Source organism: Vibrio mangrovi (genome assembly GCF_024346955.1).
In the GTDB taxonomy this organism is placed as follows: domain Bacteria; phylum Pseudomonadota; class Gammaproteobacteria; order Enterobacterales; family Vibrionaceae; genus Vibrio; species Vibrio mangrovi.
In genome coordinates, this window is record NZ_AP024883.1 from 2,652,886 (window position 1) to 2,768,228 (window position 115,343).

Consider the following 115,343-nt stretch of genomic DNA (forward strand, 5'->3'; position numbering starts at 1 on the left):
GAGCGTTCCGGTTCAGGCTGATCTGCTGTCGGCTGAGAATCAGCACCGTTACTGACAGCCGGATGGTTCTGTACTACATCATGGGAACTTTCGGTCGCTGCAATCGGCACAGTTTTAACGCCATCGGTCACACTGTCACCTGACAGTCTCGCCAGCTCTGCAACCGTCGGTGCAGCATAGATCTGTTTCGGAGTGAATTTAAATCCGTGTTGTCTGGCTTTGGCAATAAATTGCAGACAGACAATCGAATCAGCACCCAGGGCAAACAGATTGTCGTCCGGCTGTGGCCGGACATTGAGCAGACTCTGCCAGAGATCACTCAGCAACACATCGGTTGCCGGTGTCATTTGGGCTGACTTACGAGAGGATTCCGGTTGTTGCTGTTCCAAAACTGATTGTTGCTGCTCCGAAACTGACTGTGTAACAGCCGGTTCAGTCAGACTTGCAGCCAGCATCTGCCGGTCCAGCTTGCCGTTTTTCTGGAGCGGAAAACGTTCCAGTGCCTGCCATAGCCGGGGAACCATATAATCCGGTAACTTCTCTTCCATACTAACTTCGAGATGTTTCAGCGTCCGGGGCTCAGAAGCCACACCGGCAGCCGGAATCTCACCGGTCAGAATAACGGCAGCCGCCAGACGTTTCCCACTCGGCCCGTCGACCGCTAGTACCACGGCATCCTGCACTTCATCCATGGCTTTCAGGGTTGCAGTGACCTCCGCAAGTTCTACCCGGAATCCCCGGATTTTAACCTGATCATCCTGACGTCCCAGATAAATCAGTTCCCCCTGCGAACCTCTGGCAACCCGGTCTCCGGTTTTATACAGCGGCAGTGACGCCGACGCCCCGGTCAGGCCGAAGTCACCGGTCTGACTGAACTGTCTGGCCGTTTCCTGCGGTTTATTCAGATAACCTTTCGCCACACCAAGCCCCGCAATCCAGAGTTCTCCGGCGATGCCATCAGCCACGACAAGCCCGGAATCATCGACAACATAAGCCAGATTGTTCGCCAGCGGCGTCCCTATCGAACCGAGATCATCTGCGGAGTGGATTTGTGTGGCGGTACAGCCGATGGTAGTTTCCGTCGGGCCATAATGGTTGACAATTCTCATTGCCGGAGCAAGTGAACGCAGTTGTGCCAGTAAAGCTGCATCCAGAGATTCCCCGCCGACAATCAGGCACGTTTTCGGCAACAGACGCTCCGGCTGAGCAACCGCCAGCAGAGCTTTCAGATGTGACGGCGCAATTTTCAGGACATCAACCGGCTGCTGTGCCAGTGTTTCCGCCAGTGCTTCCGGATCAAAATAGTATCCCGGAGGCAGCAGACGCAATGCCCGGCCACTACATAACGCACCAAGCACACAAGTAAAGCCGAGATCTGCGGCAACCGTCGAAAACGTCGTCATAGAGACCTTTGGCCCAAGACTAACCCGGTCAAACAGCGCATCGACATAACTGAGCAGATTGCGGTGAGTCACCTGCACACCTTTCGGTTGCCCCGTCGAACCGGACGTATAAACCAGATAAGCCGTATCTTCAGGATTCAGATCCGGGAATACCGGTTGTCCCGTCGCTTCAGCTGCTGGATCGATCAGTCCTGAAATATCGACCCAATTGCACTCTTTCAGTAAATCAGCACCCTGAGCTGCTGCCCAGTCCGGTTTTTCACCGCCGATAAAATAAGCAGGCCGGGCATCGGCAACAATCGCTTCAACACGTGCCAGCGGCAGTTCAGGATCGATACAGACCCAGGCAGCTCCCTTGTACCAGACCGCCAGCATCGCGAGGATCTGTTCCATCTGCCTTGGCATGCAGATAGCAATGACCGGCTGACCGGCACTGATTCGATCCCGGTGAACTTCCGGTAGCTGTTGGGCCAGTTTTCCGGCCTGAGACAAGAGAGCACTGTAAGACCAGCGAGTCAGCGGTGCGCCCTGTGGATAGAATTCAAGTGCCGTGGTTTCACCGTTCTGAGCACTCATCCGCTGTAACGCATGACGTTCTGCCGGGGCCGGTAAGCGTATCGTCTGTTGTTCATATCCGGCCCAACGGTTGAGTAACTGCCGCAACGGCAGGTGTAAAGACAGTGGCTCAGACGTGACCAGTTCAATACAGCGGATCAGCCCACGGACGATCCCGGTCATCAGAGTCACATCCACCTGCTGCGGATCCATCAGCAGATCAAATTGCAGATTCTGTCTCGGTACCACCCGTAACGTGAGCGGGAAATTATTTTCGACATGGTGATCATCTAAAGTCAGCGACAAACCTTCAATCGGTGCCGAATCCGCAACCGGCAGGTTCTCAAATACCAACAGGGAATTGAACAATGCTCCGTTTCCGGGAATGTCCGACCAACGCTGAATCTTTGCCAGTGGCGTCTGCTCATAATCGCGCATCTGTAGATTCTGGTCCTGCAATGCTGTCAGCCACTCTCCTAACAGTGCCTCAGCATCAATCTTCACCCGCAGTGGTAGCGTATTGATGAACACTCCCATAATCGCATCTGCATTGGCTAAATCAGCTGGACGTCCGGAGGTTGTAACACCGTAAACGACATCGCCAGTCGCCATATAACGGGATAGCACCAGCCCCCATAATCCCTGAATGGCTGTATTGAGCGTCACACCCTGAGTTCTGGCCCAGCCTGCAAGCTGAGCGGTGAGTGATTCGCCCAGAGACTGACTGTAGAATGTCGTCGTTTGTGGCTCCTGCGGCAAACCGGTAGCACCTTTGGGTAACGGGTTAGCTTCCTGAAATCCTGACAGGGTATCTTTCCAGTAGGCTTCGGCTTTTGCTTCCTGATGATGTTCGCCCAGCCATGCAATAAAGTCCCGGTAACAGGAAACCGGAGACCCGGAGATAGCCGTTCCTTGTACCAGTTTCCGGTAGTCTGCCATCACTTCCCCGACCAGCCGTTGCAGGCACCAGCCATCCATAATCAGATGATGAATCGTCCAGACCAGCCGGTAATTGCCCTGACCGTCAGTGGTGTCTGACAAACGGATCAGAGCCAGCCGCATCAATGGAGCCTGCTCCGGATTCAGTTGCTGACACTCTTCTGTCTGCAACACATTCATCTGCTGCTGACACTCAGCTTCCGTCAGTTGTGACCAGTCATACTCACGAAAAATCAGCGATGCCTGTTTCTGTACGATCTGGTGCGGTTCATCCACACCATCACAGATAAACCGGGTCCGCAGCGCGGAGTGACGACTCACTGCGTTCTCCCATGCCCGCCGGAACGCTTCCATGTGGAATCTTCCCCGACAGGTCACCAGACTCTGGCTGATATACGCATCCGGATGATCCAGACAGTAGAAATACATGCCCTGCTGTGCCGGAGATAAGGTGTAGATATCTTCGATCTCAACACCGTGCTGTTCTGCCGTTCGGATCAACGTCAGAAGTTGCGCATCACTGACTTTCGCCAGCGGATAATCCGCAGCAATCGCCCCGGTTGCCATCGGCCCTGCACCAGCCAGTGATGTCAGACTGCGGGAAAAATACTCAGCCAGCTTTTGTGCCTGAGTCTGACTCAGCCATTGAGCTGCATACTGAACATTCACCACCAACTGACCATTCTGCACAAATGCATTAACTTCAATAGGCCAGTAACGCGGATTCTGCTCATCCCGGAAGGCTGACAGTTGTTCCGGCGCTTTGCGGAACAAGGCTGATCCGTGACCATCTTCAGATGTCAGATCCAACTGGCCCAGATAGTTAAATACCAGTGACGGCTGGTTGCTTTTATGCAACAGGTCATGTTCCTGAACTTCTAAAGATTCCGGTAACTGCGACTGAAGCTGCAAAAACGGAAGGGCGGACTGAGCGGACTGAGCAGACTGTCGCTCAGGATTACCACTCAGCACCGAGCGGTTGTGCAGTAATGCGTCAGCCCATGACTGCACGCGACCATGACTACCAGCACTGATCAGCGCCGGATAAATCCGGGTAAACCAGCCCAGCGTCTGGCTGACATCGGCATCGAGCTGATCCCGGCCATGCCCTTCCAGTTGAATCAGATGATGTGGCTGACCACTCCATTCACTCAGGGCATGAGCCAGCGCCGTCAGACAAATCTCTTCGGCATTGGCTTTCATCCGGGGAGCAATATGCTGAAGCAATGTGTGGGTCGTTTCCTGAGAAAGCTCAAACCGCTCCATCGCGGCAATCCCGATCGGCTGCCGGGGAAAGAGAGGTTGCTCTGCCAATGGATAAGACACCTGCAACGCCTGTTGAACGTCCGGCTGTGCCGCCCACTGCTGCCATATATCAAGACTTTTGCGGACATCGCCTTCCGGTAAGCCGAACCGCTTACGGCATCGTTCAACCCAGCCTTTATACGGCAGTGTCATCGCCCGGATCGGTTCTAAGGTCTGTCCGGCAGACAGTCGCTCATAATCACGGCTCAGTGCATCCAGCAGAATCCGCCACGAAACAGCATCGATCACCAAATGGTGCGCCACCAATAGCAACCGGTATTCGGCCGCAGCAGATGGCTCTTTATTGCTCTGAAAGCGGTTAATCCGCACACAGGTCGCCCGGAACAGTTTTCCTTCACTCAATGAGAGTGCGCTCTGTTCCTGACGACACAGTTCATCAATCTGCGGCTGAAGATTTTCTCCGGCCTCAACATTCCACTCAAGCGATCTGAGCGCCAGCCTTTCCGGCATGATCTCGTCCGGAGACGGAACCGCTAATATCCAGTCGCTTCCGCTTGCCTCCTGCGTAAAACGGGCACAGAGTAGCGGATGCATCTGTAATAAACGCAGTAGTGTCTGTTCCAGTAACACCGGATTAACCGGAGCGGTTCCGGACAGTAATACCGCCTGATTGAACTGATCCGGATTCGGCAGGTTCTGGTTCAGGAACCAGTGCTGAATTGCCCCCGGACGGGTTTTCCCATAACTTTCTCCGCCGCTGAACACAGTCTGTTCTCCGGCTCTGGCAACACTCGCCAGTGCTTTCACCGTCGCATGTTTAAACACCTCTTTCGGCTCAATTGCCAGCCCAAGTTCACGGGCTTTGGCAACCACCTGCAGGCTCATGATGGAATCGCCGCCTAAGGCAAAGAAATTGTCTTCAATACTCACCTGTTCCAGCCTGAGCACTCCGGCAAATACCTGCGCCAGTAACGTTTCGTTCCGGGTTTGCGGTGCGACATACTCTCCGGCATTCTGACAGGCAAGGTTAATCGCTGGCAGAGCCTTGCGGTCCGCTTTACCATTGGCATTCACCGGCATACGCTCAAGGCGCATAAAGACCGACGGAATCATGTAAGCCGGCAAACGGGATGCCAGCAGAGCCTGCCACTGGTTCCAGTCCGGTTCATCTCCGTCCAGTACCACGTAAGCCGCCAGCGTCTGACTGTCCGGTGCCGTCACAATCGCCTCTTTGACAAAATTCAAATCAAGCAGTGCTGCTTCGATTTCACCCAGTTCGATCCGCAGACCACGGACTTTGACCTGAAAATCGGTCCGTCCCAGATATTCAATACTGCCATCATTGCGGTAACGGGCCAGATCGCCGGTCCGGTACAGACGCGCATACCAGTGATTGTCACTATTCGGATTCTCATTCAGGGGAAGTGGATTGGTAATAAAAGCCTGCGCCGTCAGGTCATCCCGGCCAAAATACCCTCTTGCCAGCCCCGGACCACTGAGATACAGCTCACCCGGAACACCAACCGGCACCGGATTAAGATCTTCGTTGAGAATCCAGGTCTGCATATTGGCGATCGGATAACCAATCGGCACCACGCCCGGACAAGGCTTGGAACAGTCCCAGTAAGTCACATCAATCGAAGCTTCTGTCGGGCCGTACAAATTGTGTAACTGACAGGAGAAATGGGAGAAAAAGCGTTCTTGCAACGCAAATGAAAGGGCTTCACCACTGGTGAACACCCGGCGCAGCGACGTACAGGAAGCCACATCGTGATGCTCTAAAAAGGCTTGCAGCATGGTCGGTACAAAGTGCATGGTCGTGACACGATGATGCCGGATCAAATCAACCAGCTTCTGGCTGTCTTTATGATCACCGGGCTGAGCCACAACCAGCGTGGCACCGACCATCAGCGGCCAGAAGAATTCCCACACCGAGACATCAAAGCTGTAAGGGGTTTTCTGTAACACCACATCCGATGCATCCAGCGGATACTCATTCTGCATCCAGAGAATACGGTTCATCACCCCGACATGCGGCACAGCGACACCTTTCGGTTTGCCGGTCGAGCCGGAGGTAAAGAGAATATAAGCCAGATTTTCCGCACCACATTTGCTCAGATCCGGGCATGTTGTGGCTTCTCCGGCAGTCAGAGAAAAAGAGTCATCCAACAGATGACAGGGCATAGCACCACAAAATTCTGCGGCCAGATCGGCCAGTTCCGGTACGGTCAGCAGTAATGCAGGCTGCGCCTGTTCCACAATGTGCGTCAGCCGTTGAGACGGATGTTCGGGATCGACCGGCACATAAGCACAACCAGCTTTGACAATCGCCAGCAGGCTCACCACCATCTGTACGCCTCGTGGCATACAGACGGCAATCCGGCTTTCCGTATCAACCCCCTGATTCACCAGCCAGTTCGCCAGTTGGTTCACCTGGCGGTTCAGAGTTTGATAATCCCAACGGACCTCTTCATTATTCCGGGAGTTTTTATCATGTTGAGCAAAGACCAGCGCCTGTTGCAACGGAGTCTGTAACGCCTGTGCTTCCAGCGCTTCTCCCAGCGTCTGATGTTTCAGTTCCGGCGGAAGCAAAGCAGCAAGTCCGGTCTGATTCCAGTCTTGCAACGTTTGCCATTCGTCATCACTGAGCACCGGGAAACTTTTCAGCAACCGGGCCGGTTCTCTAAGCAATGCATCCAGCAGGCGGGTCAGCGCGGTCTGATAATAACAGGCCAGTAACGCCACCTGTCCGGCATCATAACAAGCCGTCCGGTACTGGAAGGACAGCGCCAGATGCTGCGCATGATGCACTGCAAATAAAGAGAGATCATATTTCGAGGTAAACTCCGGCACCGGCAGCGCCCGGATCTGCATGTCACCCAGCGTAATCTCACCGGACGATGATTCATCCAGATAGTTGAACATCGTCTGTACCAGCGGCTCATGTGCCATATCCCGGGAAGAAACCAGTTCATCGACCAGCTTTTCAAACGGCATGGCACTATGGCTTTGGGCACCGCTGACTGCCTGATGCACCGACTGTAACCATGATTCGGCACTGCTCTCAGAGGAATACTGAGTGCGAATCACCAGTGTATTGACAAACAGACCGAGCATATTTTCAAACTCAGGCAGAGAACGTTCTGCTACCGGCGTCGCAACCCGAATATCCCGTTGCCCGGTTCGCTGGCTCAACATCCACTGATAGGCGGCAAGAAGTACCGTATAAGGTGTTACCCGATAGGATTCGCACACCTGTTTCAGTTGATGATAAACCGCACCTTCCAGTGTGAAATGGTAACGGGCACCGGCATCACTGAGGCCTGCGCGATCCTCACCGACTGACTGACGCATCGGTAAATCCAGACTGTAGTTCCCGTCTTCCAGCGTCCCGCGCCAGTAAGCCAGCAGATTATCGTAGGTGTTATCACTGAGTAGCTGCTTCTGCCATTGAGCATAATCGATATACTGAAACCGCGTCTCCTGCGGATCTGTAGCCAGCTCTCCCGAATCAGATCGGATGCTCATCTGGTTGGCTGTCTGCACCATCATCCGGGTCAGATTCTGCAAAGACCAGTGATCAATGATGATATGGTGAAATGTCAGCAGTAGCCGGGATTCTCCCGATGACAGTTTCAGATGAGTGAGACGAAACAGCGGTGGATGCGCCAGATCAAATGGCTCACTCATAGCTGCCTGCAGAGCGCTGTCATACGCCGGCTCATGTTCACCTGACTGACTAACCCCGCTTAAATCAACCTCCCGGATCTGAAGCCGCCGGATCACATCCGCCGCATCCAGTAGTCCGGCGACCGGACGACCGTCTTCTCCGGCCTGAAATGTCGTCCGGAAGATTTCCTGTTCGCTAATCAGATGAGCAAAGACCTGCTGGAACAATTCAAGAGAGACATCACCATGCAGCGACAGAAGCGCATTAACATTATATTGCCCGCTCTCCTGCTCAAACTGCTGTAAGAACCACATCCGTTCCTGAGCAAAAGAGAGCGGGAAATATCGGGCGGCGCGATCAACCCGGCTCAGAGATGGTAGCCCGACAGACTGATTCTGGCTTTCCAGATAAGCCATGATTTCCGCTTTTCTGGCTTGTAATGTCTGCTTGACCTCCGCAGTCAATGCCCCTTTCGGGGCATCGATTTTTAATTTGCCGTCCGCCAGACGGAGGTGAATATCATGTTGGAATAACTCGGCCAAAAGTACTGCAATACTCATAATTCAAAGCTCTCCCTTTCGTCTTCGTCATCCATTTCCTGTTCAGCATGGAAAGTGTGGCTGTTCATATCGATACAGGCAGCCAGACTGGATAAATCCGGCATTTCCATCAGCAGCGCCAGACGAAGATTCAGGTTAAATTGTTGATTGATTCGGTTCACCAGACGGGTCAGCAGTAAAGAATGCCCGCCCAAAGCAAAGAAGTTGTCGTGACGTCCGACGGAGTCAAGGCCCAGCAGTTCCTGCCACAGTCGTGCCAGTTGCTGTTCCGTCGGAGTCTGAGGTGCAATAAATCCACACTGCGGCCAGAGCGGTTCCGGCAGTGCTTTGCGGTCCACTTTTCCGTTATGGGTTAAAGGCAGCGACGCCAGGATTTCAATGTGGTCCGGCACCATATAAGCCGGCAGACGCTGTTGCAGGAAAGCGATAATCGGCTCAACCGGCAACTGCTGATCACTGACAACATAACCGACCAGTGTGTCCTGCTCTGCGCGTCGGCGCACCTGAGCCACAGCTTCACGAATATCCGGATAGGTTGCCAGAATGGCTTCGATTTCTCCCAGCTCAATCCGCTGCCCGCGGATTTTCACCTGAAAATCGGCCCGTCCCAGGTATTCAATCGCCCCGTCAGGGCGGTAACGCGCCAGATCACCGGTCCGGTACAGTCGTGCGTGCTGTGCATCATGCTCCGCTCCGGCTTCTGCCCACGGATTCGGAATAAAAGCAGCATCAGTCAGTTCCGGCTGTCCAAGATAACCCGCAGCCAGACCAATACCCGACAGATACAGTTCCCCTTCCACACCCACCGGGACGGGATGAAGATGTTGATCCAGAATCCAGGTCTGCATATTGGCAATCGGATAACCGATCGGCACTTCGCTGACAATATTCTGCGCCCGGCAATCCCACCAGGTGACATCAATCGAAGCTTCCGTTGGTCCGTAGAGGTTATGCAGCGCCACATGCGGCAACTGTTGCAGACAGCTCTGCTGGACATGGTAAGGGAGCGCTTCACCACTACAGATCAAACGCTTCAACCCCGGAAATGTTTGAGTTTCTGAAGACAGCCCTTCCGAAGACGTCTGTCCCGGTAAACCTTCGAGGAAACCATGCAGCATTGCCGGAACAAAATGCATGGTGCTGATCGCATAGTCAAGTACCAGTTCACCAAGTCTGGCATTGTCTTTGTGTGCATCCGGCTCAGCCATCACCAGCGTTGCACCACTGACTAAAGGCCAGAAGAACTCCCACACCGACACATCAAAACCATACGGTGTTTTCTGTAATACGGCATCATCGCCCTGCAAACGGAAAGTGTCCTGCATCCAAGCAATCCGGTTGACAATTCCTCCATGCGGGATCGCCACACCTTTGGGTTTTCCGGTCGAACCGGAGGTATAAAGGACATACAGAATATCGTCGGCCTGTACGTGTTGATCAGGTTCCGCGCCATCAAGTGCCTCTCCGTTATAGGCCTGACTGGCAGCCAGCGCTTTTTCAATTGCAATGATCGGTGTAGCTTCACCTCCAACACCATGATCTACCAGCAACTGTCCGACCTGACTCTGGGCCAGAATCACTTTGGGGCTGGCACTTTGTGCAATCATTGCCAGACGTTGTCCCGGCATATCCGGATCCAGCGGAACATAGGCACAGCCGAGTTTCACACACGCCAGCATGGCAATCACCATCTCCGGAGAGCGGCGCATCGACAGACCAATCCGTTCACCACGCCGACACTGACAGGACTGACGCAGATAGTTGGCCAGCCGGAGAACATGCTCATCCAACTGGCGGTAGGACAACGTCAGATCGCCCTCCTGCTGCCAGTAACCGGCAACAATAGCCGCCGGGCAGATCAGAGCAGTGCTGTCCGGTGTCAGGCGGACCTGCCGGGCAAGATAAGCATCCAGCGTTGCGGGAACGTCATAGTCAGTCTGGGTCTGATTCCACAGCCACGGGCCGGACTCCTGTTTTGCTGTCGCCAGTAAACGCATCAATTCAGCACAATCTGCCATTTCCCCACTGCTCGCAACCTGAGTCAGTAAAGTCACGAAATCATCCAGCATCGCGGTGGCGACTGAAGATTCGATCTGGGTCGGGTCAGTGGCAAAACGAATATCCAGTTGCTGATGCGGGATCAGCACCAGCGTCAGCGGATAATTGTTGCGCTCTATGGTTTCACGGACAGTAAAACGGAGACTGTCCGCCATCCGGTGTTGGTCGCCGGGATAGTTTTCGAACACCAGCAGGTTATCGAACAACGCTTCGGTCAGACCGGAGATTTTCTGAATTTCGACCAGCGGCACATGTTCATGCTCACGGCTGTCCAGCAGTTGATTTTGCAGGGTCCGGGCCAGTTCAATGAACGACCGATGCCCGTGATTCATCTGTGCAACCAGAGGAATGGTAGTAATAAACACACCCATCATCTGCTGGGCATTTTCCAGCGCATCGGGACGACCGGAGCTGGTAATCCCCATGGTCACCGTCTCATGGTTGGTATAACGGCCCAGAACCAGCGCCCACACTGCCTGACACAGGGAGTTCAGCGTCAGTTGGTGCTGCGCAGCCAGCGCCTTTAATCCGGCGGTACATTCGGCGGTCAGAGACTGAGTGTATTGCTGTAGTCCGTGTTCCGCTTCTGAAACAAGACTCAGCTCAGGTTTGAACGGCCGGGGAAGTCTGGCAGATTCTGCGGCACCGGAAGATGTGATCAACTGCTGCCAGTAGTCGAGACTGGCCGCATGATCCTGCTGACTCAGCCAGGCAACAAAATCGGCAAACTCACCGACACTCAGTGAACCGGATATACCTTTTCCTTCTGTCAGACTCTGATAAGACCGCCGCACTTCAGCCACCATCTGGCCGGTACACCAGCCATCAACAATCAGGTGGTGACGCGTCCAGATCAGGCAGTGATAATCTTCCCGGATGCGGATCAGTTTCAGCCGCATCAGCACCGGATGACTGATATCAAAACCCTGTTGCAGTTCGGCGTCAGCCAGCTCCCGAAGGCTGTCTTCCAGTAGTTCACCGCCGGACAGTGTCAGCTTCTGCCAGTCCAGTGCCGCATTTGAACTCACGTATTGCAACGGAATGTCCAGCCCTTCCCAGATAAAGCCGCTGCGCAGCACCGGATGATGATCGATCAGTGCCTGCCAGGCCTGTTGCAGCGCATCGGTATCCAGTTCGCCGTGAAAATCGATCAGGCTCTGGTTCAGATACAAACCTTTCTGCGGTTCTGCCAGTGTGTGGAACAGCATTCCTTGCTGTGTAGGCGTCAGCGGGTAGAGATTGTCTACCTGCGTCGGAGACACCGGCAAAGAGGCCACCAGATGTTCCAGTGCCGCCTGAGAGACGACTGATTCAGCAATCAGCGGATAATCACCTAACGCCACACCGCTGACCGCCTGTTCGCAATGGTTAATTAAATCGGTCAGACGGGCAATAAAACTCTCGGCAACCGCCCGGATAGCTTCAGTGGTTTGTACGTTACGGTTAAACTGCCAGCGCAGCACCAGCTCACCGTTTTTGATCATACCGTTGATATCAAGCCACTGCTTGCGGGCATTGTTGCCATGCCGCTGCTCCGGAACCTGCTCATCAGCCAAGGCAATATCCTGCATCGACAAACCGCGATCCAACTGACCGAGATAGTTAAACACAATCGAAGGTGTCACCAGTTCGGTCAGTTCACCGCACAGATATTTCAACACGCCAAATCCCTGTCCCTGATCCGGAACCCGGCGAAGCTGAGCCTGAGTATCCAATACCAGTTGACGCATGGTGTCATCTGTCCACTCAACAGTATCTGTCCCCGTCAGAGAATCAGCCTCCGTAACAGAATGACAACGTAACAGCACCGGATAACGGCTGGTAAACCAGCCGATGGTCTGGGACAAATCCAGTTCATCATGCTGACGGCCATGACCTTCCAGCTCAATCAGAACCTGATGCTCTCCGCGCCACTGTGCCAGAGCACCATTCAGTGCCGCCAGCAACAGGTCATTGATACCGAGCTCGTAGCTTTCCAGTGCTGTGGTGGTGAGTTTCCGCGTCAGATGAGACGCCAGCCGGACATCGATAAAATCGCTGTCCGCCAGTCGGTTCGGCTGGGAGAAATCGACTGTCCCGTCAACCGCAGGCAGACTGACCCAACGCTGCTGGGTTAAGGTGTCTGTCCCTGCAAGCGGCTGCCAGTAATTTCGGGCGGCACGCTTTTTCTCTTCCGGCCAGTGCTGTAAATCCTGCACCCACTGTCCATAAGTTACCGGCGGAGACAGTAAGTCAGCGGCAATCCCGGCTGACAGACTAAAGTAAGCCTGACACAACTGACTGATCAGCACCCGCCAGGAAACGCCATCAACCACCAAATGGTGTGCGGAAAGCAGAATCCGGCCGCCTTCCCGATCACTAATGTCAATCACATCGACCCGAATCGGAGCCGTGTCATGCAGTGTGAATAATGACTGCTGCGCACCGAGTCGTGTCTCCAGCTCACTGTAAGCAATGGTGTGTTGTTCGACCGTCCACGTGCTTGTTGCAGGATGTTGTCTGCACACAGCTTGCGCTTGCGGACTTACCTCCTGAGATGCTGTATATCGCACCGATAACTGCGGATGAAGGGCAAACACCTGTGCCACCGCCTGACGGAAACTTGCTATATCAATAGATGTGGCGTAACGCAGCAATACCGACTGGTTCCAGTGATCGGCCTGCATCAGATGCTGTTCGAAGAACCAGTGCTGAATCGGAGCCAGTGGGATCGCCTGAGTGTCCTGACTTGGCTGCGATCCGGATTCAGCCTTCGGAGTCGCCTCATCCGCCAGCAAATCTCTGGCAATGGCAATTGGTGTCTGGCGGGCAAACACCTGTTTCGGCGTCAGTCGGATACCGGATTTTTTCAGCCGGGCGACCAGTTGCAGACAGAGAATCGAATCCCCGCCATTACGGAAAAAACTGTCTTCAAGTGAGATATTTTTGTGTAGCAGTTCCCGGTATCCGGCAGCAATCTGCTCCGCCAGTTGCACCACCGCTGCGGAATCTTCCGGAACCGTATTCAGCAGAGAGCGGGCAATTTCGATCGGTGTCTGCCGGGCAAAAACCAGTTTCGGTGTCAGCCGGATACCGGATTTTTTCAGTCGGGCTGCCAGTTGCAGACAGAGAATCGAATCTCCACCCTGCTGGAAAAAACTATCCTGAACTGAGATCGGTTTGCACAGCAGTTCCTGATATCCGGCGGCAATCTGCTCTGCCAGCTGTATCACTGCTTCCGAATCTTCCGCAGCTTCCTGAAGAACGCTCTCCGCCGGTGTCGTTTCAACCGATGCCGACAGCAAAGCGGTTTCCCGTTGATGGATGTTCCAGAAGCTATCCGGCTCACCCAATACCTGAGCCAACGTCTGCTGATACTGTTGCAGCAGCGAACGAACGGTTTCTCCGCGGAACAGTTCAGTGCTGTATTCCAGATCGATGCGTAGCGTCTCCGCACCTTGATCCGAACGGGCTTCATTTAAACGGATTTCATTTAAACGAACGGTCAGATCGAAGCGGGCATGTTTAAGTTCGCGTTCAACAACATCAACGGATAAATCCGTCAGCTCAAGTGTACTGCGCGGTACATTACGATACACAAACAACACCTGAAACAGCGGACTCCACGCCTGACCACGTTCAATATTCAGTTCATCCAGCAGGAGATCAAACGGCAGATCCTGATGTTCGAATGCAGCCTGTGTCGTACCGGAAACCTGCGCAACCAGCTTACGGAAAGTCACCTGTTGTGGCAGTTTATGGCGCAATACCAGTGTATTGACCAGAAATCCGAGCATCTCTTCCAGTTCTGGGCGCTGACGGTTGGCAACCGAAGTGCCCAGACAGATGTCAGCACCGGCGCCCCGTTGATTCAGCAACAGTAGAAATGCGGCCTGCATGACGTTATACAAGGTTGTCCCTTCACGACTGGCAAATGCTCTGGCCTCCCGGAGTAAAGACACTGGCAGAGTCAGGCTTTCCTGTGCTCCCTGATAGTTTCTTGCCACCACATCAGGATAGGGAAAATCAAACGGTAACTGAGTATTTACCGGCGCACCGGTAAGCGTTGTACGCCAGAAAGCCCGCTGCTCATCCGCAGGTTCACTTGCCAGCCACTCCCGCTGCCAGGTCGCGTAATCGGCATACTGCAATACCGGTTCACCATTCGGTTCGTCCATGCCTTGCAAACACTGTTCGTACAGTGCAGCCAGCTCCTGAATCAGCAGCGATTCAGACCAGGCGTCAAACGCGATATGGTGGATGACAAACAGCAGGTGCCAGCACTGACTGTCGTCTCCTTCCTGAGATAACAATGCGATCCGGACCGGCAGATCCCGGTCCAGTGCAAACGGCTGATTTGCCAGTTGTTCGCATGTCTGATCGATATCTGCCACATGCAGATGAACATCGAACGGCAATTCATAATCGCTTTCAACCTGCTGAAAAGCCTGACCGGCTTCATCGATCTGATAAGTACTGCGTAAGATATGATGACGCTGTAACAGCATGGCAAAAGCCTGTGCCATAGCTTGCTGATTCAGGTAACCGTTGAGTACCAGACGTCCGGTCAGGTTATACAGCGCGCTGCCCTGTTCGTACTGTTCAATAAACCACAGCCGCTGTTGGGCACTCGATAGCACTGCCCGGTTTTCCGGATGCGGCAGCGCGACAATCGGCAATTGCCAGCTATCGATGTTACGGGCCTTGAGTAAAGCCCGGAACTGCGCTTTCTTTTCCGGCGGCAATTGCGCCAGACGTTGTGCTATGTTACGCGGGTCCAACGCATCAGCCGGGCTATTATGTTGCTTCAATTCGGAATGACTCATAATTCAAACTCATCTAACAGGGCAGCCATCATCGCCAGATCATCTTCCTGTGAAGATACGGCTGCTAATTTTTCTGCGATTGCACTGATTGTCGGATTCTGGAAGATCTCGGCCAGAGAGAGGCTTTGATGAAACGTACGCTGGATTCTGGCCTGTAGCCGGGTCGCTGACAGGGAGTTGCCACCCAGATGGAAGAAGTTATCTTCAACGCCGATATCCGTGACATTCAGGATCTGCTGCCAGATCTCCGCCAGTGTTCTCTCTGTTTCAGTCGTTGGTGCCACATGCCGGGATGCTTCTCCCGCAGCCGGGTATGGCAGAGCCTGCCGGTTGATCTTGCCATTGGTGTTCAGCGGTAGTTGTTCCATCACCTGAACAACAGCCGGCACCATATAAGCAGGCAGATGTTCTGCCAGATATGCCGTCAGCACCCCGGATTCACTGGACCAATCTTCCTGAGAAGACAGTAATTTCTGAGACAAAGCGGTATGAGACAAAGTGACATACGCCGCAATGAAGGCCGAATCCTGCTGTGCATCCCACAGGACAACAACGGCTTCTTTAACCGCATCGTGTTGTTGTAGCAGTGCTTCAATTTCTCCCAGTTCGATCCGGAATCCTCTGAGCTTGACCTGAAAATCCATCCGGCCGAGATAATGGATTCGTTGCTGTTTATCCATCATCACTCTGTCTCCGGTCCGGTACATCCGGACACCCGGTTCCATGTTCAGTGGATTGGCAACGAATTTCTCCGCGGTCAGCTCGGCCCGGTTCAGGTAGCCTTGCGCTAATCCCTGCCCGGAAATATAAAGCTCACCCTCAACTCCTGTCCGGACCGGCTGCTGTAATTCATCAAGAATGTAAAAGCCGGTATCGCGCAGCGGCTGACCGATAGTCACATGACTGGTTGGCAGATTTTCCAGCGAGGCGGAGGAAACATGCTCACAACTGGCCCAGATCGTAGCTTCTGTCGGACCATAAAGATTGGTCAGGCAATTCGCCCGAAGCAGGAGTTTTTCAGCCAGTGATTTGGGCAGCGCTTCTCCGCCTGACAGTACATTCAGCGAGTTCCACCATGCGCCTTCGTACTCAGCCAGACCATGCCAGGTGGCTGGCGTTGCCTGCATCACATTGATCTGATGTGCCGTAATTTGCCGGATCATCGCCTGCGCATCTTTACAGTCGCTTTCACTGGCAAGGACCAGAACCCCGCCCTGTAGCAACGGCAGGAACAGTTCCAGCGCTGCGATATCAAAGCCGATGGTCGTCACAGCCAGCAGACGGCTGTGTTCAGCAACAGGAACTTCAGCGGCGATAGCACGCATAAAGTGCCGCAACGCTCCTCTTGAGATCTGTACACCTTTCGGCTTGCCGGTCGAACCGGAGGTAAAGATGCTGTAGGCAGTCATATCGTCTGACGGTATGACAGCTGTCTGAACCGCTTCAGTTTCCTGCATTTCCGCCTGCTTCAGCTCATCAGGCGTGATCTGGTGGATGGTGCTTTTCAGTGGCATGGGTTCAGACACCAGCAAAAATTCAGCTTCGGACTGCTCAAGAATACTTTCCAGCCGTTCAGCCGGATGAGTCGGGTCAAGCGGAATATAAGTAATCCCCGCCCGGTAAAGGGCCAGCAGATGAATCACTAACCCGGAATCGCGCGGTAGTGCAACAGCGACGGTCTGCACCGATTCAGCTTTACACATTCTTGCCAGCACCGCTGCCCGTGTTTCAATCGCCTCAACCAAAGCGGCATAGGTATAACGCCGATCCGCGGCAATCAGTGCTTCCTTCTCCGGTGTCCGGCTGGCCTGAGACTGAATATGCTCAATCAGATCCAGATGCTCCACCGCTTCCGGTTGTGATGTCGGCCGGGAGCCATTGAGTACCGACAGTCCGGATTCAGCCTGAACCAGTGCTGTCAGAACCTCTGCGACCTTCCGGGTCAGCGTCTGACTCAGAATGTTCAGAGCCTGTTCAAAAGTGTTTAGCAATGCAGTGATCTGCCCGTCACTGATGCGTCGGCTGTCATAACGACAATGCAACTTCAGCGTATCACCGGGTTCCATTTGCAACATCAATGGCAGATTGCTGTGTTCGGCAACTGACAGCAGCCCGATTTTAGGTGATTCAAGTCCGGCAAGTGCTGGCGGGAAAGGATAGTTCTGATAGACAAGCACCGTATCGAATAGTGCCTCTCCCGGTTGCAATGCCAGTGATGACTGGATCTGAGCCAGAGACAGATAATCGGCATTGCGGGCTCCGGCGGCACTGAGCTGGACCTTACGGGCCAGTTCCTGAACAGATGTTTGCGGCTCAAGTCTCACTCGCTGCGGCAAAGTGTTGATGAACATTCCCGCAGTTTGCTGAATATCCGGCACGGCTTCAGAACGCCCCGAGGTCGTACTGCCGAAAACAACATCACGCTGTCCGGTTGCCCGGTTCAGGGCAAATGCCCAGCCCAGCTGCAACAATGTATTTACCGTCAGATTATGAGCTCTGGCCTGCTGTTCCAGCTGTGCCAGCAGATCTGCACTCATTTCGCTTTGCCGGTACTGTTGCCCGTTTCCGTCCTGAACCGCCGCAGCCCTTGCCAGTGTGGTCGGACGTTCGATACCGGCCAGCTCCTGCTGCCAGTAAGCCATCGCCTGAGTCTCATCACCAGATATCAGCCACTGGCTGTAACCTTCCAGTGTCGGCGCATCTGCCAGTGTTTCCTGACGATAGAGTGCGATCGCTTCTCCGGCAATCAGCGCTGAAGTCCAGCCATCGACAACCAGATGATGACGTGTCCAGACCAGCCGGAACTGCTCACCGCCGAAGTGGATTAAAGTTACCCGCATCAGTGGTGCACGGCCGATATCAAAACCATTACGGCTTTCCTGCTGTAAAAAGTCGTTGAAAGCAACGGCCTGATCATCCGCAGAAAGGTGCTGCCAGTCCTGATAATCCGTCGCCATAGCAAGGCCGCGACAGACCACCATGAGCGGTTGTTCCAGTCCTTCCCAGATAAACCGGCTGCGCAGTATATCGTGGCGCAATCCGGCACTTTTCCAGGCCTGTAAGAATTCAAACGGTTCAATCCGTCCTGCAAGAGACATCCCGGTCACATTGGTATAAAGACTCGGGTCGTTTTCCAGCAGACAATGATAGAAAATTCCCTGTTGTCCGGGTGACAGTGGCAGGATGTCCTCAATCGTATCGGCTGCGATCTGCCCGGTGATTTGTTCCAGATCCGGCTGACTCAAATCCGCCGTCACTTCACCGCACTCAATCTGTTCCGGCAATATATCCAGACGCCGCCGCGAAACAGCACTTTTTGAAGTAACGGTATTTTCCGGAGCCGGAGCATGATTTTTCAGCGCTGCATTTTCTTTCTCCAGCAGTGGTGCCAGAAATGCAGCCAGAGCCGCCGGACTCTGATGCTGGAATATCGCTTGTGGTGTCAGTGGTAGTGCAGCTTTCCTCGCTGCCGCCACCAATTGCAGGGCCAGAATAGAATCACCACCCAGTGAGAAGAAACCAGCCTGAGGATCAACAGATTGAGAGTCCAGTTGCAGTACCTGTGCAAACAGCGCCACCAGTTGTCCGGTTGTTGCGTCTGTCAGAGTCTCTCCACCCAGAGCGGTTTCAGAAACCGAATCGGCTGAAAGAGCGCTTTCAGGAGACTGTGTTTCAGGAGATAAAGCCCCGGAAAGTAACAGTCCTGCCTGTTCACGCAGTGCTTTCCGATCAATCTTGCCGTTGCTGTTACGCGGCAGATGTTCCAGAGGCTGCCAGAAATGCGGCATCATATAAGCAGGCAGAACCCCGGCCAAAGCCTCCGCCAACACGGTTGGACTGTGCGGTGATACTACAAATGCAATCAGCGATTCCCGCATATCATCTTTTTCGAAGTACACCGCAGCTTCACTGATCTGATCCAGCTCAGCCAGCTTGCGCTCGATTTCAGCTAGCTCAACCCGGTAGCCACGGATCTTCACCTGACCATCACCCCGGCCGATAAACTGCAAACGAGCTTGTGGCAAACGCCGGACCCGATCACCAGTCCGGTAGATGGTTTCACCGGAAACCAGCGGGTTTTCGATAAAGTTCTCCGCAGTCTTGGCTGAGTCCTGCCAGTATCCTTCGGCAAGCTGATTTCCTGCGACATAAAGCTGCCCGATACCTCCGACAGGCACCGGAGACATCCGCTCATCTAGCACATAAACCCGGTTACCGGCCAGCGGTGTTCCCAGAGAAACCGGCTGATTATCTGCCAGTTTTCCGGCCAGCACACCCACCGTTGTTTCTGTCGGACCATAGTGATTAAACAGAGTCAGTGCCGGAGCCATTCCCCGCACCTGAGCAATCAGAGCCGGAGTCACGCCTTCGCCACCCAGAACTAACGCTGATTTCGGTAAAATTTCATCCCGTTCGGAAGCCAGTAATCCTTGCAAGTGGGAAGGGACAACTTTCAGCATATCGACCGGATAGTTTTGCAGATGGTCAGCCAGCCCTTCGGCATCCAGCATCCATTCTTCATCCAGCACCCGGACCGGAAAACCACCCAGCAATCCGCCCCATAAAGCGGTATAACTCAGATCGGTCGCAATACTTGCCAGACTGGCGTAGACACTGCCGGGTTGCAGATTCAGACGCTGATTCAGAGCTGTCACATAAGAGGCCAGCGCCCGATGTCCGACTGCCACGGCTTTCGGTGTGCCCGTCGAGCCGGAGGTAAAAATCATATAAGCCGTCGAAGATAAATGTGCCGTACCATGGTGCTCTCTGACCGGAACAGCTTTAACCGGCGAGGTATGCGCAGAAGAATCGACTGTCGCAACATCCAGCCATAGAATGTTTTCTGCCAGCCATTCAGGCCGGGAACCGAGGCCAAAACAGGCTGAGACCTGAGCTTCCGCCAGCATCACCTGTAAACGGGCAGCCGGTAACTTGTCATCCAGTGGTACATAGGCCGTACCGGATTTCCAGGCCGCCAGCATTGCTGCAACCTGTTGTTTCCCTCTCGGCAGTAGAACCGCCATCGGACCGGCTTGCCACAAAGAATTGCTCTGGGCAACCCCTTGTTCATCCAGTGCCAGAAGCAGGCTATCTGCGGCCTGATTCAGTTCTCCGACAGTGATCTTCTGGTCATGGTGCAGCAATGCAATCTCATCGGCTGCCCGCTGCTGCCATAAGCCCAGAGCCGTTGCTGACCCGGAATGGCTGACACGATCATGTTCAGTTGCCGGATCCAGCCATGCCATAACATTCAGGTCAGATAAGTTGCTCTCCGGAGCCGCCGTCAGACAAGTAAGCAGCGCAAAGAAATCGTCAGCCATCGCTGCAACGGTTTCCTCTCTGTACAGGCTGGTATTGAAACGCCAGTGAAATGAAAGCTCGCCCGCCTGAAATTTATACACACCAAGATTCAGTTCATGGGCTGCGCCCCGCTGTCCGGATTCCAGCATCGGTCCGACAAGCGGGCGGCAAAAATCAAGTTCATGGGTCTGGGTATAAGTCAGCATATGACTGGTCAGGCCGCTCCGGTCGGCACTGCGCGTTTTCATCAACGCTTGTGTCAGTCTGGCAAACGGGAGTTTCTGATGCGGCAGTGATGCTTTCAGAAAGGCTGAATTTTTCCGGACTAATCCGGCAAAACTGATATTTTCTGAAAAATCAGCCAGCACCGGAACCGGATTAACACAGTATCCGACCACATCCCGGTCCCGACGTCCCCGCCGTCCTGATGTCGGTGAGCCAATCAGAAAACGGGTCTGTCCGCTTAAACGATGCAGGAAGAACTGGAAAGCACTCAGCAACAATACATAAGGCGTCACCTGAAAGGCTTTGGCCGTTGCAAAAATCGCGTCAGCAAGTTCCTGATCGGCGTCGCAAACCCATTCATCGCCGTCAAAGCAACGTACTTCAGGACGTTCAAAATCTGTAGGTATCTCAAGGCTGTCCGGGACTTCTCCGATTGCATTCTGCCAGAAGTCCGTCGCTTGCTGTGCTGCTTCACTTTGCAGCCAGCTTTCCTGACGTGACAACCAATGAGAATACTGTTCAGTGCTCTGCGGAGCCGGGCCATTTTCAGACAGATGGGTGTAATACTCAGCCCAGGTCTGCATGAAACGCTCCATACCATAAAAATCACCGGCAATATGATGCGCGGTTACCGTCAGATATGAAGCCTCTTCACCAATCAGCAGGTTGGCCCGCAGCACATAGCCCTCTTCGAGCAGAAACGGCTGATCTGCCGAACGGGCTGTCCAGTCACGGCATTCTTCCTCAGTCAGAGAGCCATGTTCAACCACAAAAGCTGCTTGCTGAGCATCAAATAACCGGGCACAGACCTTTTCCCCTTGCTGAAAATATCCGGTTCTCATGCTCTCATGCTGATGAACCGCCTGATAAAAACTCTGCTCCAACAGCTCCGGTTGCAGTACCGGACCTCCCGGTTCACCTAACATACTGGTGAAGTAGACGTTGTATGCCGGTGATGCCGGAGCAAGCTGATATAAAAACCACAGTGCGGACTGATTCGATGACACGTGCCGTATTTCGTGCCCGAGAGATATAGTGTCCATGTTCGTATTCCTCATCTAGCGCCCAAAAGTATGATCAGCAGTTCGGTTCTGCCATCGCGACAACCACTTTACGAGGCCCGGTGAAGCGGGAACGGGCATGAGCAACCAGCATGTTATCCAGCATCAGTACATCACCTTTTTGCCATGGGAACTTCACCATGCACTCATCCAGCACACCCCGGATTTCATCCAGAATGCCATCTTCGATCGGAGAACCGTCACCGTAGTAGACGTTACGCGGTAAATCTTCTTCTTCGACAATGGAGAGCAGCGTTTCACGGATGTGTGCTTCCAGATTGGAAACATGGAACAGATGAGCCTGATTGAACCAAACCATTTCCTGAGTCACAGGATGACAGGCAACTGACTGACAGATCTGACGGGTTCTCAGTTCACCGTCACCTTTCCATTCAAAGTCGATCTGATGGGCACGACAGAAAGCCTCAACCTGTTTCGGGTCAGTGGTGGCAAATACTTTTTCCCACGGCAGATCCAGTCCGTTTCCATAATTGCGGACATACATCAGTTTCTTCTCTTCAAAGCGTTCCCGGATCCGGGTCGGTATCCGGCGGTAAACTTCCCGGCTGTCAGCGATGGGCGTTTCCCCTTCGGTTTCTGCCGGCTGAATACAGTGAAACCAGATTTTCATCGGCCAGTTGAGGGTGTAAGCCTGTTCGTTATGCAGAGGAATCACCTGATGCGCCGGATATTCGGTGGTGGTGTAAACCCCTTCACCTAAATCAGTCCGGGGAGTCGAACCAAATTCATAATTGAGCAGCGGAAACCCGAATGATTTGGCAAATTCCTGAAATTCCGCTTCACCCAGAATATCGAATCCCCGAAACAGGATACCGCCATTGCGATGCAGATTTTCCTCAACAATCCGATGCATATTTTCCAGATCATGACGCCATCCCGACGCATTTGGCATCACAACTTCAAGTGGTAGTTCAATTCCCATAGCGATATCTCCTCTTGTTATTTTTTGTATGTCGTACCCGCACTTTTTGTGTGAGAACTGTGCATTTTTTGTATATGAAACATGAAATCGGGCAATACTATAATCTAAATGATACTGAGATTGAAAATAATTATCATTAGATCTTTACAGTTGTATATAGAATTGTTTACATTTACTGACACAAAACTTACATACAGAGTTGAGCTATCTATCTGTTCATCCTTATGAAATTAATTGCACTCGATTGAAAGAACACAGAAAATCATCGGGATTCAGACAGCCCAGCTCGAATCATCTCCACCAGAAAAAGCAGTCATAAAAAATGAATAAAAAACTTTTAGCGCAACTTATCAGTGAATGGGCTCGCCCCCGGAATGTTCTGGCTCTCGGTCTGGCCGTTTCCCCGGCATTTGCTTTTGCCGATGATGCCACAGGTAATGAAATGGACGTCTTAGTCGTCACCGGTACCAGCATCAAACAGACACTGACATCAAACATTGCTCAGTCCACAATGCGTACGGAAGCAGACCTGACTGAAATTCCCCGTTCGGCAGTCGTAATTAACCGGGATTTACTCGACCAGCAAAGTGCGAGTGACATGAGTGATGTACTGAGCAACATCAGTAACGTGTCAGAGAGCAACAATTACGGTGGCACCCGTGACCAGTTCTCTATCCGTGGATTTGATGCCAGTGTTTATGAAGACGGTACTCGTATTTATGGACTAGCTTCCGATAAAGCGGTGCTGGAAGATATTGAATATGTAGAAGTTGTCAAAGGCCCGGAATCGATTCTGTACGGCAATATGAATCCGGGCGGTCTGATCAACATCATCGGTAAAAAACCGCAGGAAGAGCAAAGTTCGCAAATTGCACTGGATCTGGATGAACATGGTAAACAACGCCTCAGCTTCGACAGTACAGGTTCGGCCAATGAAGACGGCACACTACTGTACCGGATCGTCGGGGTTGCCGATGATTCCGAAGGATGGCGCGATGATTCTGACAGCAGACAGACTTATATCGCTCCGTCTGTGACCTGGGTAGCCAGCGAAGATACACAAATTACACTCTCTTATAAGTACAACAAAGAGAAAGTTCCTTTTGACCGGGGTACACTGGCGGTTCTTAACTCATCCGGCGGCTGGGATTTCCTGGATATCGGCAGTAAACGTTTAGGCGCAGGATTTTCATCTCAGGAGAGAACGACCCACAAATTTGGTCTGGAAATCGAACACGATATCACTGATGTCTGGACGACCCGTCTGAAACTCAAGCACCAGAAGCGGGAATACGATGGTACGCGAGTCCACTTCTATGCTTCTTCTGCGGCGTCACGGGGAACAACCGCAGGAATCCCCATTTATGGTCAGGACCAGAATAAGAATGCTTTCGACGGTACGATCAACCGCTACATTGGGGGTGATGACACCTCAAGTGATACTGATATTGTCTCCTGGGAAAACCAGCTGACATTTGATATCGGAGAGGCTTACCATCAAGTCACAACCGGTATCGATGCAACCCGGTACAGAGAGAATAAGACCACCAGTACTTCTGCCAGCTGGAGTGGTCTGAATCAGCTGACCACAGCCTACTCCGGACGTTTTCTGGGAACATCGGATCCTAATAGCGGTGCTTACGACTATAACTCAGATAACTTTACCAATGTCTCTAACCCGGATGATATGTTCAAAATTCAGGATGAATCTCAGACATTAACCGAGTATGGCATCTACCTGAATGATCTGATTGAGTACGGTGACTGGCACTTTGTCGCGGGTGTACGGGCTGACCGTTATTCACGCAAATATACCAAAAATTATGACGAGACTTTACAGTCCGCAGTTTCTGCGCTGGTCACTCTGGAAAATGAGGACACCAAAAGACCTTATGAGACCAATGTCAGTGGTCAGTTAGGCGCGCTGTACCAGATCACCGATAATGTTTCTGCCTTCTCCAATATAGCAACGTCTTATATGCCGAATAATGCCTATGACTCCGTTGCCAATCACTGGGTCGATCCACAAGATGGTACTCAATACGAAATCGGTACCAAACTGGCACTATTGGATAAAAAGCTCAATCTGACACTATCCACTTACCGTATCGATCTGGACAATGTTGCCTACGCAGGTGATGTTACCGGCAGTTACGATGTCTATAAACAGCGCAGCCGGGGTTTTGAAATTGATGGTGATTACGCCATTACCGATCAGTTAACGGCGATCTTCTCTTACGGTTATACTGATGTCGAGTTCGTCAACGCACCAGACACAGTCAACAAACCGGTGAACATTCCTGAAAATAATGCCAGTACCTGGTTGTTCTACAATGATGGTGAAGAGTGGGGTGCCGGGACAGGAATTGTCTATGTCGGAGACCGAGCCGGTAACCGTCGTAAAGGCTATGATTACACGCTGGATGCCTATACACTGGTGAACATGACCGCCTGGTATCAGCCTGCTTTTGCAGACCGACAACTTCGCCTGCAACTCAGTGTCGCCAACCTGTTTGATGAAGACTACTATACCGCTTCTTCAGACTCGACACAGAACGCTGTTTATCTGGGCTCACCACGGACAGTATCTGTGAAAGCCAGCTATAAATTCTGATCGCGCTTTACAGACAATAAATCGGGCCGTTTGAACAACAAACGGCCTTTCTTTTATCTATCTCTATTTTTCGGAAATAAAATGACAACGCTGATCTGTCTGCCTTCCTCCGGCAGTTCGTCCACGCTCTACTCAGACTGGAAGCCCTTGCTGGCAGAAAAAAACATCTCTCTGCTCTGCCCTGAATACCCCGGCCGGGGACAACGTTTTACCGACCCGCTGATTTCCGGTATTCCTGAGCTGGTTGATGATCTGATGCAACAAATCCAGGTCATGCTACCACCGGATGAAAGCTATCACATTTTTGGTCACAGTCTGGGAGGAGTCGTTGCCTACGAACTGACACTGAAGATTCAGCAGACCACTGGCTTTCCGGCTCCTCAAAGTGTCATTATTTCTGCCAGCCATGCTCCGCATTTACGGGGAGAAACGATACTGAAAAGCCATCTTGAAGAACCAGAGTTAATCGCCCTGCTACAAAAAATGGGCGGCCTGAAAAAAGAAGTGCTACAGCATCCGGAACTCATGGAATTGCTCCTGCCGATTATCCGTGCGGATCTGGCTCTGAACGACCATTATCACCGGCATGACATCGCCCCGCTTTCCTGCCCGATCACCACGATTCACGGGTTATCCGATCCCATCGTAAAACCGGAGAATATCAGCGCATGGGAACGTTATACCGCAGACTACCGGCATCTGGACTGGCCGGGTGATCATTTCTATTTCCAACAGAATTTAAAAGACTTTCTGAATCGTTTGTCACATATGCTGGCGGCTTAGTTTACAGACAGGAAACATCTGAGGGCACAATGAACCTGACACTGTATTTTTTATATGACGTGATCATCCGGTAAGATTTAACTGCTATTTGCCGAAGTATGGTGTTGGTTTCTTTCCCAGCCCCTGCCACTCAAAACAGTAGTCATGTGGTGACTTACGCTCTAACGGCCGGACAAAACGCTCTTTCGGTGTTCCGACGGATATTGCCCCCAGAACCTGATCTTCCGGCTGCATTCCCAGTACAGGTTTGAGTTCATCCCCGGCCAGAAAGGTGTACCAGAATCCGCCATAACCCATCAGATGAAGTCCCGTCATGATATTCTGAACTGCGGCCCCGCCACATAACCATTGATCCCATAAAGAAACATCATGCTCTGGTTTTAAGTCCGTCACCGCAATAATCATCATCGGCGTGTTAGCAATTTCCTGACAGGAACGACGGGCCTTTTCGGTCAGCACTCCACCCGGTAGCTGTCTGCGGTACATTTCCAGAGTCGCATCAGCCAGCACCTGCATTTTCTCCCCTTTCACGACCAGAAAACGCCAGGGTTTTAAATTACCGTGGTCTGGTGTCGTCATAACCAGCTCAAATAATGATTGCAGTTCCTGATCATTGGGAGCCGGATGAATCAGTTTCTTCCGGCTGTAAGAACGTCTGGACAATAAAGGTGCTAAAGATTCCATAATTAAACAACCTGTAATGAAGTAAGTTTTCTGTTCCGGTTTTCATCTTCGCGGCAATCACTACGCTGATCGCAGTCATCAGGCAGGTGAGGCCATTTACCCAAAGCAATCTGCTGCCCCTGAGACAACACCAGAGATCGGTGACAGAGGTTTGCCAGCAAACCCTGATCATGACTGATGACAATCAAACTAAAATGCCGCTCAGCCTGTAAACGCTGAATCAGGGTAATAATGTTGCGCCGGTTCAGTTGATCCAGTGCCGTCGTCGGCTCATCGAGAATCAAAAGTTTCGGGGACAAAATTAATGCTCTGGCAATCATTACCCGTTGCCGTTGACCGCCGGAAAGTTCATGGGGATAACGGTAGAGAAGTGCTTCATCCAGCCCGACTTCCCTCATTGCTTCCCTGAGCTTTGATTCGAGTCGTTGCGTCTGCCCGGTAAACTGAGCCAGATAAACATCTTTCAGAGAATGCCGGATCGTCAGGCGCGGATTAAAACTTGCGGCCGTGTCCTGAAAGACAAACTGCATCTTGCCACGCTGTGCCCGTAATGCTTTGCGGGAAAGCTGTAACCAGCTCTGGCCATCAAACTCAATGGTTCCTGTTGCCGGGAGTAACCGGAGTAACGCTTTGGCCAGTGTCGATTTCCCGGCCCCGCTTTCACCGAGAATTCCCAGATTTTCCCCCAGAGCAAGCTCAAAACTGATTCCGCTGATAATCTTATCGACCGATAAATCTTTTACCCGTAAAACCGGGAAAGAAGCAACGGCTTCCGGTTGTCTGAACGGGTCATGCTCCAGCAACATCCGCGTGTAATCATGAGCGGGCTGCGAAAAAATCTGCCGGGTGCTGCCCTGTTCGACAATCCGCCCCTGTTTCAGAACCAGTACCTGTTCGGCAATGTCACGCACCAGTTGCAAATCATGTGTGATCAGCACCAGAGCCATGTTCAGTTGCTGTTGCAGATGTTTCAGCAAATTCAGTATCTGTCGCTGGGTTTTCTCGTCAAGAGCTGTCGAAGGTTCATCGGCGATCAACAGTTTCGGGGAGTTGGCTATCGCAATCGCGATCAGCAGACGCTGCCTTTGCCCGCCGGACAACTGGTGAGGAAAACGCCGCTTATGCTCGGGCAATAAACCGACCTGAAGCAGCAGATTATCAATTTTCGTCCGCAACTGAGACTTCGACAGTCGTTGATTCATCTGGTGTAAACGAATGGCGCGGGCGAGCATCCATTCAGCCCGCTTCACCGGATTTAAAGCCGACAATGGCTCTTGTGCAACCCGGCCAATCACATTTCCCCGTAGCGCTCTCCAGTCTTGGTCACTACCGGATGCGATGTTCTGATTCTCAAGATAAACCTCACCCTGAACCTGACCATCGGCCGGAGCAAGCCCAACCATGATTTTTGACAGCAGTGTTTTTCCCGCCCCGCTTTCCCCGACAATCGCCAGAGTTTCTCCGGCAGGAAGACTGAAGTGAATGTTATCCAGTAACACCTGCTCACCGAGCGTGAATGAAAGTCCGCGGCACTTAAGCATGATCACCCGCCTTTTCCGCTTGAGTGGCTTCTGGCTGAACAACAGAGCTCCGTCTTGCTGCCAGTTCCTGAATCATCTCACCGATCAGCACCACAGATGTCACCAACACCAGAATATAGAAACAACCAATCATCCCAAGCCAGGGCGCCTGCAAATTATTCTTTCCCTGAGCCAGCAGTTCGCCCAGAGACGGATAACCGGCCGGCAGCCCGAAACCAAGAAAATCCAGCGTGATCAGCGCTCCTAATGCCCCGGCAAAAATAAAAGGCAGGTTACTGACCAACGCGACCACAGCATTCGGTAAAACATGGGTGAAGATAATCCGCCGGTCTGACACTCCGGCAATGATCGCCGCCTGAACATAATCAAGCTGCCGGATCCGTAACACTTCCGCCCGCACCTGCTGCGCCAGATGATGCCAGCCTAAAAGTGACAGGATCAACAGCAGAATCCAGGGACCGGGCTGAACCAGACTTGCCATGATCATCACGATAAAAATCGCCGGAATCGCACCCCATATTTCAGTTATACGCTGTCCAATCAGATCAACAAGACCACCGTAGTAACCCTGACCGGCGCCAAAACACAAAGCCAGAATGGCGACAATCATTGTCAGACCAAAGGCAAACAACAGACTGATTTGTGTGCCATAAAGAATCCGGGCCAGAACATCCCGCCCCTGATCATCAACACCAAGCCAGTTCACTGCTGAAGGTGGTGAAGGGAAACTGACATCATAATTGATGGTATCGAAAGAAAAACGCACCGGAGGCCACAGCCACCAGCCATGACGGGTAATCTCTTCAGCAACGAATTCATCTTTATAATTCGCTTCCGTTTCAAAAAAGCCGCCGAATTCTGTCTCCGGATAAACATGCAGCAATGGGAAATACCACTGCCCCTGATAAACGATCACCAACGGCTTATTGTTTGCCAGTAGCGGAGACAGGCAACTCATGAGAAAAATCGCGGCAAGCATCACCACAGCGATTTTTCCTCTTCTGACGACTCTGAAACGCTTTTCCTGCAACCTCATCCGTTCACCGCCTCAAAACTCATCCGCGGGTCAACCAGACGGTACAGAATGTCTCCGAGCAGGGTCATGAACAGCCCCAACAGTGAATAGACATAAATGATGCCCAGCACAACCGGATAGTCCCGTTGCAGCAAAGACTCGAACGCCAGTAATGCGACACCATCGAGTGAAAAAATAATTTCAACCAGTAACGCTCCGCCGACAAACAGAGCCAGTAAATCTGCCGGAATCCGGGCAATCAGCACCAACAGACTGTTTTGCAGCACATGCCGGAACAACACACTCTGACGGCTTTCCCCGATACTGAGTGCCGTCTCGACATAAGGCTGATTCAGTTGATCGACGACTGAATTTCTGATCAGCATCGTCACGGGAGCAAGACCACCGGCAACGCAAGTCATCACCGGCAGAAAAATATGCCAGGCATAATCTTTCAGTTGCTCTGCCAGCGTCATCTGAGAAAATTCCGCCGACACTAATCCCCGCAGCGGAAACCAGTCAAAAACACCGCCTCCGGCGAACAGAATCATCAACAGAACCGCTATGATAAAAGTCGGCAGTGCTACGGAAAGAAACAGGGTAAAACTGGTGATTGCATCCAGCCAGCCGCCCCGGTTCAGTGCTTTCCATACTCCCAGCGGAATCGCGATCAGATAGGTAATCAGCAGGCTCCAGAAACCGATTGAAAAAGAGGTCGGTAACTTATCCTTAATCAGCGCAGCCACCGATTGTCCGCTAAAATAGCTTTGACCTAAATCCAGCGTGAGATAGCGCCACAGTGTATCGGTATAACGTTGCCAGAGTGGCTGATCAAAACCATATTCACGGGCAATCTGCTGGCGCAGCCGGGCATCAATCTGGTTGCTGCCCAACTGCGTATTCTCACTTTCAAACAGCGACGTTGTCCCGGTTTCCATACCGCCCATTCGGGCCAGCACTGCATCCAGCGGCCCACCGGGTAACCACTGCAACAGGAAGAAATTCAGTGTCACAATCACCAGTAAAGTCGGCACAATCAGACACAGACGTTTAACGATATATTGCTGCATCATTGCGCTGAATGATCCCGCCGGCTATCCCACCAGAACTCAACTTCATAACCGTAGGCCGGATCCACTTCCGGTCGTTGAATATAATCCGCATGAGCAACCAGCTGGAAATTCCGCGCCCATAGAGGCAGGAAGTAATATTTCCACTTCAATACCCGATCGAGTGCTTTCCCGTAGACTTCGGTTTTCCGGTAACTGTCTGCATGAACCAAATCTTCAACCAATGCATCAATCACCGGATCATTAAATCCGGCAATATTGTTGCTGGTCGCCACATCAGCAAACGAAGAAAGCAGTGCAGAACGAACTTCGGTATTCGGTGGAATACGTACTTTGTACTGAATCGGCGTCATATCAAACTGACGCTGCATGAGCTGTTTGTAGAATTCCGTTCCGGTACGCACAGAAATCTGTCCCTCAATTCCCAGCCGTTTCAGGTTTTGCAGATAAGCACCCAAAGCCGGTTTCATTGCCGGAGACGGCACCAGAAAATGAATCACAAACGGCTGGTGATTCGCATCGACCAGTTTCCCCTGTTCGGTTTTCCAGCCAGCTTGTTCAAGCAGCTTTTTCGCTTGGATCAGATTGTCCCGGTCTCTGCCCGAACCATCGGTTGCCGGCCAGTGAAATGTTCCGGAGAACAGTGCCGGGGGAAGTTCTTGTTTAAAAGGTGCCAGAACTTCACTTTCCTGTGGAGAAATATGACCGGCGGATGCCAGAAAGCTATTGTTGAACAGACTTTCGGCCCGTTGGTACTGCCCCTGAAATGCCCGTTTATTCAGCCATTCAAAATCAAATGCATAAGCCAGTGCTTCACGGGTTTTCGGGTTGGCAAATTTCGCTTCCCGCAGATTGAAAAGTAACGCAGTCACAAACGATGGCGCATCATAGTCGATTTTCTCTTTCACCACCGTTCCGGAATCAAAAGCCTTGCCCTGATAAAGTTTTTGCCAGCGGGCCAGATTTGATTCGGCAATATAATTGACTTCCCCGGCGGCTAAAGCCTGCACCGCTGCATTGCGATCCCGGAAATATTCGACCCGGATGGTTTTGAAGTTATATTTGCCACGATTGACAGGCAGATCTTTTCCCCAGTAGTCGTTGCGCAGGGAATAAGTGATACTGCGGCCCGGCACAACCGCCGTTATCCGGTAAGGTCCGGAACCGACAGGAATATCGAGTGTCGGTTTGGTGAAATCTTTCCCCTGCCAGACGTGTTTGGGCAGAACGGGCAGGTTCCCGGCATTCAATACCTGTAACCGGCTGCCATGATCCCCAAAATTGAACTTCACCTCTCTCGGCCCCAGCACTTCGACAGACCGGACGCCCTGAAAACGGGATTTGATATTACTCAATCCGACGGTTTTATATTTTTCAACTGTAAAAGCGACATCTTCTGCGGTGACCGGCTGGCCATCGCTGAAACGGGCACCTTTTCTCAATTGGTATTTCACCCATGAATAATCATCGGCAATGGTAATAGTTTCAGCTAAAGCGCCATAACGGGTTTTGATTTCATCTTTATCATGGCCGCGATCGGTCAGACTGTCATAAAGCCAGAACAACCCTCTGGGTTTGGTCCCCAGATTAATAAATTGATGCAGAGAATCAAAACTACCGATTTCAGCAATCACCAGTTCCCCCTGCTTTGGCGCACTCGGATTGGCGTATGCGAAATGGTCAAAATCTGCCGGATATTTCGGTTGCCCGTAAAGAGAAACGGCATGAGTGACTTCTTCTGCCAGAACATTCTGACTCAGACAACAAACCACCAGAATCAATGCGCCTGATATTTTTCTCAGCATCTTACTTCTTCCTTCTCGTGCAGTGCTTTTACTCGGTTCTGAGGCGAAAAATCGTGTGCATGTTCATCTTCCAGCAGCATCATATTGCCCTGATGAATCCGGTATATCTTGTCAGCCATGTGGAAGTAGTGATCATCGTGGGTAATGGCAATCACGGTTTTTCCTCTGGCTTTCAGTTCGGGGAGCAGCTCGGTGTAGAAGACTTTGCGGAATGCCGGATCCTGATCCGCAGCCCATTCATCCAGCAGAATAATGCTGCGGTTTTCCAGATAAGCCAGCAGCAGCGCCAGACGTTTACGCTGTCCCTGAGAAAGCTTAGTGGTACTCAGTTCACCCCCGGTAACCGTCACTTTCTGCTCCAGAGCCAGTGCATTCAGATAATGTTCAACCAGTGCTGCATCCGGCTGTTCTCCGGATTCGTTAATCAGTTGCTTAAACAGATAAAAATCAGCAAAAACAACCGAGAAATGACTTAAGAACCAATCTCTGTTGTCATCATGAATTTCCTGACCGGCAAAAATGAGCTGACCGGTATGCGGCGTATAGAGTCCGGTGACCAGCCGGGCGCAGGTCGATTTGCCACTCCCGTTTCCGCCAACCCAGAACACCAGTTCCCCCTGATTCAGTTCAAAGTTAACCGGCCCGACACCAAATCCCGGTTCACCGGATTCTGAAGGATACTGATAAGTCACATCTCTCATCTGTAGCGTCTGCCACTGTGTCTGCGGCTCAGACTGTTCTCCCGTTGCATCATTCCCTTCATGTAACGCCAGTTGCTGAACTTTTGCGTAAGCAACGGAGCCAAGAATTAAAGCCGGCAGAGAACCGATCATGCCTGCCAGCGGAGAACGCAGATACAGAATGGTCAGCGCAAAAGTTGTCAGTTGTTCTCTGGTGCCTACACCAAATAAGCTATGGATCAGAATAATGGTGGCAATCAGCAGCAGAATGGAAGTATTCACCCAACTGCCATTTAAAACCGTATATCGATCGGCCTTAACTTCCAGCCCCAACGCCTTACTAACGACAGGTTTTAAACTGCCACTAAAGAAACTGCTGCGTCGCTGACGGCTGAGCTTAAGCTCATTACGCCCCAGCAATAATCCGGAATAACGGTCATAAAGTGCATCATCATTTTCCCGCACTTCACGCTTCAGTCGCCTTGAAGATGACATCAGTTGCCGGGCAATAACCACAGCAAGAATTGTCATCACCAGTGTGCAGAGGAAAAACGGTAGGGAAAGTTGCAGCAGATAGCCATAACAGCAGAGTAAGACCGCCGCACCATAGACAACAAACGGTAAACTGTTAAACGCCTGGCTAATAGATGTCACATCTTTAGTCAGTGCTGCCAGTATGGCGGGTTGCCCTAACTGATCAATCCGTTCTACCGAAGTTTTTAACACGCGTTGGGAAAGATGGAGCCGCAACCGGTAGACAACATGATGTCCTAAAGAAGTCAGCATCGCCTGAGAGAAAAAGCTCAATCCGAATAGCAAACCGATCAGCACAAATAACAGCGCCACATCCTGACCGGTAATGACATCGGCTGATGACACCCGGCTAATCATAGAAATCACGGCAACACCACATCCTGCGCTCAAAGCACTCAACAGGATCGCGGTCAGGAATTTGAAAGTGTTCCCCCGCAACAACGTCCAGACTAAGGTCATACAATACACCAGAAAACAAATAAGAATTATTAGCGTTTGTATTATGAACGAGAGAATTGTAAAAAGATAGAGAAGAAAGAATCAATTAAGGCGAATTTATTTACAAAAAATTAAGATTCGATTTACAAGACAGGCAAATGATACCGCTTACCTACAAAATAATAAGCACATAATAAGGCTGTTAAGACTCTTTGTGAGGCAATCTCTCCGGACGTCCCCAGATAAAATAGCTACCGATTAGCATGCCAATCGTCGATACCACCACCCAAATCCATGCCACTTTATGCAACAGTAAAATCAGCAGGCAAACTAACATCGACAACGATGACAGAATCTTATTTTTCCGGGAAATGACCTTACCGTTTTGCCAGTTCTCAACCATGTTGCGGAAAAAGGCTTTCGACATGATAAAACGGTAGATGGTGGGTGATCCTTTCGCCGATGCCCATGCACACAGAATTACAAATTCCGTCGTCGGCAATCCCGGTAAAATCACGCCGATAATCGCCAGAATCAGGCTGACAACCGCAATGAGTTTATAAACCCATAAATTTATCGGTGAGTTTTTTGATTTCTGTTTTACTGCCATCGTACTACCGACTCCCGTTCAGACTCCGGCAAACACACTAACCTGATAACAACCGGTCATATTTTCGCCTCAGTTTTCATCTGTCCCAAGTCTCCCATGTCTGATTCGGAAAGTACATGAGCATGTTTAGGGGCAGCCTTTCTCATACGTTCATCCATCTTCAGTAATGACAAAGTTGAGATAACACTCATGATATGTTTTCTTTGTTCGGAAGAGACTTTTTTCAGTCCATCACGAATCAATAATTCACGGGCATGCTGAATACAACGCAACTGATGGAATTCCGGGAACAGGCGCATCTCACCTGAGAAACCGGCATAACTTTCTAACTGAAATCCAAGTTTAGCCCGGATTCCGATGGAGGCAGGAAACGGTGTTGTATTGTGAATATCTTCCAGAACATCATATTGATTAACGGAAAGGCCGATGACGCTTGCGGCCATCTCCACCGAAATATTATTTTCAGCCCTGAAAGTCTGGATACACATCGCGACCGACCGGTAATAATCAATCGCAAAAGCATGAAGATCCAAAGTTTCAGGAGGAAAACAGTCATCATAATGATGTAGTCCGCCAAGCTGAGATTCTAATGTCTCCCGGAGATGAATAAATGACTGCCGTGAAGATTCATCAAGGACAATGCTGATAATCTCTAATATTGTATCAAATAAGCCCGATGGGAGTTGCCCGATACACATCATGGCTTCCAGAATATCATCGTCCAGCTCAGGGTAAAGAATACGGTAATAAAAGCAGGTCATCGGAACCATGGTGACCCAGGAATACGCCGCCAGAAAATGAAGCGGCCGCATCGACGGGTAACTCTGCTGCATGTACCGCTTCAGAGTCTCTGTTTTAATACCTGAGAATCGTTTATCCAGATCCTTGAAGGTTAACTTCTGCGCCCGTCTCACATAGGACATTGCCACAGCAATATCGGTATCAATATTTTCCATCACCTTATCAAGATGGACAATTTCCCGAGCGGAAATACTAAATCCCTTTTTATTTCCCGGATTTGACATATCAACTAGGCCTTAGAATGACGAATGGGTCGAAATATACCATTAAATCAATGAGTACGGGGGCAATTCTATTTTTTATCTTACCGACTTGCAGAACTGAGACACCACAACGTACTCTTTTCTCTGAGGGAACAACTGTCATTATACCTGCCTTCCATTCCGGCTCACAGCCCAGACGTCGGGCCATCACTGATGTACTCACAAAACAGATCCATACAAAAATGCTTCAGGCTCGTGGAAGATGCAAGAAAAGAAACTATAATATTGTCATAATCAACCCCATTATAATTTACAAATTACATATTTAAAACGTAATTGAGTTAGGTAACCAGAGCCGAGGGATACAATGGAAAAAGAAAAAATAAGAGATTTCGTCCTGTATTTACTTCACAGAAATGGAGACAAATCCGATATTGGTGATGATGAATCTCTGATCGAATCAAAACGATTTGATTCCCTTGACATCGCAGAGTTAACATTATTTATTCAGGATGAGTATAATATATATATATCTTCTTCAGATTCTGAAGTATTCAGGAAAATAGATACAGTTAATTTAATCGAAAAGTATATTAACGAGGAAAGAAAAGCCACCATATAGGGTGGTTTTTCCACTCACACACATTCATTATTAAAAATAATATACAACTACTAGACTTAACCTCGTTAAAAATAGTTATTTTCTTTGATATACCGAACCATCTCATGAGCTAAAATCTGATTTCCTTCCGGGATTAAATGAGCATTAAAGTCTAAGAAAAATTCTTCAGGTCGGTGATCAAAGACATGAGAAAAATCAACAATATGATTATTCGTACCAGATGCTTTAGACAGCATACTGGCTATTTTAGTAAAACTGCTAATCTCTTCCGGACTCAATCCTGATTTAATATTACTGATGTTTGCCTGATTTCCCCATAATGCTGGTGGAATGAAAACAAATGTCTTTGTATCTAACTCACTTCCATAATGAAGTATATTTTCAAAACTATGAAATATTTTCTCAGACATCATCTTCTGATAATAATCCGTATTACAGAGGTTTATTAATTCAAACTCATCACTTTTATTCCATAATTTCGTTTTTATCATATTAAAAATAGAAACAAGAGCAGGCGTTTTATATAATACAGGCTTATTTTTTTGCTGCATATCGACCCAGGTTACCCTTTTACATTCATCAAAATAATCAAAAGTGCCATTCACGATAATAGCTAAGTCATAATGTTTTTTTCTCAGATGCTCAATTCTCTTCCAGTTTTCGAGGTTCTGAGAGACAGTCTGTCCCGGTGAGGAATAGTTATCTATCTCATAATCAGGCAACAACGCCGATAAATAAGACACTAAAGTCGTATCCGATGAATTGTAGTAACCAAAACTCTGGGATGCTCCCAAAACCAGTAACTTCTTGGTTGGAGGCTTTTTTTCTATCTGATTCTGAACAACCCGTCGACCTGACTGATCGATGTCATAGATACCATAACTACCGGGAACAACGATATTACCTATATATGGAATATGTCTGTATTTTAGTTTTCTCGTATCGACATAGTATTTAGCATAAGTTCTACGATCCAGATTATCTGGTAATGACTGAAGGAAGCGGACTTCATCACGATGAATGTAACTTCTCATGGAGATTAACAAATCACCTCCACCATTGAGCAGCAGTATGAATAAGAAAACAACAGTAATAAATGCAATAATTAATTTTATTTTTCTCATAAAATCAAGCTCAAAAATCAAAGTAATAAAAGCTTTCCGGCCTCTGTGCAGCAACCATAGAGCAACCGATAATCACAACCATCATCACCGGAACAGACAAAGTAAAAGGTATTTTCATCATCCTGTTCCGGATTAAATCAGCATGGTCAAATGCATGTAATGCCAGTGTTATAAATATCAAACCCCAAATGGTTAGCTCTTTGGACGTCATCGGCTCAATATGGAAAGAAAACAACGATTGATAATAAGATATCGCCATCTCAATGGATGAACTACGAAACAGTATCAATAACAATAGCCAGACAATAAAATTCAATAGAACACCCACTGGCTTGATATATTTATGCGTATCTACAAACCGATCATATCCGGTGTATTTTTCCAGCATCATAATCACACCCTGAAGGCCGCCCCACAGGACAAAAGTCCAGTTGGCACCATGCCACAACCCTGAAGCAAGCATCGTGATTAAAATCGGCATATAAGGTAAAGAGTCCCGGAAACGCCGGACCAGAGGAATAAAAATGTAATCCCTGAGCCAGAAGCTCAGCGTCATATGCCAGCGCTTCCACGTTTCAGTAAGAGAATGGGCCAAATAGGGTGAGTGGAAATTTTCCGGAAAGCGAATCCCCAGCATGCCCGCCGTTGCAATTGCCATATCAGAGTACGCACTGAAATCACAATAGATCTGAACCGCAAATCCACAGGCAGCAAGTAATAAACTATGACTTCCGTATCCTTCAGGATGAAGGAATACCGGATGAACATAAGTCCCGATCTGATCGGCAATCAGAACTTTCTTCATCATCCCCACCGAAAACAGGGGTAAGTTATAAACAATATTCTGCCAGGAAACGCTGATCTTACTTAATTGTGGAATCAGCTCCCGGCTTCTTAATATAGGACCGGCAATTAAATGAGGGAAGAAACTGATATATAAACTAATATCCAGTACAGTGAACTTACTCTTCTTCGGCATCCGGGAAAAGTCGATCATCATACTGATCAGTGTAAAGGTAATAAAAGAGATTCCTAACGGCAGACCAATATCAAACGTTACATCAAACCCTAAGCTTACCAGCAAAAAATTAGTGTATTTAAAGAAGACTAAAGGTATCAATCCCACCAACACTAATACCATGATGAATTTGGGGTGGTTCGCTAACAGGCGGCACGCGAACACTCCCAGAAAAACATAAAATCCCAGCACATAAATATAGTGGACATTCCAGAATGAGTAGAAAAACAGACTACAGAGTAAAAGAATTATTTTTTGCCACCAGAGATCACGAACAAGGCGAATCGTCAGCAGTACGGACATGAAAAACAATAAAAAAATGGGCAACTGAAAAAGCATATGACTACCTCATTCCGGCCTGCTTAGTCTAATTCATAGTGATATTTCTGATACTTCCGGCTGTTTTGCTCATGTTTATCAAGCACCACATTACCAATGACCAACATATCGATTTCTGTATTCATGAAGCAGTTAAACGCATCTTCAGGAGAGAGAACCATCGGTTCTCCTCTGACATTCAGACTGGTATTGACCAACACCGGGCATCCGGTTTTCTCATAAAACCGATGCATTAATTGGTAAAACCGTTGATTACTGCTCGCTGATACTGTCTGAAGTCTTGCCGTACCATCAACATGAATAACGGACGGCAGCTTGTGACTGACACCTGCTTTGGCCGTATAGATAAAATTCATATGCGGAGAAGCACCCTGAATATCAAACCATTCGTTTGCATACTCTTCCAGAATCACCGGGGCAAAAGGACGGAATGATTCCCGGTATTTGATTTTCAGATTGAGTTCACGTTTCAGATCAGCCCCACGGGGATCGGCCAGAATCGAACGATTTCCTAATGCTCTGGGACTGAACTCGGCTTTCCCCTGAACCCAGGCAACAATCTTACCGCCAGCTAAAGCATCCGCCGTCAGTTCAAACAGCTGCTCATCCGGCTCAATACGATACCTGGCATCCATACGGTCTAACTGAACCAGAACCGCATCCTGTTCAAATACTGGTCCCAGATAAGGCATATAATCCGGAATAGGTGTTCTGGGCTGCTGAAGATATAAGTGATGGCATATTTGTGCGGCCCCTAAGGCACTACCGGCATCACCGGCTGCCGGCTGGATCCAGATATGCTCAAAGATACCACTCTTAAGAACTTTTCCGGCTGCGGCACAATTCAAAGCAACGCCGCCAGCCAGACACAGGTTTGACTCTCCGGTCAGAACTTTCACATAACGGGCCAGTGATAAAAAAATCTCGTCGGTCACTTCCTGAATGGAAGCAGCAATATCCATATGAACCTGTTCTAAAGGACTTTCCGGTAACCGGGCTGGTATACCGAACAGACGTTCAAGTTCAGCACCATACATCCGGAGCTCAGTTGCAAACCGGAAATATTTCATGTTCAGGCGAAAACTGCCGTCGGGCTTTATATCTATCAGATGTTGTTTGATTAAGACGCTGTATTCCGGCTGACCGTAGGGTGCAAGCCCCATGATCTTATATTCTCCGGAATTCACTTTAAAACCCAGAAATGCCGTGATCGCCGAATAGAGCATGCCTAACGAATGGGGAAAGGAGATCTCTTTTATTCTCTGAATACTCTGCCCCGAACCAACAGCAATCGTTGTTGTCGCCCACTCACCGACACCGTCAATAGTTAAAATTGCCGCAGATTCAAAAGGAGAAGGATAAAAAGCAGCCGCACTGTGAGAGAGATGGTGGTCTGAAAACAGTAATTTCTGATTCCAGCGTTCCCCGCCCTGAAATGTGGAGAGATGTTTCTTCAGGTCAACTTTCTGAAATAACTTCTCTTTCAGCCAGATGGGAATCGCCTGACTGAATAACTGATATCCTTTGGGAGCAAAACGGATACAGGTTTCCAGAATCCTTTCAAACTTATTAAATGGTTTTTCATAAAAAATCACATAATCGATGTTTTCCATCGTCATGTCGTGTTCTTTCAGAATCCATTCAATCGCCTTCTGCGGAAACCCGCTATCATTCTTCACCCGGCTGAAACGTTCTTCCTGCACAGCTGAAATGATTTCGCCATTGCAGAGCAACGCGGCGGCACTGTCATGATAAAAAGCAGATATACCGAGAATATAAGTCATCACTCCGTCCCCCTTTAAAATTGTTTTTTCAGATCATCCGGAGTCACTGCATCTTTTTCCGATGTAGTCCAGTAACTGGGTGCCCGATCATCTATTTTTAAGGGAATCAATCCGGGACGAATCAGACGTAATAACCAACTGAGCGGCGTAATAAAAATAAAAAACAGTATCCAGAATAACCCTTTCCCAATCTGGATATGGAGCTTATCCATCATTCTGACGACCACCGTCAGCTTCAACGGAGCAATCACAGCATATAAAAAGATAATCACGGCAAACGGAACAGACCAAATCCAAAGAGTCTCTTTGCTCAGACTCATGACAACAGAAAGGATCAATAGCCCACAACTGAGTGCGAAAAGTCTTGTCCGGATCTGCTTATACGTCTCTGTTACGATCTCTTCCATATCAATGCTCCTTCTCCATTTCTCTGACGATCAATGTTGATATACTGCCTAAAGCTTTTTTATTCAGATGAATATCATTTGGAGAAACCCAGAATGATGATGTCGGAGGTCCCTGCAACACCGGCAGAGGATCAATAAAATCAAAATGATACTGATTAGCAAATTTTCGGGTAATCTCTCCCATAAACGAAAATCGGTAATGATTAAAATCATGCATCTCAGGAATAGAGACAATGATGATACGGCTTCCGGTTTTACTCTGGATTTGTTTCAGCTTACCGAATGCCTGAGATAAGACCGTTTGCCCAGCGGGGGCTTGCCACTGTTGGCGATATCCGTCAAGTAAGGCATCCTCGCCAAATTCTCCGCTGGTCATTTGCTGAATAAATGTCGAAGCCAGTGCTGCCAGCTCACTATGTTCCACCAGCCACCCCGGCGATTTAGTCACCACACTCGCCGTCGATCTTGGTGTCACAAGAACAACAATGGTATCTGCCGATAGTTTCTGTCCAATCGATTCCCATAATGTCACCGACTGGTTTAAATTCATGTTTCCGACGCCGGCGTTCACCACATCAAAATCAACCGGAAGTTCCCGTTCCAGTTGTCCTCTGAGGCTATCTTCATCCTCAACACCCCAGCCGAGAGCAATCGAATCGCCAACAATTGCAACCCGATGAACCGCGCTTTTATCCGGTTCCGGCCCACGCATTCCCAGACTATTAATCTGGATAGTGACGTTTTGTAACGTCGCAGAGCGATTGGGGACATGTTGATGACCGATATGCGGATCCGCACTTTTTTCTTTCAGCAAATTGGCATAACGCCACATCTCTATGACGTAGTTTTCCTGGCTCATCGTCGCCAGACGAACCATGCCTTCCCCAACAACCAAAGCTAAAACGACGCCAGACAGAACCAGGAGACTATTACGTATCAACGAAGCCATCTTCATGAAATTCACTTTTCCCCAGACATTAAATTGAAAAGCAGTTCTTAATAAAGTTCTGTCTTATCCGCAGAGTGAACACATACTTACATAAGAATCAGACAAGAAGCAGAGCAGCTCAAACGATCATCTGTCGAGTGCAGTCATATTAAAAACAGATTAGAAAACAGCATAAATGAACGGTGCCCAGCTGGAACCACTCGAAAATACGAATAAACCGGATAAGACGAATAACACCACTAAGAAAGGAATAAGAATTATCCGACTCTTTTTAGAAAAGAAAAAACTCAATAGCTCGACAAAAATTTCTTTCATATCCCAACCATTCTTTTGACGTTTCAACAAACAAAACTACCCACCACAAATAAAATGCAGTTAATCTTCTGCTTTTAAAGCTTTATTATGAATACTAGTAGTCGTCAGCAGAACAGACAAGAATAAGGCATTAATAATTCAGGCAATTTCAGCCACAGTAAGTAACAAAAACATCAATAAAAGATAAGCGGATTTTCTCTTCAGCAGAAACCACGAACACGGTTGCCATTCATACCAATCGCTCAGGTGTTCCACCGTTGTACGGCAGAAATAAGCAAAAAATAAAGCACCCGGTATCTATACTCTCTCGTGTCGTGACATAAAATGACACCATCAAAGATGAATTCATAAAAGGTATATCAATACTCTGGGCTATGAAGCCGGAGGCTGATGTCCCTTTTCCTGTATTTTGTCGGAAAAGTATTCCTGTAAGAATGAACCCGGCAAGAAAAAATAAACTACAACCAGGAGCAAGCAATGGATAACTTTACTTTTCATAACCCAGCCCGTATTCATTTTGGCCGAGGCCAGATATCTCAGCTGGCAAATGAGATTACTCCGGATATGCGCGTCCTGATCACCTATGGTGGTGGCAGCATTAAAACCAATGGTGTGTTAGATCAGGTCAAAGCTGCACTGAAAGATGTCACCGTATTTGAATTCGGTGGTATTGAGCCAAACCCTCATTACGAAACACTGCAAAAAGCAATTGAAGTCGTCAAAGCAGAAAAAATTGACTTTCTGCTTGCTGTCGGCGGCGGTTCTGTCATTGATGGCACCAAATTTATTGCTGCCGGTGCAAAATATCAGGGCGACACCTGGGATATCATCGAATCCCGTGGTGGCGTTGTCACCGATGCAATTCCTCTCGGCTGTGTCCTGACACTGGCTGCAACCGGTTCTGAAATGAACAGCACATCTGTTGTCACCAGAGCGGAGACTCAGGACAAACTGTTCTTCTCTTCAAGCCATGTATTTCCACTCTTCTCTGTACTCGACCCGGAAACAACCTACACACTGCCACCACGCCAGACAGCAAATGGTGTCGTCGATGCTTATGTGCACACTCTGGAGCAGTACATCACTTACCCGGTAAACGCGAAAGTTCAGGACGCGCTGGCAGAAGGCTTGCTGAATACGCTGAAAGAGGAGGGACCAAAAGTTCTGGAAAATCCGACAGATTACGACGCCCGGGCCAATATCATGTGGGCAGCTACCATGGCGCTGAACGGATTACTGAGCACCGGAACACCTGGTGACTGGGCAACACACCTGATCGGTCAGGAAATTACCGGGCTGTATGGATTAGATCACGGTCAGACACTGGCTATCGTCATGCCAGCCGTCTGGAAATACCGCAAAGCTGCCAAACAGGCAAAACTGGTTCAATACGCAGCTGCGGTCTGGAATATCACTGAAGGCAGCGCAGACAGTATTGCAGATCAGGCCATTACAGCCACCGAGAACTTCTTTGAGCAAATGGGAATCAAAACCCGGTTGGCCGATTATGGTCTGGGCGCTGAAATTATTCCGGCTGTAACAGCCAAGCTAGAAGAACACGGCCACGTTGCTCTGGGAGAGCATGGTGATATCACACCAAAAGAAGTCGCCGAGCTTCTGGAACTGGCACTGTAACAACTCAATACCGTCGGATTCACATCCGGCGGCTTTGATCGCCGGCACAACGGAGCGTTTGCCCGGAAAACATTTTGTTACCGGATAAAACACCGGAGTTCTGGCAATACATCAGTGAACGGGTGAAAATCGTTAGATTCAAAGCCCTTGTTCTTAAAACAATGTTCTATTTAAAACAATGCACTATTTAAAACAAAGCAGCAGGCAAACCCCCGTGCCTGCTCTTTTTTTTCTGATTGAAACTGTTCATTGGTTAAGACATTTGATTGGTTGAAGGTTTTTTATTAATTAAAGACTCTGTTAGTCGAAAACTCTTTATTGATTGAGTCCCGTTATTGGTGAGTAAAAATAATGCAGCGAATAAAAACACTGATTCTCAGGCAATCGCCTCAGACACTTGATAAAAGAAAGTTCAGATCGCGTCTTTTTACCGGCGTCAAATTCCTGCTTCTGATTCTGGCCGTGGCTGTAGCTGGCGGATATCTGTATCTGCAACAGCCTCAGTTTGACGATCCCATCGTGGCAGAACAGTCCTATCAGGGAAAATATTATGCCGGTACATTTCATAATCCGGTGGATGTTCCCGTCAATACCGGAACAGACAGCCTGTATACATCACTATATAAATTTCTGTTTCAGGAACAGGCAGATGCAAAACCAGAAATGGTATTGCCTTCGGTCAAAACCGACTTGCTTACACTTGATCCGACAGAAAATATGATTGTCTGGATGGGACATTCTTCCTACTTTATTCAGATCGATGGTATCCGTATTCTGGTTGATCCGGTTTTCAGCAACAATGCCTCGCCGGTTCCGATGACCAATACCTCATTCCATGGCAGTAATATCTATTCGGCGGAGGATATTCCCAAAGCAGATTACTTGCTGATTTCTCATGACCACTGGGATCATCTGGACTATCTGAGCATCCGTGCATTACACAATAAAGTCACTCAGGTTATTACTCCGATCGGTGTCGGTTCTTACCTGACTCAGTGGGGATATTCTCCCGACCAGATCCATGAAGGAGACTGGTTCAGCACATTTGATGGCGGAGATCTGCAAATACACATTCTGCCGGCACAACATTTTTCCGGACGCCTACTCAAACGCAACCGAACCCTGTGGGGCTCATTTGCACTGGTTACTCCGCAACATAAACTCTATATCAGCGGTGACAGTGGTTATAGCGAACACTTCAAAGCCATAGCGGACAAACTTGGCGGTTTTGATATTGCCATTCTCGAAGTCGGGCAATACAACCAGGACTGGAAATACATTCATATGATGCCGGAAGAAGCGGCTCAGGCTGGTGTCGATCTACAGGCGAAAGCGATTATTCCTGCCCATAACAGCCGTTTCAAACTGTCCCGTCACAGCTGGTACGAACCACTAGAACGCATTGATCAGGCCAGTAAAGGAATGCCTTATCGCCTACTGACGCCACGTATCGGAGAAAGTGTTCAGATGGATGATACCACGCAGACTTTCCGCAAATGGTGGCGAAACGTGCAGTAATACCGACAGCCCATACCGGATTCCGGTGAGTGAAATCCACTGCCTTCACTCACCGGAACCCATTCCCTTCCTTATTGTAGATTTTTTTTCGCCAATGTTCCGAATTTACGCCTATTTATCTCTTCAATAAATTCCATCATAGTGAGCACCAGTGAAGCTTGGCAACTCCCGAATTCAACCCAGGCAGATGATGTGAACCATTCATCTGTCCTGAAAAATTAAAATTTAACGAGGCAAACGATGAACAAATTATTCAGCCCATTCAAACTTGGTGATATTGAACTGGCCAACCGGGTCGCGATGGCTCCGATGACACGGGCACGCATCACCAATACACAGGATGCTGCCGACGATGATACAGCATTATATTATGCTCAGCGGGCTTCTGCCGGTCTGCTGATCACCGAAGGTTCTCAGATTTCACGTCAGGGTCAGGGATTCCTGTTCACTCCCGGTATCTACAGTAAAAGTCAGGTTGAAGGCTGGAAAAAGACCACTCAGGCTGTTCATGACAAAAATGGCAAGATCTTCATCCAACTATGGCATGTCGGCAGAATGTCACACACCAGCCTGCAACCCGATGGCGGAGCACCGGTCAGTTCAGTGGCCAAAAGCGCTGTTAATGGTCACTGTTTTGCCATTGACGAACAGGGAAATCCGGGCCGGGTTGCCGTATCCGAGCCGGAAGAACTGACACTCGAAGGGATCGAACAGATCAAACAGGATTTCGTTCAGGCAGCTAAAAATGCCATGGAAGCTGGCTTTGACGGCATCGAAATTCACGGTGCCAACGGCTACCTGCTTGAGCAGTTTATCAATGCTTCCCTGAATACCCGTCAGGATATTTATGGCGGTCAGACTATTGAAAACCGCGCACGTCTGACGCTGGAAATTGTGGATGCTATCGTAGCAGCTATCGGCTCCGGGAAAACAGCAATCCGGCTAGCGCCATTCGGACGTTTCGGTGACATGCACCCGTTCGAGCAGGAAGAAGAAACCTGGCTGTACATTGCCGGTGAACTGTCTAAACGCAATCTTGCCTATGTTCACCTGAGTGATCAGAAAACACTGGGTGCTCAGGCGATTCCGGATGGATTTATCGAAAAATTCCGGACGACCTATCAGGGTCCGCTGATCATTGCCGGTGGGTTTGATAAAGAGAAAGCAGAACAGTATCTGCAAGAAGACAAGCTGGATCTGGTCGCATTCGGTCAGCCTTATATTCCGAATCCGGATCTGGTTGAACGGATGCAGAACGACTGGCCACTGGCTGAAGCAGACCGGGAAGTGTACTACGGTGGCGACCAACGGGGATACACCGACTTTCCCAGCTATGAAGTCAACTGATACGGCAACGATCGTCAATCAGTGAGCTGAAAATCGCGGTGAGGCCGGGCCATAAACCTGTGTTTCACCGCAATTTATCAAAGCATTATTCATCAAAGTACGATTCATCCAAACACAGTTTACCGAAACACCACAGCACCACGGTTCATCAAAGCACCACTGTTCACCAAAGCACCTCCGATCACCAAAGCACAATTAACCGAAAATCCCTTTCTGAGCTTCCTGCAATAAACAGTCAACCGTGTAACGGATTTTCGGCAGCAGATGACTGCTTTTCGGCCAGAGAATATGAATCGGCACTTCATAGCCGGAATACTGTGCCAGCACCTCAACCAGCTCACCCCGCTCAAGATAATCATCAATCAGCCATTTGGGTAACTGACATAATCCCTGCCCGGCTAGCGTTGCTGCCAGCATCGCATCACCATCACCATATTCATGCCCGACCGGTGGTGTATAACGACGGGTTTGACCATCAGCCTCTTTCAGATTCCAGACCACCGCCTGTTCGCTGCGAAAACCTAAAATACACTGGTGATGTGAAATATCGTCAAGGGACTGAGGAACACCACAGCGTTGCAGATAATCCGGTGCAGCACAGATCACCAGCTTCTGCGTCGTCAGCGGCCTGACAATTAATTCGCTGCTGTCTTTCAGTTCACCGATCCGCACCACAAAGTCGATACCTTCCTCAATCAAATCGACGAAGCGTTCACTGAATGTCACCGCCAGAGAAAGAGCAGGATGACGCTGAGAGATTTCAAGCAATAAAGGCAACACTAGCTTACGGCCAAAAGCGGCCGGAAGATCAATCCGCAACCGCCCGGAAGGTTTTTCTATATGTTCCGTCAGTACCGATTCGGCATGCTCTAAAATATCTAATGCTTCCCGGCAGCGGTTCAGATAAAACTCCCCATCCGGAGTCAGGCTTAAACGGCGGGTCGAACGATGAAAAAGTTTCAGACCAAGTCTTTCTTCCAGACGGCCAACACTCTTTGCCACAGCAGACTTAGTGAGACAAAGCCGGTCAGCCGCGGCAGTGAAGCTCCCCAACTGGGCTGTCATCATAAAAGCGTGAATACCGCTTAAATTATCCTTTTTCTTCATCATGATACGACTCGTAAAAAATCAGGTGAGTATGGTATTAGCCAGAGCTCGAAACCTGAAGTTTGAACGGCAGAGCAACAAAAAGCAATCATCATCTCCCCGGAAAAAGACACAAAAAGGCCGGTTGTAACCACAACCAGCCTTGTCAAACGATCAAACACTTAAAATGACTTATTTCAGGTTATCCGAGAAGAAATCAGTTAGTTTGTCGAAAGGAATCACGTCAACACGGTCATACAGATCTACGTGACCGGCATTCGGCACAATGTAAAGCTCTTTCGGCTCACCGGCACGCTTATAAGCATCCTGGCTGAACTCAATTGAATGTGCATTATCTCCGGTAATAAACAGCATCGGACGTGGAGAAATAGTCTCAATATCCTGAAAAGGATAGAAATTCGCAAATTTGGTATTGCTGCTCAGTGTCGGATGAGTCGTCAGCAAGCGCTCCATCCCTTTCGGAACATATTCACCCCGGGACGTACGATAGAAGTCATAGAACTCGCGCTGAATCGCACCGGTGTCATTGGTCAGCTCATCAACTGTACCACCAGTATATTTGGTTTCACCGCCGGTAAACTCAGCGTAGCGCTGTTCAGCTGCTTCAGCGATGATCGCTTTTCTCTGTTCCAGAGTTAAAGAGTGGTTGAGAGCGTGGCGGGTTACCGCACCCATGTTGTACATACTGACTGTCGCAATCGCCTTCATCCGCGGATCGATCTTCGCAGCACTGATCACAAAACTACCACTACCGCAGATCCCAAGGGCACCGATATGCTCTCTTTGTACAAAATTACGAGTTCCCAGAAAATCAACGGCTGCACTAAAATCTTCAGCATAAATTTCCGGCGCGACGGCATTACGCGGCTGACCTTCGCTCTCGCCCCAGAAAGACAGGTCGATAGCCAGAGTGACAAATCCCTGTTCCGCCAGTTTTTGTGCATACAGATTTGAACTCTGTTCTTTGACTGCGCCCATCGGATGGCCGACAACAATCGCCGGTAATTTTTCACCAACCTGCACACTTTTCGGGATGAACAAATTGCCAACAACTTTCATTTTATACTGGTTCAGAAAAGTTACTTTCTGCATGGTTACCTTATCACTGTGATAGAAGTTATCGGCACCACGTGACAGATCAGGGGTATAGTTTGTATCTGCGGCGGAAGCAGTATTCATTGCCGCCAGATTCGCCCCCAGCACTAATGAGCTCAGAGCCAGAGCAATTACGGACTTTTTCATGTTTATCTCCTGATATGGACAAATTTTTCATCATCGATGTTCACCGCAGAAAAAACACTCCTGATATCGATTATTTCCAGGGTTACATCTACTGGAATGTATTATCAATATTTACCGATAAACCTGTAGATACTTAATTACCCATTTTTTGCCCAATTCTGCTTAAAACAGTTATTCAACACTATTTAAGTACATTTTATTTATATAAAATCATCAGTTATGAACCGTCAAACAGACTCAGCTTTCTCTGAAGATTGTAATAATTTATTTCTGATAACACTAAAAAGAAGAGATCTTAAAAAAATAAAGGTAATGCAATGCATTCACTGATATGATTATTTGGTATATACAAAATAATTCTAATAAGCAAGAAACATCCAGAACATTTTTATGGGAAAAGTATCACTATTTTTCATTGAGTATTGTTAGAGAGACACCAACCCATTTATTGCCCAATCCTGCCAAAGCACATTATTTATAATAAATAAGCTAACAATTAACCACATCAAGAGAATCAGGCAAAAAATAGAGCAAAACAGACCTATACTTAAGTAAATTTATTGCCAGACTGCATCTCAGAATTTGTTGGATATATGATATATAGAGAACAGCATGATGTCTGATTCTTCATTGAACCATGCATCCGCAGCAGCATTAAAAAATCATAGAAATTGAGGAAAAGTGATTTATGGGAAAAAAAATACGCTCAGTTGCTACCGCAGCCATCATCAGTGCAGCAACCATTTACATGAATACCGCACAGGCAGCCGATCAAATCCGTATCGTGATCGATCAACAGCCCAGTGTTGTCGTGGATATGCTGGACAACCCGGCCAGTCAGGATTTTATCTCCATGTTACCAATGCAGGTCACTTTTGAAGACTTTGCCCGCACAGAGAAAATCACCTATCTGCCACGTCGGCTGAATACGGACAATTCACCGACTCCGGCTCAGGCTTCCGGAGATTTTACCTATTATGCTCCCTGGGGAAATATTGCAGTATTTTATAAAGGCTTAGGCCATGACAGCCGCCTGTTCGTGCTCGGTAAGATTGCTTCCGGAAAAGAAGTTCTGGCGCAGATGAACGGCGATTTTTCTGCCCGGATCGAGAAAGTCGAATAATATTGTCGTGTTTCTCGCCGAGACCGGCGAGAAACCGTTAAATTAACCTGAACAGCAAATTACGCCCGTTCCTGACGAAGACGCTGAATATTGCGGTAAGGCGGTTCTCCGAACAGACGTTTATACTCACGACTGAACTGCTGGGCACTTTCATAACCGACTTTCAATCCGGCCGTATTGGCATCCATATATTCAACCATCATTAATTTCTGCGCTTCATACAAACGCAGCCGTTTCTGGTATTGCAGCGGGCTGAGCGAAGTCACCAGTTTAAACTGGCGGTGGAATGTTGATGTTGCCATATGCACATGGCTGGCTAACCGCTCAACGGATAATGGTTGCATATAATTATCTTTCAGCCAGGCAATCGCCGTCGCGATCTGATGACTGTAGGAACCCTGCTGATAAATTTTACGCAGTGTCTTTCCCTGCTGACTCATCAGGATCCGGACAATCACTTCCCGAATTAACAGTGGTGCCATCAACGGGATCTGCTCCGGCTTATCCAGCAACTGAATCAGACGATGAAAGACATCGAGCACCTCCGGTTCTGTCGGTGCGAGAGACACGCCGGGACACACTTCCGGGCTGGTTGTATTGTCCGGTGGCATGTCAGCCACCAGTTCCATCGCCAGCTCTTTATCGATAATCAGAGAAACAGCAAACATCGGCTGCTCCGGTGTCGCCTCAAGCACCCGGCTCAGACTTGGCACATCAACGCCGTTCACCAGACAATCAAAAGCGCCGTAGTGAAACAGTTCACCACCGATGAGTGACTCTTTTCTCCCTTGCAGAATAATTCCGATCGCCGGTTGATAGAAACAGTTGTCCCGGGTCTCTGCTTCATCCCAGCGAGTAATACCTAACCCGGCGATCGCCGTAGGATATTTCCCGGAATGCGGAACACGTTCCACTAACCGGCGGATTAACTCGTCGTTAATCCGCTGCATTTCCTGATCCCGGATACCGGTATCATCCATGTTATGACTCAAAATGGTTTTCTCCCCGATGGACCAAACCGCCAAATGGCGCGTCTGTTCCTAAATGCCCGATGTGTTCAAAATGATCCGTTTGCTTAAAGCTATTTATTTACTTAGAGATTTATCTATTTACTTAGAAACTGTCTGCTTGCTTAAAACTATCTGTTTGCTTAAAACTATCTGTTTGCTTAAAACTGTCTGTTTGCTTAAAACAATCACTGATTTAATCGCCAAGGATCAATATCCTTATGAATACTAGGAATGATTACAGTAAACAGAGCCGGATGTTGCATAATTCTATCATTCATCAGTTCCATCCGACTAATCTATTTGTAATAAATCATGTCAGTTCTCTCAATTTTCCTGACTGAATCACCTCTGCTTTCTGCTACAATGCGGCAGCACAAACGTATGGAATCAACAGAAGGGACTGAACATCATGAGTGCGACACAAGACACGATGTCTGCCGGTTTTGAACAACTGCGTGAACAGCTCCTGCAACGAATGCCGGAGCCTGGTAATTACCCGACGCCGGTATCCAGTGTCATGCTCTGCCGGAGGAACAAATCACACCAACCGGAAAACTGTTTTAATAAACCGATACTGGCCATGACGGTACAAGGCTCTAAGCGAACCGTGGTTGGCAACGAAGTTCACCACTACACGGTTGGTCAGGCTCTGCTGGCCGGAATCGATATGCCAAGCATGAGCTATCAGCTCGACGCCACTCCGGAGCATCCTTATCTGGTGATTTCGCTGGAACTCGACATGCATTTGATTTCGCTGTTGTCGGCACAGTTGCCAAAAAGTACACCGACTCAAATCGGGAAAGGTGCGGTCATTATCGATGTTGAACCGGAACTGCGTCACTCCTTTTCACGCCTAGTTGATCTGTTTGATAAACCAGAACAGGTTCCGGTACTGGCACCTGTGATTTTACAAGAAATTTATCTGCAACTGTTGCTCGGCCCTCACGGGAATTTCCTGAAATCCATCAATACTCAGGGAACCCACGGCCATCAGATTTCTCAGGCCATTCACTGGCTGCGGAGCAACTTTCACCAGCCGTTAAATGTCGACGAGCTTGCAGCCATGACACACATGGCTTCTTCAACATTCCGCAAACACTTCAAGGGCGTCACGACGATGAGCCCGACTGAATATCATAAACACCTGCGTCTGTATGAAGCTCAGCGTCTGATGCTGGAAGATCATCAGGACGCCAGCACTGCCGGTTACTCGGTCGGTTATGAAAGCCCGACTCAGTTCAACCGCGAGTACAAACGCCTGTTCGGCGAGCCGCCACAACGAAATATCAGTCGGCTGATGAGCGTTTAGCCTGCGGATTCAACTGCCATAACAATGTCTGCCGGGCATGAGCAATCCGGGGCTGCCTCAGCGCACTCGGTGTCCACGCCATATAATACGTCAGCCGGGTGTCGGCTACCGGAGCCGGTATCTGCTGAAGTTCACCACGCTGAATCTGTTCATGGCACAGATATTCAGGTAAAACCGTCCAGCCGAATCCCTGAATCAACAGATGACGCAACGCCCGCAGATCCTGACTGACCAATGCCGGCGGATGCACGTCCGGACGAATACGGTTTTTCTCCAGCCAGCCGCCAATCACCGACAGTTCAAGATTGTAGGTCAGCATCGGTTCATCCATAAACGCCTGCGCAAAATCGTCGGCCTGACTAATTCGCTGAGCCACTTCTGGCGCAGCTACCGCCCAAACCGGCGCGACCATCACAGTTTCACTGCGTAACCGCTTATCCGTCACCGGATGCGCCGTAAATCCCAGATCACAATGTCCTTCCACCAGCATGTGATGAACCAGATCGCCGTCTCCGGCATGCATCCGCACCCGAATTCCCGATTGCAGCAACGGCAGTAGCTGAGGTGCAATCACCTCCGCCATAAAATCAGCATGACCGATGATTTGCAGCACACCTTCCATATCGACCGAGCGGGCTTTCGCCTGTGCCAGAGCTGACTCCACCACATCCAGTTTATCGCCGATATCCGCTGCCAGCTCATCGGCAGCACCCGTTGGTTCTACTCCGGCAGCTTCACGGGTAAAGAGCTTTCTTCCGACCGCGACTTCCAGCCCGGCGATATGTTGTGATACCGCCGGCTGAGTCAGATTCAGATTTCTTGCCGCCGCACTAATCGATCGCTGGCGATAGACTTCAACAAAAGTCCGTAAACGAGTCAATGACATACAACCTCCTGCCCGTTAGAGATCCATAAAATACAAAGCCATAAAATACAGACCCATAAAAATATTTATACCCCACCTAAAATACCTTTGTTGGCGCAATAACACCAGTCTCGCTTAAGATACTCCCAACTTAAGAACAGACGTCACAGCATACAAGATATGCTTATAAATCAAATTGATAGTCTGATTCATATTCATTAGTCAGTTTTCATTAAGGAGCCAACATGTCTTCTCAGGGCGTTTATCAACCATCATTGGATACAAACTCTGCTTTCGGTGAACTGCGCACCATACTCAACAGCATGAAAAGTGCACATATCAAAACTGGGCCGGCAGATATTGCTCTGAGACAAGACCGTCTGCAACGTGCCATCCGGCTGCTGAAAGAAAATCACAAAGCTCTGGCTCAGGCTATGAGTGCCGACTTCGGCCATCGCAGCCCTTATCAGACACTGGTTGCTGACATCGTAACGACTATCAGAATGCTGCAACATGCGGCAGAGCATGTTGCAACCTGGGCAGAACCTGAAACCATCGCTGTCGATAACGGTATTCAGGCCAGAATTCAGCCTCAGGCGCTCGGTGTCGTTGGCATCATCAGCCCGTGGAACTTCCCGATCAATCTGTCATTCGGACCATTGGCCGGTGTTTTCGCAGCCGGTAATACCGCGATGCTCAAACCCTCAGAACTCACACCGCAGACATCAGAGCTGATGGCCGAACTGGTTGGCCGCTACTTTGAACCGATGGAACTTGCAGTTGTGCTCGGTGACAGCGATATTGCTCAACAGTTTAGCGCTCTGCCTTTTGATCATCTGGTTTTCACCGGCAGTACCACAGTCGGTAAACATGTCATGCGGGCCGCAGCAGAAAATCTGGTGCCGGTCACGCTGGAACTCGGTGGTAAATCGCCAGTCGTGGTTGCAGCCGATGCCAATATCCGCACCGTTGCCGAACGCACACTGACCATCAAAACATTCAATGCCGGGCAAATCTGTCTTTCTCCGGATTACATGCTGATTCCACAAGGTCAGGAAGATGCACTGACTGATGCCGCCCAACAATTTATCCGCCAGAGTTTTGCCACCATGCAGGACAACCCCGACTACACGGCAATCATCAGTGACCGGCACTATCAGCGCCTGATTGACCTGCTGGATGATGCCAGAGCCAAAGGCGCGCGGATTATCAGCTTAGCTCCGACAGAAGAAGTGGCTTATGACGAAGTCCGGCGCAAAATTGCTCCTCACCTGATTCTCGATGTGACCGACGACATGCTGATCATGCAGGAAGAGATTTTTGGCCCGCTTCTGCCGGTCAGAACTTATCAGGCGGCAGATGAACCGATCGACTATATTAATCAACATCCGCGCCCGCTTGCTGCTTATTACTTTGGCGAAGATACCGCTCAGCAGGAAAAATTTGCCAACAGCACGACATCCGGTGCACTGGTCATCAACGATGTCATGACGCACGCATCAATCGAAGATCTGCCATTCGGCGGTGTCGGTGCCTCAGGCATCGGAGCTTACCATGGCATTCACGGCTTCCGCCGCTTCAGCCACGCCAAGCCGATTGTTGAACAGAGTAAGGATGGCATATCGAACCTGCGTCTGCGGGCTCCTTATGCGGACAAACAAGCACAACTGGAAGCTTTTTTAAATCAGTAAGCCGTTCGTATCCGGCATAATGAATTTCATATTAATCAATCTGACAAGGAAATAACGATGAAAATTTTAATGGTCCTGACTTCTCACAGTGAACTGGGTAACACTGGCGCAAAAACAGGCTTCTGGCTCGAAGAGTTTGCTGCACCTTATTACACCTTTAAAGATGCCGGAGCCGAGCTGGTGCTTGCTTCTCCCGAAGGCGGTCAGCCACCGCTGGACCCTAAAAGTGATCTGGCAGATTTTCAGACCGAGCTAACCCATCGCTTTAAAGCAGACCCACAAGCTCAGTCAGAACTGGCAAACACCGTCAAACTGGAAACCATCAGCCACGACGATTTTGATGCGGTCTTTTACCCCGGCGGACACGGCCCATTATGGGATCTGACCAACTCAGCGGATTCAATCAAGCTGATTGAAAGTTTCGAGCGGGCCGGCAAACCTATCAGCTTTGTATGTCATGCACCGGGCGTATTACGTCACGTCAAAGCTGAAAATGGTCAGCCGCTGATCAAAGGCCGTAAAGTGACCGGTTTTACAAATACAGAAGAAGCGGCCGTTGAACTGACTGACGTGGTTCCATTCTTAATTGAAGATGAGTTTATCGCCCTCGGTGGTCTGTACGAAAAAGGCCCGGACTGGATGCCTTATGTGGTCGAAGACGGTCTGCTGATCACCGGCCAGAACCCGGGCAGTTCAGAAGCCGTTGCTCAGGCATTACTGGCAAAACTGGCGTAACCAAAACTAGCGTAACACCTCCTGAGCCTATTCAGGCTCAGGAACATCCACTGCTTTATTCACAACGATTCATGTTGTCCCGGCCTGCTCACCATTGAGCAGGTCTTTTTTATTTCTCTCCCACACCTCACTTTTCCTTTTCCAACCCAGCCATTCATATGACAAATATATCAATTATGGTATAAAGCAGAGCATTAAAAGAGCGTCGTAATGTAAGGAAGTTCAAGTGAAACGTTTGATGAGTCTAGTCGCCGGAATAATGTTCCTCAGTGGTTGTGCAACAAAGTCCAGCGCAACATGGATGTATCAGGGGCAACCGGCAACTGAGGTGCAAATTGCTCAGTCAAAACAGGCATGTGGCTGGGAATCCAATATCAGCAAACTCTTCGAAAAAGATGAAGCTGTAAAAGAAATAGAAAGCCAAGCCTATTTAATGAGAATAGAACTCCAGAAATGTATGGCCCAAGAAGGAATTTACATCAAGACAATTTTAAGCCCGAATCAGAATATTAATGGTCGTATTACAGATTTTGTACAATATGGGAATTTATTTCTCCCGATGGAAATGAAAAAATTCATCAGTATCGACGAGTTAGATAGCGGCTATAACAAGATAATCATCAGATACACTATCCTGGATCAGAAAATTGCGGATGCTGCTCTCGATACCCTGTCTGTACCTCTCAAACCTTTGCTCCGCTCATTTTGTTCCGCTTTAGACAGTAATCAACTCATTGATACTCGGATATCAATGGTCAGTGAGTTCCGTAACCCACAGGGAAAAACACTCATCTCGGCCTCAATCCCGGTAAAAGAGTGTCTGAATCCTCCGCGATGAACATCTGAATACCAACAATACAGAAAATCAGAGAAACAAGGATATAACGTGAAACGATTGATTAGTGTAATCGCCGCAATAATTTTCCTCAGTGGTTGTGCAACAAAGCCCAGCTCAACGTGGATGTATCAGGGGCAACCGGCGACTGCTGAGCAAATCGCCCAGTCGAAACAAGAGTGTGGCTGGAAAGCAGATATCCATACCGGTAAGAACAAAAAAAGTCACACTGAGATAAACCATCAAATGATGCAGTTCAAACAATGCATGGTAAAAGAAGGTTTTTACATCAAAACAACGTCCGGCTCGCGGCAGGATGTCAACACCAATATCGCCAGATTCGTATCCAAAGAGCAGCTCTATCTGCCGCTGCCATTAGGCAACTTCATCAGAGTCGATGAATTAAAAAGCGGTGATAAAAAGCTACTCGGCAAATACACCATTCTGGACCAGCAGGTCACACGTCTGCCTCTTTCTCCCAAGACATTTACCATCCGGCTCAAACCCGGACTACAGCGGATGTTCTGCCCGTTCTTAATCCGCCAGCGCCCACTCTCCGACCAGATCGAATCCATCAACGAATTCCGCGATCTGCAAGGTAAGGACGTTGTTTCGGTTACCATTACATCTGCAGACTGTCAGTAGCCTTTAAACAACTCCCCCCGATGATAATCAAGATATTTCCGATGCTCCCGGTGCAGGGAGCACTGAATTGCTTCGTGGATGCCGAGGGTTGTGGGGGATTGGTGCGAAGAGGAAGAAAACTCCCACCAAAACCGATACAATACAACATCGTGGATAACGATGGAGTTTTGCAATGGACAAGGAACAATTTTCCCGTTTGGTCGCTCAAATCACTGCCGGTAAACATCTCCCGGAAGCAATCTACTTACATAAAGATGCATTTTCCGCTCTCCCTGAAGTGCTGCAAAAGTTTATTCCAGCCGTAGGGCAGGCAGTGAATTTACCCGAGGAACAATGGGACTTGGTCAAACTGTTCAAGAAGGAATTCCGTCTCTCACTACTCAGCTATCCTGATTTTTATACCGATTCCTATCCTGCGTTAAAACAGAGCCTGAATGTCGATCTGTCCAAATTGACACATAAAATCATTGCCTACCACGACTCGGAAAATCCGCCAATTTTGCACCGCAAAGAAACCATGGTGCTGAAGGATAATCCCCACTACGAACAATTCACCGCAGTCACTCAGGAAGGAGAAAACGCCGGACTGTATGAAAATCCCCGTATCATCGGTTTTAAAAGAACCTGGGAAAATCTGATCCACAAGCATGGTTATGAACTGGTCGATGGCCGCTTGTTTCGTCGCTCGGCGCTTCCCAATGAAGAAGCGGCAGACAATATTGATCGCTATAAGACTGCATTGGTCCGCCATGAACTTTCCGCGCCGATGAAATCATTAGCCAAACACGGTTTTCTCGAAGGCAGTTATTCGATCTTTGATTATGGCTGCGGGAAATCTGATGACCTGCGCGAACTGGAAGCACACGGCATCGATGCCTTAGGCTGGGATCCGATTTACTGCCCGGACACGGACAAAGTTCCTTCTGATATCGTCAATTTGGGTTTCGTGCTGAACGTCATTGAAGACAAAGACGAACGGCTCGATGCCCTGCTCGGCGCATGGGAGTTAACCGACAAATTTCTGGTGGTCTCGGTGATGCTGGCCAACGAAAGCTATATTGCACAATTCACACCGTACAAAGACGGCGTGATCACCTCACGCAATACCTTTCAGAAGTATTACGTCCAATCAGAAATCAAAACTTATCTCGAAAGGAGTCTACAAGAAGATGTGATTGCCGCTGCGCCGGGGATTTTTTATATCTTCAGAGATAAACTCGAAGAACAACAATACTTGCAGAAAAAATACACCCGTCATCATGTCTGGAAGCAACTCACTTCTCCATCACCAATCGAAGCCAGAGACAAAGCCAAACTCGTCATCACCCAACATCAGGCGCTGTTTGAGCGATTCTGGAATACCTGTCTGGAGCTCGGGCGCATCCCGGCTCACGATGAATTTGAACCATCAGATGATGTCCGGCAACTTATTGGTTCGCATAAGAAGATATTTACTTTGCTACGGGAGTTATTTGACACCCGTGAATTTGAACAGGCAGAACAGAACCGTAAAGAAGATTTGCTGCTCTATTTCTCAATGGGACTGTTTGAAAAGCGCAAGCCCTATACTCAACAACCGGAGTCTTTAAAACGCGATATCAAAGCCCTGTTTGGCGACTACAAAACCGCGCTCAACTTAGCCACCGAACTGCTGTTTGCGATTGCAGATACCGAGTTGATTCACAGCCAGTGTGAGAAAGCCCATCAACGACTCCCAGCCAGCGTGCTCAATCAGGGACATTCGCTGATTTTTCACAAAAACCATATCGACGAACTACCGCTCCTTCTCCGCGTCTACGTCGGTGCCGGGTTGCAAATGTACGGGGAATTAGACGAGTCCATTGATTTGATCAAGATCCACATCACCTCAGGCAAGTTAACCCTCACCGCTTACGATGATTTCGAACAATCCGTCCCGTTTCTCGTCGAACGCATCAAAATCAAGATGGCCGATCAGGAGATTGATTTCTTCGATTATGTCGATGAAGACAAACGCCCGCCCCTGCTCAACCGGCATTTGTACATTCCGATTGAGCATCCGGATTATAAGAAACAGTTGAGTTTTGATCGGCGGTTGGGGAAGGTGCTTGAGACTGATTTTGACCGGGAAGTGATGATGAGACGTATTGAATTAGAAACCCTCTTGAATAAAGAGCGTAAGCGAATATCAAAATTTAAACTTTTATAATATCAATACTAAACAACCATACTGAACGTTCAATAGAAATAGAGAGTAATAAATGCTCTCTATTTCTATTTTAAAAACACCTCAAGAATTTACCAAATTTCTCTACAACGGCCTGGGATAAAGTCTTTATCTCACTCTGTTCGCAGAGTCGATTTTTACTAACTCTAGATACTACTATAAATTTCTTTTGAGCCGCAATTGAAATGAGTTCACTTTGAACTAATCCTTCTATAGCTTCACGATAATCTGATGCACTACTAGTGAAGCATTCTCTATTTGGTAAAGAAAAATACGTCCCATGTATACTATCATAGGTATATTCATCATAATTAAATAATGTTCGAATACGTTGTTTAAATGTATTTGAACTTGTTTCTGACAAGTGTTGAGAAAAACGCCCTAGAACCCCTAGCTTACTATTCGTCTGCCCAATATATATACATCTAGGATTCATTGAAACCAGGCAATAAATAGCCGGAGATGGAGAAGAAATTTCCGCCCCATTCACCATAAAATCAAATTTATTCATCTCCATTAGCTATATTCTTTGCACCAATACGTTTTACTAATTCAGATAACTCATTTCCAACGGTTTCTCTATAATCGTCTAATAAACGCTCCATTGCCTCTATTGATAACTTTGTATCATTCTTATATAAAAAACGATATTCTCCACGAGCCAAACCAAAAAATAAAGTATCAAGGACTCGAACGAGAGTACCATTTACAGACACACTATCAATAACTTCTCGAACCAATCTATGTGAGCGATTGACCTTGACAATCAAACCTTTTTCCGGGTCGTGTCCCCGTTCCCAAAGTTGATTATTATCTAATGAATCAACATACTGAACTTTCTCGTTATCTCTTTCTACTTTTTCTTTTTGCTCAGGAGTAACAGGCTTCGATGACTGTAGTTTTAGTTTTTTTTCAGAAATATCTTTTTGCTCTTTAGGCTCAGCTAAAGATTCATCAATTTTTTCGTCTTTCTGAATTTCAGTATCAACTCTATTTAGGGCATCATTTATGTCAGTATGTGGAGTAGAACGTGTTAAATCATCGATAACACGACTTCTATATCTCCATGCACTCAAACTCTTTCTTTTGGCTTCTCCAAGTTCAGGAGTCAATTGAGATTTAGCTAATTCTGATAGATGAATCCTACTTTTTGTTACATCTATATTTAATATATCATCTGAGTTTGACTGTATATTCAGTCGCCCTCTAAAACTATACAAGTCTTGATCTAGCCTAATTACATCTAAAGAATCAGCCCATGAAATCAATCTATAGTTACGATACACATAAATACCATAATTTCCTGCACCTATCATATATTTATCACGACACTGAGCTTGTGATAAAGAGATATTTTCGTCTTTCCCAACACTAGGAGGATGAGGCAATTGTGTAATTTCAATTGTTGCAACACATTCAGGGTTTTCTTCTGAAAGTTGTATAACACTCGGTTTTGTAATCCATTTAACACTTGTACCATTCCAAGATGTATCATCTAAATTTCCATCTTTAGAGTCGATCTCATTACAAGCTAGCGGATCAAAACCTTGGATAATCTCATCATCAATAATCAATGATATTTTATTTCTATCTGGAACAAGACCTTCCAAATAGTAATAAAATACTATACCAGCTTTATTCTTTAATTTACTAAGAATTTCAGCTATAGAAGGTAAGCTCTCGTGTCTAGATTTTTCTATAATTACAAAAGTACCAGATTTATTTTTACCACAAAAATCTTTAAGACTTTCTATATCTTCCCTATTAGCATGAGTAAATTCATATTCATAGTTGAATACCAATTTCTCTTGATCTACAACACCCTTATAAAAAGATTCTCCATCAGGGGTAGTAATTACTGTCAGTTTCTTACCTAAAGACGATGATGCAGACTTCAATCCTAAACCAAATTTAGAAAGCGTTTTATCATCATAATGGTCAGAACTTGAACCAAGACCTATCGCATTATCAAGGCCGTTTTCATTCATCCCACACGCATCATCTTTAATAATAAATTTATCTATAACGGTCTTGGTTCGCTTCTTATCTCCAACTGATACACGTTTTCCTACTATTTGAACCTCAATCTTCGAGGCACCATTAGCAACAGAGTTATCAACTATATCGAGTAAAGCAGATTCTGGTGAATAACCAATCTTTCCTAACGCTTCAAATAACCTAGCTGCATTAACTTGCCCTGTTTTTATTGCCATAAAATTTCCCTCTATAAACTACAAATTATACATGCCTGATCATCTGCATCATCTTCTTCCATATTGGCTAAGACCGTCTGCCACTTCTCTTTTGATGTAGAGGAAGTTTTAAAAATAATGCCTTTTTCTTTTTCTCTTCTCTCAGCATGAGCAACAACTTCATCTAAAGTTCTCCCCTGAACCCAGGTATATCCATTACCGGCAGTCTTTTCAATTTCTTTTGCTTTTTCAAAAAGTTCAGGATGATTGCGTTTCAATCCCAACCATTCATCTTGCCTCTGGAAAAAACAGAAATAACAGCCAGATCGGCTACGCCATTCGTAATACTTAGGGACACCAACAGTATCTTTCAGGATTTGAAAAATATCATCTCGAACAAGTCCATCTTCAATAAAAGGAAAAACAGCACTGATATTTTCTTTCTGGCTGACATAGCCTTCACGATTTTCATCAGCCCGAATACCGATATAGCTAATCACCTGGTCATTACCGACAAACTCTTCAAACGGCTTTAACTTCAGTTTGACAGTACACCAACGCTGGCGAGGAGAAGGCAGATAATCATTATGAACTTTCAGCCAATGCTCAAATGGTTTATCACTCGAGAGTCTAGTAATTGGCTTTCCAAGATATGATTCTAGAATTTTTATAAAATCAAGAACTTCTTCCAATTCTGCTCCCGTATCAGAAAAGAAATACTCGACTTTTTCATGAATCTCAGGATAGTTGTTACGAATATAAATCGCTAAAGCCGCACTATCTTTACCACCAGAGATACCAATCACATGACGAACATCTTTCCGTTCAAGTGCTTCTTTCACCGTGATTCTATTACTCATAAGACTGCCCTTCTGGTAATTCCATATCTATCAATTGGGCCAATACAGCCATTCGCGTATGCTCATCTAACTCTGAAATAATATCACGCATAGACTGAATATGCTCATCAACAACATGTTGCTCACTCTTGTTAATCGTCACCACTCTCTCTTTCGGATGAGTACTCTGCTTAATCGAACGAAGCATAATCACTTCGAAGTCACTATCATTTTTAGCTACATTTCTCTGCCTATTTTGTTCATAGGCAATAGCCTGTAACTCTCTTAAGCGACGACTCAAATCAGCCAGATTTGCTTCTGCCTTAGCTAGATCCTGATCTTTCCACTCACTTGGATGTTTTCGGCTCATATTAACCAAAACATTTTCCAACCAGAGCTTTTCATCACCTTTTGGATCAGTGAGTCTTTTCACAAAACTTCGAGTATTGTCGATAGCTAGGTGTTCCAACATACCATACTGGTTTTGTAAATGAGTTCTCAGCTCTTGCAACTCATATGCTCCACCATCGTGTAATTGAGATGAAATAGCTTGCGCTTGAGCGGTCAGAAGCTGTGTGTAAGCATTCTTTAACTCACGGATCACCAAATGTAACCGCGCCGAAAACTCCCTCACATCAATTTTGCTACTTGCTTCTAAAGCGTTATATCCTAATGCTACTGGAAGTTCTTCAAATATGAGTTTCTCAGGTGACTTAGACATCTTGATTGCATCACGAACTTTTAAGGTCATCGGACTTAATAAGTCAGGAGAGCGCGTCGATTTTACAAAATCAGGTAACCCTTCATAGAAAGTTACTAATGGTCTAGCCAGGTTGATTACTTTCCTATTTTTGTTCTTTCCTTCATAAAGAGCTTCACTATAGGCATTAATCAGAGATGCATTGATTCCTTCAACCTTATAGAGTTGAAACGTAAAATCTTCCGGTTTTCGAATAAATCGGTCAATATGTTCATCGGTCATTTGCGGCTGATATTTACCCTCTTCATAAAAGGCAATGTCATCCTGATAAAGCAAATAAGCGTGTAAATAAAAAATGGGTAAGAGTCCCGCTTTTACGCCATAAGGAGCATCCATTAGTTCTTCAGAAAGTTCAGAGAAAGATTTTGCTTTCTTCTCTGTCGAATCCATAAAATCAGAGACTTTAGACCACACACTAAGATAAGTTGATTCGCCATAAGGAGCATCAAATATATACTTCCCATTGACTTTTTTATGTAAATTGTTTTCTTTGAGAATTGCCATATACATAGCTTTCTCGGGCGGGAATTTATCAATACCTAAGTTATCAATATGTTGCCCATTGAGCATCGCCTTCATCAATTTACTTCTTCCAGCTGCCGCCTGAGAAGATGGTTTATCTCTATTGATGAGTTCATTAAATACATGAGGCATATATGGGTACTTCTCATGAAATGCTTTTGATAATACCTGTTGAATATCACGCTTAGAACTAATGGGCTGTTTTCTACCTTTATAGAACCATGTCGATTTTTCTGGCTGATACAGTAACTCATTCAGAAGCTTCTTCTGATTTGATACTGCAGCATTAAGATTGACTTCTAATTCTTTTTTCGCAACAGGATCATTGTGGATCTCTTGAGAAGTACTGATTCTACGATAGGCATTTATTTCTAAAGTAACCTGAGCTAACAAATTACTATTTGAAGCAACACAAAGAATATTAGCACCCTTCATGTTTTCTAACACATCTTGAAGAGCAGAGAGTTGTTCTTCCCTATCATCAGATAAATAGAAAATGATCTTCGCTTGCTTATCTTCAACCACTTGTTTGTGAACCGAAGAAGCATCAGCGTATACAGGAATAAAATAACGAAGAGCACCTGTCTGTATCGTATATTTCCTTGCAACAATTGGTTGTTGGGGATTTGATTTCATCAACTCAGATGCTAAAGGAACGGACATACCTTTTAATTTATCAAGTTCTTTTTCCAAAGCATCATGTAGGTCAAAATCACTACCTTGCCACACTCGGTACTCGTTATTAAATTTTCGATGTGTGATAATTGATTTATCTGCCAACTCTTTGACTGCACGATGAAATACTTTGGATTCAAAACAACTAAGAAGAATTTCTTCAGATGGTTTCAACCCACCTTTTGCGCCTACAATATTAAATAATCCAATTGTTTTCAAAAGATTGATTGTGGCTTGGTTTTCAACATCACCTAAACGCTCTATCGCAGTAATCACCTCAACCCAACGTCGTTGAGTCTGAAAATCTCCCAATACTGTCGTTTGATTAGCAATAAAATAGTTATAAATGTCATGCGGGAGAATCACATCACCTAATTGATTCAGTGATGACAGCATACTTTGAAAACCAAATGCTTCGGAGCTGCCGAGATAACTAAAAAGAGTTCGTTCATTCTGCGCAACTTGCTGACATAGATAAGGCAGAAGCAAAGCACTACATGGATGTAAAGGATAGCAGTCTGTAAATAATGCCACAGCACTATCATGATTCAATAAAGAAGGTAAAGCACCTTCACTCTCAAGAACTTTAACTGTTTTCGTCACTAATGCCTGAACTTGGGTTGCAGATGGTACAGAGTCATTCTGTTCAATTGCCCGAGAAACCACACGTAACACTTGCTCAGTATTTTCTATAAAAGGAATCTCTTCAAAACGTCCCTGAACTGCCGCCCACTGATTACGGGATTGTTCCGATAAACCTAGTGCGTACTGTTCGAACGACTTATGCAACATAACAAATTGCATAAGAGTAACTTCATTAGGCTGTTGAGCATGTTCAGCAATAGCTTGCAACACAAAAAGATCATTACTATCTTCATGTCTGGATGCATACTCTAAAAATTTACCAAGTTCATCAATGACTAAAACTATACCTTTTAATGAGTGTGTCTTACTTGTAGAAAGAGCAAATTGCAATTTTGCAACCAGTGAAACTAATTCGTTCGCACTCATGTTCTCAGTATTCAGAGCCGTCTCAAAATCACGAACAATCTCAGGCGATTGACCTTCGTCTTCTCCCCAAAGATTGATAGTGGCCTGATGGAAAGATTGTAATATACGCTTCAATAGCGGTTCAGAAGAACCACTAATCATTACTCTAAGATAACCAGAAGTATTATTGATTTCCTTTGAAAAGCTATCAGATAACGCTTTACTAACGTTATGTAAATTAGCGTGGGCCTGTTTCTGTAACTGAGATACAGGATCGGTTAATAGCGCACTAAGAAAAACTGCAAAGGCCGATTTTCCTGAACCATAGGGGCCAACCAATGACCATGATCTTGGTACTTCCCTGTTACCAAAAGTATCCACAACTCTCTGTAAGGTATCCAATGCACGTGATGTGGGCAGATAACCGACAACACTCTCAAGCGATGAGCTATGTTTCTCTACATTAATAGAGCGAGTATAAGCTGAGCGTATAGTAATATAGTTATGTAAACTCATACGACTAACTCTCCTTGGTAATGGGCCTGAAGAAAAGCCATTGGTTCGATACGCTTAACACCCTGACCTAAATAGATCTGAGAAATACCTGCCGTTTCTCTTATTTCAAATAATTCAGGAAACTTACTCTGCAATTTCTCTAATTTGGTCATGAAATCAGTTTCTGTCATTCTAAAAACAGATGCAACGGCGGCAGAATCTCCTTGACTATAGATAAGATTCTTCATTGGTATCGTTCCACGATCATTATCTTCAATGTAACTATTTACACATTGAGCGACAGCAAAACCAAACACTCCAAGAGACAAGTCATTTCGTTCGCCTAATTCTGCCGAAAAACGTTTATTACCAACTTTACTAATTAGCTCCAATAAAGCCATTGGGGAATCTAGTACATCATCAAGCCCGTTTTTACCCAACTCATCGGAGATAGCATACATTCGAGTCAGAACGGAGCAATCATTCCTCAATGTTGTACTGGAAGGAGCTTTAATTTTTTCTTCATGAATGAAGTCATCTAATGCAGACTGCATAGATTCTGTATCAAAATCGGCTGCAATATAGCGATTGAAAAACCAAAACCATGTCGTTGCTTGCTTCGGATTTGTACACAAAAGCCAATGTAGTAACCAAATGGTCGCTTCATCTTCTAGATAAGGGTCAACACCATTGTTCTCATCAAAGATGTAATGAGACAAATCAGATAGCTCACTTTTCTCCGTCAGAAGCTGTGTGGCCTTCATCCAATACTTGATAGACGACACCATGTTCTTCCCAACGCCTAATCTGACCGTAGCTTCACTACTCTCAAATACACTATTATCCTTACAAAATTCCTGATAGCCCTTAGGCAACCAACTGAATCGTAACTGGAACGTTTCGTGCCGCCCAAATGCACAGTCTTTCTCATTTAACTTTATCATGGTTTCACTTATATAACCCATTGAAAATAAAACAATTCAAACCAATGAGTAAAAAAATCATTAACTGCGTATAGTACAGGTTATCACGCAGAAAATAACCTGTATATCCATACAGCATCCAAAAGTGTGTTTTTCATCCATATTTCAGTATTAAAGCATTATTATTCGTAACTAGAAAAGCCTTTCCTAAATACTGCATTGTGCACACAATAGAAACGACTAGTTTAGCAGAACAACCGTCATTTATTGCTGATAACGACTAATTCAACACATAATAAGTGGACAGGTTTATAGAACTTCTAGCTCACTGACTCTTCCTCATCCTTAACCAACACCACACTTACACCAAAAACCGCACTTACACGCAAAACTCACCCCAACTCCGATGCTGCCATTTACCCGACCTTCACCGCGTAGTACGATGACCGACATGAAAAAGACACTTGACCATCTTCCCGAGCGGAAACAACAGAATATTCACACCATTGCGACCATTTTGCGCGATGTGATGGATGAGTATGTGGCGGGAAAAAACGGCAAAAAAGCTGGTTTTAAGATCCACAAAATTATCCTGTTCGGCAGTTATGCCAAAGGTAACTGGGTCAATGACCCGGTGAACGGCTATGTCAGCGATTATGATGTGCTGGTGATCGTCAATCGCTTTGAACTGGTGGAGGAATTCTCCCTGTGGAGTCTGGCGGAAGACCGCATCAGCCGCCGCATTCCGAAAACGCCGCTGGGGCTGATTGTCCACACCCTTGGCGAAGTCAATCAGTGGCTGCACGACGGACACTATTTCTTTAAGGATATACGCGAGCAAGGCATTGAGCTGTATAGCGCCGACGGCCGGGAACTGGCCCTGCCGGGTGATCTGACTGCGGAAGAAAGTCGGCAGATTGCCGAAAAGCATTTTGATCACTGGTTGCAAAGTGCCAATGGCTTTGTGAGAGGCTATCGCAATTTCTATGAAGAAAAAGAATATTCACTTGCTGCATTCATGATGCATCAGGCAACGGAACGTTTTCTTGCCTGCACCCTATTAGTGTGTACCAACTATCTGCCCAAAACCCACGATTTGGAAAAACTGCGCGCCTTCTGTGCCGGACAAGACGAACGCTTCGCCCGCCTGTTCCCCGCCGACAACCAGTTCCACCGCCGCAGCTTCCACCGCCTCAAACGCGCCTACGTCGATGCCCGCTACTCGGAGCATTATGAAATCACCGTCGAAGAGCTGGACTATCTGGCCCTTGAGGTCGAAAGACTGAAAGCGCTGACCGAGGAAGTTTGCCGGGGAAGGATTGGAGAGAATATTGAATCGTAAAGGAAGAAGTAAGTATTGATATATTTACTGACATTTTTTTAAATAACCCCATAGTACAGAAGAAACAAAAAAAGCCAGCATTAAATCCATTGACATAGAATATAACCAGCCTGAATGTTTTTGTTCTGAGTATTTAATAACAGGGTAAACATATTCAATGATTGTAATAATAGGGAATGATATTGCTATTGCTTTTATTTCATTCACTTTGAAATTTTTACCGCCACGCCACACATCAAACAAAGCAGTAACAACCAAAAATAACATTGCTGTTGTGGCAAAAGAAATCGCCTTTTCTACAAAATCCCCCCAAATATTCCAAGCGTTAAGCCCAGAAAGAACAATAACGATAAAAACACACAACAAAGCGGCTAACGTCTTTAACTTCATAAGTATTACCGATTGATTGACAAAGCCTTATCGTATCAAAAGTCCTGAGAGTCGTTATGTTATTTTTTGCACAGAACATCATAGAACGAGCCACCAGCGACACACGATGCTATCAATAGAGAATGGACTAAAACGATTTTTAAATGCGCCCTGCTCAATTGTCTCCGCACTGCGGAGACAATCTTAACCGAGCAGAAATGACGGGCACATATTTAGGAGCTTTCGCCTCAGGCCGCAGACATCGAAGCCATTAATTTTAATAACTTCTGTTCAAGTGCGGAGTCGGAAATAATCTCAAAATCCGTATAAATCGCCACTGGTTGCAGAATCTTACCAGTAGCAGGTTCCATCCGGACAAAGCCTTTGTCACTGAGCGCTTTTAAGGTGTTAGATAAGTTAGACTTCGCCCGACCGGAAATTCTGGCTAATTCTGTCAGGCTTGCTGGCTTTTCTGTATCGATCAGACGTAATAAGGCAATATTCTCCGGTCTTAAAATCTGCGCCACCGCATTGACTGATGTATACCAAACCTTCGGCTCATCCGCTTGCGGCACATATTTCCCCTGCGCAATCGCCAGCAAACGGAAACGAATCAGAGCTTCAGACATAATGCCGATTCTTGCTTTCATGTGATTTTCCCTTCAATTGCTTCTATGGTCGTATCAATACCGGAGAAGAAATCTTGCAGTAACGTATAAACATCCTGAAATTCATAGGGTGTTCCCTGATCAATCGCTGTTCTATGCAAATGATCGTAGTCATACCGTTTTCCGCTGAATCGTTTATTTTTTCGTGACTTCACAGCATGAGCATTGTCATAACCAAAAACTCTTTTGTTAAATCTGTTATGTAACGTCATGTTGTAACGGATCCCGTGAGGGCGTTCTCTGGTTGGTGGAACCGTCCATACTTCAATCTTCCACCAATAACCATCATCCCGGTACACCTCAGTGCCATGCATACTCAACAAAACATCCAACGCTTCCATCAGTCCTTCCTGATGTTATACCTGGAGTATAACAAAATTAATGATATCAGGAAGTCATTCATCATCAAATCGCTCTGTTCTGCACTTCTGAATTCCCCAAGATCCAACGTATCAGTCAATCCCTCATACTTTTACCAACACCACACTTACACCAAAAACCGTGATCACACGCAAAACTCACCTCAACCCTGATACGCCCATTTACCCGACTCCCACCGCGTAGTACGATGACAAGAATGAAAAGACCATCTTCCCAAGCGGAAACAACAGGATATTCACACCATTGCGACAATTTTTCGCGATGTCCGCTACTCAGAGCACGACGAAATCACCGTCGAAGAGCTGGACTATCTGGCCGAAGAAGTGGAAAAACTGAAAACGCTGACAGAAGAGGTTTGCCGGGGAAGGATTGGAGAGAATATTGAATAGTTCTAACTTCCCAGCCCCCAAGTTCCCCCTCAAGTCGCCCCCCAAGTTAATACTTTGATTTTATTGACAGAGTAGTGAGTACGATGATTATTTGTAGAGAATATTCAACCGAAAAGAAAGAAGAATGCAACCAGACAATACTAAATTGAAAACCTTGCAGCAGTTGTTGGCCGAAGGTGAGCAAAGTGGCGATACCGACTACGATTTAGATGAACTTATCGGCGAGCTTGATACTCAGGAAGCCAAGCAAATGGACCACATAATGGAAGACAACCCGGATTTATCTTATGCATTCGTTCAGCAGTCACTGATTGCCAAAGCCGAAAAAGATGCCGGTGAACTGGAAACATATAGATTTGACTGAAATTCAATATTTCTTCACACAGCTCAATTGTCTCCGCACTGCGGAGACAATCTTAATCAGATAAAAATGGCTGGTGGCACAGATTTCGATCTTCTCGCCTCAGGGCGCTATCACTAAATGACACTATTCCACACTTTTGAATTCCCCCAAATCCAGCGTATTAATCAATCCCTCATACCTTAACCATTACCAGTACAATCAGAGACTCAAGTTAATATGTTGATTTTATTGCTCAGCAAACCAGGAACAACTGCTCGTGAAAGTACCGGGAAATCTGACTGAATCCCCGGCACTTGAACAATTTAAGGAACCAGTTGAGCACCGGGAATGTCTTTGACTTCATAAATCGTCAGGTTATCGTTGTCACTGGCGTATTTTTTCCAATCACTCACTTTAGCGTTTAAACCAACAGACACACTCCCTGCTTTTTTCGGGATTTTGGTTCCTTGATGCTGGAGCGGTAAAGTACAGCCGGCACTTTCATGAGTAAGTAATGCTGAACATGTAGGGCAAGTTGAATTATTTTCCCAAGAACTACACGCAGTACAATAGTATGATTTTTCTAATGCCGGATGCGTGGAGCAGCTAGGGCAAACAGGAGCTGGAATTTTAGGATAGGCATATTCTTTGCCGCATGATGGACAGTCAAATAAATAAGCATTACAGTTGCCGCTGGATGTATCGGTATAGTGTTCATGCTCTACGCAGAAGTAATCACCCGCGCCTTTATCATCATTTATTTCAGCATCAGAACCACTCGGACCATCGACATTAAAGACCAGACCGTCTGCTATACAAGATACGACCCCACCATGAATGCTCATCCCCCAGGATGGAATCAGATGAATTTGCACTTTAGGATCACCTGAATTTGCCGCTTTATCATAGAACTCCCACAACCGGTTGTAGGCATGATCCAGACAGACTTCCAGCCCAAAGGTAATTCCGTCAATGGTAAACACACCGCCTCCGCCAAGCCCGCTGCGGTTGATTTCACTGATCCCGCCTTTTACCGGCTTATTCGGGCTCGCTCCCAGTGTATCGACAGAACCGGAAGTCGGCAGAGCCATCCGCGTCTCGCCGTGGATGACTATCTTTCTTTCCGTCGGTTTGCCCCATTGCAGGCTTGTATCACGAATAAAATCAATGTGCGAAACATACTCTTTATAGACGATCACCTGTTTGAGGCTACAACTCTGCTCTGTGGTGGCTGTGCCCCCTTTTTGTACCAGTGCCATATTAAATATTTCCGTGGCAACCGGCTCGATAAACTCGACCGGACCGACTTGAATTCCCGTCGCATCATCAAGTGTCAGTTCATATGTTGTTCCACTGACATATTGGCATTGGGTAATGGTCTTTTGCTGCTTGTCCTGTATCAGTTGCCAATGATAGTCGTCCAGTATTTGGGCTGCGATTTTTCCCTCGACTTTCACCTTATTCGTTAAAAGCTTCGAAGTATCGGTCACGACCGCAATCGGCTCAATCAGTTCGCAAGGGGCTCGCTGCAAGCTAATATTTTTATCCAGCGTGAGTTTATATGTACCATCGCCATCAGGGTCACATTTGGTAATGGTGGCTTCCTTCCCCGGCTGGCGAATTTTCCAGTAGGTGCTGGTTTTAATATTCCCGCATAGCCCGGACTTCACTTTCACCGTAGTATTCGTCTGGTCAGCCATGACCATTGACTGCGGTTCGAGCAATTGAATCGTACTTTTGTTCTGAGGTATAACCGCCTTATCGATGGTGAATTGATATTCACCGGGTTGTGTTTGACTGGCATTTTTTGTCACCGGCCTGACGATATTTTCTTTGATGGACCAATTTGTATCGATACGTGCGCCAAGCTCAGATTTGATCGTTAATGCAACGCTGGTATCGTCACTTTCAACCTTGATGATATCTTCCGTGTGGGTCATGTATGCGGCATGGACGATCGCCGTATGTCTGATGGGCTTGCCGCCTTCGCTGTGTTTTTGATAGCCGATCGCCGTTCCCCAGATAAACAGCCAGTCTTTGTAGGTATCGTTATGAACGGTTTTTCCCATTTCAGTCATAATTTCAGGGATGGTTTCAATCGGGTATCCCCCTTGTGCGCCGCGAAAGAAAAACTCAGAAGCCATAAATATTTTTAAGACATCCGGGGTTTTCTTGATGTTGGTATTTTTTTCTGCCGCTTCTATGGATTCTTTCAGAATATCGCAGCGTTTTTTGATATCCAGCTTCGCATCAGCGTCACCTAAATAATACCGGCTACCGGAAATGTCTTGGGTATCCGGTTTGATATTGAAACCGATCAATTGAGCTTTTTTATAAGGCGACAGATTCCATTCAGCAATGGTTGACGTCTCTTTCTTCACGGAGAGTCCCGTCATTGAGTCTGGCGTTTTGACCCAACCCGCTTCATCTTTTTTCGGTGTCATCGCAAGGTTATATGTGTCGGGGGCCAGAAAAAACCGGGCAATACCTTGCACAGTATTTACGGTTTTTGTGGCAGCGCCGCTCAGGGCGAACTGAACTTCTTGCGACAGCGGAGCACCATCGTGCCGGGCTACTTTGACGGTTAAATTCGTCACCGTAAGCGCGATGATATCGGCAAATTGGTCACCAATCGTGAGTGCCAGCCTTGCATCGCGTTCGGTCGTGCTGACTGAAGCACCTTCAAGCCAGAAGATGTGGTCTTTATTGACATCGGCGTCTTTGCAATCCAGCATCATCGCAAGTGTTTCCGCGCCCTGTCCCCGGAATGCAGTTTGCCTCGTAAATAACTTCACCTTCGGCTCGGTTGTGACTTTGTTGTTTTTATCATCGTATAAATCAAGCGTCACCTGACCGGAAAAATCAGTCGGTATGACCTGACGAATGCAAACTTTGGCCCGTTGTCGGCCAAAGCGCTCATCCTGTACTTCAACAATCCGGCCAGTAGCTGATTTATCACTATCGGCAATTTGAGTGTCCTGCTCATCCCAGATGTCTAGCTTGGCCTGAATAAACGTCAATTGTGTTTTTGCCGTTTCACTGTTGGCCTTGAATTCAAGTTCAATATCGCTGCTTTTCTCGCTTGCTGCTTTCGCCTGGATGTAAACCGTCAATCCAGCAGAGTTCCAGTCGCTTTTTGTTACTTTATAGATATCAGCATCATCTTTATCCGTTGCATCATAAAGTGTATTGCCGCCTTGCGCTGCATCGAACAGTTGAATTTTTTCGGCATGATTACAACGAATAACACCTTCTCCGTTAAAAGCACGACTCGTTTTTAACTCTACTTTCAGTCGGTAAGGAGTAACACCAGCACCAGCTAAACTATCTGTCGGAACCATTACCGTATTTTTGCCTTGAGTATTAATTTCCGCCATCGTCTTTATCCATAGTGAAAGAGATTAAGAAAAGCGAGTAATACAAACAGATTTACCGCTATTGATACGTCAAGTCTAAAATGTCTCACGGTACATTCCCCCGCCAAAACACGGATTTTCCCCGTCGTTCCTACGTTTCCAATTTCATCTCATTACAATCAACCATGACTATAAAGAAGAGAACAAACATTCACCCAACCCTACCGGAACTCACCTCACCCAATTGCCACTTATAGCTACAGACATCCAAACCGCCCGTTTTCTATAGGTGAAATTGCAATGATAAATTCAGTCGACAGCTCAAGACTCAATGTCTCGATTACTTTTCAGGATCCGATGTCACAAGGCGGTTCCGGTAACCTCTCGCCCCAGTCCACTCAGACTCAGGCGCCGGGGAAATCTTATATTGATTACAGCAATAGCTCAGCGCCCATGCGCCCGGATCATAACCAGTTCAATCCGAATTCAGGTATGCGGGGAATGGATGGACTGGAGCAGATTTCGCTGAAAGATATTATCCGCGATATTATTCAGGAACTGTTTAAGTTATTTGATAAACAGAACGGGCAATCTAATGACCAACCCGGCGCACCTTCAGTCGGCAGTCCGTCAAGCGGTGGCAGCCCATCTTCTGCGCCTTTTTCGCAACCGCAGACCACTCAGCCACAGATGACGCCACCACAGACGGCTGGCAATACTTCCGCCGTTTCACCACAATCAGCGGCTCCGGCTGCACTGACAGCGGCCAAACCTGAAACAACAGGAAACGCTCAGCCACAGGCTGCACCGGCGGTCAATGCACTGCAAGGCGGTGAAGCGGTGAAAGGAAGCAAAGCCGCCGCACAACCGGATGCAGCGATCGGAGCGGCACCAGACAAGTCAGCAGCACCGTCTGCGATCGCAACACCACAAGTGAATACGGTGAAAAATGCGGACTCAGTGAAAGCGACTTCAGCAGTCGGTGACGTCGAAGCGAGTAAAAATGTCTCCGCTGCGGCAAAAACATCTGCGGTAAGTTCAAGTCAGGAAGCCGGCTCGGTTGCCGGAATGGAAGGGTTTGCAAAAGTCGCGAAAACTACCGGTGGCGCAGGGGGCGAAACGGTTACAGTCAACAGTGTCGGCGAGCTGAAAGAAGCATTGTCCGGTGATGATCCGCGCATTATTAAACTGGGTAGTAACCTCTCGGCGGCAGAGAAAACTGATCTGGAGTTCGGTGCCAACAAAACCATTATCGGTGACGGCAAAAACAACCAGCTACACAATATCTACCTTAAGAGCGGTGACAGCGCCGGAAATGATATTTTCCAGAATCTGCACTTCACCCATGACGACAAATATACCGCAAACAATGATATCCCGCTGTACATCGATAAAGGACAGGGTTACTGGATTGACCACAGCACCTTTAGCGGCACTAAGGGAGACAACTATCAGGGCGGTAAGGATAAACTCCTCTATGTCGGCGGAACGGCGGATATGGTCAGCCTGACCAACTCTAAATTTGAGAACAACGAATACGGGCTGATTCTGGGTTATCCGGAAGATACTCAGGCGGCGGCCGATAAGTATACCGGTTATCCGCGTATGACCATCGCTCATAACGACTTCGAAAATCTCGATGTCCGGGCGCCGGGTCTGATGCGTTACGGTCAGTTCGACGTGTATAACAACCACATCGATGACTTTAATCTGGGCTTTACCGCAGCGAGCAACGCCACAATTTTCTCTGAATCCAACTTCTTTGAGAATGGCCGGAACGGCGGCGGACAGGCAAGTCTGTCAGGAATGCTGGATGACAAAGGCAATGCACACTTTACCGATGTCGGCAGCAATATCAGCGTCCAGAACCAGAAATCCGGTGAAACTTCCTGGCGCGGCGGGCCTTATGAACGCAATGTCAGCAGTGCCGAAGCCGCAAAACAGTTCGCGACAGAAAATGCCGGCGTACAGGATGGTACACTGAAGTTTGCCGGTTAACCGTCTGTTGAGTAAAGCCAGTTGAGTAAAACCAATCTGATTGGTGAAACCTGAGCAAAAGAATTTATGCCGACAGTCAAACTTCATGATTGATAGCACCGGAAGATGACAATATGATGTAGGGTGTGTTGAGTCATATCATGCTCGTCATGAGCGGACTCATCCACCCATAAAAACGATGATGTTTGCCATCATACAGGGCTGGTATGTTCCGCCTGTTACTTTTTTCAGCTTCACGCATACTTCAGGAGGAAGTATATGTACGTTGTTACGGTGACTTTTACTGTTGTCCCCGAGTCGTTTGAGTCATTTATCAAGCTATCGATGGCTAATGCCGATGCCGCAAAAGACGAGCCCGGATGTCTGCAATTTGATATTTGCTGGAATGATAAAGAGAAGCAGGTGTTTTTCTATGAACTGTACGGTTCAGAAGAAGAGTTCAATACTCATCTGCAAACCGAACATTTTCTGCTGTTTGATCAGAAAACCGGGCCAATGGTTACCGATAAAAAATCCGTCACCTATACGCGGATTCATATGGCCTGATCAATTGACAGAATGATTTATTATCAGGCACCTGCCAAGGCAGGTGCCGATATTTTATTTATGCATTCACCGAACGTAATCTTGCCTGACGCATTTTCTTCAGCGTGATACAGGTCAGTGCTGTGACGACTGCGCCAATAGCCATACAGAACAGTGCCAGCAATGGTTTGTTCATCGCTCCCAACAGAGCAACCACCGGGCCACCGTGTGCCACACTATCCGTAATACCGAATGAGAAAGCCATGACAGCGGCAACCATTGAACCCAGCATATTCGCCGGAATCACTGACACCGGATCCTGCGCCGCGAACGGAATCGCACCTTCGGAAATCCCGACCAGTCCCATTGCTCCGGCTGCTTTACCGGCTTCCAGCTCTGACGCTTCAAACAGGTTCAGTTTCCGGCCAAGGACAGTTGCCAGTCCCATACCAAGCGGAGCAACCGGAATCGCACAAGCCATCGCGCCCATAAACTGAGTCTGACCACTGGCAATCATGCCGACGGAAAACAGGAATGCCACTTTGTTAAACGGCCCGCCCATATCAAACCCGGCCAGACCACCCAGCACAATCCCCAGCAATACCATATTCCCGGTACTCATAGTGGTCAGCAGTTCAGTCATGCCATGCATCAGGCTGGCAATCGGTGCACCGATGACAAAGATAAACAGACCGGAAATAAACAGCGCACCGGTAATCGGTGCGATCATAATCGGCACCAGCGGCTGAATCATTTTGTGGTAGTTAAAGCTGGTCAGCCAGCGGATAAAATAGCCCACCAGCAAACCGGCAATAATCGCACCGATAAAGCCAGTTCCGGCATCCGCATCGTAGAATGAACCGTTATTGGCAATCCAGCCACCGATCATTCCCGGCGCTAATGCAGGGCGGTCGGCGATCGCATAGGCAATATAACCGGCCAGGATCGGAATCATCAGCTGGAAAGAAACCACACCGACATCCAGTACTTTATTCCACAAACTACCTTTAGGAATCGCCATACCGGCTTCGGTCGGTTCACCGCCAATTGCCAGTGCCAGCGCAATCAACAGACCACCGGCAACCACAAACGGGATCATATGCGATACCCCATTCATCAGATAACGGTATAACTCAGGCCGGTTCACTGAAGGCTCGGCATCACGAGCAACACTATGAGAATCAGGCTGGTAAACCGGCGCCTGTAATGCTTTGTGAATCAGTCCCTGAGCATCACGGATCGGCTCTTTTACTCCGGACTCAATCAGTTTTTTTCCGGCAAAGCGGGACATTTCCACCTGTTTGTCACTGGAAACAATAATCGCATCAGCCGCTTCGATTTCTTCGGCCGTCGGGCTGTTTTTCACCCCAATCGAACCATTGGTTTCAACTTTGATCTGATAGCCCAGCGCTGCGGCACCTTTTTCCAGCGACTCGGCTGCCAAATAAGTATGCGCAATCCCGGTCGGGCAGCCAGTCACACCGATCAGAAACCCGTTTTCTCCGGAAGACTGAGGTGTTGGTTCCGACTTCGCCAACAGCAGTTCCAGTGCTTCCTGTTCGGTTTCTGCGGCAAAAAACTGCTCGGTGAATCCTTCTTCAATCAGCTTGGCGGAGAGTTCTGCCAACACTTCGACATGGTGATTCGCGTTACCATCGGGAGAAGCAATCATAAAAAAGAGTTTCGATGGCAGGCCGTCTTCGGCACCATAATCAATGCCCTGACGACTGATACCGACCACAACGGCAGGTTCGGTCACGGCAGTACTTTTGGCGTGTGGAATCGCGACACCGTCATCAAAGCCGGTATTGCCAAGGGCTTCTCTGGCATAAATGTCGCTCAGAAATTGTTGTTGATCGGTGATGCGCCCTTCTGCTGCCAGCATTCCGGCCAGCTCTGCAAGTACTTCTTCTTTGGTGGTTGACGAAAGATTCAGTTGAATCAATCGCTGTGAGATAAGCTTGGTAATCATGTTCGTTCCCCGTTCTGTTTTGTCTGCCAGGCTTCCAGCGGCATGTGATAACCATATCTGTTTATAACTATGTCTGTTTATAACTATGTCTACTTATAAACATGTCTACTTATAAACATGTCAGTCCCGGTAAGACCAGTCCCCGTAAGAGCATCAATGTGATGACCTGAATATTCAGGTAACGAAAATATTGTGATGACTGCCCCTGTAACTTGATAGTGAAACAACAATGCATTTACTGGAGGATTGTATCATCATGATTCAAATGTGATCTGTATCGGCCTCTGTGGCTTATATTCTCCTCACCAATCGTGAATAATATTTATATCAATAGTCAATAAATGGTGCGAAGACAGAATGATGCATGGTTATAACAAGAGGAATGGTTATAACAAAATGAACGGTCATAACAAGATGAATGATCGTAAAATCCTGCGCAAATGAGTGCCGGTAGAAAACCATGAGCCAAGTATTTCATCACCTGATTGAAGCAATTATTGACGAGCGGGAGTGCTGTCAGCGCATCTGGTTTGCCGGAGATCAACACACACCACCGCCATTCAGTTATCAGGTGAACTTTCCCCGGCTGGAAATTGCACTCAAAGGCAATTACTGCAATCAGATTGAAGACGAATTGCACGGAATCAGCACCATCAATATTCAGTCAGGGAACGCGCTTTATATTCCACCGAACTGCTGGAATAAACCGGACTGGCAGGACGAATGCTCCGTCATCAGCCTGCTGTACGGACGCAGACAGATCGGATTCAGTTTTGTCGCCAAACGTAAGGGAACCGAAGGTTTTTACGATGTGCAGAAACACAGTGTGCAGATGCGAACCGGCTATGCGATCGATAATATTCTGGAAAGCCTGAATGCACTGGCCCGGGAGCCGCAAAAATCACCGATGGATGAACACCTGCTCTGTGCCCTGCTGACTTATACTCAGAGTATTCTCCGCCAGCCGGAGCTTTCAGCCAAAAGCCGCAGCGAAGATCTCTATCAGGGCATCTGTATTTATATTCAGGAGAATTTTCATCGCGGAATCAGCCGGGATTCGATCGCTTCACGCTTCAGTATTTCCGCCAATCACCTCTCCCGGCTGTTCCATCAGCAGGGACATATGACGCTGGCCGATTATATCGCCTGGGTGCGGATCGATCGGGCCAAATTCATGCTGAAAAAGTATCAGTTCCGTCTTAGTGAAGTGGCTGAGCGGTGCGGTTTTCAGGATGTGAATTATTTCTGTCGGGTGTTTAAAACCAAAACCGGCATGACACCCTCGGAATACCGGACCCGTCTTGATTGAACACAAGAGTTAATCCGTAGTAAGAGACTGCTCAGAGGACGTCTCCGGCTCACTGTGAGCCATGACATGCAGCAAAATCCCCTTCAGGGTTTCTTCCCGTTTCGCATCAAGCAGAAGCTGAACATTCAGATCGTCGATCAGCCAGCGGGTCAGACGGGTCATTGCCGTGACAACCTCCCGGTTGAGCGGCTGAGGTAACACCAGACCAATCACTAATGATACCGGTGCACACGCCGACTGCCAGTCCAGTGGCTGTGCCAGCGGCATTACCATTAACACCGGCGTTGCAACAGCATCACTCATCACATGTGGCAGAGCCACCCGATTCGGGAGTGCGGTTGTAGAAATCTTTTCCCGCAGACAAAACTGCTCCAGCAGCTTTCTGGTCTGCCCGGGGGCAATTCGGGCAGCAAGATAATGCAGTGCTGAGAGCTTATCGGCAAATCCGGCGTGACATTCATAATCCCAGCGATACGCAAATGGCAGAGAAAATGCCGGATGACTGGCAAACAGCTGTTCCGCTGCATGATTTTTGCGGTGTGAAGTGGAGAGCAGAATGGTTTGTTCACTGAGATATTCAGTGAACACCATACAGGCCAGTTCAGCATCGAGTCCTTCAATGGCAATCTGACACAGATGCCCGGCACTGTTTTTCAGGCTGAGTACGTTGAGTGACTGACTGAGCCGGGTATGCTTGCCCCGGCTCAGATTATAAAACACGAAAATCGAACGGAAATAACCGCACAACTGTTTCAGTGCGCTGACCTGCCAGCCAGGAAGTCCTTCGTCTTTGAGTAAAAAAGTAATCCGGGTGGTAATCATGCTTTTCTCAGACAAGTCTCTAAGACTTGTTCGGCGTTGATTAACACTTCTTCAATTGAAAAGTGAAAGACCTGACACCCTTTAAAACGGGATTTCTCTTCGATCTCGATATCCGACACAATCATACGGATATCCGCAGCAACAATATCTGCCACGGTCAGCTCATTTTCTATCCCCATCGCGCCCTGAGTCTCGACTTTAATCGACACGCCCCGATGACCGGCAGCCCTGAGAAGCTGCTCGGCAGCCATATATGTGTGTGCGATTCCGGTCGGACACGCGGTGACGGCAACAACCTTCATGAGCATTCCTTTCGATTAACGTTGGCTACAACTTCCGTCCGAGACGTTTTTCAATCTGTTTCCGCTCCCAGTTCGGGCCAAAAAGATTGAATACCTCAAACACATTCAACCCGTGAGAAATCAGACCGATTCCCCACCCCAGCATCGGCCACCAGGCCCAGATATAATCACTGTTGACAGAAAAATTAATAATAAACAACAGTGTAATCACCAGACAATAGGTGATGGCATGAGAATAGAATCCTTTGATATCCCGGACGTAACTGATTGCGCGTTCTTCTTCACTGATTTGACTGGTTTTATGCATATCCTGCTCTCCCTGTAGTTCAGAGAGTTCAATTTCAAAAACGGCCGCTAATGCATTCAGGGATTCCAGGCTTGGTTTTTGATCACGCTCAATCCGTTGAATCGTCCGGATATTAAGCCCGCTCAACTGCGCCAGTTGTTCCTGTGACCACCCTTTTTGCAAACGTCGTTTCCGAATATTCATCTTGTTCTCTCTGTCTGAATCGTCAGCAGTAATATTGTCATATCACAGTGAAAAGCAGAACGGCATCCACCTGACACAAATACGACAGCACCTTTAAATCAATAAGTTAGACAATACCTACACTTTTTCCAGTGATCCGGGTTGTTTCCTTTCTCCGTGATCAATGGTGTGAATTCCGGTATTTCCCCGACCAGTATAACCCAATTGACAGAGAACTCAGTGCACTCATTGATAACCCTTCCCGACGACCGCTCTCCTCATAAGAATTATTTGATATGTATCACCCCGACCAATTCCACATCTTTACTATGCCGCAGATGCTCGTAGAGTTTCTTCGGCGAAGTGTGTTTGGTATGAATTTTCATCGTATCCAGCTCACCATTCAACTGGTATTCGGCCTTTTGCAGTAATCCGCCAACAAAGCCGCTACAGTGGGTTTTATAGAACTGTTCATCATTGACCAGTTTATTCAGATCCCGCTCTGCTTTGTGGCTGAAAGTACTGCTGCGTAATAACCCGCCGGTTCCACGGAGTGAATAGTTGCCGTAATTCTTATCCTGCTCCCGTTTACCGACACTGAGTTTGCCCTGATTAACTGACTCTTGAGCAATATCTGAATCCTTCAGCCTGAGCACCCGGAATTTCAGATGATGTTCATCTTTCAATTCTGATTCCCGAATATACCCGGCACCACTGGCTTCCAGAATTTTACCGTCACCGGCATAAAGCATGACATGTGTCATCCCGGAAGATTTGATGTGGAACGGATTCGAAATGAACTGCGCTGCGGAGATCGAAAAGTGTGTCATTCTGGAGGTTGAATCCTGCATAAACAGGATATCGCCCTGGCAAAGATCACTCATTGATAATTTCGGCAGATGATCAATCGCAGAGGTTGATGATGCTTTCACCATAGACAACTTCTGCCCACCAACATCATTTCCCTGTTCACCGGAAATATCCTCACGGCGTACAGACTGACCCGGATTGCCAGAAAAAGCCTCTTTCTCCGCTAACAGCTCCGTCGCCTGTGAAAAAAAAGCCATACCGTCACTGGAGCTATGCGCTTTAAGAGCGACCTGAAAACTGTTTCCCCCGGATTGTAACTGGCCTTTTTTCTCCTGCTCATGAACATTCATTCCCATCAGCGAAGTATTCACCACACCATGATCAGCTACACGATCAACCATAAACCTATCTTTACCCCTCTGACTTCATTCATTGTTGTCGATTGCCGGAAAATCCTGTCAAACACTAGGTAAAACGGTTTCATATCATGTTTGCAGGCCGGCTCAGGTAGTAAGTGGCAAGATGTGCTGAAAGTTCCTTCGGGAAAATAACTTTTCAGGACTGAATGGAGATTTATCTCCGGGAATCAGAACATTCCGACGATAGCAGAAAAAGAAGATACGACTATGGCCACGGGATATGACTCAGACTATCCAGCCCGGCAGACGGGTCAAGTCCCAAATACAGATTTGCAGCCTGAACTGCCTGACCGGCAGCACCTTTGATTAAATTATCAAGGGAACAGATAGAAAGACACTTGTTATGTTTGACCACAGTAGAAACTTCCGCATTATTAGTGCCGCAAACCGTTTTTAACATAGGTGTCTGACCATTGATGAGGTAATAAATAAAAGGAGAATCTTTATAGGTAGAAAAATAAGTACGCTTCACATCTTTTACGGTAAATCCTTCATTCAGCGTACTATATGCGGTGATATACACACCACGCAGAATATCCAGATCAAATGCGGAAAAAATAATATCCAACGGTTCATTAGTATATTGTTTTAGCGTTTCTATTTCGGGAAGCTGCACATGATGAAAAGCATCATGTAAACAAAAGTTATTCAGCCGCTCTGCATATACTGCGGCGGAAATATCCTCATTAAAAGTTGAACCGACCTTCGCTTCAATCAGAATATCGCCTGAAATCATGTGATGGCGAATCAGCGGATATAATGCATAGATCGAAGCAGCAGCAATCCCTCCGGGCAGCTGAATCATCGATACCGATAGATCCGGCACCGTCAGTTCCGGGATAAAAAACTGGCATCGGATACTGGCGGCTAAGTCGGCTGGTGACGAAAGTGTAAAGATGCCATTACGGTCCATCGATTGAAATCCATCTCCACCGCTAAGGTTCAGTATTCGTGTACTGTGTTGGCCAAGATCTGGTAACAGTGCCGATAATTTTTCCTGAGGCAGACAGGAAAAAATCAGATCATAGTGATCATCTAACTTATCTAAAGGTAAATACCGCAGCATTGGTTGAACACGCTGGTAACGGAATCTTTCATTATAACGTTCAACCAATTCTCCGGATTCAGACTCCGAAGAGATAAAGGTGACACTTATATTCGGATGGTAACTGAGTATTCTATATAATTCTCCGCCGACGAAGCTGCTTCCTTCCAGTATTGCAGCACGATAAATTCTATCCATTCTAATCTTATATCCTTCTCATGCAGCCGGGCACGTCAATCATGACTGACTTTAGGGGCTGTTGACCTTTCGTGATGTTTTTTGCAGCAATTTGTCGTTCATTTAACCAAGACAGGTCATGTGAAGTGTAGCGCTCTACATGAACCATGACCTAACGCCGGATAAATGGGTGACAAATGCTGCCCGGCGGGTTCATCTGAACAAAATTCAACCACGAAAGATCAACAGCCCCTAGAAACCACATGCTATAAATAACCTTCAAAAATTAAATATAAGTGAACATAAGGACATTTCAACGTTATCTCATCATGATATTTTTACTCTAACTCATATAGAAAACATATTTACAACTCACGATTAACAGTTAGGAAAAATAACTTAAACAGGCAACAAATAACTTACATGGAATATATTCATCCTATGAGTTTTGTATATGAGAATATGCTCAGACAATCATCATTATGATGATTATCCAATGTCTATAAGTCGGGAGGAGTAAAGATGAGAACCGTCCAATAAACAACAAAGAGATTCATTGGACGGAAAGATATTCTGAACAGAAGGATATCGATTGTATTTACGATGATGTTCTTACCACTGCATCACTTACAAAAACGCCTTATACGGTAATTCAGGCTCATCGGTGAAGATATCACGGAAGCCCCGGAAATGCTGATAATGCATCCGGCCTTTGTCTGTCGGATAAGTATATTTACCACCAACCTGCCAGAAGAATGGTGCAAAACCGTATTGCAGGCGCTCTTTCTTCATCTGCCACAAGACTTCAATTTCCCGCGGGTCATTCTGGAAGTTTGCCCAGATATCGTGGTGGAACGGCACAACCACTTCACAGTCCAGCGCTTCGCCGGCACGTAAAATATCTGAAGCGGTCATTTTATCGGTCACACCACGCGGGTTTTCACCATAAGAAAGTAACGCAACATCAATCTGGTATTCGTTACCATGTCTGGCGTAATAGTTTGAATAGTGCGAATCACCGGAGTGATACACCGAACCACCGGTGGTTTCAATCAGATAGTTCACGGCACGATCATCCATCCCGTCCAGAATTGCTTTATCGTAAGATGAAACACCTTCTGGCAATGTAACCAGCGCAGTCCGGTCAAAAGAGTCCAGCACCTTGATCTTCACATCTCCGACTTCGATACAGTCACCGACTTTGGCCACAATGCAGCGCTCCGACGGTACGCCCCAACTGGTCCAGAGATTGACACAGGCCTGTGGGCCGATAAATTTCACATGCTCACCGCAGTTTTGTAAGACAGCCGCCGCAACATTGACATCAATATGATCCGCATGGTCATGAGAAGCCAGAACCGCATCAATCTCTTTAATGGCAAACGGATCCATTACAAAAGGGGAAGTTCTCAGGTTTGGCTGAAGCTCACGCACACCGCCCATGCGCATCATCTGATGCTGGTTCTTCATCAGTGCATTTTTCTGCGTTCTTTTTCCGGTGCCGCACCAGAAATCGATCGACAAATTGGTATTGCCTTCAGTTTTCAGCCAGATGCCGGTACATCCCAGCCACCACATTGAAAAAGTATTCGGCTCGACAACAGTCTTTTCGATTTCTTCGTTCAGCCAGGTTCCCCACTCAGGGAAAGTACTGAGGATCCACGATTCGCGTGTAATTTCGTTTACCTTGCTCATAACAACACCTTTTATTTCAGATTTATTGTAAATTTTGAATGTAGGGAGCCGTGGCGCTTTCACATCAGTCAAAGCACCTGCTAAAAAATTATCGGTTCAGAGTACTGCCGGGTTACACCAGAATGACCTGTGTTCCCTGAGCTTCCAGTGCACTGACAACATTTGCCGGTGCATCTTTTCCCGTGATGACGATATCGATCTTACTGGCCGGGCAGAACATCATGCCGGTCCGCTGACCGACTTTGGAACTGTCGACTACCACAACCAGCTTATCGATCTGTTCCAGCATTTGCTGTTCTGCGACAGCGGTTAACATATCCGCTTTATACAATCCGTTTTCCGTCAGCCCTTTTCCGCTGGTAAACATCCAGTGACCGGCATAACCTCCCAATGCATCCGGAGCCGGATTCAGAAAGATATTCTGGGCTTTGTTGTACTGACCACCGATGATGATGACATCTTCGTGATCCTCATTGATCAGATAACTTGCCAGCGGAAAGTAATTGGTTACGATCTGCACATCCTGTCCGCACAACTGCTGCCCGAGCATAAACGCAGTTGAACCACAGTTGATCACCACACTATCTCCCGGCTGACACAGCTCGGCAGCACGTCTGGCAATCAGTGATTTTTCCCGGTAGTGTTCGGTACTGTCGATATTCAGTGGTGTCCACTTCTTCTTTTTACCAACGATACGCTCAGCTCCATTACGGACCTTTCTCAGTTTACCCAGCTCATCAAGTTTTGAGATGTCGCGGCGGGCAGTTGCCGGAGAAACATTGAATGCTTCGATAATGTGAGACACATTGATCGATTGTTTCTCTTCCAGCAAAGACAGAATGCCATGATGTCTCTGGACTTCATTCATATGTATCACCCTATTTCTCACCAAGTGATTACTTGTGATTATATTTGATTTGTTTTGATTCTATTGCTCATTCGTTTTGATGTCAAATAATACCCAGAAAAAACTGAGTGATAAATCACATAATAATGTAAGTTATTGTTTATAAATAAAAATACCTTTATCTAGTGATCAGCGTAGCATTTATAGCATCTCATACCGGACAAAATTGATATAAATCAAATCAATCAAAAACAATCATTGAATGATTAAAAATGATTGTTAAAGTCTATCCCGTGAGCAAAACAAATCGATTCCTGCATATCACATGACGGAATCACTCTGACCTACATCTAACGACAAATACAAATATATCTAGGGGTAAAGATATGGAGTTCTTGTATAACATCTTCTATATTTTTTACAGCCAGGTGATGACCAAAGCCCCGCTACTACTTGGTTTGGTCACTCTTATCGGTTACTGGTTGCTTAAAAGAGATGCAACGACCATTTTGAAAGGAACGATTAAAACCATCGTTGGTTTTATGCTGGTTCAGGTCGGTGCAGGTACACTGGTTGCAGGTTTTAAACCTGTGATTGCCAAACTATCCGAATACCACGGTCTAACGGGTTCAGTCATTGATCCATATACGGCGATGATGGCGACCATGGAAACGATGGGTGAACGCTATTCATGGGTCGGCTATGCGGTATTGCTGGCGCTGGCCATCAACATTCTTCTGGTTCTGTTCCGCCGCTATACCGGTATCCGCACCATCATGCTGACCGGGCACATCATGTTCCAGCAAGCCGGTCTGATCGCCGTCTTTTACCTCATTACCGGTGCCGGTATGTGGGAAACCATTATCTGTTCAGCCATTCTGATGGCGCTGTACTGGGGCATTTCATCCAATATTATGTTCAAACCAACGGAAGCTGTTACCGGCGGAGCCGGATTCTCAATCGGCCACCAGCAACAGGTCGCTTCCTGGATTGCCACTAAAGTTGCTCCCAAACTTGGTGACAAAAACGATAGTGTCGATCACCTCAAACTTCCCGGATGGCTGCATATATTCCACGACAGTATCGCGGCCACAGCGATTGTCATGACCGTTTTCTTCGGCATTATCCTGCTCTCTTTCGGTCTGGATAACTTACAGGCCATGGCCGGTAAAACTCACTGGACTATTTACATTCTCGAAACCGGTCTGAAGTTTGCAGTAGCTATTCAGGTGATCGTTGCCGGGGTACGGATGTTCGTTGCCGAACTCTCTGAGGCATTTAAAGGCATATCCGAGCGCGTGATTCCCAATGCAGTACTGGCGATTGACTGTGCCGCGATCTATGCGTTCTCTCCGAATGCGATGGTATTTGGTTTCATGTGGGGCGCTATCGGTCAGTTCACTGCTGTGCTTGCCATGCTGGCTTTCGACGCTCCAATCATGATTATTCCCGGATTTATTCCGATGTTCTTCTCCAATGCCACCATCGGTGTTTTTGCCAACCACTTCGGCGGCTGGCGTGCAGTGATGAAGATCTGTTTCGTGATGGGCATCATTGAGGTGGTTGGTTCTGCATGGGCAATCGATCTGTTCAGTCAGTACGGTGCAGAATTCAATGGCTGGATGGGAATGGCTGACTGGGCACTGGTTTTCCCTCCGGTTATGCAGGGATTATCCATGTCTAAACTGTTCCTCTTCGTGCTGATCGGTTTAGCGGTTGTGTATATGTTCTTCGCGTCAAAACGCCTGCGGGCAGAAGAAGATGCTCAGGGCATGGTTGAAGTCAGTGAAGAACCCGAAGTACTCGCAGCGGTAGAAAAAGCACTGCAAACCTATGACGGCCAACGCCCGGTCAGCATTCTAGCGGTCTGCGGTAATGGTCAGGGCTCATCGATGATGATGAAAATGAAGATCGGTAAATATCTGGAGAAAAAAGGTATTCCGCACGTGATGGATTCCTGTGCTGTATCTGACTACAAGTCCAAGCTGGCAACCACCGATATCATTGTTTCATCCAGACATCTCTCTGCTGAGATGGATCCGGGAGAAGGTAAGTTTGTCCTTGGCGTACAGAACATGCTGAACCCGAATTCCTTCGGTGACGAACTGCTGGACATCATCAATAAGAACTTCGCAAATAACAAATAACAAATAACAAATAACATCATGATTTAACACACACGGGCTTCTGTCCTCTCATCTCTGTTCAGGAGAACTCCCCCAGAGAGGACAGAGCCCACACCGGAGACATAACTATGGGACTGAAACAGTCACTCATCGACAACGATTCTATCCGCTTACAGGCATCAGCCTCAGACTGGCGTGAAGCCGTCAAAATCGGCACCGATATGCTGATCGCATCCGGTGCAATTCAGCCTTCTTACCACGACGCCATCATCAGTAGCGTAGAGGAGCTTGGGCCTTATATCGTCATCGCACCGCAACTGGCGATGCCGCATGCCCGCCCGGAAAATGGTGTTATCCGCACCGCTTTTGCCTTAGTTACTCTGGAAACCCCCGTCTACTTTGTAGGTGAAGATGAACCGGTCGATGTGCTTATCACACTGGCTGGCAGTTCTTCTGATGAACATATGGAAGGGCTGATGGAAGTCACTCAGGTGCTGGATGACGAAGAAAGTGAGACCGGGGTTGATCTGGATAAACTGCGCCGTTGCCGGAGCAAAGAAGACGTATTACGGGTGATCGACGCAGCACTCGCAGAAGCCGCCGCCTGAGGAGCCATCATGTCAGATCTGTTCCATCCATACCGGGCCTTAAAACAGAAGGTTCTGGAAGCAAACCTGAAACTCCCCCGCTACGGGCTGGTCACGTTCACCTGGGGAAACGTATCTGAAATCGACCGGACCACAGGCGTTATTGCAATCAAACCCTCAGGCGTTGAATACGACGCCATGACTGTCGATGACATCGTCGTCGTCGATCTGGAAGGAAATCTGGTCGAAGGAAAGCTCAGTCCGTCCAGTGACACCGCAACCCATCTGGAAATTTATAAAGCCTTTCCTCAGGTCGGCGGGATTGTCCATACCCATTCGCGCCACGCGACCATATGGGCACAGGCCGGGCGGGATATTCCGGCACTCGGCACCACGCATGCCGATTATTTTTATGGCGATATTCCCTGCACCCGTCTGCTGTCCCCGGAAGAAATTGCCGGAGCGTATGAAAAGAATACCGGATTGGTGATTGTCGAAACGTTTCACATACGCCATATTGAACCGATGTCTGTCCCCAGTGTAATTGTTGCAGGACATGCACCTTTTTCATGGGGGATTGATGCGAACGACGCCGTACATAACGCGGTGGTGTTGGAGGAAATCTCAGCCATGGCGATCTCAACCCGGGCTCTGAATCAGGAGATTACGATTCAACCGGAGCTTTCCGATAAACATTACCTGCGTAAACATGGCGTAAATGCTTATTACGGACAAAGGTAACCCACATGTATAAAGTGCTTGCATTAGATTTGGACGGCACCGTGCTGACGAACGAACATACCATTCATCCTGAAGTGAAAAAGGCGATTCAGGAGGTTCAGGACCAATGTCATGTCCTCATCGTCACCGGTCGTCACCACACCGCAGCAAAACCCTACTATCTTGAGCTGGGGCTGAATACCCCGATTATTTGCTGCAACGGGACTTATGTTTACGACTATCAGACCGACTCCGTGTTGCAATATGACGCGGTCGATAAAGCCGATGCACTGAAGTTCATCGATCTGGCAAATCAGTACCAAATGAAAATGGTTCTGTATGTCACGCATACCATGAACTACTCCAAACATAATCCGATTGCCTATATGGAAGCACTGGAGAAATGGGCCAGCCAATACCCTGAATCGATTCGTCCTCAGATTCACCGGATTGACTCGTTCCATGAATTAGTAGAACAGGCAGATCACGTCTGGAAATTCGTTGTCGAAGGCCTGCCCAGCTCTGTCGAACGCCTCTCGGAACACCCTTGGGTGAAAGAGAAGTTCAACGGAGAACTGTCCTGGTCGAATCGCATCGATTTTGCAGCCAAAGGCAATACCAAAGGCAAACGACTGGCCGAATATGTAGCAGCACTGGGATACGATGCGAACCATGTCATCGCCATCGGTGATAATCACAACGATATCTCAATGCTAACCTATGCCGGGCTGGGCGTTGCTATGCACAATGCCGACGACACGGTGAAATCTCACGCCAAACAGATCTGTCTGACCGATAACAACGGAGATGGCATCGCTCATCTCATACGACAGAAAATTCAAGGATAAATCTCATGACCCTACCCATGATTCAAATTGCTTTAGACCAGACCGACCTGACATCAGCGATTGAAGTTGCCCGGCGTGTCGAAAGTTTTGTCGATGTCATCGAAGTCGGCACCATTCTGGCTTTTGCCGAAGGGATGAATGCCGTCCAGACACTGCGTCACAATCATCCGGAGCATATTCTGGTCTGTGATATGAAAACAACCGACGGCGGCGCTATTCTGGCACGAATGGCATTTGAAGCCGGAGCAGACTGGATCACGGTTTCCGCCGCAGCGCACATCGCAACCATCGGTGCCTGCAAAAAAGTTGCTGACGAATTCAACGGTGAAATTCAGATTGAAATTTACGGCAACTGGACCATGGATGATGCAAAATCGTGGGTTGATTTGGGAATTACTCAGGCGATTTATCACCGCTCCCGCGATGCAGAACTGGCTGGTGTCGGCTGGACTCCCGCAGATCTGGACAAGATGCGCCAGCTTTCAGACTTAGGACTGGAACTCTCGATTACCGGCGGGATTGTGCCGGAAGATCTCTATCTTTTTGAAGGCATCAAAGCCAAAACCTTCATTGCCGGAAGAGCTCTGGCCGGAGAGAAAGGCAGAGAAACAGCAGAAGCACTGAAAGGACAGATTGAACGTTTCTGGGGGTAAATCCTATGTATCAGCATGTACAACGCCACCGGACCGGGCTATACGAAAAAGCGCTTCCTGCGACCATGACGTGGGAAGAAAAGCTCACGGCAACCCGGTCGCTGGGATTCGATTTTCTTGAGATCTCGATCGACGAGTCAGACGAACGACGCAGTCGCCTCGACTGGGATAATGAAACGATTTATGGCTTACGTCATCTGTGCGAGCAACATCAGGTGCCACTCCATTCCATGTGTCTGAGTGCGCACCGTAAATTTCCGTTCGGTTCGATGGACCCGGAAGTTCGTCAACAGGCTGATTTACATCTGGAAAAAGCGATCACACTGGCTTACAAACTGGGAATCCGGATCATTCAGCTGGCCGGATATGATGTTTACTACGAACCCGCCAGCCTGCAAACCCATACCTATTTTGTCGCTGGAATGAAACGGGCGGCAAAGCTGGCGGAACGAGCCGGTATTATGCTGGCGGTAGAAATTATGGATACGCCATATCTCAATGCGCTGAGTAAGTTTGAAGTTCTCAACCGGGCCGTTAACTCCCCTTACTTCACGGCTTACCCCGATGTCGGAAATATCAGTGGGTGGAACTATGATATCTGTACAGAGCTGGCGCTCAGTCTGCCGCATATCACGCAGATCCACCTGAAAGATACCCATCAGGTCAGGCCCGGTTATCCGGGACAATTCCGGGATCTGGTGATCGGTGAAGGAGAAGTCGATTTTCAGGCAGTATTCAGCACCCTGAAACAACTCGACTGTGTGGTGCCGTTAGTGCTTGAAATGTGGGCTCAGGATGAGCACTGGCAGGAGAATATTCACACCGCCCAACAACGTCTCAATCAAGCCTGCACGGCAGCGAATCTTCCGCAGTTATTTCCGGAGTTCGCTACCACGACTCATTAAAAATCAACTGACCACCGGGCAGACATTTTGATGTCTGCTCTTTTTCTGCCAGACCGGACACGCCCGGTTCTCCTGAGCTGCAAGCAGATAAATTGACTTATTCTCTCTGTTGTCGCAAAGTGAATGCTTGTGCATAACACAGGCCTCTGTCGCAATTCGATGAAATTACTCCATCTACAACTCTTCTGGTACGAAAAACATCACACCCTGCTTGAAATGGAAGACTTACCGGAACTCTCGCCGACACAGGGACAGGCACTGCAAAACTGGCTCAAAAAACGGCGCAAGATTCTCTCTTATGAAGTTCACCATCAGCCCTGGGTCAAAGTAAACATTGACGGCTTCTCTTCAACGCTGTTTCTCCAGCCAAACGGCACACTGACCGAACAGGATCTATTCAGTGATAAAGCTTTGCAGGGGTTGTGGAAAGTCGTTGACGGGTTTCTGTTTATCAAAGTCATCAGTGGGGAATTTATTATTGAATACCAGATTGTCGGATGTGCTGATAATAATATCCATTGTGGTATCGAGTATATTAACGGTCAGGTCAGTTCCTACAGTAAGTTTATTCAAACCCGATCATAAACTCACTCTTCCGGCACCAGCAAATCACGATAATCATAAGAATCTGTTTTCATTTGTTTAAAAATCTGTTTTAAATAGGAAACATCAGCGTTACATTGATGAAACGAGTCATGCTATGCGTATAGATTTCAGAGCCAGATTCAGATTTAACCGCCCTTACGATCAAAGTAACGGGAAAGAAGAAAGTATCATTCCATACAATCACAATGGAAAGATTCCTCAGTTGTATCACTTTGAAAGTGACCGGGGGCGCATCATTAATTCAGCGGCGATTCGCCGTCTGCAACAGAAAACTCAGGTCTTTCCGCTGGAACGGAACTCGTCCGTCCGCAGCCGTTTGACTCACTCGCTGGAAGTTCAGCAGGTTGGCCGGCATATTGTGCAGCAGATCTATAAAATGCTGGATAAAGATCCCCAACTGGATGCGACTCAATTCGGCCTTGAAGACTTAGAACGCCACTTTGAATCCATCGTAGAAATGGCGTGTCTGATGCATGATGTGGGAAATCCCCCTTTTGGTCACTTCGGCGAACAGGCGATCAATGACTGGTTCCACACTTATATTCCGTTGAAAGCCGAAACAATTCCACTGCCGGAACCACTGCAACGCGACCTGACGGAGTTCGAAGGCAATGCGCAGGCCGTGCGGCTGGTTCACTCGATTCTGAGCCTGAATCTGACTTATACGCAGATTTCCTCGATTCTGAAATATACCCGCCGTGGCGATGAGCTCAGCCCTAAAAAGCTGGCGGCATCGGGTCATCAGTTTGCCGATGGCGAACTCCGCTACCTGAAGAAAAAAGTCGGCTTCTATCTGAGTGAAGAACCATTTATCGACAATCTCTACCGCTCACTTTCCATGGAAAAAGGCACCCGTTCTCCTTTCTCTTATATTATGGAAGCCGCGGATGATATTTCTTACGGTGTTGCCGATATCGAAGATGCGGTAGAAAAAGGGATCATCGATATCGATCAGACCAGTGCTTCCCTGAAACAAGAGTATCAGAAACTGATCGGCAGCGGCCGCTTTCCCCACGCAGATCCGCAAACCATCCATACGATTGTTCAAGCCGCGCAAGAGAGTGCCAAGCGAGCCAATAACTGTGCTGTCAGCCACTTTTTTATTACCTTAAGAGTCGAGATCAGTAGCCGGTTGCCCAAACATGCGGCGAAACAGTTCATCCATAATATTGAAACCATCTACAACGGTTGTCTGGATCGGGCTCTGATTGAAGATGACAGTACTGAACATGTACTGGTAGAAACGCTGAAGAAAGTCGCCAAGAAACATGCTTTCTGTGATAAAGAAGTTGAGGCCCGGGAACTACAGGGCTATCAGATCATCACTGGTCTGCTCGACTGTTATAAACCCCTGCTGGAACTCAGCAGATCACAGTTTGAAGCCATCGCAGCCGGAAAAAGCAAACCACTGCTTCCGTCCCGCCTCTATAAAAAATTGCCGAACAAACATCTGCGTGCCTATGAAAACTCAATGAAGGAAATTCAGGCGAAACACTTCCCTGGTGGCTATGAATTTGGTGAGGATAGCTGGGAGTATTATTTCCGGGTCCGTCTGATTCAGGATTATATCAGCGGCATGACCGATCAATATGCTTTTGATGAATTCAGGGCATTTAGTGTGATTGATAGTTTATGATATGGTCTGTACCAAAACAAAATAATCACAATCATCGAGAGAATAAATAAACAAACAGAATATTTAGGATTTTGTTCATGAAAATTTTAATCACCGGCGGAGCCGGATTTATCGGCTCGGCAGTTATTCGACACATTATAGATAATACACATGACCATGTAATTAATATCGATAAACTGACTTACGCCGGTAACCTTGAATCTCTGCCAGAGCAAATTTCTGCAAGTCCACGCTATTCATTTGCACAGATTGATATCTGTGATCATGATGCTTTGGACAACGTATTCCAGCTACACCAACCTGATGCTGTCATGCATCTGGCAGCAGAAAGCCATGTTGACCGTTCCATTGATGGGCCGGCAGCATTTATAGAAACCAATATTGTCGGCACATATACATTACTGGAAGCTGCCCGGAAATACTGGAGCCAGATAGATCAAACACGTCGAAACGCATTTCGTTTTCATCATATATCTACTGACGAAGTATACGGTGACTTAGCTGGCACCGATGAGCTTTTCACAGAAACAACCCCCTACGCCCCTTCCAGTCCTTACTCGGCTTCAAAAGCTTCCAGCGATCATCTGGTTCGAGCCTGGCAGCGTACTTACCAGTTACCCGTCATTGTTACCAACTGCTCGAATAACTATGGTCCCTATCAATTTCCGGAAAAACTCATCCCTTTAATCATTCTGAATGCATTGGAAGGAAAACCTCTTCCCGTTTATGGGGATGGCATGCAGATTCGTGACTGGTTATATGTAGAAGATCATGCACGGGCTTTATATCAGGTTGTTAGCGAAGGAAAAATTGGCGAAACATACAATATCGGCGGGCATAATGAAAAAACCAATATCGAGGTCGTAAAAACAATTTGTTCTCTCCTTGAAGAACTCGTTCCCGAGAAACCTGCCCATATTACAAAATATACAGACTTGATTACCTATGTCACCGACAGACCCGGACATGACCTGCGTTATGCGATTGATGCCGGAAAAATCGGCCGCGATCTAGGCTGGACCCCGGAAGAAACTTTTGAGACAGGCCTGCGTAAAACCGTACAATGGTATTTAAATCATCAGGAATGGTGGAGCCGCGTCCTCGATGGTTCTTATGCCAGAGAACGATTAGGAACTGGAGAGTAAAGCATGAAAGGAATTATTCTTGCCGGCGGTTCGGGAACCCGACTTTATCCTCTAACCCGTGGTGTCTCTAAACAACTTATGCCTGTCTACGATAAGCCGATGATTTTTTATCCGCTTTCAACGCTTATGCTGGCGGGAATCCGTGATATTTTAGTGATTACAACACCAGAAGATCAGGCAGGATTCCAACGCTTGTTGGGGGACGGTACAAACTATGGCATTCACATTCAATATGCTGTTCAACCAAGTCCGGATGGATTGGCTCAGGCTTTTATCATCGGTGAAGAATTTATTGGTGAAGACTCTGTTTGCTTAGTTTTGGGAGACAATATTTTTTATGGGCAGCACTTTACCGGCATGTTGAAACGGGCTGCAGCCCGAGATGTTGGGGCAACGGTATTTGGCTATCAGGTCAAAGACCCGGAACGATTTGGCGTCATTGAATTTGATGAGAACATGAAAGCGACATCAATTGAAGAAAAACCCGAGTTCCCAAAATCGGATTACGCCGTTACCGGGCTTTATTTCTACGACAATCGGGTTGTGAATTTTGCCCGCCAGGTAAAACCATCGGCCCGGGGAGAGCTGGAAATTACCAGTATCAATCAAATGTATCTCGAAGATGGTTCTCTCAATGTAGAATTGTTTGGCCGGGGCTTTGCCTGGCTGGATACTGGAACCCATGAGAGCTTACATGAAGCGTCCTCTTTTGTTCAGACCATCGAACATGTTCAGGGACTCAAAGTTGCCTGTCTGGAAGAGATAGCATGGCGTAACGGCTGGTTAAGCCGGGAACAGGTTCTGCTATCAGCTGAGTCAATGTCCAAAAATGAGTATGGCCACTATCTCATGCGCATTATCGAAGAAAGTAGATGAAGAAAGTAAATAGTGAAACAGAAATGCGAATATTAGTTACGGGAAGCTCTGGTCAGGTTGGTCAGAGTTTAGTGCAGCAACTGCAGGAAAGACAGATTGATTTTTTAGCTCTGAACCACAAAATGCTGGATATTACCGATACCAAAGCTGTATTGCGTACTGTCTCAGAATATACTCCAACAGTCATTATCAATGCAGCAGCATATACAGCCGTAGATAAGGCTGAAGAAGAAATCGATCTAGCATACAAAGTCAATTGTGAAGGAGCGAAAGTTTTAGCTGAAGCAGCTCGTTCAGTCGATGCATCCATTCTGCACATCTCAACGGATTATGTTTTCTCCGGCGATAAAACTGACGAATATCAGGAAAATGATATAACCGAGCCTCAAGGTGTTTATGGTAAAAGTAAGCTGGCCGGTGAACTAGCGGTTATACGGTCTTGCGAAAAGCATATCATCTTAAGAACATCATGGGTTTTTGGTGAATATGGTCATAATTTCGTAAAAACGATGTTAAGACTTGCTCAGGAAAAAGATACGCTGGGTATTGTGAATGATCAATGGGGCGCACCGACTTATGCCGGTGATATTGCCTCTGCTTTACTTACGATTGCAGAAGCGATTTACCACGACCGTCCGGTATCGTACGGGGTATATCATTTTTCTGGTCATCCTTATGTAACCTGGTTTGAATTTGCCTCATCTATTTTCCATCATGCTCAGGAAAAAGGAATGCTTCGCTGTATTCCCCATCTGAATCCACTCACCACAGAACAATTTCCCACCAAAGCAAAAAGACCGGCTAATTCGAGGTTATCCATGACTAAAATTTACCGAGAATTTGGCATCACTGCCAGTGACTGGAAAAGTGCATTACAACGAATACAAGACTATAAAATTTAGGTTAATCATGAACATTATTAATACTGAAATCCCTGATGTAAAAATTATTGAACCCGTAGTATTTGGTGATGAACGTGGTTTTTTTATGGAAACCTGGCGACAGGAAGTGTTTGAGCAACTTGTTACAGGCAAACCGACTCACTTTGTTCAGGATAATCATTCAAAATCCAAAAAAGGTATTTTGCGGGGATTACATTATCAGCTTGAAAATACACAGGGGAAACTTGTCCGTGTTATTTCAGGCGAAGTGTTTGATGTCGCTGTAGATGTGAGAAGAGATTCACCAACATTCGGTCAATGGGTTGGCGTGTATCTCTCTGCGGCAAATAAGCGCCAGTTATGGGTACCTGAAGGTTTCGCCCATGGGTTCTATGTGACCAGTGCAGAAGCTGAATTTGTTTACAAATGCACCGATTACTATAACCCTAACGCTGAAAAAACTATTATTTGGAATGACAGCCATATTGGTATCCAGTGGCCTTTAGATAATACAGAACCACAACTATCAGAGAAAGATCGATTCGGTGAAACGCTACTTGAGTCTGTATGTTTGTAGGCACATCAGCTACCTTTAGATAGCGGGGAACCGGAGCCTCTCTGAAGGACAGGATAAATTCTCCGGTTCCATCTTCTCGATATAGGATTTTTCATCATCGCCATAGAGCAAGTCAGAAAAACCAACCTTTAGTCGAAAATACGTTGAAGAAAGGAGTATCTCTTCACTTTTCGCGCTCAATAACACTTTTTCACCCCCAAATAAGCTCAAATTGGATATTCCTTAGCCACCACCTATATTCATAGTATTCCAGCTGTTTTCTGCATAAAAACGGGGGTGGCATGCGTACTGGTTTCTTATTTGCTGTTTTACTCGTCTTCTCAACTCATGTATTTCCACAAACTCTCTCTTTTGGTGTGGTTCCTCAGCAATCTGCGAAAAAAATGGCCGCACTGTGGTCACCGGTACTTCAGTACATCAGCCGGGCTTCAGGACTGGACATTGAGTTTGCCACGGCTAAAGATATTCCTGAATTCGAAAGACGGCTTCGCGATGGTGAGTATGATATTGCTTATATGAATCCCTACCATTATGTGGTATTTCATCAGAAACCCGGCTATCAGGCCATCGCAAAACAGAAAGATAAACAGATCCAGGGAATTATTGTCGTTCGTAAGGATAGTCCGATTCACTCACTGGAGGATCTACAAGACCATCAACTGGCTTTTCCTTCTCCGGCAGCATTCGCAGCCAGCATCCTGCCACGAGCCAATCTTGAACGGAAAGGAATTAACTTTACGCCTAAATATGTTTCTTCACATGACTCTGTCTACCTCAATGTCTCCCGGGGCTTTTTCCCAGCAGGAGGCGGAGTACTCCGGACATTGAATAATACGGATCCTAAAGTTAGTCAGCAGTTGAAAATCCTCTGGACCACACCACCTTATACATCGCATGCGATTGCTGTCCACCCTCGAGTCTCAGAAGAAATCCGCCAGAAAATTGTCCGGGCGATGCTTGAAATGAATAATGACGAGCAAGGTATGACCTTACTCAAAGGGCTAAGTTTTAAAGGTCTGGAAGCAGCCAGCGATCAACAGTGGGACGATATCAGGGAATTAAATATCAGGTTATTGGATCATTTGCTGGAATAATTCCACTCATAAACTGAATGGATAATACATAACAATGGACTGATATAAGGTAGCCAGTAAATAACTGAAACAGCCAATATTGGCATAATAAACAGGTTTGAGGTTTGTATGTCGCTCAAGCTAAAAACAATTTTAGGTGTTGCCATCATTGAGGCCTTACTACTGGCTTTACTGGTCTCTATGACGCTCAATTACCTGAAAACAACCAACTATGACGGACTGATTAAGCGAGCTACAACAACAGTAACCCTCTTCTCAACCACCACTAAGGATGCCGTACTTTCCTACGACCTTGCTTCACTGGAAGCTTTCACATCAGAATTAATGAAAAACCCGGATCTGAAGTATGTGAAAATTCTGACACCAAATGGTGATGTATTTACTCAGGCCGGAGAAGCCGACTACCTTCAGCGTCCATTTGTCGAAGATCATGATGTTGCCTTAGTTTCTGACGGAGTTTTTGATATCAGTGCAAAAATAGAAGAAGGCGGTCATTTGTTCGGTTTGATTCATCTGGGAATTGATACTTCAGAACTAAACCAGAAAATTCAGGAAGCCAGGTACTGGAGCGCAATTATCGCGGGTATAGAAATGATAATGGTTGCATTGTTTTCCTATTTGCTGGGTACTTACCTGATCGGTCGTCTGAGTCAGCTCAGAGAAGCAGCAAACCAGATATCCAGAGGAGAAACAGATGTAACTGTCACGATTTCCGGAGCTGATGAAGTGACGGATGTTGCTCATGCCTTTAATAAAATGTCATCCCGTCTGCAGGAGGAATCCCAACGCAGAACCGAATACGAAGAAGAATTGCAAGAGCTGAACCGTACACTTGAAAACAGAGTTGAACGTCGCACCGAGCAACTCAGTCAGAATATTGCCAAACTGAAATCCATGAATGAAACACTGAAACATACCCATGCACAGTTAGTTCAGTCAGAGAAGATGGCATCTATCGGAACACTGGCTGCCGGTGTCGCCCACGAAATCAATAACCCGGTCGGTTTTGTGATGAGTAATGTCAGAACACTGGCAAGTTATATCAAAACCTACGAGGGCGCGATTGAACGGATACAGGCTTTACTTATACAGGAAGAATCACAGCCCGGTATTCACCGGGCTCTTCATGAATTAGGCCAATGGTTGAATCAACAGGACATTGATTTTCTGCAGGAAGATGTTTCCGGGCTACTTTCCGATACACTGGAAGGTACCGAGAGAATCCGTGATATTGTTGTGGGCTTGAAAGAGTTTTCCCACACCGATCAGGATAAGGTAATGAAATCGGCAGATGTCAATGAAGCCATTCTGAAAACACTCAAAATTGCACACAATGAGCTGAAATATAAATCACAGGTTGAAACTGAGCTGGGCGATATTCCACCGCTCATCTGCAATATCGGCCAGATCCAGCAAGTGTTGCTTAATATCGTGATTAATGCAGGACATGCAATCAAAGAGAATGGACTGATTAAGATAAAAAGCGGAATGTCAGACAACCATGTTTTTATTTCTGTAGAGGACAATGGTTGTGGCATCGACCCACTCATCCAGCAGAAAATATTTGATCCTTTCTTTACCACCAAAGAAATAGGCAAAGGGACTGGACTGGGGTTATCGATCGCTTACAGCATCATGGAAGAACATCAGGGACAAATTAAGGTAGAAACAGACCCCGGAAAAGGCAGTAAATTCACGCTTTATTTTCCATTCCCTCAGTTATCTGATTAATCAACACTAACCACCTCATCTTCTTCCTCCTCCTCTTCAGAAAAAGAAGCAAAAAACGAGGGATATTTTTGCCGGATCAGGCGTTGTTCTGCAACCATCTGTTTGAACGAAAAACCCTGTGATAGTTTCACAATCACTTCATTCTTATCAAAACGCAGAATAGTTCCTTTAATATCTACCTGGCTCCCGTCATTCAGAAAAACTTTTCCCGTCACTCTGTATCCCTGATGTAATCGAGTTGCATTCGGCATCAGAATACGAATACCTTTTTCTGAACATTCGGTAAGATGGTACATATTATTTTCAAAACGAATCGCCGGGCGAACTCCTTTTGGGTACCGGAGGCGATAATACTGACGTCTTTGAGGCCCCTCATTCTGGTTCATAAAGCGGCTCCATCAATTATATTCATCATCATTATTATTCAATATTCAACTGATATTCTATCTAACCTGAGAAGGTCAGGTATATTCTATAAATAAGGGATATAAATACCATAAACCAAGAAGTCAGTCGAACCGAATCAGTCAATGAAAATTCAGAATAGCATTTCGGCAATATGAATCAAACAGCATAGTAATCTAGTATTTTAATCCACGACAGCATATTAGCCTGATTCATAGCAAATTATTCTGCACAAATTTTCCTCCTGATCACAATGCGTCAGAGTTAGAAACTTTAATAATTCTCGTTTAAATATCTTTTATATACCGTCATGGTGCAGGATAAAACGCCAATAATATGCAGATCCTCAGGATCTCAACCGCTCAAAAAACACCCAACCCAACAAAGCACGATTGTTTTACAAATACTCAATTAATCAATCGCAAATACCACATGTAAAGCATTAACACCAGACATAACTCTATATTAGTGACAAAAGTCAAAATTTAACTTCATTTTAAAAATATATAGCATTAATAAGGCATATATATTAACATTTGCGTTACATTGAGACGAATATATTGCAAACACAACAACGACAACTCAATGACACACAACATAACAACACGCAAATACAGGGAAAATAACCATGCAATCACTTGTTGATTTTTTGAATGGGATCATCTGGAGTCCGGCACTAATCTATCTGTGCCTGGGAGCTGGTCTCTTCTATTCAATCCTCACCCGGTTTGTTCAGGTCCGTCATTTTTCAGAAATGTGCCGATTACTTTTCTCGGCTAAAACGTCGACGAAGGGTATTTCTTCATTTCAGGCACTGGCAGTGTCTCTTTCCGGTCGTGTCGGTACAGGGAATATTGCCGGTGTCGCAGCAGCTATCGGATTCGGTGGTCCGGGAGCCGTATTCTGGATGTGGGTTGTTGCTTTCCTCGGCGCAGCAACAGCTTATGCCGAATCGACACTGGCTCAAATCTATAAAGAAGAAGATAACGGTGAGTTCCGCGGTGGTCCGGCTTATTTCATTGAAAAAGCAATGGGACAAAAATGGTATGCGTGGATTTTTGCCATCGCAACAATCATTGCATGTGGCATCATGCTTCCAGGGGTTCAGTCAAACAGTATCGGTAATGCCATTGAATCAGCTTTTGGCACCGGAGATATGGTTGAGACAGCAATCGGCACATTCAGTATGGCAAAAATACTGACCGGTACTTTCATTTCAATTCTGATGGCCTTCATCATTTTCGGTGGCGTTAAACGTATTGCAAGTTTCACCCAGATTATCGTTCCTTTTATGGCACTTGCATATATTGTTACCGCTTTCGTCATTATCCTGCTCAACATCGATCAGGTTCCGCATGTCTTCGGTATGATTATCGGTGATGCATTCACACCAATGGCAGGTGTCGGCGCCGCTATCGGATGGGGTGTAAAACGTGGTGTATACTCCAATGAAGCAGGTCAGGGAACCGGTCCTCACGCAGCTGCGGCAGCACATGTGCAGCACCCGGCTCAACAAGGTCTGGTTCAGTCTTTCTCTATCTACATCGATACACTTCTGGTTTGTTCTGCAACAGCCTTTATGATTCTGATTACCGGTGCTTATAACGTCAGCGGTGCAGCTGAAGGTACATTTTTAGTTCAGAATCTGGCAGCGAACGTTGCAGCAAACAGCCCTGAATTTACTCAGATTGCCATTGAAAGTGCCCTGCCCGGGGTTGGAAAAACCTTCGTGGCTATTGCTCTGTTTTTCTTTGCCTTCACGACAATTCTGGCGTACTACTACATTGCCGAAACAAACGTTGCATACCTTTGCCGCCGCTTTGGCTCAGAGACTCTGACCTTCCTGCTGAAAATCGTACTGCTTAGTGCAACATTCTACGGTACCGTAAAAACAGCGAATCTGGCCTGGGCAATGGGTGACATTGGCGTTGGTCTGATGGCGTGGCTCAACATTGTCGGCATTCTGATTATCTTCTTCCTCAACAAGCCAGCAATGTCGGCACTGAAGGATTATGAAGAACAGCAACAGCAAGGTGTAGAGCAATACACATTTAACCCGGTAAAACTCGGCATCAAAGGCGCGTACTACTGGGAACAACGTTATGAACGTCAGACCGGTAAAAAACCGACTGCCACATCAGACAGTGAAAACATCCCTCTCACGGGTGAACGTGCAACTGAATCATAATGCATGAATCATGGTCGTATCAAAAAAGGGAGCAACACTGCTCCCTTTTTATATTCTCAGTTCATTCTTACTTATAGCGTCTCTGCCGTCCGGGAAGATGTTGCGATTGATTTTCTGGCCCATATTCCGGCCAGACAAGAGCCGGAAAGATTGTGCCAGATTGAGAAGATCGTCCCGGCAACAGCTGAAGCCGGTGTGAAAAATTTCATCGCTAATGCGGTCGCCAAACCAGAATTTTGCAATCCTACTTCAAAAGCAATAGTCCGGCAGGTTTTCTCATCCATCCCTAACCAGCGGCATGCCCAGTAGCCAGAAACTAATCCGGTACTGTTATGCATGATCACCGCCAAAGCCACAATCGGCCCGATTTTAGCCAGTTGATCTGCATTCAATGCAACAACAATGGCAATAATCGTCACGATTGCCAACATTGATACCAATGGCAGAACAGGTTCAAGTTTCCGGGTCACAGGATGCATCACTGAATTGAGAACAATTCCCAGAATAACCGGTATCACAACAATTTTGAGCAGGCTGAACAACATACCAAGTACGGGCACATCAACTGACTGTCCAGCCAGTAACTGAACCAATAGCGGTGTCATCACAACCCCCAACAGCGTCGACATAGCAGTCATTGAGATCGATAATGCGACATCTCCTTTGGCCAGATAACACATCACATTTGAAGCAGTTCCACCGGCAACACTCCCTACCAGAACCATACCAATGGTTAGCTCAGTATCCAGTTCCAGCAGTCTGCTGACCAGCAAAGCTGCAAGCGGCATCACAGAAAACTGAAGTACTAAACCGATGCCAACCGCCTTTTTGTTTCTCAGTACATTGAGGAAATCGGAGCCCTTCAGCGTAAGTCCCATTGTCAGCATGATAACCGTTAGCAAAGGAATAATTGCAGGTTTGAGCATGGTAAATGTTGCTGGAGAGAAGTAGGCAGCCAGGGAAAAGAGAACCGCCCATAACGGAAATAAATTCGTGATTGTCCTTAACATACGCGTTCCTGTTTTGTTTTTATCTTTCTGTCAGATATCCTGAAATACTATCCGGATATTATGGATATAATCATCAATATGAATAATTCAGTGACTACCTTACCCGACATCCGGTAAGAATACATCCTCTGTTTTATATTCAGGAACCTCTGATGACCGAGACAAAAAAACTTCTCACAGGAGAAGTTTTAAAAAATTCACCAATACAGCTTCTATTGTAATATTCATTTTTTTACAGACCATTCCGCTAAAAACTGATTCAACTTTTCCCCAATAAGGCCAGCCATATAATCAGAAATATGATCCGTGTACGCAAAAGAATTCTTCCCATTTTTATAACGCAGACACACACCATGCTCAACATCACAGAAAATGTCCGCCGTATCAAAAACAGCAACCTGTGCACCAAATTCCTCTGACACCGCAGAGAGCGCTTTTATATACTTTTCTCTTAGCCGGTAATAATCAACAAGCTTTAAACGACAGTCGGCAGACTCAGTGTTTAATTTTCTTATACCGATAAAGGGAAGTTTTACAATTCGCTCGCCACAAAACTCACTACTCCCCAAAGCTGGATTATCCACAACCAAAACAACTTTTTTGTCAGCCTTGACCAAATGCCGGACAGTATTTGCTAATGCGATTCGTCCATCTTCATACGTGGCATCTGCTATTTTTAAAGCTGATAACCAGTTCTTATCATTATCAAAATTACCTAAAATTCTCGCAGCTCCAACCAAAACGATTGTGTTTACATTATCCATAGCACTGACAGAGTTTATGGCTGAAATAAGAAGAGGCTGATAGAGCCGAAAACGTGGTTCATTGGACATGAATGGTGATGGTGAACCATATTTTGAATTACCACCGATCATCAGCCACCGACCACTTTCAGTTGAAGTCCGGACAGCTCCGGCGATTAAAGCGGCAGCTTTACTGTCTCCGATCATCGCATACCGAATCGGTCCACGTTGATCCCTGAAGCAGGCTGCTACCTCTTTTTTCATTTTATCTTCCAATCCACATTCACTAACCATTGGGGACATCATACCCAACTGCGTATAATTCTCTTTAATCGTTGAAAGTTGAACGACATCTCTGTCAGGATAACCATGTGAATACTGAATAGAATAACCGATACATGCCACAAATATCATGGACAGACCAAGACCAAAACTCTGGCGTAAAGTAACCAAATGACTTCTTATTGGTTTTTCCACCAATAGATAAGTCATCCAGGCCAGAATTATAGATAACGATACGGCCAATATACGTGTATCGTTACTCAGCATTTCTCCTTCAATAATATGCAGGAAAGATAGTATGACCCAATGCCACAGATATAAAGGATAACTTATCACCCCGATCCAGACAGCAATCGGGTTCATCAGAAAAACGCGATTCAACCATGCTTTTGATCCTGAACCAATGACGAATAAGGCACCAACCACAGGTATAATGGCCCATATTCCGGGAAAACTCAGATCTTCATTTATCCGTACAACACCATAGACCAGAATGGTCAGTCCCAGTAATGAAGCAAGGTTTGCAGCAGTCAGACTATCTGTGACAATATTTTCGGGACGGACAAAACGCCGAACAACCTGACCGGTTAACGAGGAAATACGAGCGATAACCGCACTTTGATATAAAAATAACCACGCAAGAATGCTACCACTCAGTAATTCCCAAAAGCGTCCTACAGGCCAAAAAAATATATGGACGGGTTTAGAACCGACAAAATAGAGATTAAAAAGAAATGAGATGACAACAGAAAAAATACTGACTGAGAGGAGATTTAACCTAAGCTTCCAGGCACTCCATAAAACAAGAGGCCAAATAATGTAAAACTGTTCTTCTACTGACAGACTCCATAAATGAAGCATAGGCTTAGTTTCAGCCACATTGTCAAAATAGCCGCTTTCATGGACCAGAGCAAAATTCAAAATAAATCCTGCCCCTCGGGTAATATGTTTACCTAATTGTGCATACTCACCAGAGAGAAGTACAAACCAACCAAACATCAAAGAAACGGCCATTACAACGACTAACGCAGGAAAAATCCGACGAATTCTGCGTCCAAAGAAATCAGAAAAGCTCAGCGTACCTTGATCAAGTTTCTCAAAAATATAGCTCGTAATCAGAAATCCACTGATAACAAAAAAAATATCGACTCCGATAAAGCCACCTTTCAGCCAACTGGGAAATGCGTGGAACATCACTACAGATAACACAGCAAATGCACGAAGACCGTCAATTTCAGCACGATAAGTCGATTGGCGAGAGATTACTTGATTCATGTGATGTACGAGTTACTCAATAGAGGTGAGATTTCAGTAAAATAAGTCTGTGACTATAAAAATTCCAACCTTATAAGTATTACAACAATTTTTAAGTTTGCTCTCTAATATCAAATAAAAAAGCCAACGGAATCTACCCATTGGCTTTTTTCTTCATCATTCACGACTCACTGACATCAACCCGTCAATGAATCGGAGACATGACTTATTCCCACTCGATCGTTGCCGGTGGTTTTCCTGAAATATCGTAAACCACACGGGAAATACCGTCGACTTCATTAATGATACGGTTGGAAACCTTACCCAGAAAATCATAAGGCAGATGAGCCCAGTGTGCGGTCATGAAATCAATCGTTTCAACGGCACGCAATGATACAACCCAGTCATATTTCCGGCCATCGCCCATAACACCCACAGAGCGAACAGGTAAGAATACAGTAAAGGCCTGAGAAACTTTATGGTAAAGGTCCGCAGCACGTAACTCTTCAATGAAAATCGCATCCGCACGACGCAGTAAATCACAGTATTCTTTCTTGATCTCACCTAAGACACGAACACCAAGGCCAGGGCCTGGGAATGGATGACGATACAGCATCTCATAAGGCAAGCCGAGTTCCAGACCAATTTTACGCACTTCATCTTTAAACAATTCGCGTAATGGTTCAACCAGCCCCATTTCCATATCTTCAGGTAATCCACCTACATTATGGTGAGATTTGATGACGTGTGCTTTACCGGTCTTCGATGCAGCTGACTCAATAACATCCGGATAAATCGTACCCTGCGCAAGCCATTTGGCATTCTTCAGTTTGCCGGCTTCTTCATCAAACACTTCAATGAATTCGTGCCCGATAACTTTCCGTTTTTCTTCCGGATCTGACTTTCCTTCCAGTGCTTTAAGGAAACGCTCTTCAGCTTCGACTTTGATAATATTCAGTCCGAAATGTTCACCGAACATATCCATCACTTGCTGACCTTCATTAAGGCGCAACAGACCGTTATCAACAAACACACAAGTCAGCTTATCACCGATAGCACGCTGAACCAGCATCGCAACAACTGATGAATCGACACCACCGGAGAGCGCCAGTATGACTTCATCGTCACCAACCTGAGCTTTAATACGGGCTACAGCATCTTCGATGATAGAAGCTGATGTCCACAGACGTTCACAGCCACACGCACCCAACACGAAGTTTTCCAGCATCTTCATCCCTTGCTTGGTATGAGTCACTTCAGGGTGGAACTGTACGCCGTAGTATTTCTTCTCTTCATTTGCCATTGCTGCATAAGGGCAGGTATCAGTCTGAGCTACCTGGAAGAAATCAGCAGGAATCTCCACGACCTTATCACCATGGCTCATCCAGACATCCAGCAGTGCGCTGCCGTCTTCGGCAGATTCGTCACGCAGGCCTTCAAACAATTTAGATTCCTGAGCAATCTGAACCTGAGCATAGCCAAATTCACGCTCAGTCGAACCGGATACTTTTCCACCCAGTTGCTCAGCCATGGTCTGCATGCCATAGCAAATGCCCAGAACAGGCACACCGCAATCAAATACATACTGTGGTGCACGCGGAGAATTGTCTTCCGTTACACTTTCAGGGCCGCCTGATAAAATGATGCCATTCGGATTAAACTCCCGAATGTCGGCTTCATCGACATCCCAGCTCCATAGTTCGCAATATACACCTATTTCACGGACACGACGTGCGACAAGCTGCGTGTATTGTGAACCAAAGTCTAGGATAAGGATCCGTTGGTCATGAATGTTCTTGGTCATGTTGAGTCGTCTTCAAAGAAAAGTTTATGGAACGGAGGCGAGTTTACCCGCCTCTCATGTCATCATCAAGCAAAAAGCAAACGTTTTCGTCGCGGAATTATGATCCTAAACGATAGTTTGGTGCTTCTTTGGTAATCTGAACATCATGGACGTGAGATTCCTGAATTCCTGCGCCGGAAATCCGGACAAATTCAGCCTTGGTACGAAGATCTTCAATGGTTGCAGAACCTGTCAGTCCCATACAAGAACGCAGTCCGCCCATTTGCTGGTGAACAATTTCTTTGAGCAGGCCTTTATATGCGATACGCCCTTCGATACCTTCAGGAACCAGCTTATCCGCAGCATTATCAGACTGGAAGTAACGGTCAGAAGAACCTTTCGACATTGCACCCAGAGATCCCATACCGCGGTATGATTTATAAGAACGTCCCTGATAAAGAATAACTTCTCCCGGCGCTTCTTCTGTACCGGCGAACATTGAGCCAACCATGACACAGGATGCACCGGCCGCAATTGCTTTACAGATATCACCAGAGAAGCGGATACCACCATCACCAATCACTGGAATTCCGTATTCATTAGCCACAGATGCTGCATCACCAATCGCTGAAATTTGTGGTACACCAACACCGGTAACAATCCGGGTTGTACAGATAGAACCAGGGCCAATACCAACTTTTACTGCGCTGACACCAGCTTCAATCAACGCACGGGCACCTTCAGCAGTTGCAACATTTCCGCCGATAATATCCAGATCAGGGAAAGCAGCACGCGTATCACGAATGCGTTGAAGAACACCTTCAGAATGACCGTGGGATGAGTCAATCAGTAACACATCGACACCAGCTTCAACCAACGCCTGAACACGCTCTTCGTTTCCAGCTCCGGCTCCGACAGCAGCACCGACACGTAAACGTCCCTGATCATCTTTACAGGCATTTGGTGCAATTTCTGCTTTATGGAAATCTTTTGCTGTAATCATACCGGTGAGCTGAAATTCATCATTCACAACCAGAACTTTCTCAACGCGGGCCTGATGCATTTTTTCCTGAACTTCAGCGCGGGAAGCGCCTTCTTTCACAGCTGCCAGACGTTCTTTTGGCGTCATCACAGCAGAAACTTTTTTCGTCAGGTCGGTAACGAAACGAACATCACGACCAGTGATGATACCAACTAATTCATTATTCTCACTGACAACAGGGAAACCGGCAAAACCATGTTTTTCTGTCAGAGCCATCACATCAGCAATGGTTTGTTCCGGCTGAACTGTGACAGGAGATGTCACAATACCTGCTTCGTAGATTTTTACCTGACGAACCTGAGCAGCCTGCTGCTCGATTGACATATTCTTATGAATAAAACCAATCCCACCTTCCTGCGCCAGAGCAATCGCAAGACGGGCCTCAGTTACCGTATCCATAGACGCAGAAATCATAGGAATATTCAGCGTGATATTTTTGGTTAGCCGGGTTTTTAGATCGGCAGTATTCGGGAGAACAGTTGAATGGGCAGGGACGAGCAACACGTCATCAAAAGTCAAAGCTTCTTTGGCGATTCGTAGCATTTGCAATATCTCACAGCAAGGGTGTTAAAAGAAATAACCCAACACTTTAAGGTTTTTGGATCAAAGTGAATTGGATTTGATATTGCGGACGGATTATACCGAGCCATTTCCTGTTTTACTACACATTTTTTCAATTTTTATTTGCAATTACCCCCTTGATATGTATTATATTGCCGCTAATTTCCATTCCTACGGCCATGACATTCGCCCGTGCTAGCTGCAAAGAATCAAAACATCTATACCGTATCCCGTCTGAATGCCGAAGTCCGGCTCCTGCTTGAAAATGAGATGGGAATTGTCTGGCTTATCGGTGAAATATCTAACTTTTCAGCACCAGTCTCCGGACACTGGTATTTATCACTAAAAGATGCCAGAGCTCAGGTGAAATGCGCAATGTTCAAAGGGAACAACCGCTTTGTCACCTTTAAACCGAAGAATGGTCAGCAAGTTCTGGTTAAAGCCCGTCTGTCTTTATACGAGCCCCGTGGTGATTATCAGCTCATTATCGAAAGCATGCAGGCTGAAGGTGACGGACGTCTGCAACAGGAATTTGAGCAACTAAAACAAAAGCTGGCCGCAGAAGGTCTTTTTGCACAAAGCAATAAAAAAACACTACCGGAACACCCTCAATGCGTGGGCATCATCACCTCAAAAACCGGTGCCGCACTATTTGATATTCTCGATGTATTAAAACGCAGAGATCCGACACTTCCCGTCATCATCTACCCGACAATGGTTCAGGGAGAAGATGCAGCTATCCGGATTGCTCAGGCAATTGGCCGAGCCAATGAACGCCGGGAATGTGATGTTTTGATTGTTGGTCGCGGTGGTGGCTCTTTGGAAGATCTCTGGTGTTTCAATCATGAAATCGTAGCCCGGACCATAGCTGCCAGTCAGATTCCAATCGTCAGTGCTGTTGGTCATGAAATTGATGTGACTATTGCAGATTTCGTTGCCGATGTGCGTGCACCAACCCCGTCAGCCGCAGCAGAACTGGTCAGTCAGGATAGCAGCTACAAGCGAACCGGCCTGACGAACTACCGCACTCGTCTGAATCACGCAATACGCTATTATCTGGCAGCCCAGCGTCAGAAAAGCCAGACGCTGCAACATGCACTGGAGAAACAACATCCGACTTATCGCCTGGAACGACAGATTCAGCAAATGGATGAACTGAGTATTCGCCTCCAGCAGGCAATGCAACACTATTTATCCAGACATGCCCAAATGCTGGAGAGAACCGCTTACCGGCTCAAACTCAACTCTCCGGAAAAACAGCTCCAACAACAACATTATCTGCTGACAAAGTATGAACAGCGCGGGATCGATGCCATCGAGAGAAAACTACTTCACTCACGTCATCAACTGGCACTGGCAGCCGAAACACTGGAAGCGGTCAGCCCTCTCTCAACATTAAAACGGGGATACTCCGTCACCCAGAATCAGGCGGGGCATATCATTCGGAGCCGGAATGAAGTACAACCCGGAGAAGTTATTACGACCCGGCTTGCCGACGGAAGCATCCGTGCAACCGTACTTCCGTCAGACTAATTATCAGTAGGCTGAAATACCAATCGTAATCTGGGATCACGCTTTGACTTCTGTTCATTGCACTGCGGGCAAAAATAACTCACTGCACCACACGCCTGTAAACGTTCTAACTCAACCTGACAATCAGGACAATAAGCAATTTTCTGGTAGTGAACAGCACATTTGGGACAGTAGTACTGTCCATCCCATATCAGTTCTTCACGACATTCCGGGCATTGATTCTGGCTCATACTTCCTCCCATTCAGTAAGTCTCTTCCCCTGAAAAATGATCCCTCAAGCAACAGGATCAGATCCGGGTTTATCGTTTCTATTGTATACTGAATGGCTCAGAAACACATAAAGCACCATTCTTGCTGATAAAAATAAGACCATAGCAATGATCCAATCAGCACTCGATTCGATCTTTTGCTGATCTCATGCTTTATTCACTTTGATCAGCGATCAATACCAAAAAGAACATTTATATAACCACATACCGAAAGCATAAGTTACATGTTCTGTTTTTGGATTTTAAACGATATTTTATAAAGACTAACACATCTATTTACACAGCTATTAGTATTTCATAAAAAGATCATCTGACTTACAGTACTGTGTATTTCAATCATAACGCCATAAATAAAAATATATCGTACACACAATAAAAAACCCGGGCTATCTGGCCCGGGCTTATTCTGAGAAGTGCAAAAACTACTTTTTACGATGCTTCATCATCGACATCAGACGTTTCTTCTGTCTCTCCTGAGATAATGTCAGCTTAGATGACTTATTCTCATATGGGTTTTCACTGCTCTGGAACTGAATCCGGATTGGAGTACCCATAATCTCAAGCGACTTACGGTAATAGTTCATCAGATAACGCTTATAGGCATCGGGAAGTTCATTAACCAGATTCCCGTGAATAACGATGATCGGCGGATTATAACCACCGGCATGAGCATATTTTAGTTTCACCCGCCGTCCACGAACCATCGGTGGCTGGTGATCTTCCGTAGCCATTTTCATGATTCGGGTCAGAACAGATGTACTCACCCGGGTTGTTGCTGACTTGTATGCCTCTTCTACCGACTCAAACAGATGGCCGACGCCTGTGCCATGCAGTGCTGAAATAAAGTGAATCCGGGCGAAATCAACAAATCCCAGCCGACGATCCAACTCTTTTTTCACCCTTTCTTTGACATCAGAATCCAGCCCATCCCACTTATTAACGGCTAACACGATAGAACGTCCGGCATTCAGCGCAAAACCAAGCAGGCTTAAATCCTGATCAGAAATATTTTCTCTGGCATCGATCAATAGCAATATAACATTCGCATCTTCAATCGCTTTCAACGTCTTAACAACAGAAAACTTCTCGACGGTTTCATGAATCCGCTTACGACGCCGGACACCGGCAGTGTCGATCAATACATATTCACGCTCATTACGCTGCATCGGAATGTAGATCGAATCACGGGTCGTTCCCGGCATATCATAAACAACCACACGCTCTTCACCCAGAATACGGTTGGTTAAGGTCGATTTGCCGACATTAGGCCGACCGATAATTGCCAGTTTAATCGGCTGAGCCTGCAAACGCAGATACTCGGCTTCCGCTTCCTCTTCGGTATATTCCAGAGCCGCTGATTCTTCTGCTGTCTCAATATCCGTCAGATCTTCGATTTCAGCTTCAGCCCGCGCTTTCAACTCCTGAATCGTGGGTTCCAGAACACGTTCGATCAGCGCATTAACACCCCGACCATGTGCTGCTGCAATCTGATACATCTGTGTCATTCCCAACTGCCAGAACTCAGCACTGGCAGCGTCAGCATCAATACCGTCCACTTTATTGACAACCAGGAACGAAGTTTTCTCGATTCTACGCAGATGTGAAGCGATACCTTCATCAGCAGGCGTCAGTCCGGCACGCCCATCGACCATGAACAGAACAACATCAGCTTCTTCAATTGCAGCCAGAGATTGTTCTGCCATTTTGCTTTCTACACCTTCTTCACCACCGTCAATACCTCCGGTATCAACCACGATGAATTCTTGTTCGCCTACTTTGGCATGACCGTACTTACGGTCACGGGTCAGACCGGGAAAGTCTGCAACCAATGCATCGCGAGTGCGGGTCAGCCGGTTAAATAACGTAGATTTACCGACATTCGGACGCCCGACCAGCGCAACAACAGGAACCATAACAACCTCTAAATCATTCAATGCTATGCGTATAACCACAGGGTAACGTCAATTCATTTACATGAATCGGCCCGGTCATAACACACAGCGCTGTAACATCCTTCAGCTCGTAAGCCTAAAAGAGCTACAGTTAAAATCACAATAAAATGGCTCCTAACTGTTTCCAGCCAGGAGCCGATCATAAAATTATATCACGAATTCTTAACGGATCGTCAGTTTCTTCACATCACCGTTTCGGGTGATCAGCAGATAGCCATTGCCAGGTAACGCTATCGGAGAAACTGCAAAGCCGCTGCTATTCACAAACTGCTGCGCAACAAACTCACCACTGCTACGATCAATCCAATACAGATAACCTTCACTGTCTCCAACAACAACATAATTACTGATCATAACCGGTGCCGTAACCAAGCGGTGTTCAAGTTTATTATTGGTCCACAGCTCCGTTCCGCTGCGCGCATCAACAGCTACAATATGATCTTCATCCGTCACAAGAAACAGTCGACCGCCATCGGTTGCCATATCTTTTGCTGAAGAATAGGTGCGTTTCCATATTGGCTTTCCAGAGCGAAGATCGATATCAACCAACTGACCGTTGTAGCCAATCGTATACAGTGATTCACCCATAATCAGTGGAGAAGCATCGACATCAACCAGTCGATCAATTTCTGTTGCCCCTTTAGGAATCCCAATTGGCTGCTGCCAAATCATCTGCCCCTGAGCAGTAATCGCAGCGGCCAGCCTGCCAGCAGCAGTTCCCCAGAAAACACCACCAGAAAGTGCAACCGGTTCACTGACGCCACGCAATGTTAAATTCGGAACTTCCGTACTGATTACCCACTGTTCTTCACCACTGGTTTGATCCAGAGCGGTCAGGTTCCCGTTACTGGTATTAATGATCAACAGGTGACCATCAGTGGTCGGCGACGCCAGTATTTCTCCACCGATATTATGCTTCCACTTAAGCTCACCGGTTTTGGCATCTAATGCATAGACAACACCATTTTCACTACCGACATAAACCTGGTTTAATCCGGTATCAATTCCACCAGCCAGACGGATAGGATCATCAACTTCCAGATCCTGCTGCCAGAGCTCTTTACCATTCTCCGGATTCAGAGCTTTAACCAGACCATCCCGATCGGCAACAAAAATAGTGTCATACGCGTATTTAGGTTTCAGTTTCGAAAAATAATGACCGACCCCACTCCCAACAGAAGCCCGCCATTCGGAATGCGGTGTAAACTGGCTATTCACGACGGGAACCGGTGCCATCACCACCGATTCTTCCTCTCCGGAACATCCAGCCAATCCACCAGCAATGGCAGTCATTAAAAATAAGTTGCCGAACCACTTTTTCATCAACTCACGCCCTTATTTGGCAAGATCATCTAACTTCATTTGCAGTGTCTGACTGGCGTCTTTGGCCTGCTGTGCTTCCGTATAAGCAATATAAGCTGCGTCTTTATCGCCCTGACGCAATGCAATATCACCTTTCAATTCAGCAACACGACCAACCCAGCCTGTATCTGTAATTCGTTTCAATGACGCCAGCGCACTATCGTAATTACCTTGTTCTGCCTGAATCCGGGCAATCCGGTAGTCAATTAAAGTATCAAGAGCTGCATCATCCGTATGTTCTTTCGCCCATTCAAGCTGAGCAAGTCCTTCGTCCAGATGTTTCGCATCAACCTGAGATTTAGCCAGTTGCAAGGCTGCGAGAACGGAGTAATCACTGTCTGTATGTTGATCAATGAAAGTCTGAACCGTTTTTTCCGCTTCAAGTCCCTGCTGGGAAAGCGAGGCAATCGCATCAGAATACTGGTGCGAAGCTGCTTCCTGAGCTGCTTTCACTGATGACTGATAATAATTCCAGCCCAGAACGGCTGCCAAGCCAACGACAGTGCCAATAACGACAGCTCTGCCATTTTCTTTCCACCAACTTTTAATC

General features: G+C 47.0%; 82 protein-coding genes (2 of these 82 only partly in view). 34 read left to right on the plus strand and 48 right to left on the minus strand.

Annotated elements, in window-relative coordinates; genetic code table 11:
• The 4 genes in view from OCU74_RS11800 to OCU74_RS11815 are tightly spaced (at most 34 nt apart) and all read right to left on the minus strand, a layout consistent with a single transcriptional unit that may run on beyond the window.
• On the minus strand, nucleotides 1–8,393 hold the 5' portion of the coding sequence (locus OCU74_RS11800) for a non-ribosomal peptide synthetase (protein ID WP_087479913.1). Its footprint begins 5,647 nt before the window's first position; 8,393 of the gene's 14,040 nt are visible here — the first part of the coding sequence; it begins with the start codon at nucleotides 8,391–8,393; the stop codon falls past the left edge of the window.
• On the minus strand, nucleotides 8,390–15,256 hold the full coding sequence (locus tag OCU74_RS11805) for a non-ribosomal peptide synthetase (protein ID WP_087479914.1): 6,867 nt from the start codon (nucleotides 15,254–15,256) through the stop codon (nucleotides 8,390–8,392). The genes OCU74_RS11800 and OCU74_RS11805 overlap by 4 nt, the downstream gene beginning before the upstream one ends.
• The gene (locus OCU74_RS11810; RefSeq protein WP_159457393.1) at nucleotides 15,253–21,825 is read right to left on the minus strand and encodes a non-ribosomal peptide synthetase; all 6,573 of its coding nucleotides are present in this window, start codon (nucleotides 21,823–21,825) and stop codon (nucleotides 15,253–15,255) included. Before OCU74_RS11810 ends, OCU74_RS11805 begins: the two co-directional genes overlap by 4 nt.
• A gap of 34 nt (nucleotides 21,826–21,859) precedes the next feature.
• Nucleotides 21,860–22,786, minus strand: coding sequence for a TauD/TfdA family dioxygenase (locus OCU74_RS11815; protein ID WP_087479916.1), 927 nt, complete (start codon nucleotides 22,784–22,786; stop codon nucleotides 21,860–21,862).
• A gap of 322 nt (nucleotides 22,787–23,108) precedes the next feature.
• Between OCU74_RS11815 and OCU74_RS11820 the strand changes: the two genes are divergently transcribed.
• The gene (locus tag OCU74_RS11820) at nucleotides 23,109–25,400 is read left to right on the plus strand and encodes a TonB-dependent siderophore receptor (protein ID WP_087479917.1); all 2,292 of its coding nucleotides are present in this window, start codon (nucleotides 23,109–23,111) and stop codon (nucleotides 25,398–25,400) included.
• An 81-nt stretch (nucleotides 25,401–25,481) separates the two neighbouring features.
• A complete protein-coding gene (locus OCU74_RS11825; RefSeq protein WP_087479918.1) occupies nucleotides 25,482–26,183 on the plus strand; it encodes a thioesterase II family protein in 702 nt (233 codons plus the stop codon).
• Nucleotides 26,184–26,267: 84 nt separating this feature from the next.
• Here the strand turns inward: OCU74_RS11825 and OCU74_RS11830 are convergent, their stop codons facing one another.
• The 8 genes from OCU74_RS11830 to OCU74_RS11865 form a co-directional block, all read right to left on the minus strand.
• A complete protein-coding gene (locus OCU74_RS11830; RefSeq protein WP_087479919.1) occupies nucleotides 26,268–26,867 on the minus strand; it encodes a nitroreductase family protein in 600 nt (199 codons plus the stop codon).
• 2 nt (nucleotides 26,868–26,869) lie between these two features.
• Complete coding sequence (locus OCU74_RS11835; RefSeq protein WP_087479920.1) at nucleotides 26,870–28,408, minus strand: ATP-binding cassette domain-containing protein; 1,539 nt, start codon at nucleotides 28,406–28,408, stop codon at nucleotides 26,870–26,872.
• Nucleotides 28,401–29,444, minus strand: a complete 1,044-nt coding sequence (locus tag OCU74_RS11840; RefSeq protein ID WP_087479921.1) for an ABC transporter permease — start codon at nucleotides 29,442–29,444, stop codon at nucleotides 28,401–28,403. The genes OCU74_RS11835 and OCU74_RS11840 overlap by 8 nt, the downstream gene beginning before the upstream one ends.
• Entirely contained in the window at nucleotides 29,441–30,496 is a 1,056-nt protein-coding gene (locus OCU74_RS11845; RefSeq protein WP_087479922.1) for an ABC transporter permease subunit, read from the minus strand. Before OCU74_RS11845 ends, OCU74_RS11840 begins: the two co-directional genes overlap by 4 nt.
• Complete coding sequence (locus OCU74_RS11850) at nucleotides 30,493–32,298, minus strand: extracellular solute-binding protein (protein WP_234993541.1); 1,806 nt, start codon at nucleotides 32,296–32,298, stop codon at nucleotides 30,493–30,495. Before OCU74_RS11850 ends, OCU74_RS11845 begins: the two co-directional genes overlap by 4 nt.
• Nucleotides 32,292–33,971: a cyclic peptide export ABC transporter gene (locus OCU74_RS11855; protein ID WP_087479923.1), complete on the minus strand. Its 1,680-nt coding sequence runs from the start codon at nucleotides 33,969–33,971 to the stop codon at nucleotides 32,292–32,294. The genes OCU74_RS11850 and OCU74_RS11855 overlap by 7 nt, the downstream gene beginning before the upstream one ends.
• Nucleotides 33,972–34,152: 181 nt before the next feature.
• Nucleotides 34,153–34,560: a YbaN family protein gene (locus tag OCU74_RS11860; RefSeq protein ID WP_087479924.1), complete on the minus strand. Its 408-nt coding sequence runs from the start codon at nucleotides 34,558–34,560 to the stop codon at nucleotides 34,153–34,155.
• 56 nt (nucleotides 34,561–34,616) lie between these two features.
• Nucleotides 34,617–35,516, minus strand: coding sequence for a hypothetical protein (locus OCU74_RS11865; protein WP_261856145.1), 900 nt, complete (start codon nucleotides 35,514–35,516; stop codon nucleotides 34,617–34,619).
• A gap of 415 nt (nucleotides 35,517–35,931) precedes the next feature.
• On the opposite strand from OCU74_RS11865, the gene OCU74_RS11870 reads away from it, so the two are divergent.
• Entirely contained in the window at nucleotides 35,932–36,186 is a 255-nt protein-coding gene (locus tag OCU74_RS11870; RefSeq protein WP_087479925.1) for an acyl carrier protein, read from the plus strand.
• Nucleotides 36,187–36,251: 65 nt separating this feature from the next.
• On the opposite strand, the gene OCU74_RS11875 is transcribed toward OCU74_RS11870, so the two are convergent.
• From OCU74_RS11875 to OCU74_RS22115, 6 genes are all read right to left on the minus strand, one after another.
• Complete coding sequence (locus OCU74_RS11875; RefSeq protein ID WP_143693131.1) at nucleotides 36,252–37,310, minus strand: SGNH/GDSL hydrolase family protein; 1,059 nt, start codon at nucleotides 37,308–37,310, stop codon at nucleotides 36,252–36,254.
• A 10-nt stretch (nucleotides 37,311–37,320) separates the two neighbouring features.
• Nucleotides 37,321–38,667, minus strand: coding sequence for an MBOAT family O-acyltransferase (locus tag OCU74_RS11880; protein WP_087479927.1), 1,347 nt, complete (start codon nucleotides 38,665–38,667; stop codon nucleotides 37,321–37,323).
• A 23-nt stretch (nucleotides 38,668–38,690) separates the two neighbouring features.
• Nucleotides 38,691–40,451: a carbamoyltransferase family protein gene (locus OCU74_RS11885; RefSeq protein WP_087479928.1), complete on the minus strand. Its 1,761-nt coding sequence runs from the start codon at nucleotides 40,449–40,451 to the stop codon at nucleotides 38,691–38,693.
• 14 nt (nucleotides 40,452–40,465) lie between these two features.
• The gene (locus tag OCU74_RS11890) at nucleotides 40,466–40,858 is read right to left on the minus strand and encodes a hypothetical protein (RefSeq protein ID WP_087479929.1); all 393 of its coding nucleotides are present in this window, start codon (nucleotides 40,856–40,858) and stop codon (nucleotides 40,466–40,468) included.
• Between the two features lies 1 nt (nucleotide 40,859).
• Entirely contained in the window at nucleotides 40,860–41,807 is a 948-nt protein-coding gene (locus OCU74_RS11895; RefSeq protein WP_143693133.1) for an SGNH/GDSL hydrolase family protein, read from the minus strand.
• 159 nt (nucleotides 41,808–41,966) lie between these two features.
• The gene (locus OCU74_RS22115; RefSeq protein ID WP_390623629.1) at nucleotides 41,967–42,122 is read right to left on the minus strand and encodes a DUF5989 family protein; all 156 of its coding nucleotides are present in this window, start codon (nucleotides 42,120–42,122) and stop codon (nucleotides 41,967–41,969) included.
• 477 nt (nucleotides 42,123–42,599) lie between these two features.
• On the opposite strand from OCU74_RS22115, the gene OCU74_RS11900 reads away from it, so the two are divergent.
• From OCU74_RS11900 to OCU74_RS11910, 3 genes are all read left to right on the plus strand, one after another.
• A complete protein-coding gene (locus OCU74_RS11900) occupies nucleotides 42,600–43,757 on the plus strand; it encodes an iron-containing alcohol dehydrogenase (RefSeq protein ID WP_087479931.1) in 1,158 nt (385 codons plus the stop codon).
• A gap of 351 nt (nucleotides 43,758–44,108) precedes the next feature.
• The gene (locus OCU74_RS11905) at nucleotides 44,109–45,275 is read left to right on the plus strand and encodes an MBL fold metallo-hydrolase (RefSeq protein WP_087479932.1); all 1,167 of its coding nucleotides are present in this window, start codon (nucleotides 44,109–44,111) and stop codon (nucleotides 45,273–45,275) included.
• Between the two features lie 240 nt (nucleotides 45,276–45,515).
• Entirely contained in the window at nucleotides 45,516–46,622 is a 1,107-nt protein-coding gene (locus OCU74_RS11910) for an alkene reductase (RefSeq protein WP_087479933.1), read from the plus strand.
• A gap of 195 nt (nucleotides 46,623–46,817) precedes the next feature.
• Here the strand turns inward: OCU74_RS11910 and OCU74_RS11915 are convergent, their stop codons facing one another.
• Nucleotides 46,818–47,732: a LysR family transcriptional regulator gene (locus tag OCU74_RS11915; RefSeq protein WP_234993543.1), complete on the minus strand. Its 915-nt coding sequence runs from the start codon at nucleotides 47,730–47,732 to the stop codon at nucleotides 46,818–46,820.
• Nucleotides 47,733–47,900: 168 nt separating this feature from the next.
• Nucleotides 47,901–48,971 (minus strand): alpha/beta hydrolase, encoded by a 1,071-nt coding sequence (locus OCU74_RS11920; protein ID WP_087479934.1) that lies wholly within the window; start codon nucleotides 48,969–48,971, stop codon nucleotides 47,901–47,903.
• Nucleotides 48,972–49,659: 688 nt separating this feature from the next.
• Between OCU74_RS11920 and OCU74_RS11925 the strand changes: the two genes are divergently transcribed.
• Complete coding sequence (locus OCU74_RS11925; protein ID WP_200807670.1) at nucleotides 49,660–50,094, plus strand: cyclophilin-like fold protein; 435 nt, start codon at nucleotides 49,660–49,662, stop codon at nucleotides 50,092–50,094.
• 59 nt (nucleotides 50,095–50,153) lie between these two features.
• On the opposite strand, the gene OCU74_RS11930 is transcribed toward OCU74_RS11925, so the two are convergent.
• Nucleotides 50,154–51,086 (minus strand): AraC family transcriptional regulator, encoded by a 933-nt coding sequence (locus tag OCU74_RS11930; RefSeq protein WP_200807671.1) that lies wholly within the window; start codon nucleotides 51,084–51,086, stop codon nucleotides 50,154–50,156.
• A gap of 427 nt (nucleotides 51,087–51,513) precedes the next feature.
• Between OCU74_RS11930 and OCU74_RS11935 the strand changes: the two genes are divergently transcribed.
• Nucleotides 51,514–52,413 carry an AraC family transcriptional regulator gene (locus OCU74_RS11935; RefSeq protein ID WP_087479936.1) on the plus strand — a complete coding sequence of 300 codons (900 nt, stop codon included), beginning with the start codon at nucleotides 51,514–51,516 and terminating at the stop codon, nucleotides 52,411–52,413.
• Here OCU74_RS11935 and OCU74_RS11940 read toward each other — a convergent pair.
• Entirely contained in the window at nucleotides 52,391–53,299 is a 909-nt protein-coding gene (locus tag OCU74_RS11940; RefSeq protein WP_087479937.1) for a LysR family transcriptional regulator, read from the minus strand. The genes OCU74_RS11935 and OCU74_RS11940 overlap by 23 nt on opposite strands.
• 224 nt (nucleotides 53,300–53,523) lie before the next feature.
• Between OCU74_RS11940 and OCU74_RS11945 the strand changes: the two genes are divergently transcribed.
• The 5 genes from OCU74_RS11945 to OCU74_RS11965 all read left to right on the plus strand — a co-directional run bounded on the left by OCU74_RS11945 (nucleotide 53,524) and on the right by OCU74_RS11965 (nucleotide 59,372).
• Nucleotides 53,524–54,969 (plus strand): coniferyl aldehyde dehydrogenase, encoded by a 1,446-nt coding sequence (locus OCU74_RS11945; RefSeq protein ID WP_087479938.1) that lies wholly within the window; start codon nucleotides 53,524–53,526, stop codon nucleotides 54,967–54,969.
• Between the two features lie 57 nt (nucleotides 54,970–55,026).
• Nucleotides 55,027–55,704, plus strand: coding sequence for a type 1 glutamine amidotransferase domain-containing protein (locus OCU74_RS11950; protein WP_087479939.1), 678 nt, complete (start codon nucleotides 55,027–55,029; stop codon nucleotides 55,702–55,704).
• A 328-nt stretch (nucleotides 55,705–56,032) separates the two neighbouring features.
• Nucleotides 56,033–56,542 carry a hypothetical protein gene (locus OCU74_RS11955; protein ID WP_143693137.1) on the plus strand — a complete coding sequence of 170 codons (510 nt, stop codon included), beginning with the start codon at nucleotides 56,033–56,035 and terminating at the stop codon, nucleotides 56,540–56,542.
• 48 nt (nucleotides 56,543–56,590) lie between these two features.
• The gene (locus OCU74_RS11960; protein WP_143693139.1) at nucleotides 56,591–57,184 is read left to right on the plus strand and encodes a hypothetical protein; all 594 of its coding nucleotides are present in this window, start codon (nucleotides 56,591–56,593) and stop codon (nucleotides 57,182–57,184) included.
• Between the two features lie 172 nt (nucleotides 57,185–57,356).
• Complete coding sequence (locus OCU74_RS11965) at nucleotides 57,357–59,372, plus strand: DNA phosphorothioation-associated putative methyltransferase (RefSeq protein WP_087479942.1); 2,016 nt, start codon at nucleotides 57,357–57,359, stop codon at nucleotides 59,370–59,372.
• 70 nt (nucleotides 59,373–59,442) lie between these two features.
• Here the strand turns inward: OCU74_RS11965 and OCU74_RS11970 are convergent, their stop codons facing one another.
• From OCU74_RS11970 to OCU74_RS11990, 5 genes are read right to left on the minus strand one after another with little or no spacing between them, the layout of a single operon-like run.
• Nucleotides 59,443–59,901, minus strand: a complete 459-nt coding sequence (locus tag OCU74_RS11970) for a hypothetical protein (RefSeq protein ID WP_143693141.1) — start codon at nucleotides 59,899–59,901, stop codon at nucleotides 59,443–59,445.
• Nucleotides 59,894–61,603, minus strand: coding sequence for an ATP-binding protein (locus tag OCU74_RS11975; protein ID WP_087479944.1), 1,710 nt, complete (start codon nucleotides 61,601–61,603; stop codon nucleotides 59,894–59,896). The genes OCU74_RS11970 and OCU74_RS11975 overlap by 8 nt, the downstream gene beginning before the upstream one ends.
• Before the next feature lie 11 nt (nucleotides 61,604–61,614).
• Nucleotides 61,615–62,442 (minus strand): phosphoadenosine phosphosulfate reductase family protein, encoded by an 828-nt coding sequence (locus OCU74_RS11980; RefSeq protein ID WP_087479945.1) that lies wholly within the window; start codon nucleotides 62,440–62,442, stop codon nucleotides 61,615–61,617.
• Nucleotides 62,435–65,884 (minus strand): hypothetical protein, encoded by a 3,450-nt coding sequence (locus tag OCU74_RS11985; protein WP_087479946.1) that lies wholly within the window; start codon nucleotides 65,882–65,884, stop codon nucleotides 62,435–62,437. The genes OCU74_RS11980 and OCU74_RS11985 overlap by 8 nt, the downstream gene beginning before the upstream one ends.
• On the minus strand, nucleotides 65,881–66,807 hold the full coding sequence (locus OCU74_RS11990; RefSeq protein WP_159457394.1) for a DUF4007 family protein: 927 nt from the start codon (nucleotides 66,805–66,807) through the stop codon (nucleotides 65,881–65,883). The genes OCU74_RS11985 and OCU74_RS11990 overlap by 4 nt, the downstream gene beginning before the upstream one ends.
• Before the next feature lie 430 nt (nucleotides 66,808–67,237).
• On the opposite strand from OCU74_RS11990, the gene OCU74_RS11995 reads away from it, so the two are divergent.
• The gene (locus OCU74_RS11995) at nucleotides 67,238–68,128 is read left to right on the plus strand and encodes a HEPN domain-containing protein (protein WP_159457395.1); all 891 of its coding nucleotides are present in this window, start codon (nucleotides 67,238–67,240) and stop codon (nucleotides 68,126–68,128) included.
• 24 nt (nucleotides 68,129–68,152) lie between these two features.
• Here the strand turns inward: OCU74_RS11995 and OCU74_RS12000 are convergent, their stop codons facing one another.
• From OCU74_RS12000 to OCU74_RS12010, 3 genes are all read right to left on the minus strand, one after another.
• Complete coding sequence (locus tag OCU74_RS12000) at nucleotides 68,153–68,518, minus strand: hypothetical protein (RefSeq protein ID WP_087479949.1); 366 nt, start codon at nucleotides 68,516–68,518, stop codon at nucleotides 68,153–68,155.
• A 227-nt stretch (nucleotides 68,519–68,745) separates the two neighbouring features.
• Nucleotides 68,746–69,147 carry an HVO_A0114 family putative DNA-binding protein gene (locus OCU74_RS12005; RefSeq protein ID WP_087479950.1) on the minus strand — a complete coding sequence of 134 codons (402 nt, stop codon included), beginning with the start codon at nucleotides 69,145–69,147 and terminating at the stop codon, nucleotides 68,746–68,748.
• Nucleotides 69,144–69,506: a toxin-antitoxin system TumE family protein gene (locus OCU74_RS12010; protein ID WP_087479951.1), complete on the minus strand. Its 363-nt coding sequence runs from the start codon at nucleotides 69,504–69,506 to the stop codon at nucleotides 69,144–69,146. The genes OCU74_RS12005 and OCU74_RS12010 overlap by 4 nt, the downstream gene beginning before the upstream one ends.
• 553 nt (nucleotides 69,507–70,059) lie before the next feature.
• On the opposite strand from OCU74_RS12010, the gene OCU74_RS12015 reads away from it, so the two are divergent.
• Nucleotides 70,060–70,299: a type II toxin-antitoxin system ParD family antitoxin gene (locus OCU74_RS12015; RefSeq protein WP_087479952.1), complete on the plus strand. Its 240-nt coding sequence runs from the start codon at nucleotides 70,060–70,062 to the stop codon at nucleotides 70,297–70,299.
• A 302-nt stretch (nucleotides 70,300–70,601) separates the two neighbouring features.
• Here OCU74_RS12015 and OCU74_RS12020 read toward each other — a convergent pair whose 3' ends face one another.
• A complete protein-coding gene (locus OCU74_RS12020) occupies nucleotides 70,602–73,655 on the minus strand; it encodes a hypothetical protein (protein WP_087479953.1) in 3,054 nt (1,017 codons plus the stop codon).
• A 279-nt stretch (nucleotides 73,656–73,934) separates the two neighbouring features.
• Here OCU74_RS12020 and OCU74_RS12025 point away from each other — a divergent pair, with 279 nt between their 5' ends.
• Both OCU74_RS12025 and OCU74_RS12030 read left to right on the plus strand, forming a co-directional pair.
• Nucleotides 73,935–75,632: a pectate lyase family protein gene (locus OCU74_RS12025; protein WP_087479954.1), complete on the plus strand. Its 1,698-nt coding sequence runs from the start codon at nucleotides 73,935–73,937 to the stop codon at nucleotides 75,630–75,632.
• 258 nt (nucleotides 75,633–75,890) lie between these two features.
• Entirely contained in the window at nucleotides 75,891–76,178 is a 288-nt protein-coding gene (locus OCU74_RS12030; RefSeq protein WP_087479955.1) for a putative quinol monooxygenase, read from the plus strand.
• A 58-nt stretch (nucleotides 76,179–76,236) separates the two neighbouring features.
• Here the strand turns inward: OCU74_RS12030 and OCU74_RS12035 are convergent, their stop codons facing one another.
• The gene (locus tag OCU74_RS12035; protein ID WP_087479956.1) at nucleotides 76,237–78,129 is read right to left on the minus strand and encodes a PTS fructose transporter subunit IIABC; all 1,893 of its coding nucleotides are present in this window, start codon (nucleotides 78,127–78,129) and stop codon (nucleotides 76,237–76,239) included.
• Between the two features lie 460 nt (nucleotides 78,130–78,589).
• Here OCU74_RS12035 and OCU74_RS12040 point away from each other — a divergent pair, with 460 nt between their 5' ends.
• The gene (locus OCU74_RS12040; RefSeq protein ID WP_087479957.1) at nucleotides 78,590–79,438 is read left to right on the plus strand and encodes an AraC family transcriptional regulator; all 849 of its coding nucleotides are present in this window, start codon (nucleotides 78,590–78,592) and stop codon (nucleotides 79,436–79,438) included.
• A gap of 9 nt (nucleotides 79,439–79,447) precedes the next feature.
• Here the strand turns inward: OCU74_RS12040 and OCU74_RS12045 are convergent, their stop codons facing one another.
• The 7 genes from OCU74_RS12045 to ulaR all read right to left on the minus strand — a co-directional run bounded on the left by OCU74_RS12045 (nucleotide 79,448) and on the right by ulaR (nucleotide 86,045).
• Nucleotides 79,448–80,260, minus strand: coding sequence for a PTS sugar transporter subunit IIA (locus tag OCU74_RS12045; protein ID WP_087479958.1), 813 nt, complete (start codon nucleotides 80,258–80,260; stop codon nucleotides 79,448–79,450).
• Nucleotides 80,257–80,562, minus strand: coding sequence for a PTS fructose transporter subunit IIB (locus OCU74_RS12050; RefSeq protein ID WP_087479959.1), 306 nt, complete (start codon nucleotides 80,560–80,562; stop codon nucleotides 80,257–80,259). Before OCU74_RS12050 ends, OCU74_RS12045 begins: the two co-directional genes overlap by 4 nt.
• A gap of 25 nt (nucleotides 80,563–80,587) precedes the next feature.
• A complete protein-coding gene (locus tag OCU74_RS12055; RefSeq protein WP_087479960.1) occupies nucleotides 80,588–81,052 on the minus strand; it encodes a 2TM domain-containing protein in 465 nt (154 codons plus the stop codon).
• 266 nt (nucleotides 81,053–81,318) lie between these two features.
• Nucleotides 81,319–82,242, minus strand: a complete 924-nt coding sequence (locus OCU74_RS12060) for a C40 family peptidase (protein WP_087479961.1) — start codon at nucleotides 82,240–82,242, stop codon at nucleotides 81,319–81,321.
• A gap of 223 nt (nucleotides 82,243–82,465) precedes the next feature.
• On the minus strand, nucleotides 82,466–83,503 hold the full coding sequence (locus OCU74_RS12065) for a hypothetical protein (protein ID WP_087479962.1): 1,038 nt from the start codon (nucleotides 83,501–83,503) through the stop codon (nucleotides 82,466–82,468).
• Between the two features lie 606 nt (nucleotides 83,504–84,109).
• Entirely contained in the window at nucleotides 84,110–85,177 is a 1,068-nt protein-coding gene (gene ulaG, locus OCU74_RS12070; protein WP_087479963.1) for an L-ascorbate 6-phosphate lactonase, read from the minus strand.
• Nucleotides 85,178–85,289: 112 nt separating this feature from the next.
• Nucleotides 85,290–86,045 carry an HTH-type transcriptional regulator UlaR gene (gene ulaR / locus OCU74_RS12075; RefSeq protein WP_087479964.1) on the minus strand — a complete coding sequence of 252 codons (756 nt, stop codon included), beginning with the start codon at nucleotides 86,043–86,045 and terminating at the stop codon, nucleotides 85,290–85,292.
• 365 nt (nucleotides 86,046–86,410) lie between these two features.
• On the opposite strand from ulaR, the gene OCU74_RS12080 reads away from it, so the two are divergent.
• The 14 genes from OCU74_RS12080 (at nucleotide 86,411) to OCU74_RS12145 (ending at nucleotide 100,409) form a co-directional block, all read left to right on the plus strand.
• On the plus strand, nucleotides 86,411–88,171 hold the full coding sequence (locus tag OCU74_RS12080; protein ID WP_087479965.1) for a PTS ascorbate-specific subunit IIBC: 1,761 nt from the start codon (nucleotides 86,411–86,413) through the stop codon (nucleotides 88,169–88,171).
• A 107-nt stretch (nucleotides 88,172–88,278) separates the two neighbouring features.
• Nucleotides 88,279–88,758 (plus strand): PTS sugar transporter subunit IIA, encoded by a 480-nt coding sequence (locus OCU74_RS12085; RefSeq protein WP_087479966.1) that lies wholly within the window; start codon nucleotides 88,279–88,281, stop codon nucleotides 88,756–88,758.
• A gap of 9 nt (nucleotides 88,759–88,767) precedes the next feature.
• Entirely contained in the window at nucleotides 88,768–89,478 is a 711-nt protein-coding gene (locus OCU74_RS12090; RefSeq protein WP_087479967.1) for an L-ribulose-5-phosphate 4-epimerase, read from the plus strand.
• A gap of 5 nt (nucleotides 89,479–89,483) precedes the next feature.
• Nucleotides 89,484–90,305 carry a Cof-type HAD-IIB family hydrolase gene (locus tag OCU74_RS12095; protein WP_087479968.1) on the plus strand — a complete coding sequence of 274 codons (822 nt, stop codon included), beginning with the start codon at nucleotides 89,484–89,486 and terminating at the stop codon, nucleotides 90,303–90,305.
• Nucleotides 90,306–90,310: 5 nt separating this feature from the next.
• A complete protein-coding gene (locus tag OCU74_RS12100) occupies nucleotides 90,311–90,958 on the plus strand; it encodes a 3-keto-L-gulonate-6-phosphate decarboxylase UlaD (protein ID WP_087479969.1) in 648 nt (215 codons plus the stop codon).
• 5 nt (nucleotides 90,959–90,963) lie between these two features.
• Nucleotides 90,964–91,863, plus strand: coding sequence for an L-ribulose-5-phosphate 3-epimerase (locus OCU74_RS12105; protein ID WP_087479970.1), 900 nt, complete (start codon nucleotides 90,964–90,966; stop codon nucleotides 91,861–91,863).
• Between the two features lie 159 nt (nucleotides 91,864–92,022).
• Nucleotides 92,023–92,448 (plus strand): hypothetical protein, encoded by a 426-nt coding sequence (locus OCU74_RS12110; RefSeq protein WP_087479971.1) that lies wholly within the window; start codon nucleotides 92,023–92,025, stop codon nucleotides 92,446–92,448.
• A 115-nt stretch (nucleotides 92,449–92,563) separates the two neighbouring features.
• The gene (dgt, locus tag OCU74_RS12115; protein WP_087479972.1) at nucleotides 92,564–94,105 is read left to right on the plus strand and encodes a dGTPase; all 1,542 of its coding nucleotides are present in this window, start codon (nucleotides 92,564–92,566) and stop codon (nucleotides 94,103–94,105) included.
• A gap of 77 nt (nucleotides 94,106–94,182) precedes the next feature.
• On the plus strand, nucleotides 94,183–95,250 hold the full coding sequence (rfbB, locus tag OCU74_RS12120) for a dTDP-glucose 4,6-dehydratase (RefSeq protein ID WP_087479973.1): 1,068 nt from the start codon (nucleotides 94,183–94,185) through the stop codon (nucleotides 95,248–95,250).
• 3 nt (nucleotides 95,251–95,253) lie between these two features.
• A complete protein-coding gene (gene rfbA / locus OCU74_RS12125) occupies nucleotides 95,254–96,126 on the plus strand; it encodes a glucose-1-phosphate thymidylyltransferase RfbA (protein ID WP_087479974.1) in 873 nt (290 codons plus the stop codon).
• A 23-nt stretch (nucleotides 96,127–96,149) separates the two neighbouring features.
• Nucleotides 96,150–97,028, plus strand: coding sequence for a dTDP-4-dehydrorhamnose reductase (rfbD, locus tag OCU74_RS12130; protein WP_087480135.1), 879 nt, complete (start codon nucleotides 96,150–96,152; stop codon nucleotides 97,026–97,028).
• Nucleotides 97,029–97,035: 7 nt separating this feature from the next.
• The gene (gene rfbC, locus OCU74_RS12135; protein ID WP_087479975.1) at nucleotides 97,036–97,584 is read left to right on the plus strand and encodes a dTDP-4-dehydrorhamnose 3,5-epimerase; all 549 of its coding nucleotides are present in this window, start codon (nucleotides 97,036–97,038) and stop codon (nucleotides 97,582–97,584) included.
• A 281-nt stretch (nucleotides 97,585–97,865) separates the two neighbouring features.
• Complete coding sequence (locus OCU74_RS12140) at nucleotides 97,866–98,678, plus strand: phosphate/phosphite/phosphonate ABC transporter substrate-binding protein (RefSeq protein WP_087479977.1); 813 nt, start codon at nucleotides 97,866–97,868, stop codon at nucleotides 98,676–98,678.
• A 108-nt stretch (nucleotides 98,679–98,786) separates the two neighbouring features.
• Entirely contained in the window at nucleotides 98,787–100,409 is a 1,623-nt protein-coding gene (locus OCU74_RS12145) for a sensor histidine kinase (RefSeq protein ID WP_087479978.1), read from the plus strand.
• Here OCU74_RS12145 and OCU74_RS12150 read toward each other — a convergent pair.
• A complete protein-coding gene (locus OCU74_RS12150; RefSeq protein WP_087479979.1) occupies nucleotides 100,406–100,795 on the minus strand; it encodes a PilZ domain-containing protein in 390 nt (129 codons plus the stop codon). The genes OCU74_RS12145 and OCU74_RS12150 overlap by 4 nt on opposite strands.
• Before the next feature lie 647 nt (nucleotides 100,796–101,442).
• Here OCU74_RS12150 and OCU74_RS12155 point away from each other — a divergent pair.
• The gene (locus tag OCU74_RS12155) at nucleotides 101,443–103,002 is read left to right on the plus strand and encodes an alanine/glycine:cation symporter family protein (RefSeq protein ID WP_087479980.1); all 1,560 of its coding nucleotides are present in this window, start codon (nucleotides 101,443–101,445) and stop codon (nucleotides 103,000–103,002) included.
• Nucleotides 103,003–103,073: 71 nt separating this feature from the next.
• Here the strand turns inward: OCU74_RS12155 and OCU74_RS12160 are convergent, their stop codons facing one another.
• From OCU74_RS12160 to guaB, 4 genes are all read right to left on the minus strand, one after another.
• The gene (locus OCU74_RS12160) at nucleotides 103,074–104,012 is read right to left on the minus strand and encodes a bile acid:sodium symporter family protein (RefSeq protein ID WP_087479981.1); all 939 of its coding nucleotides are present in this window, start codon (nucleotides 104,010–104,012) and stop codon (nucleotides 103,074–103,076) included.
• 224 nt (nucleotides 104,013–104,236) lie between these two features.
• Nucleotides 104,237–106,312, minus strand: coding sequence for an acyltransferase family protein (locus tag OCU74_RS12165; RefSeq protein ID WP_087479982.1), 2,076 nt, complete (start codon nucleotides 106,310–106,312; stop codon nucleotides 104,237–104,239).
• 205 nt (nucleotides 106,313–106,517) lie between these two features.
• A complete protein-coding gene (gene guaA / locus OCU74_RS12170) occupies nucleotides 106,518–108,095 on the minus strand; it encodes a glutamine-hydrolyzing GMP synthase (RefSeq protein WP_087479983.1) in 1,578 nt (525 codons plus the stop codon).
• A 97-nt stretch (nucleotides 108,096–108,192) separates the two neighbouring features.
• Complete coding sequence (gene guaB / locus OCU74_RS12175) at nucleotides 108,193–109,659, minus strand: IMP dehydrogenase (RefSeq protein ID WP_143693143.1); 1,467 nt, start codon at nucleotides 109,657–109,659, stop codon at nucleotides 108,193–108,195.
• A gap of 210 nt (nucleotides 109,660–109,869) precedes the next feature.
• On the opposite strand from guaB, the gene xseA reads away from it, so the two are divergent.
• Nucleotides 109,870–111,210, plus strand: a complete 1,341-nt coding sequence (gene xseA / locus OCU74_RS12180; protein WP_087479985.1) for an exodeoxyribonuclease VII large subunit — start codon at nucleotides 109,870–109,872, stop codon at nucleotides 111,208–111,210.
• On the opposite strand, the gene OCU74_RS12185 is transcribed toward xseA, so the two are convergent.
• The 4 genes from OCU74_RS12185 to OCU74_RS12200 all read right to left on the minus strand — a co-directional run.
• Nucleotides 111,207–111,440 carry a zinc ribbon domain-containing protein gene (locus OCU74_RS12185; RefSeq protein ID WP_087479986.1) on the minus strand — a complete coding sequence of 78 codons (234 nt, stop codon included), beginning with the start codon at nucleotides 111,438–111,440 and terminating at the stop codon, nucleotides 111,207–111,209. The genes xseA and OCU74_RS12185 overlap by 4 nt on opposite strands.
• 461 nt (nucleotides 111,441–111,901) lie before the next feature.
• Nucleotides 111,902–113,392 (minus strand): ribosome biogenesis GTPase Der, encoded by a 1,491-nt coding sequence (gene der, locus OCU74_RS12190; protein ID WP_087479987.1) that lies wholly within the window; start codon nucleotides 113,390–113,392, stop codon nucleotides 111,902–111,904.
• 201 nt (nucleotides 113,393–113,593) lie between these two features.
• On the minus strand, nucleotides 113,594–114,754 hold the full coding sequence (gene bamB / locus OCU74_RS12195; protein WP_087479988.1) for an outer membrane protein assembly factor BamB: 1,161 nt from the start codon (nucleotides 114,752–114,754) through the stop codon (nucleotides 113,594–113,596).
• A 12-nt stretch (nucleotides 114,755–114,766) separates the two neighbouring features.
• Nucleotides 114,767–115,343: the 3' portion of a YfgM family protein gene (locus OCU74_RS12200; RefSeq protein ID WP_087479989.1), read on the minus strand. Its footprint extends 38 nt past the window's final position; 577 of the gene's 615 nt are visible here — the last part of the coding sequence; its start codon lies beyond the right edge, outside the window; the stop codon is at nucleotides 114,767–114,769.

What these genes read in the sequence shown, in the direction of transcription:
- OCU74_RS12020 (WP_087479953.1), bottom strand. Translation starts at nt 73,655, where the DNA reads ATGGCGGAAATTAATACTCAAGGCAAAAATACGGTAATGGTTCCGACA.
- OCU74_RS12065 (WP_087479962.1), bottom strand. Translation starts at nt 83,503, where the DNA reads ATGGATAGAATTTATCGTGCTGCAATACTGGAAGGAAGCAGCTTCGTC.
- OCU74_RS11825 (WP_087479918.1), top strand. Translation starts at nt 25,482, where the DNA reads ATGACAACGCTGATCTGTCTGCCTTCCTCCGGCAGTTCGTCCACGCTC.
- OCU74_RS11880 (WP_087479927.1), bottom strand. Translation starts at nt 38,667, where the DNA reads ATGCTTTTTCAGTTGCCCATTTTTTTATTGTTTTTCATGTCCGTACTG.
- OCU74_RS12005 (WP_087479950.1), bottom strand. Translation starts at nt 69,147, where the DNA reads ATGAAAGCAAGAATCGGCATTATGTCTGAAGCTCTGATTCGTTTCCGT.
- OCU74_RS12090 (WP_087479967.1), top strand. Translation starts at nt 88,768, where the DNA reads ATGTCAGATCTGTTCCATCCATACCGGGCCTTAAAACAGAAGGTTCTG.
- der (WP_087479987.1), bottom strand. Translation starts at nt 113,392, where the DNA reads ATGGTTCCTGTTGTTGCGCTGGTCGGGCGTCCGAATGTCGGTAAATCT.
- OCU74_RS11965 (WP_087479942.1), top strand. Translation starts at nt 57,357, where the DNA reads ATGGACAAGGAACAATTTTCCCGTTTGGTCGCTCAAATCACTGCCGGT.
- OCU74_RS11980 (WP_087479945.1), bottom strand. Translation starts at nt 62,442, where the DNA reads ATGAGTAATAGAATCACGGTGAAAGAAGCACTTGAACGGAAAGATGTT.
- guaA (WP_087479983.1), bottom strand. Translation starts at nt 108,095, where the DNA reads ATGACCAAGAACATTCATGACCAACGGATCCTTATCCTAGACTTTGGT.
- ulaG (WP_087479963.1), bottom strand. Translation starts at nt 85,177, where the DNA reads ATGAGCAAGGTAAACGAAATTACACGCGAATCGTGGATCCTCAGTACT.
- OCU74_RS11885 (WP_087479928.1), bottom strand. Translation starts at nt 40,451, where the DNA reads ATGACTTATATTCTCGGTATATCTGCTTTTTATCATGACAGTGCCGCC.
- OCU74_RS12140 (WP_087479977.1), top strand. Translation starts at nt 97,866, where the DNA reads ATGCGTACTGGTTTCTTATTTGCTGTTTTACTCGTCTTCTCAACTCAT.
- OCU74_RS11990 (WP_159457394.1), bottom strand. Translation starts at nt 66,807, where the DNA reads ATGATAAAGTTAAATGAGAAAGACTGTGCATTTGGGCGGCACGAAACG.
- OCU74_RS11975 (WP_087479944.1), bottom strand. Translation starts at nt 61,603, where the DNA reads ATGGCAATAAAAACAGGGCAAGTTAATGCAGCTAGGTTATTTGAAGCG.
- OCU74_RS12110 (WP_087479971.1), top strand. Translation starts at nt 92,023, where the DNA reads ATGAAATTACTCCATCTACAACTCTTCTGGTACGAAAAACATCACACC.
- OCU74_RS12010 (WP_087479951.1), bottom strand. Translation starts at nt 69,506, where the DNA reads ATGGAAGCGTTGGATGTTTTGTTGAGTATGCATGGCACTGAGGTGTAC.
- OCU74_RS11840 (WP_087479921.1), bottom strand. Translation starts at nt 29,444, where the DNA reads ATGAGGTTGCAGGAAAAGCGTTTCAGAGTCGTCAGAAGAGGAAAAATC.
- OCU74_RS12095 (WP_087479968.1), top strand. Translation starts at nt 89,484, where the DNA reads ATGTATAAAGTGCTTGCATTAGATTTGGACGGCACCGTGCTGACGAAC.
- OCU74_RS11870 (WP_087479925.1), top strand. Translation starts at nt 35,932, where the DNA reads ATGGAAAAAGAAAAAATAAGAGATTTCGTCCTGTATTTACTTCACAGA.
- OCU74_RS12145 (WP_087479978.1), top strand. Translation starts at nt 98,787, where the DNA reads ATGTCGCTCAAGCTAAAAACAATTTTAGGTGTTGCCATCATTGAGGCC.
- OCU74_RS12085 (WP_087479966.1), top strand. Translation starts at nt 88,279, where the DNA reads ATGGGACTGAAACAGTCACTCATCGACAACGATTCTATCCGCTTACAG.
- OCU74_RS12100 (WP_087479969.1), top strand. Translation starts at nt 90,311, where the DNA reads ATGACCCTACCCATGATTCAAATTGCTTTAGACCAGACCGACCTGACA.
- OCU74_RS12030 (WP_087479955.1), top strand. Translation starts at nt 75,891, where the DNA reads ATGTACGTTGTTACGGTGACTTTTACTGTTGTCCCCGAGTCGTTTGAG.
- OCU74_RS11850 (WP_234993541.1), bottom strand. Translation starts at nt 32,298, where the DNA reads ATGCTGAGAAAAATATCAGGCGCATTGATTCTGGTGGTTTGTTGTCTG.
- bamB (WP_087479988.1), bottom strand. Translation starts at nt 114,754, where the DNA reads ATGAAAAAGTGGTTCGGCAACTTATTTTTAATGACTGCCATTGCTGGT.
- OCU74_RS12105 (WP_087479970.1), top strand. Translation starts at nt 90,964, where the DNA reads ATGTATCAGCATGTACAACGCCACCGGACCGGGCTATACGAAAAAGCG.
- OCU74_RS12080 (WP_087479965.1), top strand. Translation starts at nt 86,411, where the DNA reads ATGGAGTTCTTGTATAACATCTTCTATATTTTTTACAGCCAGGTGATG.
- dgt (WP_087479972.1), top strand. Translation starts at nt 92,564, where the DNA reads ATGCGTATAGATTTCAGAGCCAGATTCAGATTTAACCGCCCTTACGAT.
- OCU74_RS11920 (WP_087479934.1), bottom strand. Translation starts at nt 48,971, where the DNA reads ATGAAAAAGTCCGTAATTGCTCTGGCTCTGAGCTCATTAGTGCTGGGG.
- OCU74_RS12155 (WP_087479980.1), top strand. Translation starts at nt 101,443, where the DNA reads ATGCAATCACTTGTTGATTTTTTGAATGGGATCATCTGGAGTCCGGCA.
- OCU74_RS11915 (WP_234993543.1), bottom strand. Translation starts at nt 47,732, where the DNA reads ATGATGAAGAAAAAGGATAATTTAAGCGGTATTCACGCTTTTATGATG.
- OCU74_RS11925 (WP_200807670.1), top strand. Translation starts at nt 49,660, where the DNA reads ATGGGAAAAAAAATACGCTCAGTTGCTACCGCAGCCATCATCAGTGCA.
- OCU74_RS11815 (WP_087479916.1), bottom strand. Translation starts at nt 22,786, where the DNA reads ATGGGAATTGAACTACCACTTGAAGTTGTGATGCCAAATGCGTCGGGA.
- OCU74_RS12055 (WP_087479960.1), bottom strand. Translation starts at nt 81,052, where the DNA reads ATGAATATTCGGAAACGACGTTTGCAAAAAGGGTGGTCACAGGAACAA.
- OCU74_RS12160 (WP_087479981.1), bottom strand. Translation starts at nt 104,012, where the DNA reads ATGTTAAGGACAATCACGAATTTATTTCCGTTATGGGCGGTTCTCTTT.
- rfbD (WP_087480135.1), top strand. Translation starts at nt 96,150, where the DNA reads ATGCGAATATTAGTTACGGGAAGCTCTGGTCAGGTTGGTCAGAGTTTA.
- OCU74_RS11995 (WP_159457395.1), top strand. Translation starts at nt 67,238, where the DNA reads ATGAAAAAGACACTTGACCATCTTCCCGAGCGGAAACAACAGAATATT.
- ulaR (WP_087479964.1), bottom strand. Translation starts at nt 86,045, where the DNA reads ATGAATGAAGTCCAGAGACATCATGGCATTCTGTCTTTGCTGGAAGAG.
- OCU74_RS11970 (WP_143693141.1), bottom strand. Translation starts at nt 59,901, where the DNA reads ATGAATAAATTTGATTTTATGGTGAATGGGGCGGAAATTTCTTCTCCA.
- OCU74_RS11820 (WP_087479917.1), top strand. Translation starts at nt 23,109, where the DNA reads ATGAATAAAAAACTTTTAGCGCAACTTATCAGTGAATGGGCTCGCCCC.
- OCU74_RS12185 (WP_087479986.1), bottom strand. Translation starts at nt 111,440, where the DNA reads ATGAGCCAGAATCAATGCCCGGAATGTCGTGAAGAACTGATATGGGAT.
- OCU74_RS12025 (WP_087479954.1), top strand. Translation starts at nt 73,935, where the DNA reads ATGATAAATTCAGTCGACAGCTCAAGACTCAATGTCTCGATTACTTTT.
- guaB (WP_143693143.1), bottom strand. Translation starts at nt 109,659, where the DNA reads ATGCTACGAATCGCCAAAGAAGCTTTGACTTTTGATGACGTGTTGCTC.
- rfbC (WP_087479975.1), top strand. Translation starts at nt 97,036, where the DNA reads ATGAACATTATTAATACTGAAATCCCTGATGTAAAAATTATTGAACCC.
- OCU74_RS12035 (WP_087479956.1), bottom strand. Translation starts at nt 78,129, where the DNA reads ATGATTACCAAGCTTATCTCACAGCGATTGATTCAACTGAATCTTTCG.
- OCU74_RS11940 (WP_087479937.1), bottom strand. Translation starts at nt 53,299, where the DNA reads ATGTCATTGACTCGTTTACGGACTTTTGTTGAAGTCTATCGCCAGCGA.
- OCU74_RS11935 (WP_087479936.1), top strand. Translation starts at nt 51,514, where the DNA reads ATGAGTGCGACACAAGACACGATGTCTGCCGGTTTTGAACAACTGCGT.
- OCU74_RS12045 (WP_087479958.1), bottom strand. Translation starts at nt 80,260, where the DNA reads ATGATTACCACCCGGATTACTTTTTTACTCAAAGACGAAGGACTTCCT.
- OCU74_RS11875 (WP_143693131.1), bottom strand. Translation starts at nt 37,310, where the DNA reads ATGAGAAAAATAAAATTAATTATTGCATTTATTACTGTTGTTTTCTTA.
- OCU74_RS11900 (WP_087479931.1), top strand. Translation starts at nt 42,600, where the DNA reads ATGGATAACTTTACTTTTCATAACCCAGCCCGTATTCATTTTGGCCGA.
- rfbA (WP_087479974.1), top strand. Translation starts at nt 95,254, where the DNA reads ATGAAAGGAATTATTCTTGCCGGCGGTTCGGGAACCCGACTTTATCCT.
- OCU74_RS12165 (WP_087479982.1), bottom strand. Translation starts at nt 106,312, where the DNA reads ATGAATCAAGTAATCTCTCGCCAATCGACTTATCGTGCTGAAATTGAC.
- OCU74_RS11855 (WP_087479923.1), bottom strand. Translation starts at nt 33,971, where the DNA reads ATGACCTTAGTCTGGACGTTGTTGCGGGGGAACACTTTCAAATTCCTG.
- OCU74_RS11985 (WP_087479946.1), bottom strand. Translation starts at nt 65,884, where the DNA reads ATGAGTTTACATAACTATATTACTATACGCTCAGCTTATACTCGCTCT.
- OCU74_RS11890 (WP_087479929.1), bottom strand. Translation starts at nt 40,858, where the DNA reads ATGGAAGAGATCGTAACAGAGACGTATAAGCAGATCCGGACAAGACTT.
- OCU74_RS11950 (WP_087479939.1), top strand. Translation starts at nt 55,027, where the DNA reads ATGAAAATTTTAATGGTCCTGACTTCTCACAGTGAACTGGGTAACACT.
- OCU74_RS11830 (WP_087479919.1), bottom strand. Translation starts at nt 26,867, where the DNA reads ATGGAATCTTTAGCACCTTTATTGTCCAGACGTTCTTACAGCCGGAAG.
- OCU74_RS11865 (WP_261856145.1), bottom strand. Translation starts at nt 35,516, where the DNA reads ATGGAAAATATTGATACCGATATTGCTGTGGCAATGTCCTATGTGAGA.
- OCU74_RS12060 (WP_087479961.1), bottom strand. Translation starts at nt 82,242, where the DNA reads ATGGTTGATCGTGTAGCTGATCATGGTGTGGTGAATACTTCGCTGATG.
- OCU74_RS11945 (WP_087479938.1), top strand. Translation starts at nt 53,524, where the DNA reads ATGTCTTCTCAGGGCGTTTATCAACCATCATTGGATACAAACTCTGCT.
- OCU74_RS11910 (WP_087479933.1), top strand. Translation starts at nt 45,516, where the DNA reads ATGAACAAATTATTCAGCCCATTCAAACTTGGTGATATTGAACTGGCC.
- OCU74_RS12015 (WP_087479952.1), top strand. Translation starts at nt 70,060, where the DNA reads ATGCAACCAGACAATACTAAATTGAAAACCTTGCAGCAGTTGTTGGCC.
- OCU74_RS22115 (WP_390623629.1), bottom strand. Translation starts at nt 42,122, where the DNA reads ATGAAAGAAATTTTTGTCGAGCTATTGAGTTTTTTCTTTTCTAAAAAG.
- OCU74_RS11810 (WP_159457393.1), bottom strand. Translation starts at nt 21,825, where the DNA reads ATGGACACTATATCTCTCGGGCACGAAATACGGCACGTGTCATCGAAT.
- OCU74_RS11805 (WP_087479914.1), bottom strand. Translation starts at nt 15,256, where the DNA reads ATGAGTCATTCCGAATTGAAGCAACATAATAGCCCGGCTGATGCGTTG.
- OCU74_RS11860 (WP_087479924.1), bottom strand. Translation starts at nt 34,560, where the DNA reads ATGGCAGTAAAACAGAAATCAAAAAACTCACCGATAAATTTATGGGTT.
- OCU74_RS12000 (WP_087479949.1), bottom strand. Translation starts at nt 68,518, where the DNA reads ATGAAGTTAAAGACGTTAGCCGCTTTGTTGTGTGTTTTTATCGTTATT.
- rfbB (WP_087479973.1), top strand. Translation starts at nt 94,183, where the DNA reads ATGAAAATTTTAATCACCGGCGGAGCCGGATTTATCGGCTCGGCAGTT.
- OCU74_RS11895 (WP_143693133.1), bottom strand. Translation starts at nt 41,807, where the DNA reads ATGGCTTCGTTGATACGTAATAGTCTCCTGGTTCTGTCTGGCGTCGTT.
- OCU74_RS11835 (WP_087479920.1), bottom strand. Translation starts at nt 28,408, where the DNA reads ATGCTTAAGTGCCGCGGACTTTCATTCACGCTCGGTGAGCAGGTGTTA.
- OCU74_RS12150 (WP_087479979.1), bottom strand. Translation starts at nt 100,795, where the DNA reads ATGAACCAGAATGAGGGGCCTCAAAGACGTCAGTATTATCGCCTCCGG.
- OCU74_RS11845 (WP_087479922.1), bottom strand. Translation starts at nt 30,496, where the DNA reads ATGATGCAGCAATATATCGTTAAACGTCTGTGTCTGATTGTGCCGACT.
- OCU74_RS11905 (WP_087479932.1), top strand. Translation starts at nt 44,109, where the DNA reads ATGCAGCGAATAAAAACACTGATTCTCAGGCAATCGCCTCAGACACTT.
- OCU74_RS12040 (WP_087479957.1), top strand. Translation starts at nt 78,590, where the DNA reads ATGAGCCAAGTATTTCATCACCTGATTGAAGCAATTATTGACGAGCGG.
- OCU74_RS12050 (WP_087479959.1), bottom strand. Translation starts at nt 80,562, where the DNA reads ATGAAGGTTGTTGCCGTCACCGCGTGTCCGACCGGAATCGCACACACA.